Here is a 114,715-nt window from a genome sequence, read left to right as displayed (position 1 = left end):
GCTGCTCGATCTGGGCCTTCTTAATGCCGCCTATGTGCAGGGGCCGATGACCGCCGGCTGGCCGGGCGAGGCGCCCTATGACGTGATCCTGCTGAACGGCGGGATCGACGCGGCGCCCGAATCGCTGCTCGCGCAGCTTAAGCCGGGCGGGCGGCTGGTCGCCGTGGTCGGGCGCGGTCGCGCCGGCCGGGCGACGGTGTTCACCCACACGACCGGCGGCATGGGCTCGCGGGTGGTCTTCGACGCCGCCGTGCCGACTCTGCCGGGCTTCGAGGCGCGGCCGGGCTTTGTTTTCTAGAGGTTTCCGTCGCCCCTGTGGCTGATCTGCCGCGTGTCCGACTAAATCGTTCCCCGAACCAAACCGAGCGGTTCACAGCCCCTCTCCGAGCACCTATCCTGCGTTCGCGTCATACAGAGAGTGAGAGAGTCGCCCGGGGGCAGGCGATTCCCATCAGATTAGCGTTCGCAGAGGTTGGACATGTGGGTGTCGGCTACCGGGGGTAAGGTCGTCGCGTGGGCGGCGGTCGCTTTTTTTGTCGGCATCGCGGTGCCGGCAAGAGCCCAGACCCTCGATCAGGCGCTTTCGGCCGCCTATCGCAACAATCCCACATTGAATTCGCAGCGCGCTGCCACCCGCGCTACGGACGAGTATGTGCCGATCGCGCTGGCGGGTTATCGCCCGCAGGTGTTCGGCAGTGCCTATGCCGGTGCCCAGTGGGCGGAAACACGTGTTGATGCGGGTGAGTCGGCGCTTCTGGGCGGGTCCTCGGTCAGCCAGTCCAAAACCTACCCGACGGGCTTCGGCATCACCATCAGCCAGACCATCTATAATGGCCTGCGAACCGCAAACTCGGTGCGCAGCGCCGAATCGCAGGTCCGCGGCCAGCGCGAATTGTTGCGCAATACCGAGCAGCTGGTTCTGCTCGATGCCGCCACCGCCTATATGAACGTGCTGCAGAACGCGGCGCTGGTGGAGCTTCAGAAGCAAAACCTCGAAGCCCTGCGCGAGGAGCTGCGCGCGGCGCGCGACCGTTTCTCGGTCGGTGAAATCACCCGTACGGACGTCGCCCAGGCGGAAGCCAGCGTTGCCGACGCGCAGAGCGAGCTGGCGCTTGCCGAATCGAACCTCAACACCGCCAATGCGGTATTCTATCAGGTCATCGGCCTGCGCCCGACCAAGCTGAGCCCCGGCCGTCCGATCGATCGCCTGCTGCCGAAGAGCGAGAAGCTTGCCGTCGATTCCGGCCTCACCCGGCATCCGGCGGTTAAGTCGGCCGAGTTCGCCGTCGACGCTGGCCTGTCCAACGTCAAGGTCGCAGAGGCGGCTCTCTCGCCCACGCTGACGCTGAACGGCTCGGCCTCGTCCGACTACAACAGCACCATGGACGTGCAGAGGCAGACCTCCGCCTCCGCGACGCTGAACCTGTCCGTGCCGATCTACCAGGGCGGCAGCGAATACGCGACCATCCGCCAGTCCAAGGAAACGCTCGGCCAGCTGCGGATCGAGGTCGATGTGAACCGCGAGCAGGTGCGGGCCAACGTCGTGCAGTATTGGGGCGCGCTCGAAGCGGCGAAGGCCGCCATCGAATCGGCGCAGGCCGCCGTGGCGGCGAACGAGATCGCCCTGCGCGGCGTGCGCGAGGAATGGCGGGTCGGCCAGCGCACCACGCTCGACGTGCTGAACGCGCAGACGGCGCTGTTCAACGCCCGGGCCAGCCTCGTCATCGCCCAGCGGGATCGGGTTGTTGCCTCCTATGCGGTGCTTTCCGCCAGCGGCCAACTGAGCGCCGTCACGCTCGGGCTCAAGGTTCCGGTGTACAACCCTCAGATCCACTACAATCAGGTGCGTGACGCCTGGATCGGCGTGCGCACGCCCGGCGGGCAGTAATCTCGGCCCGCCCGCAAGCCGCCGAGAGGTGTGGGAGCTTGCGACGGCGGGGGAGGGGAGACCGGCCGCGAACGGTAACGCGGTCGGCGTTAACCTTAGCTGTCGAACGTTGTTGGTCCGATTGGGTTACATCTTGGCGTTCCGCCGTGGGCGGTTCACACTTTACGAAGTGTTAACGGGTTGAGTCGTGCGCCTCGGCCGAGCGCCGTCAACCCTGGGATCGGAAAACAGCGCATGCCGGTGAATGCGAGAGGCAGTGAGCCGTCGATGGAGGAAATCCTGGCCTCCATCCGTCGCATCATTTCCGACGAGGTCGCCGCCGATCCGGCGGCGCGCAGCGATGCGCCGCGCCCTCCGCGCGATACTCGCGAGGCGTCCGGCCGCGAGGCGACGTCCCGCCCGGCCGCCGCACCTGCCCGCGAACCGGCTCCGCGCCCTGCCGCGCCACCGCGAGCGGCGGCAAGTTCCGAGTCCTCCGAGGCACTGTCCTATGCGCCGCCGCCTTACCGCGAGCGGGTCGAGGCTCCGGTCGACTATGCCCCCCGCGGCCGCGCTCCGGCGGCCGATCCGTTCACGCCGCGGCCGGTGACGGTTTCCGCTGCCGCGCTTTCCACTCCCGCGTTCGCGCCGGCCGCGATGGCGTCCCGCGCGCCGTCGGCTGCCGTCTATTCCGGCGGTTCCGCCGCCCGCGCGCTTGAGGCGCCGCTGCCGGCCCGGCCGGCGAGCGAGAGCCGGGCGCCCGAAGCGCGCCGCGTCGAGCCGCGCCTGTTTCCCGATTCCCGGCCGCTGCCCGACCTGCGGCCGCTGGCTGAGTCGCGGCCGCGACCGGAGCCCCGGCTTGTCGAGCCGCGCAGCTCCGCACCGGCCTTCACGCCCGAAATGCGCGCGCCGGTAGCGAGCGCCCCGGCCCGGCCCTCGCCGGGTTCCGCACTGAACACGCCGCCCAATGGGGCCGGCATGGCCGCCCTGCCGCCGGTGCGGCCGTCCTTCACCCGCCCTTCGGTTGTCAGGTCGCCGGCGCCGCTCGACAGCGAACTCGACAAGCCGCTGGCGGCGGCGCTGCTCGACCTCGCGCTGGTTGAGCAGGCCGTCCAGGCCGAAATGGCGAATGTGGCGCTGAACGAGCCGACCGCCTCAGCGCCAGCGCAGCCGGTCGCCTCGGTGCCGGCGGTCGAGCCGTCCCGTGCGGACGTCGTCAAGTCTGTCGCCTCGTCCGAGCCGGCGATGGTGGGGTCTGTCCAGGCCGAGCCCGCCAAGGATGCCGCCACAGCCACCGCCCCGGCAAGCGCGGCGCCCGCCGTCGCTCCCGCACCGGAAGTCGTGGCGCAGCCGGTTGCCGAGCCCGCCGAGATGCCGGCGCCTGCCGCGCGCACCGCCGTTGCCGATCCGGCCCGCGAGGGCGCCGCCCTTGCCGTGCCGGTGAAGGACGAGGTCGCGTCGGCGTCGCCCGTCGCGCCCGCGCCTCGCACGGATTTTCGCTCGCCCGAGCCGCGCGCGTCCGATGTGCGCCACGCCGAGCCGCGCGGACATGAGACAAATCTGGCGGAAGCCCGGCTCGCGGAATCCCGCCTCTCGGAGTCGCGGCTGGTCGCCAGCAGCCGGCCGAGTGTCGCCCCGGAAGCCGCCGAGCCAGCGCGCGAGCGCCTGGTGTCGGCGCCGGCCAGCAGCGCCGTGTCGGCCGCCTTCGGCTCGCTGCAGCGCACGGTGGGCAGCGCCGCGCCCCGTTCGGTCGACGATCTCGTCACCGAGGCGCTGAAGCCCATGCTCAAGGCCTGGCTCGACGAAAATCTGCCGGCCATGGTCGAGCGGCTGGTGCGGGCGGAAATCGAGCGCGTCGCCCGCCACGGGCAGTAGGCGACGCCCCGCCCGGCCACCTCTCACGGTGCAAAGCCGGGCGCGATCGGGCGCTTTAGGCGCGGCTTCGCCTCTCGCGAGTTGACTTGAGGCATCCGCTCCGCTTTCTCTCGCACCCATTCCATTCAGGTGCCGGAGCCAAAATGCTCGACAACAGGTTCGATCCCGCCGCCGTCGAAGACCGCATCTACCAGAGCTGGGTGGAGGCGGGTGCCTTCAAGGCCGGGCGTCCGGAGCGGGCAGGAGCCGAGCCCTATTGCATCGTCATCCCGCCGCCCAACGTCACCGGCTCGCTCCATATGGGGCACGCGCTCAACAACACGCTGCAGGACATTCTCTGCCGCTTCGAGCGCATGCGCGGCAAGGACGTGCTCTGGCAGGTCGGCACCGACCATGCCGGCATCGCCACCCAGATGGTGGTGGAACGCCAGCTCGCCGAGCGCCAGCTGCCCGGCCGCCGCGACATGGGCCGCGCCGCCTTCGTCGAGCGCATCTGGGCGTGGAAGGAAGAATCCGGCGGCACCATCATCAACCAGCTGAAGAAGCTGGGCGCCTCCTGCGACTGGTCGCGCGAGCGCTTCACCATGGATGAGGGCCTGTCCCGCGCCGTCCTCAAGGTGTTCGTCCGGCTCTACAAGGATGGGCTGATCTACAAGGACAAGCGGCTGGTGAACTGGGACCCGAAGTTCCAGTCCGCCATTTCCGACCTTGAAGTGCTGCAGGTCGAGGTGAAGGGCCATCTCTGGCACCTGCGCTACCCCTTGGCCGACGGTGTGACCTATGAGCACCCGATCGCCTTCGACGAGAACGGCCAGCCCTTCGAGTTCGAGACCCGCGACTATATCGTCGTCGCCACCACCCGCCCCGAGACCATGCTGGGCGACACGGCCGTGGCGGTGCACCCGGAAGACCCGCGCTATCAGGGCCTCGTCGCCGCCGGGGCCAAGGTGCGCCTGCCGCTGGTCGGCCGGCTGATCCCGATCGTGCCGGACGAGTATTCCGATCCGACCAAGGGCACCGGCGCGGTGAAGATCACCCCGGCGCATGATTTCAACGATTTCGAGGTTGGCCGCCGGCACAGCCTGCCGATGATCAACGTGCTCGACGCCGAGGCGCGCATCACGCTGGCCGGCAATGAGGAGTTCCTCGCGGGCGCGCAGCCGGGCGCCGAACTCGACGCCGCGCTGGCGCTCGACGGGCTCTCGCGCGAAGCGGCGCGCAAGGCCATTGTCGCGCTGATGGAAGAGCGCGGCGTTCTCGACCGCATCGAGCCGCACACCCACATGGTGCCGCATGGCGACCGCTCGAATGTGGTCATCGAGCCGTGGCTGACCGACCAGTGGTATGTCGACGCCCACACCCTTGCCCAGCCGGCGCTGGCCGCCGTGCGCGAGGGGCGCACGAACTTCGTGCCGAAGAACTGGGAGAAGACCTATTTCGAGTGGCTGGAGAACATCCAGCCCTGGTGCGTCTCGCGCCAGCTCTGGTGGGGCCACCAGATCCCGGCCTGGTATGGTCCGGACGGCTCAGTCTTCGTCGAGGAGACGGAAGAGGCAGCGGTTGCCGCCGCGCTCGCCCATTGCGTGCAGAACGGCATCATCACCGACGCCGAGGCGCTGGAGCTTGCCGCTGACCCGGAAAAGCGGGCGACGTTGATCACCCGCGACGAGGACGTGCTCGACACCTGGTTCTCCTCCGCCCTGTGGCCGTTCTCGACGCTCGGCTGGCCGGACGAGACGGCTGAAGTGGCGCGCTTCTACCCGACCACGGTGCTCATCACCGGCTTCGACATCATCTTCTTCTGGGTCGCCCGGATGATGATGATGGGCCTGCACTTCATGCCCGACGTGCCGTTCAAGGATGTCTACATCCACGCCCTCGTCCGTGACGAGAAGGGCGCCAAGATGTCGAAGTCCAAGGGCAACGTCATCGACCCGCTGGACCTGGTGTCGAAATACGGCGCCGACGCGCTGCGCTTCACGCTGGCGGCGATGGCGGCGCAGGGGCGCGATATCAAGCTCGCCCCGGCCCGCGTCGAGGGCTACCGCAACTTCTCCACCAAGCTGTGGAATGCGGCCCGCTTCGCTGAAATGAATGGCTGCGGGCGCGATCCGGCTTTCGTGCCGCGCAACGCCGAATCCCGGCTCAACCGCTGGATTCTCTCGGAGACGCAGAAGGCCGGCACCGAGATCACCCAGGCGCTGGAAGCCTACAAGTTCAACGAGGCGGCCGGCGCGGCCTATCGTTTCGTGTGGAACATCTTCTGCGACTGGTATCTCGAACTCGCCAAGCCTGTTTTCAACGGCAATGGCGGCTGGAAGGACGAGACGCGGGCGACCACCGCTTTCGTGCTCGACGAAATCCTGAAGATGCTGCACCCCTTCATGCCCTTCCTCACCGAAGAGCTGTGGGCGCGCACCGCCGAGACCGGCGCGCCGCGCGCCAGCCTGCTGGCGCTGGCGGAGTGGCCGGCGCTGGAAGGGCTGGAGGCGCCGGATGCCGAGGCCGAGATCGGCTGGCTGCTCGACCTCATCACGGAGATCCGCTCGGTCCGTGCCGAGATGAACGTGCCGGCCGGCGCGCAGCTTCCCCTCGTCTTGGTGGGCGTGGCGGACGAGGTGCGCGAGCGCGTGGTGGTGTGGCTCGACACGCTGACACGGCTCGCCCGCCTGTCCTCGATTTCCTTCGAGACGGAGGCCCCGGCGGGCTCGGTGCAGATCGTGGTGCGCGGCGAGACGGCGGCGCTGCCGCTGGCGGGCGTCATCGACATGGACGCGGAAGGCGCGCGCCTCGCCAAGGAGCTCGCCAAGGCGAAGGACGACATCGCCAAGGTCGACGCCAAGCTCGGCAATGCCGATTTCATCAAACGTGCACCTGAGGAAGTTATCGAGGAGCAGCGCGAGCGCCGCGAGGCGGCATCCGAGCGCGCGGGCAAGATTGGCGAGGCGCTGGCCCGGCTCGGCCGCGCCGGCTGAGGCAGGCGGCGCGACCGGCAGGCGACGGCATAGGGCAGGGCGGGCAGGGAATCGGCATGGCGTTCATCGAGTCGTTCCAGCCGGGCGATTTCCTTTCCACTATCGTCAGCCTGCTGGTCGCCTTCGCCATGGGCACGCTGATCGGCGCCGAGCGGCAATACCGCCAGCGCACGGCCGGCCTGCGCACCAATGTGCTGGTGGCGATCGGCGCCGCTCAGTTCGTCGACATGGCGATGCACCTGGCCGGCCCCGAGGGGGCGGTGCGGGTGGTCGCCTATGTGGTGTCCGGCATCGGCTTTCTCGGCGCCGGCGTCATCATGAAGGAAGGCACCAATATTCGCGGCCTGAACACAGCGGCGACGCTGTGGTGTTCGGCGGCGGTGGGGGCCTGCGCCGGGGCGGATCTGGTCGCCCAGTCGGTGCTGCTCACCGGCTTCGTGCTGGCCGGCAACACTCTGCTGCGCCCGCTGGTGGGCGCGCTGGAGCGCCTGCCGCGCGACGAGGAATCGACCGAGGCGACCTATGGTGTCAGCGTCATCACCGGCGCGACGGTGGCGGCGGAACTGCGCAGCAAGGTTTCCAGCCTGCTGGAAGCCGCGAAGTTCCCGATCGACGAGGTCGAGATCCAAGACCGGCCGGACGGCACGGCGGAGCTGCGCGCGACGCTGGTCAACACCTCCGTGCGGGTGGCCGAGCTGAATGCCGCGGTGGCGCGGCTGCGCCACCTGCCCGGCGTGACCTCGGCCGATTGGACCCGCTCGGCGGCCGATTGAGGCGGGCGGCCGCTATTGCGGGGCGGGCGAAGAATCGGGCGTGGCTGTCTGCGTCGCCGCGAGCCGCGCCTCCATCCGGTCGAGCTCGGCGCGCAGCCGCTCGATGACATCGGCAGCCTCCGACAGCTCATCCTCGACCTTGTCGCGGCGGAACTGGTCCAGATTCGCCGCCATCGCCCGCAGGCGCTCCACGATATTGCCGCTCGGCACGTTGCTCTCCCTGGTTTTCCGGCGGCCCCGGGCTCTGCGCGGAGGCCGCTTTTCCAGCCGTCTGGCTATCGCGATTTTGTGACTGGCTGGCAACAGTGTCACGCATTCGCAACCATAACCCAAGACCACGGCGCCCACGCCGCGAAGCCGCCACAAACCGGCACGAAATCCGACGGATAGACGGGGGATAAAGGTGTCGGATGCGGCGCCGACAAGAAGCCCCCGCACCGGGATGCGTGAAGAAAATGGACGTCAGGACGATCATCGACAAGCGGAACCTGCCGAGCCGCCACGTGACGGAAGGCCCGTCGCGCGCGCCGCATCGTTCCTATCTCTACGCGATGGGGCTGACCCGCGAGCAGATCCATCAGCCGCTGGTCGGCGTCGCCTCGTGCTGGAACGAGGCCGCGCCCTGCAACATCTCGCTGATGCGTCAGGCGCAGGCGGTGAAGAAGGGCGTCGCGAGCGCAAACGGCACGCCGCGCGAATTCTGCACCATCACCGTCACCGATGGCATCGCCATGGGCCATGATGGCATGAAGGCCTCGCTCGCCTCGCGCGAGGTTATCGCCGACTCGGTCGAGCTCACCATTCGCGGCCATGCCTATGACGCGCTGGTCGGCCTGGCCGGCTGCGACAAGTCGTTGCCAGGCATGATGATGGCGATGCTGCGCCTCAACGTGCCGTCGATCTTCATCTATGGCGGCTCGATCCTGCCGGGCTCCTTCCGGGGCCAGCCGGTGACGGTGCAGGACATGTTTGAGGCGGTCGGCAAGCACTCGGTGGGCCTCATGTCCGACGAGGACCTCGACGAGCTGGAGCAGGTCGCCTGCCCCTCCGCCGGAGCCTGCGGCGCGCAGTTCACCGCCAACACCATGGCCACCGTCTCCGAGGCGATCGGCCTCGCGCTGCCTTATTCGGCCGGCGCGCCGGCGCCTTATGAAATCCGCGACCGGTTCTGCATGGCGGCCGGCGAGCAGATCATGGATCTCGTCGCCCGTAACATCCGTCCGCGCGACATCGTCACGCTGAAGGCGCTGGAGAACGCCGCCACCGTGGTCGCCGCCTCGGGCGGGTCCACCAATGCGGCGCTGCACCTGCCGGCGATGGCGCATGAGGCCGGCATCAAATTCGACCTGTTCGATGTCGCCGAGATCTTCAAGCGCACGCCCTACATCGCCGATCTCAAGCCCGGTGGGCGCTATGTCGCCAAGGACATGTTCGAGGCCGGCGGCATTCCGCTGCTGATGAAGACGCTGCTGGAGCACGGCTTCCTGCATGGCGACTGCCTCACCGTGACTGGCCGCACCATTGCCGAGAACCTCGCTTCGGTGAAGTGGAACCCGCACCAGGACGTGGTCCGCCCGGCCAATGACCCGATCACCGTCACCGGCGGCGTGGTCGGCCTGCAGGGCAATCTCGCTCCCGATGGCGCCATCGTGAAGGTGGCGGGGCTCAAGACCCAGAAGTTCACCGGCCCGGCCCGCTGCTTCGACGGTGAGGAAGCGTGCTTCGAGGCCGTGACCCACCGCGCCTATCAAGAGGGCGAGGTGCTGGTCATCCGCTATGAGGGGCCCAAGGGCGGGCCCGGCATGCGGGAAATGCTGTCCACCACCGCCGCCCTCTATGGGCAGGGCGTGGGCGACAAGGTGGCGCTGATCACCGATGGGCGCTTCTCGGGCGCCACGCGCGGCTTCTGCATCGGCCATGTCGGGCCGGAGGCGGCGGTCGGCGGGCCGATCGGGCTGATCCGAGACGGCGACATCATCACCATTGACGCGATCGAGGGCACGCTTGACGTGGCGCTTTCGGACGAGGAATTCGCCGCCCGCCGGGCGGAGTGGAAACCGCGTCCCTCGCCCGTCGGCTCGGGGGCCATCTGGAAGTTCGCGCAGGCCGTGGGACCCGCCCGTGATGGCGCGGTCACTCACCCCGGCGGCGCGGCTGAGACGGCGTGCTATGCGGATGTATGATCTTTCGGGCCTCAGGCCCCTTATCCTTCTTTGCGCGCTCGTGCTGGCGCCGTCGGTGGCGTCGGCCTTCGACGGCACCCCCGGCGCCGACGCGCCGCCCGGTGCGGCCGTGCCGGCGGGCAAGCCGCGCACCATTGAAGAATCCGTGCGCTTCGGCGCGCAGGCTCTGCGTTCGGGCCAGACCGAGCAGGGCATCGATTCGCTGCGCTACGCGGCCGAAAAGGGCCATGCCGGCGCGCAGTGGAAGCTCGGCCGCATGTATGCGGAAGGCGAGGGCGTCGAGCGCAACGACATCAAGGCGTTCGAGTATTTCAGCCAGATCGCCAACATGCATGCCGACGACAACCCGGCGACGCCGGAGGCGCGCTTCGCGGCGGATGCCTTCGTGGCGCTCGGGGCCTATTATCTCGTCGGCATTCCCAACAGCAAGGTGCGCCGCGACGCCACCCGCGCGCGCGACATGTTCGCCTATGCCGCCTCCTATTTCGGCGACCCCGGCGCGCAATATCATCTGGCGCGGCTCTATATCGACGGCGATGGCGTCGACCGCGACCCGCGCTTTGCCGCGCGCTGGCTCGGGCTGGCGGCGCAGAAGGGCCAGTATCAGGCGCAGGCGGCGCTGGGCGGCCTGCTGTTCAAGGGCGATGACGGCATTCCCCGGCAGGCGGCGCGCGGCCTGATGTGGCTGACGCTCGCCCGCGACGCCGCGGCCGGCCCGCAGGACAAATGGGTGGTGGACCTCTATGAGGACGCCTTCTCCAACGCCAGCCCGGACGAGCGCGCCATGGCGCTGGTCTATCTCGAACAGTACATGAAGACGGTGCGCTGAGGCGCGCGGCTCCAGCCCGGCCTGTCGGCCAACGTCATCCCGGACGGCCGCAGGCCGATCCGGGATCGGCTCGGTGACGGAGAGCGATCCTGCGGCTCTCGCTCCGCGCGGCCGGGATGAGGGAAACCTGAACCCGCCAGCGCCTAAAGCGACAGCTCCGCCCACACCGGCACATGGTCGGAGGGCTTTTCCCAGCCGCGCACATGCTTGTCGACACCCACCGCCGTCAGCCGGTCGGTGGCCTGTGGCGAGAGCAGCAGATGGTCGATGCGGATGCCGTTGTTCCGCTGCCAGGCGCCGGCCTGATAATCCCAGAAGCTGTAGATGCCGGCCTCTTCAGTGGTGGCGCGCAGCGCATCGGTCATGCCGAGATTGAGAATTTCGCGGAACGCCGCCCGTGTCTGCGGCAGGAACAGCGCGTCCTCGGTCCAGGCCTCGGGATGGGCGGCATCTTCCGGCTCGGGAATGACGTTGTAGTCGCCGCAGACGATGAACGGTTCCTCGAAGGCGAGGCGCCCAGCGATATGGGTTTTCAGCCGCTGCATCCAGCCGAGCTTGTAGGGGTATTTCTCCGTGCCCACGGGGTTGCCGTTGGGCAGGTAGATGCCGCACACGCGCAGCGAGCCTTCCGGGGTCGAGACCACCACCTCGATGAAGCGCGACTGCACATCGGCCTCGTCTCCGGGCAGCCCAGTCGTCACCTCGTCAAAGGGCAGGCGCGAGAGCACGGCGACGCCGTTGAAGCCCTTCTGGCCATGCACGGCGACATTGTAGCCGAGCGCCTCGAATGTCTCGCGCGGAAACGCCTCGTCGGCGCATTTCAGCTCCTGCAGGCACACCACGTCCGGCCGGGTCTCGGTGAGCCAGGCCACCGCATGTTCCTGGCGTTGCCGGATCGAATTGACGTTCCAGGTAGCGATACGCATCGGGCTCTCACGGGCAGGCGGGAAGGGGGCGGTGAATCGGCCGCCACTCTACAGCACTGGCAGCAGCCGGCGCACGATGAGGGCGGAGGAGAGCGCCACTTCGTCGACGAACTGGCGGAAATCGAAATGCGAGTCGCGCCCGGCGAGATCGGAAAGGGTGCGGACCACCAGCCACGGCACGCCATAGGCAGCGGCGGTCTGAGCCATCGCCCCGCCCTCCATCTCCACCGCCGCACCGCCAAGTTCCCGAAACAGGCGCTCGCGCAGCATCTCGGAATTGATGAACTGGTCGCCGGTGAGGATGCGGCCATAATGCAGCTGAGGCGCCCTCTCGCCGCCGGCGGCCGATAGCGGCGCCAGCGAAAGCGCGGCCAGGGCCGCCTGGACGCGCTCCAGCAGGGGGCCATCGGCGCTGTGGCCGAGCTCTTCCTGCGGGCTGAAGAAGGGCAGGTGCCCCGCCTGGTAGACGATGAAGGCCTCGTCCGCGTCGTAATAGCCAGCATCGTGCTGCACGACATGGTCGGCGATCACCACATCGCCGATGGACAGCGCCGGGTCGAGGCCGCCGGCAATGCCGGAGAACAGCAGCAGGCGGCAGTCGAACCGTTCCAGCAGCAGCGTCGCGGCGATGCCGGCATTCACCTTGCCCATGCCGGCGCGTGCCAGCACGACCTCATGGCCATCAAGCCGGCCGGCATGGAACACCATGCCGGCGCGCTCGGTGATTTCGGTGCCGGTGAGATTGTCGGCGAGAAAGGCGAATTCCTGCGGAATGGCGCAGAGCACGCCGACCGGGCGCATCAGAGGGCGAAGCTGGTGCCGCAGCCGCAGGAGGCGGTGGCCTGCGGGTTGGCGATGCGGAACGAGGCGCCGATCAGGTCGTCGACATAATCGATATGCGAGCCGGACATGTATTCCAGCGACACGGGATCGATCACCACGCTGGCCTCACCCTCGGCGATGACGATGTCGTCCGCCTCGCGGGAGCGGGTAATGTCGAACTTGTATTGGAAGCCGGAACAGCCGCCGCCTTCCACGCTGACCCGCAGCATGCTCTCCGGCGGCTCGCCACGGAGAATCTCGGCGATCCGGCGCGCCGCGCTGGCGGTGACGCCGACGGCGGTGGCCGCAACGATGTCGGGCGAAGAACCTGCGCTCATGTTGCTCACTACCCGTTGAATATGACCTATAGCGATAGTTAAGTGCTGCCGCCCGCGAGTCAAAGGGGCTGCGCGCGCGACTGGCAGGAGAATTGCGCATGGCGGTGGCCGAGGCAGCGCCGCGTGCGCCATGGGCGTCGAGGGCCGAGGACAGCCGCGGGCGGCTCCATCCCGAGCCCGGCGGGGACGCCCGCAGCGCCTTCCGCCGCGACGCCGACCGCATTATCCATTCCAGCGCCTTCCGCCGGCTCGCCTACAAGACGCAGGTCTTTTCCTATCATGAGGGCGACCATTACCGGACGAGGCTGACCCATACGCTGGAAGTGGTGCAGGTGGCGCGCTCGGTCGCCCGCGCGCTGGGGCTCGACGAGGATCTGAGCGAGGCGCTGGCTCTGGCGCATGATCTCGGCCACCCGCCCTTCGCCCATGCCGGCGAACGGGTGCTCGACACCTGCATGGCTGCCTATGGCGGCTTCGATCACAATGCGCAGTCTCTGCGGGTGGTGACACGGCTGGAGAACCGCTATCCCGATTTCGACGGGCTGAACCTCTCCTGGGAGACCCATGAGGGGATCGTGAAGCATAATGGTCCGGTGGCGGGCCCGCTGCCGCACGCCATCGCGGTGCATGCCGAGCGGCAGGATCTGTGGTTGTGGAGCTGGCCCTGCGCCGAGGCGCAGGTCGCCGCCATTGCCGACGACATCGCCTATGATGTGCACGACCTCGACGACGGGCTGCGCGCGGGCCTGTTTGATCTCACTGAACTGACTGGCCTCCCGCTTGTCCACACTGTCCTCTCCGACATCCACGCCCGTTGGCCCGATCTTGACCGCGCGCGGGTGTTCCACGAACTCGGCCGGCGCATGATCACCGTGCTGATCGGCGACGTGGTGGCGGAGAGCCGCCGGCGGATCGAGGCGGCCCGTCCGGACGATGCCGACGCCATCCGCCGCCTCGGCCATGCGGTGATTGGGTTTTCAGCGGAAACGGCGGCGGCGGAAAAGGCGATCAAGGCCTTTCTTTTTCCTCGCATGTACCGGCATCCGCGCGTCATGGCGACGATGGAAGCCGCCGGCGACGTGGTGCGCGAGCTGTTCGCCCGCTACATGGCCGACACAAAGGCGCTGCCGGAGGAATGGCGCGCCAGCGTGGAAGGGCGCGGCGAGGCTGCCCGGGCGCGGCGCATCGCCGATTTCCTCGCCGGCCAGACCGACCGCTACGCCTTGGCCGAGCACGCCCGGCTCTTTGACAGGGCACCGGAACTGCGGTAGCGGCAGCGGCCCCTTCTGGGTCTGGCCGTGCCGGGAGATGATCCTCATGAACCTCTTCGCCCTCTTCGCCGACCACGTCCGCGACGCCCTCGCAAAGCTCGCAAGCGAAGGCGTGGTGCCGCCGGGCGTCGATACCGCGCGGGTGGTGGTGGAGCCGCCGCGCGACGCCAGCCATGGCGACCTCGCCACCAATGCGGCCATGGTGCTGGCCAAGGATGCCGGGCTGAAGCCGCGCGATCTGGCCGAGAAGCTGGCGACCCACCTGGCCGCGATTCCCGGCGTGGCGAAGGTGGATGTGGCCGGCCCCGGCTTCATCAATCTCAGCCTCGACGGCACCTATTGGCCGCAGGTGATCGGAGCCGTGCTGCGGCAGGGCCGGGAGTTCGGTCGCTCGGATTCCGGCGGCGGGCAGGCCATCAATGTCGAATATGTCTCGGCCAACCCCACCGGCCCGATGCATGTCGGCCATTGCCGGGGGGCGGTGTTCGGTGACGCGCTGGCCAATCTCCTGGCCTTTGCCGGCTGGAAGGTGACGCGCGAATATTACATCAACGATGCCGGCGCGCAGGTCGATGTCCTCGCCCGGTCGGCCTTCCTGCGCTATTGCGAGGCGCTGGGCGAGGAAATAACCATCCCCGAGGGGCTCTATCCCGGCGACTATCTCGTCCCCGTCGGCAAGGCGCTGGTGACGAAATATGGCCGCACGCTGCGCGACAAGCCGGAAGCGGAGTGGCTGCCGGCGGTGCGGGATGTCGCCATCGACGCTATGATGGCGATGATCCGCACCGATCTGGCGGCGCTGAACATCCATCATGAAGCGTTCTTCTCCGAGCGGACATTGCACGCCCGCCCCGACGGGGCGCCGAGCACCATCGACCGCCTGCTCGACACGCTGCGGGCGCGCGATCTCGTCTATGAGGGCCGCCTGGCGCCGCCCAAGGGGCAGCCGGTCGAGGACTGGGAGGACCGCGAGCAGACGCTGTTCCGCGCCACCCAGTTTGGCGACGATGTGGACCGGCCGCTGATGAAATCGGACGGCGCCTATACCTATTTCGCCGCCGACATCGCCTATCACAAGGACAAGTTCGACCGCGGATTCAAGCGGATGATCGACATCTGGGGCGCCGACCATGGCGGCTATGTCAAGCGTATGCAGGCGGCGGTGAAGGCCGCGTCGGACGGCGCGGCGAGCCTTGATGTCGAGCTGTGCCAGCTGGTGCGCCTGCTGCGCAATGGCGAGCCGGTCAAGATGTCCAAGCGCTCCGGCGATTTCGTCACCCTGCGCGACGTGGTCGACGAGGTCGGCCGCGACGCGGTGCGGTTCATGATGATCAACCGCAAGAACGACGCCGTGCTCGACTTCGATCTCGCCAAGGTGATCGAGCAGTCGCGCGAGAACCCGGTGTTCTATGTGCAGTACGCCCATGCAAGGGCGAGCTCGATCCTGCGCAATGCGCGGCAGGCGTTTCCGGACCTGCCGGAGGCGACGGTTGAATTCGCCGGCGCGGCGCTGTCACGGCTGAGCGACGAAGGGGAACTCGGCCTTGCTCGGCTGATCGCCAACTATCCGCGCATGGTCGAGCAGGCCGCCTCGGCGCGCGAGCCCCATCGGGTGACATTCTATCTGTACGATCTCGCCAGTGCCTTGCACGGACAGTGGAGTCGCGGGAAGGATTCGCCTCATTTACGCTTCATTATCGAAGATGATCGAGAATTGACTTATGCGCGGCTGGCTTTGGTGCACGCGGTCGCGCTGATCATCGCTTCAGGACTTTCCATTCTTGGAGTCGATGCTCCCGAAGAAATGCGGTGAGCGCGTCGCGACGGTTCGTTCGACCTGCCGCTCCCGTGATGCCGCCCGGTGGGCGGTCCTCGTTTTGATCGTGGCGAACAGGTTCTGAAGATGGGCAATGAGAACATGCGTGATCGGCCGGAAAACGCCGCCGAGGATCCGCTTGCCGAACTTGCGCGCCTGATGGCCCAGGAAGACGATTTCGCGGAGCTGCTGCGGCAGGCGCCACCGGCCCATCAACCCGCTGCGCCCCAGCATCCCTCTTCCCGGCCCGTCGCTCCCGCGCCCACGCGCCCTCCGCTGACCGCCCGCCGTCCGGCGGAGGAGGGGCGCCCGGCGCCCGGCTCCTTTGCCGCGCTGGCGGCGGAAGTCTATGGCGAGGGCGTGCCCCGCACCGCGCCGCTGTCGCGCTCCGGTGCGGAGGAGGCGGCCCGCGACGCGCATCGCGAGCCGGCCCGTGGCGAACGTCCCGATCCGCGTGCGGCCTATGTTCCGCCGCGCCCGCAGGCCACCGATGCGGCGCGCCGTATGCCGGCGTCGCGTCCGGAGATGCCGCCGGGCGCCGCTCCCTCAGCGCCGCAGCGTCCGCTGCCGCCGCGGGCCGAACCGTTGCGCGCAGAAGCGCCGCGCCCCGAGGCTCCTCGCGCCGATGCTACCCGCACCGACGCGCCGCGCGCCCCGGCGGCGCGGGCGCCGATGACGCCGGCGGACATGGCCCGGCAGGAAGCGCTTCGGCAGGACGCCCTGCGGCAGGAGGCCGTGCGCCTGGATGCCGCCCGGCAGGATTTCGCCCGACAGGATCTGGCCCGACAGGAAGCGGCGCGTCAGGAAGCGGCGCGCCACGAGGCGATGCGCCGTGAGGCGCAGCGTCAGGAAACGGTGCGCCAGGATGCGGCACGTCGCGAGGCGGCTGCGCGCGAGGCTGTGCGCGGGCCTTCCGCGCAGCCGGCCAGCGCCGACGAGGCTTCCGACGAGTCCCGCGTGCCGGCCTGGATGACCCGGGCCACGGCCGCCGCCCGCGCTGTCGATGTCCCGGTGGCGCCGGCTCAGCCTGTGGCGCCCGCCGCGCCCCCGCCGCCGGCAGCCCGGCAGGTGAGCCCGCCGGCCCCGCAGCCCGTCGATCTCGACGAGGACGCCTATGATTACGGGCGCTCGGCCGGCGATTATCCGCCGGATGCCGGCTCCTATGACGAGTACGCTGCGGAGGAGGAAGCTCCACGTGGCCCCAATCGCAAGCGCCTGCTGATGATCGGCGGCGCGGTGCTGGTGTTCATCGGCGCGGCGGCGCTCGGCTATGTCCTGGTGTCCGGCCCGTCGGGGTCTGGCGTGTCGGGCGCGCCGCCCGTCATCCGCGCCGACCAGGGGCCAAACAAGGTGGTCCCGAACCAGCCGGTGGCGGAGCAGACCGCCGATGGCCAGAAGCTGATCTATGACCGTGTCGGCGGTGGCGCGACCACCGGCAACGAGCAGGTGGTTTCCAGCGAGGAGCAGCCGGTCGACGTGTCGCAGGCGGCGCAGCCGCAGCCGCGCGTCATCCAGACCACTCCTTCGGCGGGTGGCGCCGGCTCGGCCGAACCCAAGCGGGTGCGGACCCTGACCGTGCGCGCCGATGGCACCGTCGTGGAAGTACCGGCCCCCGCCGCGCCCCTGCCGCCCGGCGCCTCTGCCGGGCCGGCGGGCAATCCCGTCGCGCTGAATCTCGGCACGGGCGGGGCGGTGCCGACGACGCCAATGCCGCTCTCGGCGACGCCCTCCATCGTCGAAAACATGCCTGCCGACGCGACCCCGGCCCCAGCTCCGGCCCCAACCCCAGCGGCGGCGCCTGCTGCCCGCGTTGCGGCGGCCCCTGCCGCCTCGGCAAGCACTGCGGCCGTGCCGGCCGGTGCCTTTGTCGTACAGATCGCCGCCGTTCGTTCCGAGGCGGAGGCGCAGGCGACCTGGCGCAGCGCCCAGGCCCGGTACTCGGACCTGCTGCGTAACCAGCCTTTCAGCGTGAAGCGGGCCGATCTCGGCGACAAGGGGATTTATTACCGGGCACAGGTGGGCAATTTCAGCTCGCGCGAGGGCGCTGTCGGCCTGTGCGAGGCCCTGCGCGCCCAAGGCACGACCTGCATGGTCGCGCGCAACTGAGACGCCAGGCCCTCATGAACGCCCCCAACGCGCCGCGCGCCTTCATCACCGGCTGCGCCGCAACTTTGCTCACCCCTGACGAGACCGCCTTCTTGAAGGAGGCGGCCCCGTGGGGGCTGATCCTGTTCCGTCGCAATGTGGAGAGCCCGGCGCAGGTGGCCGCGCTGGTCGCCGCTTTCCGTGCCGCGGTCGGCCGCGCCGATGCAGCCGTGCTGATCGACCAGGAGGGCGGACGGGTGCAGCGGCTCGGTCCGCCGCACTGGCCGGCCTACCCCCCCGCCGAGGTTTTCGCCCGCCGGGCCGAGGCCGGCGATGTGGAAGGCGCGGCGGAGGCGGCCCGGCTCGGTGCCCGGCTGATGGCGGCCGATCTCGCCGCGCTTGGTATCACGGTGGACTGCGTGCCCTGCGCGGATCTGCGCCTGCCGGAAGGCCATGGCATCATCGGCGACCGTGCCTATGGGTCGACCCCGGCGCAGGTGGCCCATCTCGCCCGCGCCGCCGCCGAAGGGCTGATGGCGGGCGGCGTGCTGCCAGTGCTCAAGCACATTCCCGGCCATGGCCGTGCCAATGCTGACAGCCATGAGAGCCTGCCCATCGTCGAGACCCCGCGCGCCGAGCTGGAAGCGACCGATTTCGCGCCGTTCCGCCTGCTGTCCGATCTGCCGCTCGGCATGACGGCTCATGTCGTCTATGCCGACATCGACCCCGACCGGCCGGCAACGACGTCGCCGAAGGTCATCGAGGAGATCATTCGCGGCCATATCGGCTTTGACGGCGCGCTGATGAGCGACGATCTCTCCATGGGCGCGCTTGCGGGTTCGCTCGCACACCGCACCGAGGCCTCCTTCGCCGCAGGTTGCGACCTGGCGCTGCATTGCAATGGGCGGCTCGACGAGATGGCGGAAGTGGCCTCCCGCACCCCGGTACTGCAGGGCGAGGCGGCACGGCGCTGCGCGGCGGCGCTTGCACGAATCAATCCGGCGGAAGAAATAGCCCTCGGCGAGGCGCGGGCGCGTTTTTCGGCTATGATCGCGACGTCCTGAACGTCGATCGCGGTCCCGCATGGTTCAAAGCCAGTTCACCTTCGATGCCGACGCCGCGCGCCAGGCGGACGAGCCCGCCTTGGTGGTGGATGTCGACGGCTTCGAGGGGCCGCTCGACCTGTTGCTGGCGCTTGCGCGCACGCAGAAGGTGGATTTGCACCGCATTTCCATCCTGCAACTCGCCGAGCAGTATCTGCTGTTCGTCGAGGCCGCGCGGCGCATCCGGCTGGAACTGGCGGCCGACTATCTGGTGATGGCGGCCTGGCTCGCCTATCTCAAATCCCGCCTGCTGCTGCCCGATCCGCCGAAGGAGGAGGGGCCGAGTGCCTCCGATCTCGCGGCCGATCTTGCCGAGCGCCTGCGCCGGCTGGAGCAGATCCGCGCCGCCGCCGCCCATCTCGCCACCCGCGACCGCATCGGCCACGAGGTGTTCCAGCGCGGCGCCCCGGAACCGCTGCAGGCGGCGGGGCCCATCGTCTATGAGGCGACGCTTTACGACCTTCTCGCCGCCTATGGCGCGCAGCGCCAGAAGATGGCGCTCTCGCAGGTGCGCTTTCCCCCGCGCAACGTGATCTCGCTTGCCGAGGCGCGCGAGCGGCTGGAGCGGCTGATGGGCCGGCTGGCGCTGCACGGCGAATGGGCCCGGCTCGACGGCTTCCTGCTCAACTGGATCGCCGACCCGAAGATGCGGGCGACAGCGCTGGCCTCGGGCTTTTCGGCGACGCTGGAGATGGTGCGCGAGGGCCTGATCGACGTGCAGCAGGAGGAGAGCTTCGCGCCGATCTGGATCCGCAGCCGACGCGACGTGCCGGGGGAGGGCGCATGAGCGCCGAAGCCGCCCGCGTCGCGGGCCCCGACCCTGAGCTGGAAGAGGTGGCGCCCGACGCTGTGTCTTCCACCGTCCGCGACCCGGATCTGCGCCTGCTGGAGGCGATGCTGTTCGCCGCCGGCGAGCCACTGGACGAGGCGATCATCGCCGCCCGGCTGCCGGAAGGCGCGGATGTGCGTGCGCTGCTCACCGCGCTGTCGGCCGATTACGCCGATCGCGGCTTCAACCTGGTGCGGGCGGCCGGAAAATGGATGCTGCGTACCGCGCCCGATCTCGGCTTCCTCCTCGCCCGCGACAAGCCGGAGCCGCGCCGGCTCTCTCGCGCCGCGCTGGAGACGCTCGCCATCATCGCCTATCACCAGCCCGTCACCCGCGCCGAGATTGAAGAAATTCGCGGCGTCTCGACCAATAAGGGCACGCTCGACGTGCTGCTCGCGGCCGGCTGGGTGCGCCTGCGCGGGCGGCGGCGCAGCCCGGGGCGACCCGTCACCTATGGCACCACCGAGACCTTCCTGGTCCATTACGGGCTGGATGCCATCCAGGACCTGCCGGGCCTCGACGAACTGCGCGGCACCGGGTTGATCGATTCGCGCGTCGCCGCCGGCCTGACCGTCCCGCTGCCCAGCGACGACCCGGACCTGAAAGATGATGAAGACCCGCTGGAGCCGGAATTCGAGCTGTCCTTCGCGCCCGAGCCGGATGGCGACGACGATCAGGACGGCTGAGAACCTCCCATGTTGACAGAGACAGGAACCACCATGCCGTCCCAGCCCTCCCGCACGCCGGTCTCGCTCGCCAGCCGGCTGGTGATCGAGGATGTGCACCACGGTTATGGCGAGGTGGAAGCGGTGCGCGGCGTCAGCCTCACCGTCGAACCGGGCGAGATCATCTGCCTGCTCGGCCAGTCCGGTTGCGGCAAGACCACGCTGCTGCGGCTGATCGCCGGCATCGAGCGGCCGACGCGCGGGCGAATCCTGCTCGACACGCATGTGGTGGCCGGCCCCGAGGCCTTCGTGCCGCCGGAAAAACGCGCCATCGGGCTGGTGTTCCAGGACTATGCGCTGTTCCCGCACCTCACCAATGTCGAGAATGTCGCCTTCGGCCTGCGCCGTCTGGGGCCGGCCGGGGCGCATGACGAGGCGATGCGGGCGCTTGAGCGTGTGCGTCTGGAAGCCTATGCGGAAAACTATCCACATGCTTTGTCGGGCGGTGAGCAGCAGCGTGTCGCGCTCGCCCGCGCGCTCGTGCCGCGCCCCGGCATTCTCCTTATGGACGAGCCGTTCTCGGGGCTCGACAGTCGGCTGCGGGGAAGTGTGCGCAGCGAGACGCTGAAGGTGCTGCGCGATGCCCGCGCCACCTGCATCATCGTCACTCACGACCCGGAAGAAGCGCTGCGATTGGGTGACCGGATCGCGCTGATGCGCAAGGGAAAACTCGTCCAGGTGGGCCCGCCGGAAGAGCTCTACCGCCACCCCGCCGACATTGAAGTGGCCCGTTTCTTCTGTGAAATCAACGAGGTGGAGGGCGTGGTGAGCGGCGGCCGGGTGGCGACGGCGCTTGGTCGTTTCCAGGCGCCCGGCCTTGCCGAGGGCGCCGGGGCAATCGCCGCCATCCGCCCGCAGGGGATCGAGCTCAAGGCGCCCGGCTCGGGCGTGCCGGGGCGAATCATCAACCACCGCTTCCTCGGCGAACTCGACCTCTATGAGGTGGCGGTGGAGGGGCTGGACCGGCCATTGGTCGCACGCCGCCGCACCACGGCCGGCCTATTGCGTGGGCATGACGTCGGAGTGAACATCGAGCCGGCGGAGGTTCTTGTCTTCGCCACAGGCCGGCCCTAGTGTCCGGTTTCAATTGCGATGCGCGGCCGCGAGGGGCCGGCGGCGCTTCGGACAAGGGAGTTTTGTGATGGGTTCGTTGAGCATCTGGCACTGGATCATCGTGCTGGTGGTCGTGCTCCTCCTCTTCGGTCGCGGCAAGCTGTCCGAGCTGATGGGCGATGCCGCCAAGGGCATCAAGGCGTTCAAGAAGGGCATGGCCGACGACGAGGATACGGCGGCGAAGCCTGGCGAGCCGGCGCGTTCGCTCGATCACCAGCCGAAGGTGGAAGCCGAGCAGACCAAGGTCAGCTGATTTCCGGCCTCACGGCTTTTCGATCGGGGAGGGTCGCGCTTCAGCGACCCCGCGTAATTCATGTTTGATATCGGCTGGACGGAATTTCTCGTCATCGGCGTGGTCGCCCTCGTGGTGATTGGACCGAAGGAGCTGCCGCGCGTGCTGCGCACGATGGGGCAGGGCGTGCGCAAGCTTCGCCACATGGCGGGCGAGTTTCAGGGGCAGTTCAACGAGGCGCTGCGCGAGGCGGAGCTTTCCGACCTCAAGGACAGCGTGAGCGGGCTCCGGAGCGATCTCTCCGGGCTGGCGAGCAATGCCCGCGAGTCGATCTCCAAGGCGCTGCCGACCAACCCGCTGCAGGATATCGAAACCGATCTGAAGGCGCCCACTGGCAGTGTCGAGGCCGGCACCGGCCTGCCGCCGGCGGCCGTGGCGGAGCCCGCGCTGCCCGCGCCCGGCGATCTGGAGCCGCACCCGTTCGAGACGGTGGAGGATGAGGTCCGCAACGCGGCTGCCGGGCTTGAGGCGTCGGCCCCGGCCGCCGCTTCCGCGCCTGTGGCGGCCGCGACGCCGTCTCCGTCCGCGCCAGACTCTACCACCGCGCCACGGCCACAGACGGCGGCCGCTCCTGCGGAGGCTCCCAAGTCCATCGACGCGCCGAAGCCTGTTGATACGCCAAAGCCTGCCGAAACGACCAAATCCGCCGACATGCCCAAGCCGGCGGAGCCTGCTCCTGCCGTCACGCCGGCCGCGAAGCCGAAGCGGGCACGTGCGGCCGCCGTGGCCGATGCCGCCTCCACCGATACACCATCCGCCGAGGCGCCGAAGCCCGCCCCCCGTCGCACGGCGCGCAAGCCTGTTGCGGCGACGGAAGTGGCCGAGCCGGAACTGTTCGAGGCGGTCGCCTCGCTGGATCAGGGCGCACCGGCCGAACGCGCCGCCAAGCCGGCTGCCAAACGGGCTACCAAGCCGCGCGTCAAGGTCAAGCCGGCCTCCGGCAATGAAGGGCCGGCCCTATGAGCCAGGATGAAATCGACGCCTCGAAGGCGCCGCTGATCGAGCATCTGATCGAGCTGCGCTCGCGCCTCATCAAGTCGCTGATCGCGTTCTTTATCGCCTTCTTCGCCTGCTTCATGCTGGGTAAGTTCATCTACAACATCCTGCTCTGGCCCTATGAGTTCGCGGCCGGCGGCACCGAGCATGTGAAGCTCATCTACACCGCGCCGCAGGAATTCCTGTTCACCCAGATCAAGCTCGGCATGTTCGGTGCGGCCTTCATCTCCTTCCCCATCGTGGCGACGCAGATCTACATGTTCGTCGCGCCGGGGCTCTACAGCCACGAGAAGAACGCCTTTCGCCCCTATCTGGTGGCGACGCCGGTGTGCTTCCTGATCGGGGCGGCCTTCGTCTATTTCGTCGCCATGCCGCTGGCGATGACCTACTTCCTCTCCATGCAGCAGTTGGCCGGGCCGGATACGCCCGAGATTTCGATGCTGCCGCAGGTCAGCGAATATTTGTCGCTGATCATGACGCTGATCTTCGCCTTCGGCATCTGCTTCCAGTTGCCTGTGATCCTCACCCTTCTGGCACAGATTGGGGTCGTCACGTCGGACCAGCTGAAGAAGGCGCGGCGCTACGCGATTGTCGGCGTGTTCGTCGCCGCGGCGGTGCTGACGCCGCCTGACGTGGTGAGCCAGTTCGCCCTCGCCATCCCGACGCTGCTTCTCTACGAGGTCTCGGTCCTGCTGGTGCGCATGGTCGAGAAGAAGAAAAAGCGCGCGGCGGAAGCAGCGGAAGCGGCCGAAAACGCCGCCGTCTGAGGCGGGGCGGTCTGCGCCAGGTCGGCATGCCTCAAAGCCCGGCTTTGCCGGGCACCTCAGGATGACGATGTTCTCTTGGGCGGAACAGGCTGCCGTCATGCTGAGGTTCGAGCGAAGCGAGCCTCGAAGCACGCATACGCCCGCACGCGCTTTCGCGCGGGCCCGCACTTGTCCCCGCCGTCCCGATTGGCTACGTCCCTGCAGTCCCGGCGCGAGGCCGGGAGCGGCGCGTTTGAAGGCGAGACTGCCATGCACGACATCAAGTGGATCCGCGAGGAGCCGAACGGGCTCATCAACGCGCTGGTGCGGCGCGGGACGGCCTCCGAGGAGGCGACGGCGCTGGTCGACGGGCTGATCGCCCTCGACGAGACCCGCCGCGCCGGCATCGTCAAGCTGGAAGAGCTGCAGGCCCGCCGCAACGCCGCCTCGAAGGAGATCGGCGCCGCCAAGAAGGCCGGCGAGAACGACCGCGCCGAGGCGCTGATGGCCGAGGTCGGGGCGCTGAAGACCGATATTCCGGCGCTGGAAGAGCAGGTGAAGGCGGCCGAGGGTGAGCTGCACAGCCGCCTCGCCGCCATCCCCAACGCGCCGCTGGCCGAGGTGCCGGAAGGCGCCGACGAGCACGGCAATGTCGAGATCGCGCTGGTCGGCCAGAAAATCGGCTTTCCCTTTGTCGCCAAGCAGCATTTCGAGATCGGCGAAGGCCTCGGCCAGATGGATTTCGAGGCGGCGGCCAAACTCTCCGGCGCGCGTTTCGTCGTGCTGAAGAACAAGCTGGCGCGTCTGGAGCGCGCCATCGGCCAGTTCTTCATCGACACCCACACCGAAGAACACGGCTACATGGAAGTCGCGCCGCCCATTCTGGTGAACGACGCGGCGATGTTCGGCACGGCACAGCTGCCAAAGTTCAAGGACGATCAGTTCCTTGTTGGTACTGTGCTGGGTCGAGAGCACGCCTTTGGATACGCTGGCGACCTTGGGCGACAGGGTGAAGCTGAGAGCGACATCGTCTCGGAAGCCAAGCAATTCGAGAATTTGGCAGGGGGCACGCATTGGCTCATCCCCACAGCGGAAGTCCCGCTGACCAATCTCGTCGCCCAGTCCATACTCTCCGAGGAAGAACTGCCGCTGCGCTTCACCGCGCTCACCCCCTGCTTCCGCGCCGAGGCGGGGTCGGCGGGGCGCGATACGCGCGGGATGATCCGCCAGCACCAGTTCAACAAGGTGGAGATGGTCTCCATCACCACGCCGGAACAGTCGGCGGACGAACATGAGCGCATGCTGGCCTGCGCGCAGGCGGTGCTGAAGAAGCTCGGCCTGCATTTCCGGGTGATGACGCTGTGCACCGGCGACATGGGCTTCGCCTCGGCCAAGACCTATGACATCGAGGTCTGGCTGCCGGGGCAGAACGCCTTCCGCGAGATTTCCTCCTGCTCCACCTGCACCGATTTCCAGGCGCGGCGGATGAATGCGCGCTACCGCCCGGCCGGCGCCAAGGCGCCGCGCTATCTGCACACGCTCAACGGCTCGGGCGTCGCGGTCGGCCGGGCGATGGTGGCGATCCTGGAGAATTACCAGAACGAGGACGGCTCGGTCACGGTGCCTGACGTGCTGGTGCCCTATATGGGCGGGCTGACGCGGATCGAGAAGAACTGAGCCCGGTCGCACGCAGCGTCATCCCGGAATCGCCGTCAGGCGATATCCGGGATCGGGGGCAAGCCGGAGGACGATCCCGGCTCTGCGCTGCGCTTCGGCCGGGATGACGTCGAACTTAAAAGCGAGGACAGATGCGCATCCTGGTGACGAATGACGACGGCATCCACGCGCCGGGGCTGGAGGCGTGCGTCCGCATCGCGCGTGCGCTGTCCGACGATGTGTGGGTGGTGGCGCCGGAAACGGACCAGTCCGGCGTGTCTCATTCGCTCTCGCTGTCCGATCCGCTGCGGCTACGGCAGGTTGAGGAAAAGCGCTTCGCCCTGAAGGGCACGCCGACCGATTGCGTCATCATGGCGGTGCGGCACATTCTCGCCGACCACAAGCCCGACCTTGTGCTGTCAGGCGTCAATCGCGGCCAGAACGTGGCCGAGGATGTCGGCTATTCCGGCACGGTGGCCGGCGCCATGGAAGGCACGGTGCTCGGCATCCCCTCGGTCGCGCTTTCGCAGGCCTATGGTTTCGAGACCAAGAAGGCGCCGCCCTATGATGTCGCCGAGCATTGGGGCCCGCAGGTGATCCGCACCCTGCTGGAGGAGGGCATTCCGCCCGGCATCGTGGTGAATGTGAACTTCCCCAACCGCCCGGTGAACGAGGTGCGCGGCATCGCCGTGACCGCGCAGGGCCGGCGAGACCAGGATTTGCTGCGCATTGACGAGCGGGCGGACGGGCGCGGAAATCCCTATTACTGGATCGCCTTTGAAAAGCGTATCTTCGAGACGGTGAATGGTTCGGATCTGCACGCGCTCGACGAGGGCTGCATTTCAGTCACGCCGCTGCGTCTCGACATGACCGACGAGCCGATGATGACGAGGCTCGCGCAGGTTTTCGCGGCTAAGCCGCGCTGAGGCATGGGCCCGCCGTTCCGGACGGGGCAGGGAGGTCGCCCGTGAGCGGCGCCGACAAGAGCGAGGATCTGCAGCGCGCCGAATTGCTGCTGGCGCTGCGCAAGCGCGGGCTGCGCGAGCGGCAGGTGATGCGCGCCATGGAGCAGGTGCCGCGCGAGCGCTTCGTCGAGCCGGCCTTCCGTCCCATCGCCTGGCAGGACCTCGCTCTGCCGATCGATTGCGGCCAGACCATCAGCCAGCCCACCGTGGTGGCGCTGATGACCGAGGCGCTGGAACTCGGCCCCTCGCACAGCGTGCTGGAGGTGGGCACCGGCTCGGGCTACCAGACCGCCATCCTCGCCAGCATCGCCGGCCATGTGGTGACGCTGGAGCGCTTCCGCACGCTGGCGGACTCGGCGGCTCGCCGGCTCGCCTCGCTCGGCATCGCCAATGTCGAGGTGCTGGTCGCCGATGGGCGGGACGGCGCCCCCCAGAGCGCCCCCTTCGACCGCATCCTGCTCACCGCCGCGGTGGAGGAGGTGCCGCCGGCGCTTTTCGAGCAACTGGCGATGGGCGGCATACTCGTCGCCCCGGTCGGGCCGCCCGAGGGCACGCAGTTTCTCATGCGCTACCGCCGCGGATTGCAGGGGCTGGAGACGCGCGAACTCGGGCTGGTGCGGTTCGTTCCGATGTTGCCCGGTGTCGCGGTAGTGCTCTGAGAATGCCGGGAATCCGCCATTTTTCCTGACGTGTCGGGCCCGGCTTAAGCGGCTGTTTACCTGTACGACGCATTAATCTCCACGAGTCCAGCGTTCGGGTGGGGTGCGATGCGTAAATTTCTGACGGCGTCCGGTAGCGGTCCCCTCATGCGGATTTCCTTCGTCGTTCTGACGGCGGGGGGAATGGCCGCGTGCAGCGCCGATTCCGCCCGGTTCAGCAGCAATCCCAACTCAAATCCCTTCGCATCGTCGCCGACCTATACCGGCTCGGTTGCCGCCGCCCCGACGGGCGCGGTGCAGAGCGCGCCGATGGGCGGATCGTCGACGGGTGGCGTGCCGCTGGCGCCGATCGGCCAGCCAGTCGCCAGCGCCTCGCCCGCCCCCTACGGCACGCCGGCCCCCTATGGAGCCCCCGCTCCCTATGGCACGCCGGTGGCGAGCGCTCCTTATGGCGCCCCGACCCAGCTTTCCGCCGCTCCCACCTACACGCCGCCGGCCGCGCCGCAGGCCGGCTATGGCGGTACCCAGCCGCTCTATGGCAGCCAGCCGCAGCCGCTGCAGGCGCCCGTTGCCGCCGCCCCGGTGCGCACGCCCGCCCCGCAGGTTGCTGCCGCCGGCGGCTCTCATGTGGTGGCGCCGGGCGAGACGCTGAGCTCGATCGCCCGCAATTACGGGCTGACGCGCACCGAACTGGCGAATGCCAACGGCATCGACTTCAACACCATGGTGCGGATCGGCCAGAAGCTGACCATTCCCGGTTCCGCTGGCGGGGCGGTGATCGCCGCTGCGCCCAAGCCGGCAATCGCCACCCCGGTGGCGCCGAAGCCGACCCCGGTGGTCGCCACCGCGCCCGCAACACCGGCTGTCGCGCCGGTCGCCCAGGCGACCGCGGCGCCGAAGCCGCAGACCATCGCCGCCGTCAAGCCTTCCGAGACGCCGGACGAGATCCGCACCGCTGCCGCAGGCCCGCAGTTCCGCTGGCCGGTGCGCGGGCGCGTCATCTCGGGCTTCGGGCCCAAGCCCGGCGGCCAGCAGAATGAGGGCATCAACATCTCGGTGCCGGAAGGCACTTCGGTGAAGGCCGCTGAAGACGGCGTCGTCGCCTATGCCGGCAGCGAGCTGAAGGGCTATGGCAACCTGGTCCTCATCAAGCACGCCGATGGCTGGGTCACGGCCTATGCCAATAACAGCGCGCTGGATGTGAAGAAGGGCGACACCGTCAAGCGCGGCCAGGTGATCGCCAAGGCCGGCCAGACCGGCAATGTCACCTCGCCGCAGCTGCATTTCGAGATCCGCAAGGGCTCGCAGCCGGTCGACCCCTCGCAATATCTCGCCGGTCTCTGACCGCCGCACTCCCCTAGGCGGGAACCGTTACCCCCTTAGGCGGAGCCATGCGCTCCGCCTCACCCATCCGGCGCGACGTTAGGACCTTGGCGCCGGTCAGCGCGGGGCGGCCGGCGGTTCCGACAAGGACACGCCAAGCCGCCCCGCGACATCCTGCACATATTGCCACGCCGTGCGGCCCGAACGCGCCCCGCGCGTGGTCGACCATTCCAGCGCTTCCTGCCGCAGCGTCTCCGGCGCGATGGGAATGGCGAAGTGGGCGATGTAGCTGTCGATCATCGCGAGATAATCGTCCTGGCTGCATTTGTGGAAGCCCAGCCACAGGCCGAACCGGTCGGAGAGCGAGACCTTCTCCTCCACCGCCTCGCCGGGATTGATCGCGGTCGAACGCTCGTTCTCCACCATTTCGCGCGCCAATATGTGGCGGCGGTTGGAGGTGGCGTAGAAGATCACATTCTCCGGGCGTCCCTCGATGCCGCCCTCCAGTACCGCCTTCAGCGACTTGTAGGAAGTGTCGTCGGCGTCGAAGGACAGGTCGTCGCAGAAGATGACGAATCGGAACGGGGCCGGCCGCACCAGGCTCATCAGCGCCGGCAGCGTCTCGATGTCCTCGCGGTGAATCTCCACCAGCTTGAGCGGCGGCTTGCCTTCGCGCGCCATCTCGGCGTTGACCGAGGCATGGGCGGCCTTGACCAGCGAACTCTTGCCCATGCCACGCGCGCCCCACAGCAGGGCGTTATTGGCCGGAAGGTCGCGGGCGAAGCGCAGCGTGTTGTCCATCAACAGGTCGCGGGTGCGCTCAATGCCCTTGAGAAGCTCCATCTCGACCCGGCTGACACGCGGCACGGCTTCGAGCCGGCGCTCGTCTGCATGCCAGATGAAAGCGTCGGCCTGCGTGAAGTCGGCGGTGGCTGCGCGGGCGGGGGCAAGGCGTTCGAGCGCGTCGGCGATGCGGGTGAGTACGGCGCCGAGATCGGCCGGTGAGTGGGTCATGATGGGCTCCTCCGCCTGCGGGAATAGCCATTGCGGCGGCGCGGGACAAGCGGAACCGTAACGCTCGGTACGCCATAGCGCGCCTGTGACCCCGCTCCGGCCGACGGCGTTTGCATTCGGCGGGAGCGTCAGTATAGTCCGCGCCGCTTCGCCGGGCCTTTCGCCCGCCTTCGATCGACGGACAAGGAACCGACATGTTGATTACGCCCGCCTATGCGCAGGCCGCCCCCATGGGCGGCGGTACCGACATGCTGATGTCGCTGCTGCCTTTCGTGCTGATCTTCGTGATCATGTATTTCCTGATTCTGCGCCCGCAGCAGAAGAAGGTGAAGGCGCACCAGGAAATGGTGAAGAGTGTCCGTCGCGGCGACACCGTCGTCACCTCGGGCGGGCTGATCGGCAAGGTCGCGCGGGTGATCGACGACAGCGAGATCGAGCTGCAGGTGTCGGAGGGCGTGAAGATCCGCCAGCTGCGCGGCATGATCTCCGAGGTTCGCGCCAAGGGCGAGCCGGCCAAGGAAGATACCGAGTCCTGAGCGCTGACCTCTTGCGGCCGTAACCGCTAGGGCGGCCGGAAGGAACCCCATGCTTTACTTCTCGAAATGGAAGGCGTTCGCGATCCTGGCGGTCTCGGCCATCATCTGTTTGATGGCCGTGCCCAGCCTGCTGTCGCAATCCGCCTATGACAGCCTGCCCAGCTTCCTCCAGCGCAAGATCGTGCTGGGCCTCGACCTTCAGGGCGGGTCCTACATCGTCCTGCAGGTCGACGCCCAATCCGTGCGCAAGATCCGCCTTGAGCAGCTGCGCGACGACGCACGCCGCGTGCTGCGCGATGCCAAGATCGGTTACACCGGCCTCGCCATCCAGGGCGAGGCGGTCGAGGTGCGGATCCGCGACGGCCAGGATGTCGAGGCGGCGCTGACCCAGCTGCGCACGCTGGCGCTGCCGATCGGCGGCGCGATGGCGAGCGCCGGACAGCTCGACACCGATGTCTCGCGCGATGGCAACACCATCGCACTGGCGCCGACCTCGGCCGGCGTCCAGGCCCGCACCATCCAGGCGGTGTCGCAGTCGATCGAGATCATCCGCAAGCGTATCGACCAGCTCGGCACCACCGAGCCGTCGATCCAGCGCCAGGGCGCCGACCGGATCCAGGTGCAGGTGCCGGGCCTGCAGGACCCCTCGCGGCTCAAGGCCCTTCTCGGCCAGACCGCGCAGCTGACCTTCCGCCTTGTCGACAACACGATGAGCCCGCAGCAGGCGCTGCAGGGCCGTGCGCCGGCCGGAACGGATGTTCTCACCTCGCAGGACAACCCGCCGGTTCCCTATCTGATCGAGCAGCGCGTGCTGGTCGCCGGCGAAGACCTCACCGACGCGCAGCCGGGCTTCGACCCGACGACGCGCGAGCCGGTGGTCACCTTCCGCTTCAACACCAATGGCGCCCGTCGCTTCGCCGAGGCGACGCAGGCCAATGTCGGCCGGCCCTTCGCCATCATCCTCGACAACCACGTCATCTCGGCGCCTGTCATACGCGAGCCGATCCTCGGTGGCTCCGGCCAGATCAGCGGCAATTTCACCGTGCAGGAAGCGAACGACCTCGCCATCCTGCTGCGGGCCGGCGCCCTGCCAGTGCCGCTGCAGGTGGTGGAAGAGCGCACGGTCGGGCCGGGCCTCGGCGCGGATTCGATCCGGGCCGGCCTCATCGCCTCCATCGTCGGCGCGACGCTCGTCGCGTTGTTCATGGTGGCGACCTACGGCCTGTTCGGCGTCATCGCCAATATCGCCGTCGCGATCAATGTCGGCATGATCTTCGGCCTCCTGGCCATGCTCGGGGCGACGCTGACGCTTCCCGGCATCGCCGGCGTGGTGCTCACGGTCGGCATCGCGGTGGATTCCAACGTTCTGATCTATGAACGCATCCGCGAGGAGGCGAGGGCAGGGCGGTCGGCCATTTCGGCGATCGACGCCGGATTCACGCGCGCCCTGGCGACGATCCTCGATTCCAACATCACCACCTTCATCGCGGCGGCGGTGCTGTTCTATGTCGGTTCCGGCCCGGTGCGTGGCTTCGCCATCACCTTCGGCATCGGCATCATGACCACCGTCTTCACCGCCTTCACGCTGACCCGCCTTATGGTGGCGCTGTGGGTGCGCTGGCGGCGCCCCCAGCGCGTGCCGATCTAAGAAAGGCGAGCATTTCCATGCGTCTGCTCCGCATCGTACCGGACGACACGAATTTCGACTTCATCCGCTTCCGGCGGATCAGCTTTCCGATCTCGGCCCTGCTGTCGATCGTGGCGCTGGTGGCGTTCTTCACCATGGGTCTGAATTTCGGCATCGACTTCAAGGGCGGCACGCTGCTTGAAGTGCGCTACGCCAACAACACGCTGAACATCGCCGATGTCCGCTCGCGCCTTGAGTCGCTCGACCTTGGCGAGGTGCAGATCCAGGAGATCGGCGGCGACGGCGAGGTGCTGATCCGCGTCGCCCAGCAGCCGGGTGGCGAGCAGGCCCAGCAGGTGGTGGTCGGCAAGGTGCGCGCGGCGCTCGGCGAGGGGGTCGAGTACCGCCGCATCGAGGTGGTTGGTCCGCGCGTCTCGCAGGAACTGCTCAGCTACGGCATTGTCGGGCTGATGATGGCGGTCGTCTGTATCCTCATCTATCTCTGGTTCCGCTTCGAATGGCAGTTCGCGCTCGGCGCCTCGATCGCCAACTTCCACGATATCGTGCTCACCATCGGGTTCATGGCGATCTTCCAGATCGACTTCGACCTGACCAGCGTCGCCGCCCTGCTCACCATTCTGGGCTACTCGCTGAACGACACCATCGTCATCTATGACCGCATCCGCGAAATGCTGCGGCGCTACAAGAAGATGCCGACGGAAGAGCTGCTGAACGCCTCGATCAACTCCACCCTGTCGCGCTCGGTCATCACCCATGTGACGGTGACGCTGGCGCTGCTGGCGCTGGTGCTGTTCGGCGGCCGGGCGATCCACTCCTTCTCTGTGACGATGATGTTCGGCGTGGTGCTCGTCGGCACCTATACCTCGATCTTCATCGCTTCGCCGCTGCTGATCTATCTCGGCGTCTCGACCCGGGCGATGGCGGAGAAGGCGGAGAAGGAAGCCAAGAGCGCCAATTCCAAGGCGGAACGTCTCGCGCCGTGAGCGCGGGAGAGCGTAAACGGGGGAGGGGCTGATGGCGACGCCGGACGCCCACCTTCCCACTCAGGTTCCGATCGACGGCTATGCGCGCGGCGCGTTCCACTTCGCCGGCATGGCGTCGGCCGGTTCCATCCTGGCGCTGCCCTCCGGCATCCACGCCTGGCCGCCGCGTGTTCCGGGTGAGATCGATGCGGGTGCGCTTGCGCGGGTTCTCGCCGAGGCCGCCGGCATCGAACTCCTGCTGATTGGCACCGGGCCGGACCCCTGGCCGCTTCCCGACGCCCTGCGCTGGCAGTTGCGCGATGCCGGTATCGCGGTCGATACCCTGCCTACCCGGTCGGCCGCCTCGACCTATAATGTGCTTCTGGCGGAAGGCCGCGCGGTCGCCGCCGCGCTGCTCGCGCTGCCCTGACGCCGCGCCGCCCGTCGCCCAACTTCCGGACCGCAGACATGAGCCGGCCAAGCCTGACCACGGACACGGACTATTGCGCGGCGCTGGTGCGCGATCTCGACCGCGACCGCTATGTCGCCGACCTGTTCGCGCCCGCCGGGCCGCGCGGCGCGCTGTTTGCCCTGCATGCCTTCAATGTCGAGGTGTCGCGGGTGCGCGAGGCGATCACCAATCCGCTGGCCGGTGAGGTGCGGCTGCACTGGTGGCGCGAGGCGCTGGCTGGCGGCGCGCGCGGCGATGTGCAGGCCAACCCGGTGGCGGCGGCGCTGCTCGCGGCGATCGAGACGTACCGGCTGCCGCGCGCCAGCCTTGAGGCGCTGCTGGAAGCCCGGCAGTTCGATCTCTATGACGACGCGATGCCGACGGTGAACGATCTGGAGGGCTATGCCGGCGAGACCTCCTCGGCGCTGATCCGCCTCGCCACGCTGGTGCTGGCGCCGGAGGCGGGCACGGCCTCTGCCGAGGCGGCCGGGCATGCCGGGGTGGCCTATGCGGTCACGGGGCTGCTGCGGGCCTTTCCTGTCCATGCCCGGCGCGGCCAGTGCTATCTCCCGCTCGATCTGCTGACCGCGCACAAGCTGACGCGCGAGGACGCGGTGTCGGGGCAGGCGAGCCCGGCGCTCATGGAGGTGCTCGCCATATTGCGGGTGCTGGCCCGCCGGCATTATGGGGCGGCGATGACGGCGCTGGCCGGGGTGAACCCGGCCGAATTGCCGGCCTTCCTGCCCTTGATGCTGGTGCCCGGCGATCTCGACGCCATGGAACGCCCGCACGACCCGTTCGCGGCCGTCCCGGCGGCGCCCGCGCTCGCGCGCCTGTGGCGGCTCTGGCGCGGGGCCGGTGCGCTCAGAAAGGCCGTGAAGGCCCGCTGAGGCGCCGGTTCAGCCGGCGCGGTCCTTGGCGATCCGGTCAAAGGCCTGGAGCCGGGCGACAAGGGCCTCGAACTGGTTCAGCGGCACCATGTTGGGGCCGTCGGACGGGGCCTTGTCGGGATCGGGATGGGTCTCGATGAACACGCCGGCGACGCCGACCGCCACCGCCGCCCGCGCCAGCACCGGCACGAATTCGCGCTGTCCGCCGGAGGAGGTGCCCTGTCCGCCGGGCTGCTGCACCGAATGAGTGGCATCGAAAATGACCGGCGCGCCTGTCGTCTCCGCCATGATCGGCAGCGCCCGCATGTCGGTGACAAGGGTGTTGTAGCCGAAGGAAACGCCCCGCTCCGTCACCAGCACGTTCGGATTGCCGCCCTCGATCAGCTTGGCGACAACGTTCTTCATGTCCCAGGGGGCGAGGAACTGCCCCTTCTTCACATTGACGACCCGCCCGGTAGCGGCAGCGGCGATGAGAAGGTCGGTTTGGCGGCAGAGGAAGGCGGGGATCTGCAGGACGTCGACCACCTCGCCGACCGGCGCGCACTGGTCATTCTCGTGCACATCGGTCAGCACCGGCATGCCGTAGCGCTCGCGGATCTCGGCGAAGACGGGGAGGGCGGCGGAAAGGCCCATGCCGCGCGCACCCTTGATCGAGGTCCGATTCGCCTTGTCGAAAGAGGCCTTGAACACCACGCCGACATTGAGCCGGGTGGCGATCTCCTTGATCGCGGCGGCGCATTCGAGCGCGTGGTCGCGGCTTTCCATCTGGCAGGGGCCGGCGATCAGCGCCAGCGGCAGGTCATTGCCGAAGCGCACATTGCCGATCGAAACCACGGAATTAGCGCCTGAGCCGCTCATGAGATGTTCCTCGGGTGGGGCGCGGGGGTCAGACGACGCCGGCGCGCAGTATGTCGTGAATATGGATGATGCCGACCGGCTTGCCCTCCGTCACCGCGAAGACGACGGTGATGGGGACCGGGCGCCGGTTCATCAGCCCCAGCGCGGCGCTGGCGAGTTCCAGCGGGTCGATCACGAAGGGTGAGGAGGTCATCACCTTCTCCACCGGCGTGGCAAGCAACTGGCTGCTCATATGGCGACGCAGGTCGCCATCGGTGACGATGCCGGCGAGGCAGCCGGCGCCGTCGACGACGCCGCAGCAGCCGAATCGCTTGCCGGTTATCTCGATCAGCGCCTCGCTCATCGGCGTGCCGAGCCGCACCAGCGGCATTTCCGCCTCCTGGTGCATGATGTCGGCCACCTTCAGCAGGCGCGCGCCCAGCTTGCCCCCGGGGTGGAACACGCGGAAGTCGGAGGCCGAGAAGCCTCGCCGCTCCAGCAGCGCCACGGCGAGCGCGTCGCCAATGGCGAGCTGCATCAGGGTGGAGGTGGTGGGGGCGAGCCCGTTCGGGCAGGCCTCCTCGACGCGCGGCAGCACCAGCGCCACATTGGCGGCGCGGCCGAGCGTGCTCGCGGCGCTGGAGGTGATGGCGACCAGTGGCACGGCGAAGCGGCGGGCATAATGCACGATATCGCCGAGTTCGGCGGTCTCGCCCGACCAGGAAATCGCCAGCAGCACATCGTCCGGCGTCACCATGCCGAGGTCGCCATGGCTGGCTTCGGCGGCGTGCAGGAACAGGGCCGGCGTGCCTGTGGAGGCGAGGGTGGCGGCGAGCTTGCGCCCGATATGGCCGCTTTTGCCCATGCCGGTGACGATGACGCGGCCGCGTGCGCCCTCGATGAGCCCGATGGCGGCTTCCACCGCGTCGCCGAGTTCAACCTCGATCGCGGCGCAGAGCGCGGCCAGGCCCTTGGCTTCGATCGCCAGGGTGCGCAGCACCCGCTCGCGCAGTCGGTCGTCCCGCACGGGTGTGGCTACGGCGGAGTTTGTCTGAGGCTGGGCGGTGCCCAAGGTGATGCTCCCTTGCTCATGGCTGCCGGGGCGCGCTGCGCCCGGCCGCCCTACAGCGCCACGCAGCGCGTCAATAAGCGCCAAACGCCCGCGATGCAATGGAGGAGCCCGCCGAGGACGCGCGGCCGATGCACGGAACCGTCGATACCACCTGCACGTTGGGTGGCGCGGATGGTCGCGACCAGAGGGCAGAGTGATGGATATGGGGCGCGACATCGCCAGCGGCACAGGGGGCTCCGCAGGATCTACGGTGCCGGAGAAGCGCGATGAGTGGCTGTGGCGACGGCTCTCGCAGGTCGCCATGGTCGCGGTCGCGGTGGTGGTGGTCGGGGCGGCCCTGGTTGCCGCGCGCCCGGTGCTGGTTCCCATCGTCGCCGCCGTCATCATCGGCAGCGTGATCGGGCCGGCGATTGAGGGGCTGTCGCGAAGGGGCGTGCCGACCTGGCTCGGCTCGCTGCTCATGGTCGTCGGCGTCGCCGCGCTAATCTATGGACTTGCGGCGGCGATGGCCGCGCCGCTCGCCGACTGGACGGCGCGGGCGCCGGAGATCGGCGAAACGCTGCGCGAGCGATTCGCCTCGCTGAAGCCGGCGATGCAGACCTTTGCCTCGGTGTTCGAATCGATCCAGTCGATCGGCCGGGTGGCCGAGCCGCCCATGGTGGTGGAGGTGGCCGATTCGCAAATGCTGGGCAGCGTGGTGGCGCTGGTGACGCCCGTGATTGGCCAGCTGATCCTCTTTCTCGGCTCGTTGCTGTTTTTTCTCGCCGGCCGGGTGCAGATCAAGCGCCGGGTGGTGCAGGTGATGACGCCGCGCAAGACGCGGCTGGCGGCATTGCGGGTTTTTCGCGAGATCGAGGAAAGGCTGGGTGCCTATCTGGTGACCGCCACCTTCATCAATATCGGCCTCGGCCTCGCCACCGTCCTGATGACCTGGGCGCTTGGCCTGCCCAATCCCCTGCTCTGGGGCGTGCTGGCGGGCGTGCTCAACTATGTGCCCTATGTCGGCCCGGCAATCACGACCCTGATTCTCGCCATGGCCGGCATTGTCTCCTTTCCGGGCCTGCTGCCGGGCCTGCTGCCAGCGGCGGCGTTTTTGGTCATCACCAGCATCGAGGGGCAGTTTCTCACGCCGCTGATCATCGGGCGGCGGGTGTCGCTCAATCCCTTTGCGGTGTTCCTGTCCATGGCCCTGTGGACCTGGCTGTGGGGGCCGGCGGGAACCTTTCTGTCGGTTCCGCTGCTCATTGCCGCCATGGCGCTCGGCGACAGCCTGATGGCGAAAAGCCGACCGCAGCTGCCGGGGTGAGACTATTCACAGGCTGTTCACCGGCAGGGCGCTCCTGCGCTTGACACCTGCGGGAGCGTGCCTTAACACCCGGCCCACTCGCTGCGGGGCCCGGTGCTTCCGACCCGCGCAGGGGGGTGTAGCTCAGTTGGTTAGAGCGCCGGCCTGTCACGCCGGAGGTCGCGGGTTCGAGCCCCGTCACTCCCGCCATCCCTTGCGATGGACCCGCCGGACGGGAATAATGTGCCCGGCTCACCCACGTCTCGCCTTTTTTCTAATCGGTCCTTCGCTGAGCCCGCCTTCCGTCGCGGGCCATGACGCACGCCGCCGTGTTTCGACGCCGCCCCGGCTTTCATGCACGCCGTTCGGCTGATAGATTCGACGCCAAGCGTTGCGAGCGAGGTAGGGCGCATGAAGAGAGCATTCCCGTCGGCCAGCCTTCTGGCCTCCGTGCTGCTGCTGGCGGGCGCTGCCCTGCCGGCGCTCGCCCAGGACGGAATGACCCCGCCGCCGGGGCAGGCCTCGCCCAGCCCCTTCATCAACAATCTCGGCCCCGATGCGCCGCAGCCGCAGACTGGCGAGCTGGTGCCGCTACCCGGCCCGCCGCCGGAGGGCAAGGAGGCCGAGATCAAGCTGCCCGATTGCGCGCCGCCCAATTGCGGGACGCCGCAGATCATGGAATAGCGCGGCATCGCCGACGCACTGGTCGACGCATTGGCCGATACGCCCGGCAAGGGCAGGGGAGACCTACCCGCTAGCGTCCCTGCCCGGGTCGCACATCCGCGCGGCACGAGGTCCTGCGGATCGACAGGCCTGTACCGGCCGGTATCCAGCCGCCGCTGGCGCTGACCGATTCCTGCTGCGCTGTCTCCTGCGGCCGTTGCTGTGGCGGGAAAATCCTGTTCTCGCCAGAAGGGGGGGGCTGCGTCGCCGCGGGCCGGGGCGTCGTCTTTGCGAAAATCACAGAGCCGGACAGCGATTGTCTGTGTGACAATGACATGACCGCTCGTGTAGCGTGGTAGCCGCGTAATGGGGCGCGGTCCGATCCGCCGGGTTCAGCCGGATCGGACCGCGCCCCAAGATCCGATGGTGATTCAAAGAGGCGGCCATGGACACGATCATCGACTTCCTGAACACCATCTTCTGGGGCTACGTGCTGATTTACGGCCTGCTGGCGGTGGGAATCTATTTCACCGTCCGGCTGAAATTCCTGCAGATCGTGCATTTCCCCGAGATGATCCGTTCGATCCTTGGATCGAGTGAGACCGATCATGCCGGCATTACGCCGTTCCAGGCGCTCTGCACCAGCCTCGCCTCGCGCGTCGGCACCGGCAACATCGCCGGCGTGGCGGTGGCGCTTTATCTCGGCGGGCCGGGCGCGATCTTCTGGATGTGGGTGGTCGCCTCGCTCGGCATGGCCACCGCCTTCGCCGAAAGCACGCTGGCCCAGCTCTACAAGATCAAGGACGAGGACGGCCATTATCGCGGCGGACCCGCCTTCTACATGGCTAAGGGCCTCAAGGCGCCGTGGGCCGGGTCGATCTTCTCGGTGTGCCTGATCCTCTCCTTCGGCCTCATCTTCAATGCGGTGCAAGCCAATTCTATCGCCGATGCCATGGAGGGCGCCTTTGGCGCGCCCAAGCTCGCAACCGGGCTGGTCATCGCGATTCTCACCGGAATCATCATCTTCGGCGGCATCGCCGCCATCGCCCGGGTGGCCGAGATCGTCGTGCCCTTCATGGCGGCGGGCTATCTCGGCATGGCCCTGTTCGCCGTGGCGATGAACATCAGCGAAGTGCCCTCGATGTTCTCGCTGATCATCGCAAGCGCCTTCGGCTTCGCGCCGGCGGCCGGCGGCGTTGCCGGCTCGGTCGCGGCGGCGATGCTCAACGGGGTGAAGCGCGGTCTGTTCTCCAACGAGGCCGGTATGGGCTCGGCGCCGAACATCGCCGCCGCCGCCACGCCGGATCCGCATCACCCGGTGAGCCAGGGCTTCGTGCAGGCGCTGGGCGTGTTCATCGACACCATCCTCATCTGCACCGCGACCGCGTTCCTGATCCTGCTGTCCGGCCTGCTGGAGCCCGGCTCCGGCCTCACCGGCACGCAGCTGACCCAGGCGGCGATGACCCACCATATCGGCTGGGCCGGCAGCTATTTTGTCGCCATTGCGATCTTCTTCTTCGCCTTCACCTCGATCATCGGCAACTACTCCTATGCCGAGGGTGCGCTGGTCTATCTCGGCATCGGCAACCATGCCGGACTGGCGGTGCTCCGGCTGGCGGTCATGGTGATGGTGGTGTGGGGCGCGCACGAATCGGTGGCGACGGTGTTCAACGCCGCCGATGCCTCGATGGGGCTGATGGCGACGGTGAACCTCATCGCCATCGTGATGCTCTCCGGGCTCGTGTCGCGACTGACGCGCGACTATCTGGAGCAGCGGCGGGCCGGAAAGAAGCCGCGCTTCACCGCCGCCTCCATGCCCGAACTCGCCGGCCAGATCGACGCCGACATCTGGAACCGGCCCTGAGCCGAGGGCGCCTGCCGCTGCGGCTTCCGCCGTCGGCAGGCGCTTGCGCATCTCGATGTGGGCGAATTGTCCCACCTGCGCCCGCGGCGAGGCGATGACAGGGCCCGCCGTTCGCCTCCCGCCCCGGCGCGACGCTTCCGGCGCAGGGCCCTCGCGCGCCCGCCGGGCCGGCCTTCCCGCCCGTATGTACCAAGCTACCGAAGGCATCCGGGCCGTCCGGCCCGTTGTATCCACGGCACCCTTCGCGCGACCCCGCCGATTGAGCGATGAATTCTGTTGTTTGGCGGGATTTTACGGGCGTTCTCGGGGGGATGTGCCGGGGCACGGTAGCGGCCGGCGCAAGGTGTGAATTCTGTATACCAGACCTGCGCGATTGCCGGCGGATGCCCTTGCCTCGGTTCGGGCGGTGCGATAAGCCTGCCGCGTGCTTTGAATATTTCGCAACTGCGATTGCACGACAGATGACCTATCCTGGCCCGGGAGGATCCCATCCATGAGCAGCCTGCTTCAGGATTATCTGCCCGTCGTGATCTTTATCGGCGTGTCGGCATTCATCGGCATCGCCCTTCTGGTTGCGCCGTTTCTTGTCGCCTTCAGCCGGCCCGATCCGGAGAAGATGTCGGCTTATGAATGTGGCTTCAATGCGTTCGACGATGCGCGCATGAAGTTCGACGTCCGGTTCTATCTGGTCGCCATTTTGTTCATCATCTTCGATCTGGAAGTCGCCTTCCTGTTTCCCTGGGCGATCACATTCGGGGAACTTGGCAATTTCGGCTTCTGGTCCATGATGGTGTTCCTCTTCGTACTCACCATCGGTTTTGTCTACGAGTGGAAGAAGGGAGCGCTCGAATGGGATTGAGCGCGCATAGCCCTCTCGTCGCCCCGGCGGCCAAGGGTATCATCGACCCCAATACCGGCCGTCCGGTCGGCGCCACCGATCCGTTCTTCGTCGAGGTGAACGCCGAGCTCGCCGATAAGGGCTTCCTCGTCACTGCGACGGATGACCTCATCAACTGGGCCCGTACCGGCTCGCTGATGTGGATGACCTTCGGCCTCGCCTGCTGCGCGGTCGAGATGATGCAGACCTCGATGCCGCGCTACGACGTGGAGCGCTTCGGCTTCGCGCCGCGCGCCTCTCCGCGCCAGTCCGACGTCATGATCGTGGCCGGCACGCTGACCAACAAAATGGCGCCGGCGCTGCGCAAGGTCTACGACCAGATGCCGGAGCCGCGCTACGTCATCTCCATGGGCTCCTGCGCCAATGGCGGCGGCTACTACCATTATTCCTATTCGGTCGTGCGCGGCTGTGACCGCATCGTGCCGGTGGACATCTATATTCCCGGCTGCCCGCCGACCGCAGAGGCCCTGCTGTACGGGGTGCTGCTGCTGCAGAAGAAGATCCGCCGCACCGGGACGATCGAGCGCTGAGGGTTCGAGGCGATATGGACGAGACGCTGAAAGAGCTGGGCGCGCATGTGAAGGAATCGCTTCCCGACGCGGTCGAGGAAGTGATCATGTCCTATGGCGAGCTGACGCTGGTGGCGTCGGCGGCCGAGGTCATCAAGGTGCTGACCTTCCTGCGCGACGACCCGTCCTGCCGCTTTGTCAGCTTCATCGACATTTGCGGTGTCGACTGGCCGCAGCGCGAGAAGCGCTTCGACGTGGTCTATCACCTGCTGTCGCCGACGCTGAACGCCCGCATCCGTATCAAGGTCGAGACCGACGAGACGACGCCGGTGGCCTCCGCCACCCCCGTGTTCGCCGGCGCCTTCTGGTTCGAGCGCGAGGCGTTCGACATGTACGGCATCCTGTTCTCCGGACACCCCGAGCTGCGCCGAATCCTCACGGATTACGGCTTCGACGGCTATCCGCTGCGCAAGGACTTCCCGACCACCGGACTTGTCGAGGTCCGCTATGACGACGAGCGCAAGCGCGTGGTCTATGAGCCGGTGAAACTGGCGCAGGAGTTCCGCAGCTTCGACTTTCTCTCGCCATGGGAGGGGCCCGACTACGTGCTCCCCGGCGACGAGAAGGCAACCACCCCGAAGGCGGGCTGAGGTGAGGTCCGAGCGATGAACGCACCCGGCAAGATCGACCCCAACGTCCGCAACTTCCAGATCAATTTCGGCCCGCAGCATCCGGCGGCGCACGGCGTGTTGCGCCTGATCCTCGAGCTCGACGGCGAAATCGTCGAGCGCGTCGACCCGCATATCGGCCTGCTCCATCGCGGCACCGAGAAGCTGATCGAGGCCAAGACCTATCTGCAGGCCGTGCCCTATTTCGACCGGCTCGACTATGTCGCGCCGATGAACCAGGAGCACGCCTTCTGCCTGGCGATCGAGCGTATGCTCGACATCACCGTGCCCAAGCGCGGCCAGCTGATCCGCGTGCTTTATTCCGAGATCGGCCGCATCCTCTCCCACATGCTGAACGTGACCACGCAGGCGCTCGACGTCGGCGCGCTCACCCCGCCGCTGTGGGGCTTCGAGGAACGCGAAAAGCTGATGATGTTCTATGAGCGGGCCTCCGGCTCGCGCATGCACGCGGCCTATTTCCGCCCCGGTGGCGTCCATCAGGACCTGCCGCGCGCGCTGGTCGAGGACATTCTCGCCTGGACGCACACCTTCCCCGGCTTCATGGACGATCTGGAAGGCCTGCTCACCGACAACCGCATCTTCAAGCAGCGCAATGTCGATATCGGCATCGTCTCGCTGGAGGACGCCTGGGCGTGGGGCTTCTCGGGGGTGATGGTGCGCGGCTCGGGCGCGGCCTGGGACCTGCGCAAGTCGCAGCCCTATGAGTGCTATGACGAGCTGGAATTCGACATTCCGATCGGCAAGAACTGCGACAATTACGACCGCTACTGCATCCGCATGGAAGAGATGCGGCAGTCGGCGCAGATCATGCGCCAGTGCTGCGAGCGTCTGCTGAAGGAAGCGGGCCCGGTCTCGGCGGTCGACAACAAGATCGTGCCGCCCAAGCGCGGCGAGATGAAGCGTTCGATGGAAGCGCTCATCCACCACTTCAAGCTCTACACGGAAGGCTTCCACGTTCCCGCCGGCGAGGTCTACGCCGCCGTGGAGGCCCCCAAGGGTGAGTTCGGCGTCTATCTCGTCGCCGACGGCACCAACAAGCCCTATCGCTGCAAGATCCGCGCACCCGGTTTCGCGCATCTTCAGGCGATGGATTTCCTGTGCCGCGGCTACATGCTCGCGGACATTTCGGCGATCCTCGGATCGCTGGATATCGTGTTCGGTGAAGTGGACCGCTGATCCCTCGGGGACGCGGTTCGATCGGAAGGGTACGGCATGTCTGTCCGTAGGCTTGCTCCAAAAGAGGTTCAGCCCGAGAGCTTCGCGTTCACGGTGGAGAATCTCGCCTGGGCCGAGAAGGCCATCGCGAAATTTCCGCCCGGCCGGCAGGCCAGCGCGGTGATTCCGCTGCTCATGCGCGCGCAGGAGCAGGCGGGCGGCTGGGTCTCGGAACCGGCGATGCGCTATGTCGGCGAGATGCTCGGCATGGCGCCGATCCGCGTCTACGAGGTTGCCACCTTCTACACCCAGTTCCAGCTCCAGCCGGTCGGCAAGCGCGCCCATATCCAGGTGTGTGGGACCACGCCCTGCATGCTGCGCGGGGCCGGCGACCTGATCAAGGTGTGCAAGAGCCGGATCCATGAGGAGCCGTTCCACCTTTCCGCCAGCGGCGATCTGTCGTGGGAAGAGGTCGAATGCGCCGGCACCTGTGTGAACGCGCCGATGATCCAGGTGTGGAAGGATGTCTATGAGGACCTGACGCCGGAGGATCTGGAGAAGATCCTCGACGCCTTCGAGCGTGGTGAACATCCCGCGCCCGGTCCGCAGAACGGCCGCCACACCTCCGCGCCCGTCACCGGGCTACGGGTGCTGACGGCGCCGGAACTGTTCGATGGCTCGATGGTCGGGCAGGGCGCCGGGCTGGCGCTCGCCCGCGAAGCGCTCGCTGCCAAGGCCAAGGGCGAGGCGGCTCCCGATGCACCGCCGCCGGCCGCTGCGGCCGCCGCGCCGCCGCCCCCGCCCAAGAGCGACCCGGCCCCCGCCGCTGCCCCCGCCGCCAAGGCGGTCGAGGCCGCTGGCGAGGCCGACAAGGAGAAGCCGAAGAAGCCTGTCGCCCCGCCGCCCGGCAAGGCGACGGACCCGAAGGCGGAATGAGGAGCGAACCATGCTTGCCGACAAGGATCGCATCTTCACCAATATCTACGGCCACCATGACTGGGGCCTGCAGGGCGCGCTGAAGCGCGGCTCGTGGGACGGCACCAAGCTGTTCCTCGATGCCGGCCGCGATTTCATCATCGAGCATATGAAGGCCTCTGGCCTGCGCGGGCGCGGCGGCGCCGGCTTCCCGACCGGCCTCAAATGGTCGTTCATGCCCAAGAACAATGACGGGCGCCCGCACTACCTCGTCGTCAATGCCGACGAATCCGAGCCGGGCACCTGCAAGGACCGCGAAATCCTGCGCCACGACCCGCACCATCTGGTCGAAGGCTGCCTGATCGCGGGCTTCGCCATGGGCGCGCACACCGCCTATATCTATGTGCGCGGCGAGTTCATCCAGGAGCGCGAAAACCTCCAGGCGGCGGTCGACCAGGCCTATGAGGCCCGGCTGATCGGCAAGAACAACGTGCATGGCTGGGACATGGACATCTATGTCCATCACGGCGCCGGTGCCTATATCTGCGGCGAGGAAACCGCGCTGCTGGAGAGCCTTGAGGGCAAGAAGGGCCAGCCCCGGCTGAAGCCGCCTTTCCCGGCCAATGTCGGCCTCTATGGCTGCCCGACGACGGTGAACAACGTCGAGTCCATCGCCGTCGCCCCCACCATTCTGCGGCGCGGCGCGGCCTGGTTCTCGTCCATCGGACGCGCCAACAATGTCGGCACCAAGCTGTTCGGCATTTCCGGCCATGTGAACACGCCCTGCATCGTCGAAGAGGCGATGAGCATCCCGTTCAAGGAACTGATCGAGAAGCATGGCGGCGGCGTGCGCGGCGGCTGGGACAATTTGCTCGCCATCATCCCCGGCGGCGCCTCCTGCCCGATCATCCCGGCCGACCAGTGCGCCGACCTGATCATGGACTTCGACGGCTGCCGCGCGGTGAAGTCCAGCTTCGGCACCGCTGGCGTGCTGGTCATGGACAAGTCCACCGACGTGGTGAAGGCCATCGCCCGCATCTCCTATTTCTTCCGGCATGAAAGCTGCGGCCAGTGCACGCCCTGCCGCGAGGGCACGGGCTGGATGTGGCGCGTGCTCGACCGCATGGTCGAGGGCCGGGCCCAGAAGCGCGAGATCGACCTGCTGCTGCAGGTCACGACCCAGGTCGAGGGCCACACCATCTGTGCGCTCGGCGACGCGGCGGCGTGGCCGGTGCAGGGCCTGATCCGGCATTTCCGTCCCGAGATCGAGAAGCGGATCGACCAGTACGCGGCGAACCCGCATTCCGACCCGGTGCCGGTGGCGGCGGAGTAAGAGAGCATCATGGCCAAGATCATCGTCGACGACATCGAGCTGGATGTTCCGCCGGAGTTCACGCTGCTCCAGGCCTGCGAGGCGGCGGGCGCGGAGATTCCGCGCTTCTGCTTCCATGAGCGGCTGTCCATCGCCGGCAATTGCCGCATGTGCCTCGTCGAGGTGAAGGGCGGTCCTCCCAAGCCCACCGCCAGCTGCGCGATGAATGTGCGCGACCTGCGCCCGGGCCCGAATGGCGAGCCGCCCGTCGTGCTCACCAAGAGCCCGATGGTGAAGAAGGCGCGCGAGGGGGTGATGGAGTTCCTGCTCATCAACCACCCGCTCGACTGCCCGATCTGCGACCAGGGCGGCGAGTGCGACCTGCAGGACCAGGCCATGGCCTATGGCGTGGACACGTCCCGCTATGCCGAGAACAAGCGCGCGGTCGAAGACAAGTATATCGGCCCGCTGATCAAGACCTCGATGACCCGGTGCATCCAGTGCACCCGCTGCGTCCGCTTCACCACCGAGGTGGCGGGCGTGGCCGAGCTTGGCGCCATCGGGCGCGGCGAGGACATGGAGATCACCACCTATCTTGAGGCGGCGCTCTCCTCCGAGCTTCAGGGCAATGTCGCCGATCTCTGCCCGGTTGGCGCGCTGACCCAGCGCCCCTATGCCTATCACGCCCGCCCGTGGGAGCTGTCGAAGACCGAATCCATCGACGTGATGGACGCCGTCGGCTCCAACATCCGCGTCGACACGCGCGGCCGCGAGGTCATGCGCGTCCTCCCGCGCCTCAATGAGGACGTGAACGAGGAGTGGATCTCCGACAAGACCCGCTACATCTGGGACGGTCTGAAGACCCAGCGCCTCGACCGCCCCTATGTGCGCGTCGGCGGCAAGCTGCAGCAGGCGAGCTGGCCGCAGGCCTTTGCCGCCATCGCCGAAAAGGTGAAGGGCGTGCCCGGCAGCCGCATCGGCGGGCTCATCGGCGACCTCGCCTCGGTGGAAGAGGCGTTCGCGCTGAAGGCGCTGCTCAGCGCGCTCGGCTCGGCCAACATCGACTGCCGCCAGGACGGGGCGAAGCTCGACCCGGCGCTCGGCCGCGCCAGCTATCTGTTCAACGCCACCATTGCCGGCATCGAGCAGGCGGATGCGCTGCTGATCATCGGTTCCAACCCGCGCCTTGAGGCGAGCGTGCTCAATGCCCGCATCCGCAAGCGCTGGCTGCAGGGAGGCTTCCCCATCGGCCTGATCGGCGAGCCGGTCGACCTGACCTACCCCTATGACTATCTCGGCGCGGGTTCCGACACGCTGGCGGACCTGCTCGCCAGCGGCAGCTTCGCTGAGACGCTGAAGGGCGCCAAGCGCCCGCTGATCCTGATCGGGCAGGGCGCTCTCGCCCGTCCCGACGGCGCGGCGGTGCTGGCGCTGGCGGCCCGCGTGGCGGATGCCGTCGGCGCGGTGACGGAAGGCTGGAACGGCTTCTCCTTGCTGCACACGGCCGCCTCCCGCGTCGGTGCGCTCGATATCGGCGCGGTGCCGGGCGAGGGCGGGCTTGACGCGGTGGCGATGACCAATGCCGGCGGGGTGGACGTGCTGTTCGCGCTCGGTGCCGACGAGATCGACATCGCCCCGGGTGCCTTCGTGGTCTATCTCGGTACCCATGGCGATCGCGGCGCCCATCGCGCCGACGTGATCCTGCCGGGTGCCGCCTATACCGAGAAGTCGGGCACCTATGTGAACATGGAAGGGCGGGCGCAGATCGCCAACCGCGCCGCCTTCCCGCCCGGCGAGGCGCGCGAGGACTGGGCGGTGCTGCGCGCGCTGTCCGATGTCGTCGGCCATCGCCTGCCCTTCGACAGCCTGGCGCAGCTGCGCGCGGCGCTCTATGCGGCGCACCCGCATCTGGCGCGGCTCGACCATGTGGCGCCGGCGGACCCGGCGGCCGTGGCCGCGCTGGCCGCGTCCGGCGGCACGCCGGCGAGCGGGCCGTTCCGCAGCGTCGTCACAGATTTCTATCTCACCAATCCGATCGCACGCGCGTCCGCCGTGATGGCCGAATGCTCCGCGCTCGCGTCCAGCCGCCACGCGGCGGCGGCCGAGTGAGGGGAGGGAGCACATGACCGAAACAAGCTGGTTCGACACGCTGATCCAGGTGCTCATCATCGTCGCCCAGAGCCTCGCGCTGCTGGTCGGCCTGCTGATCATCGTCGCCTATGTGCTGCTGGCCGACCGCAAGATCTGGGCGGCGGTGCAGCTGCGTCGCGGCCCCAACGTGGTCGGGCCGTTCGGCCTGTTCCAGTCCTTCGCCGACCTGCTGAAATTCGTGCTGAAGGAACCGGTGATTCCGGACGGCGCCAATAAGGGCGTGTTCCTTCTGGCGCCCTTCGTCACCTGCCTGCTGGCGCTGGCCGCCTGGGCGGTGGTGCCGATCGACGCCGGCTGGGTGGTGGCCGACATCAATGTCGGCGTGCTGTACATCTTCGCGATTTCCTCGCTCAGCGTGTACGGCACCATCATGGCCGGCTGGGCGTCGAACTCGAAGTATCCCTTCCTGTCGGCGCTGCGCGCGGCGGCGCAGATGGTGTCCTACGAGGTCTCGATCGGCTTCGTCATCGTCACCGTTCTGCTCTGCGCCGGCTCGCTGAACCTGACCGCCATCGTCGAGGCGCAGAACACGCCGTTGGGTATCCTCGGCTGGTACTGGCTGCCGCTGTTCCCGATGTTCGTGATCTTCTTCATCTCGGCGCTGGCCGAGACCAACCGCCCGCCCTTCGATCTGGGCGAAGCGGAATCGGAGCTGGTCGCCGGCTTCATGGTGGAGTACGGCTCCACCCCGTACATGATGTTCATGCTCGGCGAGTATGTGGCAATCATGACCATGTGCGCGCTGACCGCCATCCTGTTCATGGGCGGCTGGCTGCCGCCGGTGCCGGTGGCGCCCTTCACCTGGGTGCCGGGCATCATCTGGTTCCTGCTCAAGGTCCTGCTGGTGTTCTTCATGTTCGCCATGGTGAAGGCGATGGTTCCGCGCTACCGCTATGATCAGCTCATGCGCCTCGGCTGGAAGGTGTTCCTGCCGATCTCGCTGGCGATGGTGGTGATCGTCGCCTCCGTACTGCACTTCAGCGGCCTGTCGGCTGCGGGGGGATGAGATGAATGAGGGCACGCTCCAGGCCCTGATGGAAGCGTCCGCCGTCGGTTGGGCGGGGGCGGCTGCGGGTGCGGTGTTCGGCGCACTCGAATGGTTCATTCTGCCGGGGGTCGTCGAAACGTCGATCCGCGGTTCCAAGGAGGCCCGCAAGCTGAGCGCTGACCAGCTGGCGGGAGTGATTTCGTGGTGGAAGACCGTGATCCGCGTCTTTGCCGTTTCGATGCCGCTGGTGGGCTTCGGCCTTGCCGCGGCCATGGCCGATTGAGGAGAGCGACATGAGATTGGACCTGGCCGCACGCCAGCTGCTGCTCACCGAGTTTGTCTCGGCGTTCTTCCTGGCGATGCGCTATTTCTTCAAGCCGAAGGCGACCATCAACTATCCCTTCGAGAAGAACCCGGTGTCGCCGCGCTTTCGCGGTGAGCATGCGCTGCGCCGCTATCCCAACGGGGAAGAGCGCTGCATCGCCTGCAAGCTGTGCGAGGCGATCTGCCCGGCGCAGGCCATCACCATTGAGGCCGGCCCGCGCCGCAATGACGGCACCCGCCGCACCACCCGTTACGACATCGACATGGTGAAGTGCATCTATTGCGGCTTCTGCCAGGAGGCCTGCCCGGTCGATGCCATCGTCGAGGGGCCGAATTTCGAATTCGCCACCGAGACGCGCGAAGAACTTTATTACGACAAGGCCAAGCTGCTCGCGAATGGCGACCGCTGGGAGCGCGAGATCGCGCGCAACATGGCGCTGGACGCGCCGTACCGTTGAGCGCGCAGGGGGCTGGGAACGTGAAGACCGAAACGATACGGGCCGCCAAGGCCCTTCGCGCCGCGACCGCCGGGATGGCGGGCGCCGGAATGACTGGGGGGTGCCGGGCATGAGCCTCGCCGCGCTGTTCTTCTATCTCTTCGCCGGGGTCGCTGTGGCCTCGGCCTTTATGGTCATCTCGTCGCGGAACCCGGTCCATTCGGTGCTGTTCCTGATCCTGACCTTCGTCAACGCCTCGGGCCTGTTCATCCTGATCGGCGCCGAGTACATCGCGATGCTGCTCATCGTGGTCTATGTCGGCGCGGTGGCGGTGCTGTTCCTGTTCGTGGTGATGATGCTCGACGTCGATTTCGTCGAGCTGCGCCAGGGTTTCCTGCAATATCTGCCGGTCGGCGTGCTGGTGGGGATGATCTTCCTCGCCGAGCTGGTGCTGGTGGTCGGCTCCTGGACCTTCGGCGCAGGCGTCACCGGCGCCGTCACCTCGGCGGCGCCCGAAGTGTCGAACGCTGTGCAGATCGGCCGGGTGCTGTACACGGACTATGTCTATTTCTTCCAGGCGGCGGGCTTCATCCTGCTGGTCGCCATGATCGGTGCCATCGTGCTGACGCTCCGCCACAAGGAGAACGTCAAGCGCCAGAGCATTCCGGTCCAGAATGCGCGCACCAAGGCGATGGCGATCGACGTCGTCAAGGTGCCTTCCGGCAAGGGGCTCTGAGCCATGGCGATCGGCCTTCCGCACTATCTGACCGTCGCGGCGATCCTGTTCACGCTCGGCACGCTCGGCATCTTCCTCAACCGGAAGAACGTCATCGTCATCCTGATGTCGGTGGAACTCATCCTGCTGGCGGTGAACATCAACCTCGTCGCCTTCTCGATCTTCCTCGGCAACATCGTCGGACAGGTCTTTGCCCTGTTCGTGCTGACGGTCGCCGCCGCCGAGGCCGCCATCGGTCTCGCCATCCTCGTGGTGTTCTACCGCAATCGCGGGTCGATCGCCGTCGAGGACATCAACACCATGAAGGGCTGAGCGGGCTTCATGTACCAGGCGATCGTATTTCTCCCCCTTGTCGGCTTCCTCATCGCTGGCCTGTTCGGCCGGCTGATCGGCGCTCGCGCCTCGGAGCTGGTCACGACCGGGCTGCTCGTCATCTCCGCCTTCTTCGCGTGGATCGTGTTCTTCCAGACCGCCTTTGGCGGCCATGATGGCACTGTCGAGCTGTTCACCTGGATGGCGTCGGGCAAGCTCGACGTGACCTGGGCGATCCGCGTCGACACGCTCACCGCTGTGATGCTGATCCTCGTGACCACGGTGTCCTCGCTCGTGCACCTGTACTCCATGGGGTACATGCACGAGGACCCGAGCCGACCGCGCTTCTTCGCCTATCTCTCGCTGTTCACCTTCGCCATGCTGATGCTGGTGACGAGCGACAACCTCGTGCAGCTGTTCTTCGGCTGGGAGGGGGTGGGCCTGGCGTCCTATCTGCTGATCGGCTTCTGGTACGACAAGCCGTCGGCCTGCGCGGCGGCGATGAAGGCCTTTATCGTCAACCGCGTTGGCGATTTCGGCTTCGCGCTCGGCATCTTCGCCATTTACCTGATGACCGGCTCGGTCGCCTTCGAGCAGGTCTTCGCCGCAGCGCCTTCGCTGATGGACAAGAACATCCTGTTCCTGGGCCATGAGTGGCATGCGCCGACCGTGATCTGCCTGCTGCTGTTCATCGGCGCCATGGGCAAGTCGGCGCAGCTCGGCCTGCACACCTGGCTGCCGGACGCGATGGAAGGCCCGACCCCGGTCTCCGCGCTCATTCACGCCGCGACCATGGTGACGGCCGGCGTGTTCATGGTGGCGCGCATGTCGCCGCTGTTTGAACTGTCCCCGATCGCGCTCAACGTCGTGCTGTTCGTCGGTGCCTCCACCGCCTTCTTCGCGGCGACGATCGGCTGCGTGCAGAACGACATCAAGCGAGTGATCGCCTATTCCACCTGCTCGCAGCTCGGCTACATGTTCACCGCGCTCGGCACCGGCGCCTATTCGGTCGGCGTGTTCCACCTGCTCACGCACGGCTTCTTCAAGGCGCTGCTGTTCCTGGCGGCCGGCTCGGTCATCACCGCGATGCACCACGAGCAGGACATGCGCCACATGGGCGGGCTGTGGCGGAAGATCCCCTTCACCTACGGCACGATGATGATCGGCGGCCTTGCTCTCACCGGCTTCCCCTTCACGGCCGGCTATTACTCCAAGGACGCGATCATCGAGACCGCCTTTGTCAGCCACAGCCCCTTCGCCACCTATGCCTGGGTGATGACGGTGGCGGCGGCGGCGCTCACCGCCTTCTACACCTGGCGGCAGATGTTCATGACCTTCCACGGCAAGACGCGCGCGGACCACCACACCTTCGACCACGCGCATGAATCGCCGCTGACCATGCTCATTCCGCTCGGCGTGCTGTCGTTCGGGGCGCTGTTCGCCGGCATGATCCTCTACCCGTACTTCGTCGGGCACGATGTCGATCACTTCTTCCGGGAGTCGATCTTCATGGCCTCCGACAACAAGATCCTGGAAGAGATGCACCACATTCCGTTTTGGGCGAAATGGGCCCCGACGGCGATGATGGCGATGGGCTTCGGCCTGGCCTACTGGATGTATGTCGCCAACACGGCGGTGCCGAAGGCGCTCGCGAAGCAGAACGACGTGCTCTACCGCTTCCTGCTCAACAAGTGGTACTTCGACGAGCTCTATGACTTCCTGTTCGTGCGGCCGACCCTGTGGCTCGGCAACTTCCTGTGGAAGCAGGGCGACGTGCGGGTCATTGACGGCTACGGCCCGAACGGCGTCTCGGCCCGCGTCATCGACGTGACCAACCGCGTCGTGCGCCTGCAGACCGGCTATCTCTACCACTATGCGTTCGTGATGCTGGTGGGTGTCGCAGCCTTCATCACCTGGTTCATGTTCGGGGGCGCGCACTGATGTACGACTGGCCCATTCTCTCCGTCGTCACCTTCCTGCCGCTGGTCGGTGCGCTGCTGATCGTCCTGATGATCCGCGGCGACGACGAGGTGGCCAAGCGCAACGCCCGCTGGGTGGCGCTGTGGGCGACCCTCGTCACCTTCGTCATATCGCTGCTGCTGCTGTTCGGCTTCGATCCGTCGAATCCGGACTTCCAGTTCGTCGAGTACCAGGCCTGGCTCGGCGATGTCGCCGCCTACCGGATGGGTGTCGACGGCATTTCGCTGCCGTTCGTGCTGCTGACGACGCTTTTGATGCCCATGTGCATTCTCGCGAGCTGGGACGCGATCCAGCACCGCGTGAAGGAGTACATGATCTGCTTCCTGGTGCTCGAAACGCTGATGATCGGCACCTTCTCCGTCCTCGATCTACTGCTGTTCTACTTCTTCTTCGAGGGCGGCCTGATCCCGATGTTCCTCATCATCGGCATCTGGGGGCATGGGCGTAAGGTCTACGCGGCGTTCAAGTTCTTCCTCTACACGCTGGCCGGCTCGGTGCTGATGATGCTCGCCATCATGGCCATCTACTGGCAGGCGGGCACCACAGACATCGCCGTGCTGCTGAAGCACGATTTCCCGGAGGGCATGCAGTACTGGCTCTGGATCGCCTTCTTCGCCTCCTTCGCGGTGAAGATGCCGATGTGGCCGGTGCATACCTGGCTGCCCGACGCGCATGTCGAGGCGCCGACGGCGGGCTCGGTGATCCTGGCGGCGATCATGCTGAAGATGGGCGGCTACGGCCTGCTGCGCTTCTCGCTGCCGATGTTCCCCGACGCCTCGGCCTATTTCGCGCCCTTCGTGTTCACCCTCTCGGTGATCGCGATCATCTACACCTCGCTGGTCGCTCTGCGTCAGGAGGACATGAAGAAGCTGATCGCCTATTCCTCCATCGCCCATATGGGCTATGTGACGATGGGCATCTTCACCCTGACCCAGGAAGGCATCCAGGGCGCGGTGTTCCAGATGGTCAGCCACGGCTTCGTCTCGGGCGCGCTGTTCCTGTGCGTGGGCGTGCTGTATGACCGCATGCACACCCGCGAGATCGCGGCCTATGGCGGCCTGGTCTTCCGCATGCCGGTCTACGCCACGCTGTTCATGGTGTTCACCATGGCCAATGTCGGCCTGCCGGGCACGTCGGGCTTCATCGGCGAGTTCCTGACCCTGCTGGCCGCCTTCGGGCGCAACACCTGGGTGGCCTTCCTCGCCACAACAGGCGTCATCCTTTCCGCCGCCTATGCTCTCTGGCTCTACCGCCGGGTCGTGTTCGGCGCGCTGGAGAAGGAAAGCCTGAAGAACATCCGGGACGTGAACCCGCGCGAACTGGCGACGCTGGTTCCGCTGCTGTTCCTCACCATCCTGTTCGGCGTCTGGCCGCAGCCGATCCTCGACGCCTGCAACGTCGCGGTGAACGCGATCGTCGCGCGCGCCGATGTCGCGGCCGGCGCCATCAAGGCCGCCGCGCTGGTGCTGCCTTGATCCGACACATGACCATCGCGGAGCCCGTTCAATGACCCTCACCCTCGCCGCGCTCGGCCCCGCGCTGCCCGAACTGCTGCTGGCCTTCTCCGCCCTGGCGCTGCTGATGTTCGGCGCCTTCGCCGGCCCGAAGTCGACCGATACGGTGAACGGTCTGGCACTGGCAGCCCTGTTCGCGGCGCTGGTGCTGGTCCTGCTGGGCCCCACCGACGCCACGCTGTTCAACGGCGCGTTCCATGTCGACGCCTTCGGCCGCTTCATGAAGGTGCTGGCGCTGCTCGGTGCGGGCGGCACGCTGGCGATGTCGGTGGACTGGCTGAAGGCGGAGAAGCAGGACCGCTTCGAATACCCGATCCTGGTGCTGCTCTCCACGCTCGGCATGATGATGCTGATCTCGGCCGGCGACCTGATCGCGCTCTATATGGGCCTCGAACTGATGAGCCTGGCGCTCTATGTGATCGCGGCCAACAACCGCGATTCCGTGCGCTCCACCGAGGCCGGCCTCAAGTACTTCGTGCTCGGCGCCCTGTCCTCCGGCATGCTGCTCTACGGCGCCTCGCTGATCTACGGCTTCACCGGCTCGGTGAACTTCGCCCAGATTGCAGAGGCCGCCCGCGAGCCCTCGCTGGGGCTGATCTTCGGTATCGTGTTCATGTTCGCCGGCCTGTGCTTCAAGGTCTCGGCAGTGCCGTTCCACATGTGGACGCCCGACGTCTATGAAGGCGCGCCGGCGCCGGTGACGGCGTTCTTCGCCTCGGCGCCGAAGGTGGCGGCGATGGCGGTGTTCGTGCGCTTCGCCATGGAGGCGCTGCCCAACGTCACGCACCAGTGGCAGCAGATCATCGTCTTCGTCTCCATCGCCTCGATGGCGCTGGGCTCGTTCGGCGCCATCGGCCAGCGCAATTTCAAGCGCCTGATGGCCTATTCCTCGATCGGCCATATGGGCTTCGCTCTGGTCGGCCTCGCCGCCGGCACCGAGCAGGGCGTGCAGGGCGTGCTGGTCTATATGGCCATCTATATGGCGATGACGCTCGGCACCTTCGCCTGCATCCTGTCGATGCGGCGCAAGGACGGCATGGTCGAGACCTATGACGATCTGGCGGGGCTTGCCCACACCAGCCCGGTGAAGGCGTTCATGCTGGCGGTGCTGATGTTCTCGCTGGCCGGCATTCCGCCGCTGGCCGGGTTCCTGGCCAAGTACTACGTGTTCCTTGCCGCCATCGAATCCGGACTGTACGCGCTCGCCGTCATCGGCGTGCTCACCAGCGTGGTCGGCGCGTTCTACTATCTGCGCATCGTCAAGATCATGTATTTCGACGAGCCGGCGGCGCCCTTCGAGCCGATGCGCTCTGAGCCGCGGGTGGTGCTTGCCGTGTCGGGTACCTTCACGCTGCTGTTCTTCCTCTACCCGGCGCCGCTGATCGCGGCGGCCGCCGTGGCGGCTCGGGCGCTCTTCTGAGAATGGCGCCCACGCCGGTCGCCACGCCGGTCGTCCGTTTCGATACGGTCGGTTCGACCAATGAGGCCGCGCTCGCCCAGGCGAGCGGCGCGGCGCCTTGCTGGTTCGTTGCCGCGCGACAGACCGGCGGGCGCGGCCGGCGCGGCCGGCCCTGGGCCTCGGAGCCCGGCAATCTCTATGCCTCGCTGCTGCTGGTGGATGCCGGCCCGGTGCCGCGCCAGCCGGAGCTGTGCTTCGTCGCCGCGCTGGCACTTTATGACGCGGTGCGCGCCGTTACCGGCATCGACCCCTTGCGTATCGGCCTGAAATGGCCGAACGACGTGATGATCGACGGCGCGAAGCTCGCCGGCATCCTGCTTGAGGGGGCCGTGCCGCCGGGGGGCCGGGCGGCGACGGTGATTGGCTTCGGGGTCAATTGCGCGCACCATCCGGCCGACACGCCCTATCCGACGACGGATCTGGCCGCATCAGGCTATCCGACCGACCCGCCCGCTCTGCTCGCCGCGCTCGACGCGGCGATGGGCGAGTGGCTTGCCGAATGGGAGCGCGGCGCGGGATTTGCCCGTATCCGCGAGGCTTGGCTGCGCCGGGCGATGGGCCTGGGCAAGGCCGTGACCGCGAGGCTTGGCAGCCGCGAGGTCGAGGGAGTATTCGAGGCACTCGACTTCTCGGGTGCCATGGTGCTGCGCCGTACCGACGGCGTGCGCGAGACGATCAGCGCCGGCGACGTGTTTCCCACGTCCGCCGCGCCAGTGTGAAAGGCAGGAATGTGAGCAAGTGGCCGGACGAACTGGTCTTCGCTCCCCTTGGAGGGGTCGGCGAGATCGGGATGAATCTCGGGCTGTATGGCCTGGGGCCACGCAACCGGCGCAAATGGCTCGCGGTCGATCTCGGCATCTCCTTCGCTCCGCCGGAAGTGCCCGGCATCGATCTGATCATGCCGGATATCGCCTTCCTTGAACGCGAGGTGGAGGCGGGCAATCTGGTCGGCCTAGTCATCACCCACGGGCACGAGGACCATATCGGGGCGCTGGTCGATCTGTGGCCGCGCCTGGGCTGCACGGTCTACACCACACCCTTCACCCACGCGCTGGCCGAGGCGCGGCGTCTGGGCGAGCCGGGGGCGCCGAAGATCCCCTTCCACATTGTCCCCACTGGCGGGCGCACCAGCATCGGCCCGTTCGATGTTGAGTTCGTGCCGGTGGCGCATTCGATTCCCGACAGCCACGCCCTCGCCATCCGCACGCCGCTGGGCATGGTCGTGCATACGGGCGACTGGAAGATCGACCCGACCCCGGTGGTCGGCAACGTCACCGATCCCGTGCGCTTCTCCGCGCTGGGCGATGAGGGCGTGCGGGCGGTCATCTGCGATTCCACCAATGCCATTCGCGACGGCATCTCGCCCTCGGAAGTCGATGTGCAGAAGGTGCTCACCGAGATGATCGGTGCCGCGCCGAACCGGGTGGCGGTGACGACCTTCGCCTCCAATGTGGCGCGCATCCGTTCCATCGCCGAAGCGGCGATGAAGAATGGCCGCGAGGTCGTGCTGGTCGGCCGCGCCATGGAGCGGGTGATCGGGGTGGCGCGCGAACAGCACATGCTCGACGGCCTGCCGCCCTTCCGTTCGGCAGATGCCTATGGCTTCCTGCCGCGCGACAAGGTGGTGGCCATCCTCACCGGCAGCCAGGGCGAGCCGCGCGCGGCGCTGGCGCGCATCGCCGATGACGACCATCCCGAGATCGCGCTGTCGCCGGGCGACCATGTGATCTTCTCCTCGCGCACCATCCCCGGCAATGAGCGGCCGGTGAACCGCATCATCAATGCGCTGATCCTGCAGGGGGTGAAGGTCATCACCGACCGCGACGGGCTCGTGCACGTCTCCGGCCATCCGCGTCGCGGCGAGATGGAGCAGATGTACCAATGGCTGCGCCCGCAGGTCGCGGTGCCGGTGCATGGCGAGCCGCTGCACCTGCACGAACATGCCGAGCTTGCCCGCCGCATGGGCGTGCGCGAAGTGATCCGCCTGGTCGATGGCGACGTGGTGCGCCTGATCAGCGCCGATCCCGCGCTCGGTGCTGAGGTGATCGAGGAAATTCACTCGGGCAAGCTCTACAAGGACGGCCAGGTGCTGGTCGGCGCCGACGACCCGGCGATTGCCGAGCGCCGGCGGCTGTCCTTCAGCGGGCTGGTCTCGGTGGCCATCGCCATGTCGTCCAAGGGCGACGTGGTCGGCGACCCGATGATCGACCTTTCCGGCCTGCCGCGCCTCGGCCTGGGCGGCACGCCGCTCGACGAGGTGGTGGAGGACGCGGTGCTGAACTGCCTCGACGGCCTGCCCAAGGGCCGTCGGCGCGACCCGGACGCCGTGGCGGAATCGGTCACGCGGGCGGTGCGCGGTCAGATCAACGCCGCCTGGGGCAAGAAGCCGCTCTGCCATGTGCTTGTCATCACGGTATGAAGACCCGGCCGGGAGCCCGCATGCGCGGCCAGTGAGCGACTGACGCGAGGCATGCGTACTCCCTTAGTGCCGCAGCCTGACGCCTCGGGGCATTTATCCCGAGGCGGGGCGGGCTGGAACGGGGAGGGGACTTGCATGATTGGCCGCCTGAACCACGTCGCCATCGCCGTGCCGGACCTGGATGCGGCGATCGCGACCTATCGCGATACGCTGGGCGGCGTGGTGTCCGGCGTCACACCGCAAGCCGAGCATGGCGTGAACACGGTCTTTGTCACGCTCCCCAACACCAAGATCGAGCTGCTCGGGGCGCTGGGCGAGAACTCGCCGATCGCGAAGTTCCTCGAACGCAATCCCGAAGGCGGCATCCATCATCTGTGCTACGAGGTCGACGACATCCTCGCCGCCCGCGACCGGCTGCTGGCGGCGGGGGCGCGGGTGCTGGGCTCGGGCGAGCCGCGCCTCGGCGCGCATGGCAAGCCGGTGCTCTTCCTGCACCCGAAGGATTTTCTCGGCACGCTGGTCGAGCTGGAACAGGCGTGAGGCAGCACCATGGGCGTCGGTACCTATATCGCGATCTATTTCATTGTCTGGTGGGTGGTGATCTTCGCCGTGCTGCCCTTCGGCGTGCGCTCCCAGCATGAGGACGGCACCGTCACCGACGGCACCGAGCCCGGCGCGCCGCAGCGGCCGCTGCTGCTGCGCAAGGCGCTGGTGACCACGGTGGTGGCGGCATTCATCGTGCTGCTCTTCGCCTGGCTGGTGGAAACCGAGCGGCTGCGCCTCGACATGTTCCCCATGCCGTTCCATGTCGATGGACTGAAATAGTGGGGCTGAAATAGCGGGCGCGCTGGCCCGTCTTTTCGCAATCGAGGCAAAAAAAGAGGCGGGACCGAGGTCCCGCCTTCCTTGTCTGGCCGCCCGCACCTGATTCCGCGCCGTTTCGACGTCTGCCAGGGGGCTTTCTTAGCCGTCATTCCTCCCGAGACCTGGACCGATCTGCTCGCTTTGGAAGCGTTCAGCGGACCTCTTTCTAGAGGCCGGCACCATAAAGCAGAAAATACGGCCTTGTCATCCTTGCGTCGCAATAGAGCCATGGTGCATTGCAACAGAAATGGGCGCGCCACCCCGCAATCGCCCTAAACACAGGCAGTCCGCGCCGCTCCGGTGCGCGAGGCATGCTCTAGGGCTTGTCTTTTGTTGGACGATCCGGTTTCACTCCGCCATCGCCGCCGCGCTGCCGATCCCGGCCGAATCGTGAGTTTCCGCTGATGCGCCTGTCCCGCTACTTCCTTCCCATCCTCCGCGAAGTCCCGAAGGAAGCGGAAATCGTCTCGCACCGCCTCATGCTGCGCGCCGGCATGGTGCGCCAGGAGGGCGCCGGCATCTATGCGTGGCTGCCGCTGGGCAAGCGCGTGCTGGACAAGATCTGCAACGTCATCCGCGAGGAGCAGAACCGTTCCGGCGCCATCGAGATCATGATGCCGACCATCCAGTCGGCGGATCTGTGGCGCGAGAGCGGGCGCTATGACGACTATGGCAAGGAGATGCTGCGCATCAAGGACCGGCATGAGCGCGACATGCTGTTCGGGCCGACCAATGAGGAGATGCTCACCGAGATCGTCCGCGCCTATGTGAAGTCCTACAAGGATTTGCCGCTGAACCTCTACCACATCCAGTGGAAGTTCCGCGACGAGGTGCGCCCGCGCTTCGGCGTCATGCGCTCGCGCGAATTCCTGATGAAGGACGCCTATTCGATCGACCTCGATTTCGAGAACGCGGTCGTCGCCTATAACCGCATGTTCGTCGCGTATCTCAGAACTTTCGCCCGGCTCGGACTGAAGGCGATCCCGATGGTGGCCGATACCGGCCCGATCGGCGGCAATCACAGCCATGAATTCATCATCCTCGCCTCGACCGGCGAGAGCCAGGTGTTCTGCCATTCCGACTATCTCGGCATGGACACGCCGGAAGAGGGCGTGGACTTCCAGGACCCGGCGGCGCTGCAAGACATCGTGAACCGCTGGACCAGCCTTTATGCGGCCACGGAAGAGAAGCATGACGAGGCGGCGTTCGCGGCGATTCCGGGCGAGCAGCAGGTGTCGGCGCGCGGCATCGAGGTGGGGCACATCTTCTATTTCGGCACCAAATATTCCGAGCCGATGGGCGCCAAGGTGACGGGCCCCGATGGCGTGGAGACTCCCGTTCACATGGGCTCCTACGGCATCGGTCCCTCGCGTCTGGTCGCGGCCATCATCGAGGCCTCGCATGACGAAAACGGCATCATCTGGCCGGAGGCGATCGCGCCGTTCCGTGTCGGCCTCCTCAACCTCAAGGTGGGCGACGCGGCGACGGACGAGGCCTGCGAGGCGATCTATGCCGAGCTGACCGCGCGCAATGTCGACGTGCTGTACGACGACACGGCGGAGCGGCCCGGCTCGAAATTTGCCACGGCTGACCTGATCGGCCTTCCCTGGCAGATCATCGTCGGCCCCAAGGGGCTGGCGGCCGGCACGGTGGAGCTGAAGCGTCGGGCCGATGGCACGCGCGAGACGCTGACCATCGCGGCGGCGCTGGAGCGGATCATCGGTTGATCTCAAGACGCGCGCGGCCGATCAGGGCCGGGCGAGGGGCGGAGCAGGCATGGCGGCCAAGAGCGCAGCGCGTCGGGTGAAGGCGGCAAAGGCACAGTCCGCGACGGCGCAGGCCGGCGAGGAGCCGACCGGCTCGAAGCCGTTCAGCGCCTTCGAGTGGATGCTGTCGCTGCGCTATCTCCGCGCCCGCCGCAAGGAAGGCTTCATCTCGGTCATCGCCGGCTTCTCCTTTCTCGGCATCATGCTTGGCGTGGCGACGCTCATCATCGTCATGGCCGTTATGAACGGCTTCCGCACCGAGCTTCTGTCGAAGATCCTCGGGCTGAACGGCCACATGCTGGTGCAGCCGATCGACGGCCCGCTGACTGACTATGACGCGGTTGCCAAGCGCATTGCTGGCGTGCCGGGGGTGACGTTGGCAGTGCCGCTGGTGGAGGGGCAGGCGCTGGCCTCCTCGGCGTTCAATGCCGGCGGCGTTCTGGTGCGCGGCCTTTCCGAGGCCAGCCTGCGGGCCCTCCCGGCTATCGGCTCGAACATTCGCGCGGGCACGCTGGAGGGCTTCGACGAGGGCTCCGGCATCGCCATCGGCAAGCGCCTCGCCGACCAGCTCTCGCTGCAGGCGGGCGACAACCTGACCCTTGTCGCTCCGCGTGGCGCGGTGACGCCGATGGGCACGACGCCGCGGATCAAGGTCTACAAGATCGCAGCCGTGTTCGAGATCGGCATGTCGGAATATGACAGCGCCTTCGTCTTCATGCCGCTGACGGAAAGCCAAGCCTATTTCAACAAGGATGGCGATGTGACCGCCATCGAGGTCTATGTCGACAATCCCGACGATGTGGAGCGCTACCGCCCCTTGGTGCAGGCGGCGGCGGAGCGGCCGATCTACATCGTCGACTGGCGCCAGCGAAACGCCACCTTCTTCAACGCGCTGCAGGTCGAGCGGAACGTGATGTTCCTGATCCTGACGCTGATCGTGGTGGTGGCCGCCTTCAACATTGTGTCGGGCCTCAACATGCTGGTGAAGGACAAGGGCCGCGACATCGGCATATTGCGCACCATGGGGGCGACGCGCGGGGCGATCATGCGGGTATTCCTCGTGACCGGCGCCGCCATCGGCGTGGTGGGAACGCTGGCCGGCTTCCTGCTCGGCCTGCTGGTGTGTCTCAATGTCGAGGAAATCCGCCAGTTCATCTCCTGGATCACCGCGACCGAGCTGTTCTCGCCCGAGCTTTATTATCTCAGCCGCCTGCCGGCCGAACTGAACGCCGGTGAAACCGCGACCGTGGTTCTGATGGCGCTCATCCTCTCCCTTCTCGCCCCGCTCTACCCGTCCTGGCGCGCCGCGCGCCTCGATCCGGTGGAAGCGCTGCGCTACGAATAGGAGGGACGCCATGTCGACCTCATCGGCGACCATTCCGCCGCGCGCCGCTCTCCACCTCGAAGGCGTCGAGCGCCGCTATGTCCAGGGCGAGGGCACGCTGGAAATCCTGCGCGGCGCCGACTTCACCGTGCTGGAAGGCCAGTCGGTGGCGCTCGTGGCGCCGTCCGGCACCGGCAAGTCGACCTTGCTGCACATTGCCGGCCTGCTGGAGCACCAGGACGCCGGCGAGGTGTTCATCGGCGGCGCCGCCACGGCCGGGCTGGCTGATGCCGAGCGCACCCGCATCCGCCGCACCGGCGTCGGCTTCGTCTATCAGTTCCACCATTTGCTGCCCGAATTCTCGGCGCAGGAAAACGTCATGCTGCCGCAGATGATCCGCGGCCTGTCGCGCCGCGAATCGGCGTCGCGGGCGAAGGAGCTGCTGAGCTATCTCGGCCTCGCCAAGCGGCTGGAGCATCGTCCCGGCGAGCTATCCGGTGGCGAACAGCAGCGCGTGGCCATTGCTCGTGCCGTCGCCAATGCCCCGCGCGTGCTGCTGGCCGATGAGCCCACTGGCAATCTCGACCCGCACACCGCCGACCACGTCTTTCATGCACTGTCGCAGCTGGTGGAGGCCACCGGCCTGGCAGCTGTCATCGCCACCCACAATCTCGAACTCGCCTCCCGCATGCACCGCCGCGTCACGCTGCGCGAGGGGAAGGTCGTCGAACTCGCCTGAGGCGCGGGCCTAAAGGGCTGGCACGGGGTGCCCGCGATTCGGTCCGGATGCCGCCAGAGCTGTTTTCGTTTCGTCAACCATGAACTGGAACGAAAAGAGAACATGGGTTGATTGCGGGGATAAGCGGGGTAATGTTCTCTCTATGTTCTAGGGAGGTCGACATGATCCGTGTTCTTGTTCAAGAAACCGCCGCGCTCGCGTCCATCGCTCTTTTCGTCGCCATGATCGGCCTGTGGGCTGGGGTCATCACCGGGGTGTGAGGCCCCGACCTGAAGCCAGAGGCCTTCAGCCTGGGGCATGAACGCCACAGCCTTCAGCCTGAGGACAGCGGGGAGGGCGACCCCGCAAGGGTGGACGCCGCCGCCATGGGCGCCCACCATGTCGCGCTTCGAGTCGCGGGAGGATGAGAGATGGCGAAGGCTGATGTCGGGCAGGCTGATGTCGGGTTCGTGCATCTGCATGTCCATTCCTCCTTCTCCCTGCTGGAAGGTGCGCTCGGCATCGGCAAGCTGGCCGATCTCGCCAAGAAGGACCGCCAGCCGGCGATCGCGCTGACCGACACCGGCAATCTGTTCGGCGCGCTGGAATTCTCCGAGAAGATGGCGGCCAGCGGCATCCAGCCGATTCTCGGCTGCGCCGTGGCGGTGGATTTTCTCGGCCCGGCCCCGCGCGGCCCCGCCAGCCTGGAGCGCCCGCGCATCGTCCTGCTCGCCGCCAGCGAGGAGGGGTGGAAGAACCTGATGGAGCTGGTGTCGCGCTCCTTCCTCGACACCGCCTCCGACGGCGCCCCCCACATCAAGGCCGACTGGCTGGAGGGGCGCGCCTCTGGTCTCATTGCACTGACTGGCGGTCCCATTGGACCGATTGACCGCGCGCTGGCGGCGGGTAGCGCCGACCATGCCGAGCAGCGGCTTGGCGTGCTGAAGACCCTGTTTGGCGACCGGCTTTATGTGGAAATACAACGCCATGGCGTCGCCGAGGAACGCCGCGTCGAGCCGGCGCTGATCGAGCTCGCCTACCGGCTCGACCTGCCACTGGTGGCCACCAACGAGCCCTTCTTCGCCGCCCAGGACGACTATGAAGCCCACGACGCCCTGATTTGCATCGCCGAAGGCCGGCTGGTGGCCGAGTCTGACCGCCGGCAGATGACCCCGGATCATCGATTCCGCACCCGCGCCGAGATGGCCGAGCTATTTTCGGACTTGCCGGAAGCCCTTGCCAATACGGTCGAAATCGCCCAGCGCTGCGCTTACCGCCCGCGCACGGTCAAGCCGATCCTGCCGCGCTTCACCCTCGACCGCGACGAGGCGGAGGAATTGCGGCTGCAGGCGGAGGAGGGGCTGCGCAATCGTCTGGCGGTCCATGGCGCCACGCCGGGCTTGAGCCAGAAGGACTATGAGGACCGGCTGGCCTTCGAGCTCAGCATCATCGAAAAGATGAAGTTTCCCGGCTACTTCCTCATCGTGTCGGACTTCATCAAATGGGCGAAGGCGCAGGGCATACCCGTCGGACCCGGCCGTGGCTCGGGCGCCGGTTCGCTCGTCGCCTATTCGCTCACAATCACCGATCTCGACCCGCTGCGCTTCGGCCTGCTGTTCGAACGCTTCCTGAATCCCGAGCGCGTGTCGATGCCGGACTTCGACATCGACTTCTGCCAGGAGCGCCGCGACGAGGTGATCCGCTACGTCCAGCAACGCTATGGGCGCGACCAGGTGGCGCAGATCATCACCTTCGGCACCTTGCAGGCGCGCGGCGTGCTGCGCGATGTCGGCCGGGTGCTGGAAATGCCCTATGGCCAGGTCGACAAGCTGTGCAAGCTGGTGCCGCAGAACCCGGCCAATCCTGTGACTCTCAAACAGGCGATCACTGACGAGCCGCGCCTGCAGGGCGAGAGTGACGCCAACCCGGTGGTGAAGCGCGCCTTCGACATCGCCACCCGGCTGGAAGGGCTCAACCGCCACGCCTCGACCCACGCCGCCGGCATCGTCATCGGCGACCGGCCGCTGTCCCAGCTGGTGCCGCTCTACCGAGACCCGCGCTCGGACATGCCTGTCACCCAGTACAACATGAAATGGGTCGAGCAGGCGGGGCTGGTGAAGTTCGACTTCCTCGGCCTGAAAACCCTCACTGTCCTGCAAACCGCCGTCCGCCTCGTCGCCCAGCGCGGCATCGCGCTCGACCTGTCGACTATCCCGCTGGACGACAAGAAGACCTACGACATGCTGACCCGCGGTGAGACGGTCGGCGTGTTCCAGGTGGAAAGCGCCGGCATGCGGCGGGCGCTGGTCGACATGAAGCCCGACCGGCTGGAGGACATCATCGCGCTCGTCGCCCTGTACCGTCCGGGCCCGATGGCGAATATCCCGGTCTATTGCGCGGTCAAGAACGGTCAGGAAAAGGCCGCCTACGCCCATCCGGCGCTGGAAGCCAGCCTGAAGGAAACCTACGGCGTTATCATCTACCAGGAACAGGTGATGCAGATCGCCCAGACGCTGTCGGGCTACTCGCTTGGCGAAGCCGACATGCTGCGGCGCGCCATGGGCAAGAAGATCCGCGCCGAGATGGACCAGCAGCGCGCGCGCTTCGTTGATGGCGCGGTGGAGCGCGGAGTGCCGAAGGCCAAGGCCTCCGAGATCTTCGACCTGCTCGCCAAGTTCGCCGATTACGGCTTCAACAAGAGCCACGCGGCGGCCTACGCGCTCGTGTCCTACCAGACCGCCTATATGAAGGCGAACTACCCCACCGAGTTCATGGCCGCCTCCATGACGCTCGACATGGGCAACACCGACAAGCTGGCGGAATTCCGCCAGGAATCGCAGCGACTCGGCATCGAGGTGGTGCCGCCCTCGGTGAACCTCTCGGGGCGCGAATTCGCGGTGAAAGACGGCCGCATCCTCTACGCGCTCGCCGCCATCAAGGGCGTCGGTGGCCATTCGGTGGAAGCGATCGTCGAGGCGCGGGGCGCTCGGCCCTTCGCCAGCCTTGCCGATTTCGCCTCGCGCATCAACGCCAAGGCGCTGAACAAGCGGACGATGGAGAGCCTGGTCAGCGCCGGCGCCTTCGACGCGGTGGAGAAGAACCGCGCCCGGGCGCAAGCCGCGATCGATTCCATCCTCGCCCACGCGGCCTCGGTCGGGGCGGAGGCGGCCTCTGGTCAGGGCAACATGTTCGGCGGGCCGTCGGTCGCGGCGGAACTGCCGATTCCCAATGCCGCCCCCTGGCTGCCGGCCGAGAAGCTTCAGCGCGAGTATGACGCGATCGGCTTCTTCCTTACCGGTCACCCGCTCGATGATTACGGCAAGGCGCTGGACCGGCTGCGGGTGCAGCGCTGGACCGACTTCACCCGCTCGGTCCGCGCCGGCTCCATGGCCGGGCGCCTCGCCGCCACGGTGGTGAGCCGGCAGGAGCGGCGTACAAAGAGCGGCAACAAGATGGGCATCGTCGGCCTGTCCGACCCGTCCGGCCAGTTTGAGGCGGTGCTGTTCTCGGAAGCGCTGGCGCAGTACCGCGAATTGCTGGAGCCGGGCAAGGCGCTGCTGCTGCAGGTTTCGGCCGAACTGCAGGGCGAAGATGTGCGTGCCCGCATCCAGACGGTCGAGCCACTCGATCAGGCGGCGTCGAAGATGCAGAAGGGCATGCGGGTCTTTCTGCGCTCGCCCGAGCCATTGGAAAGCGTGGCGACCCGGCTCGGCTCGCTTGGTGGCGGGCGAGGCGATGGCGAAGTGTCGCTGGTGCTGCTGCTGGGCGAGCGTGGTGACACCGAGGTCGAGGTGAAGCTCCCCGGCCGCTTCAGCCTGTCGCCGCAGATCGCGGGCGCGCTGAAGGCGGTTCCCGGCGTCGAAATGGTCGAGATGGCGTAGCGCCCGGCCCGGATTTGTCGTCGGCAGGCGGCAGGGAGCCTCGCCGGCGCGCTTATGCGCCCGCCGCGTCGGGCGACAAGGCGCCCCTGTCGCGTGCAGGGGGCTCGCCTTTTACTTTCCGGTGCCGATCGTCGGGCTCGCGCTGCATTCCGCAGCCGCTGGCAGCCGAGATCAGGCTGTGTCTCCTCACCACACCCACAGCAGGCTGAGGTCAGTTCGACACAAGCCTTTAGGGGGCATCTGGCCTTGCGCAATGCCGGTCAGTGACGCGTCACCCGACCGAGAGGTTCCGGACCATTTTAGCGGCACTCCATCGGAAATCTGGAGATCAACTCCACGTTGAATGCTCGGCAAGAAATATGCCCACGATATGTGTGGTGTTTCTTTTTGTTTCGCGATTATTTCCATTTGATTTCATAGTGCCTTCGATGCCGATTTTGCTTGATCTTTATGAAGTTAATCCGCTTTTTGCGACGCAAGATTCACAAAAGGCAAACAGGCCGGTGGCATTAGACGGTTCTCATAAGCGGCGGGCAATTTTAATCCTGGGCATGCACCGGAGCGGCACGTCGGCACTCACGCGGACGGTCAATCTCCTGGGAGCCGCGACTCCGCAGACATTGATGGGCGCCACGTCGGGGAACCTGCGCGGGCACTGGGAATCCAAGCCCATCGTCGACTTGAACGACGAAATTCTCGCGGCCTGCGGGCACCGCTGGTATTCGCGCCGGCGTATTACGGTCTCGCCGATCGACGTGGTGCGTGCCAATGGCATGTGGCAACGGCTGCGCGATACACTGGATAGCGAATTTGAAGGTGCCTCGACGGTGGTGCTGAAGGACCCGCGCATCAGTCGTCTGGTTCCCCTCTACCGTGAGGCGCTTACCGAGGCAGGTTATGCCGTTGAGGCTGTGCTCACGCTGCGCAACCCGCTGGAGGTCGCCGAGTCGCTGGCGCGCCGCGACGACATGGAGCCGCGCCGGGCGCTGGGCCTGTGGATGCGCTACACTCTGGATGCCGAGCGCGGCACGCGCGGACTGCCCCGCGCCCTGGTCGTCTACGACGCCCTGCTCGAGGACTGGCGCGGCACGACGGGACGGATGAAGCGGCAACTCGGCGGCCAATGGCCAGAGGTGACGCCAGAGATTGCCGCGACGATCGACGAGTTCCTGACCCCGACGCTGCGTCATCACACGATCGAGGTGCCCAGGGGCGGGCTCGGGCGTGCGGCGATTTCCGGCCTCCTCTATCGCGACATGGCCCGCGCCCTGATCGATTCCCCTTCGTCGACGCCGGGATTGCTGTCTTCCACCCTGGCCGAGTGGAGCCTGCTTGCCAGCCGTTCCACCGGTGGCCTGGTGGCGGCGTAGGCGCGGACTTGCCACATGGATCGCACTCCCCTATAAGCCGCGCCATTCCGCACGCGGACTCGCGGCCGGAAGCCCATTGTCACGAGGTGACGGGGGCTCCAGCGCCGCTCCGGTGCCGTAAGCCGAATTCCTCGGCACGGCCATGTCCGCGGAGGCCCAACCGGACGAGAGACGACAATGGCGCTCCCTGACTACACCATGCGCCAGCTCCTGGAAGCTGGCGTGCATTTCGGGCATCAGTCCCACCGCTGGAACCCGAAGATGGCCCCGTTCATCTTCGGCACCCGCAACAACATCCACATTCTCGACCTGGCCCAGACCGTGCCGGCGCTGCATCGCGCGCTGCAGGCCGTGTCCGACACCGTGGCCCGTGGCGGCCGCGTGCTGTTCGTTGGCACCAAGCGCCAAGCGGCTGATGCCGTGGCGGATGCCGCCAAGCGTTCGGCGCAGTATTATGTGAACTCCCGCTGGCTCGGCGGCATGCTGACCAACTGGAAGACCATTTCCCACTCCATCGCCCGCCTGAAGAAGCTTGAAGAGCTGCTCGCGGCCGGCGAGGGCGTCGGCTACACCAAGAAGGAGCGCCTGACGCTCCAGCGCGAGAAGGAAAAGCTCGATCGCGCGCTTGGTGGCATTCGTGACATGGGCGGCATTCCCGACCTGCTGTTCGTCATCGACACCAACAAGGAAGACCTCGCCGTCGCCGAGGCCCGCCGCCTTGGCATTCCGGTCGCGGCCATCCTCGACACCAATTGCGATCCGGACGGCATCGCCTTCCCGGTTCCCGGCAATGACGACGCCGGTCGCGCCATCAACCTCTATTGCGACCTCGTCGCCCGCGCCGCCATTGACGGCATCGGCCGCTCGCATGGTGATCTCGGCATCGACATTGGCGCTTCGGAGGCCCCGATGGTTGAGGACCTGCCGGCCGAATCCGCCTGGACGAGCCTCGAATCGCTCTCGGGCCCGCGCGGCATTGCCGACGACCTGAAGAAGCTGACCGGCGTGTCGCCCGCGATCGAGAAGCAGCTGACCGACCTCGGTATCTTCCATTTCTGGCAGATCGCCGCGCTCAACGCCGACGACGCTCACCGTCTCGGCGAGGAAGTCGGCCTGCCGGGTCGTGTCGATGGCTGGGTGGCGCAGGCCAAGGAGCTGACCGCCGAGGTCGAGTGACCCCGGCGTCCGCTTCGCAACGGCGTCACATCTCGGCGCCAAGCATTGTATCGCACGGCCGGCCCGGATTCCTTCCGGCCGGCCGTGTCGTCGATTGACACATAGATCGTTGAGGAACGGAACATGGCCAACATCACCGCGGGCATGGTGAAGGAGCTGCGCGAGAAGACCGGCGCCGGCATGATGGACTGCAAGGCCGCGCTGACCGAGGTGGACGGCGACATCGAAGCCGCCATCGACTGGCTGCGCAAGAAGGGCCTCGCCAAGGCCGCCAAGAAGGCCGGGCGCGTCGCCGCCGAGGGCCTTATCGGCCTCGCCGTGTCGGGGACGACGGGTGTAGTCGTCGAAGTGAATTCCGAGACCGACTTCGTCGCCCGCAACGAGCAGTTCCAGCAGCTGGTGCGCGATATCGCCACCGTGGCGCTTGGCGCCGAGGACGATGTCGAGGCGCTCAAGGCGGCTGCCTACCCGGCCGGTGCGACCGTCGCCGACGCCATCAACACCGCCGTCGCCACGATTGGCGAGCACATGAACCTGCGCCGTTCCAAGAAGCTCTCTGTCTCGGCGGGTGTCATCGGCACCTATGTCCATGGGTCGGTCGGCGAGGGCCTCGGCAAGATCGGCGTACTGGTTGCGCTCGAGTCGGAAGGCAAGGCGGAAGAACTCGCCGCGCTCGGCCGCCAGATCGCGATGCATGTCGCCGCTGCCAACCCGCAGGCGCTCGATTCGTCCAGCATCGCCGAGGACGTGATTGCGCGCGAGAAGGGCGTTCTCGCCGAGAAGGCCAAGGCCTCCGGCAAGCCCGATAACGTGGTCGAGAAGATCGTCGAGAGCGGGCTGAAGACCTATTTCAAGGAAGTCACGCTGGTTGAGCAGGCCTTCATCCATGACCCGTCGAAGACGGTCGCCCAGGCGGTGAAGGAAAGCGAAGGCAAGGTCGGTGCGCCGATCAAGCTGGTCGGTTTCGTCCGCTTCGGCCTCGGCGAGGGCGTCGAGAAGCAGGAAAGCGACTTCGCCGCTGAAGTCGCCGCGGCCGCCGGCGTCTGAGCACGATCTTACGTTGATAAGTCACGCCGGGCCGCCCACGGGCAGTCCGGCGTGTTTTACTGTGCGCGCCGTCGCGAGTCGCGCCAAGCCAGAGGTGCACCATGTCGATCCCTGAGCCGCACGGCGCCGTCTATGGGCGTGTCTTGGTCAAGGTGTCCGGTGAGGCGCTGATGGGGAATGAGGCCTTCGGGCTGCACTGGCCCACCATCGAGAACATCGCGCAGGATCTCGTCGAGGCCCGCGCCACGGGGGCGGAGATCGCCGTGGTGGTGGGCGGCGGAAACATCCTGCGCGGCGCCAGCGTGGCGGGGCAGGGGCTCGATCGCGCCACCGCCGACCATATGGGCATGCTGGCGACGGTTATGAACGCGCTCGCGCTGGAGAAGGCGGTCGAGAAGGCCGGCGTTCCCGCCCGTACACTCTCCGCCATTCCCATGCCGACCATCTGCGAGCCCTATGCCCGGCAGACCGCATCGCGCCATCTGGCGCGCGGGCGCATCGTGCTGCTGGCCGGCGGCACCGGCAACCCCTATTTCACCACCGACACCGGCGCCGTGCTGCGCGCCGCCGAGCTGGAATGCGACGCGGTGATGAAGGCGACCAACGTCGATGGCGTATACACCGCCGATCCCAAACGGGACCCGTCGGCGCAGCGCTATGATCGCCTTACCCATGACGAGGCGCTGGCGAAGGACCTGAAGGTGATGGATGCTGCCGCCTTCGCCCTGGCGCGGGAAGCGAAGCTGCCGATCGTTGTCTTCTCTATCCGGGAGCCCGGGGCAATTGCTGCTGCCCTCCGTGGCGAGGGGCGCGCGACGACGGTGGCGCCCTAGCATTTTCGTGCGAAGGCTCGTGCCTATCCGTGCGGCGGGTGTGGTTGCCGCGTAAGGCTTGCCACGGGCGCCTTTAGGTTGGATAAGCCGCCAATCGGCGCCCGTCGGCCTCGTGCCGGCTGATGTATGAATGAGGTTTGTGATGAGCACTGGTCCGATTGACATTGCCGATATCAAGCGTCGCATGCAGGGCGCGATCTCCGTTCTGAAGACCGAGCTTTCGGGCCTGCGTACCGGCCGCGCCTCGGCCAGCCTGCTGGAGCCGATCCAGGTCAATGCCTATGGCAGCAACATGCCGCTCAACCAGGTTGCGTCGGTAAACGTGCCGGAGCCGCGGCTGCTGTCGGTTCAAGTGTGGGACCGTGGCATGGTGGCGGCGGTCGAGAAGGCCATCCGCGATTCCAATCTGGGCCTCAATCCCCAGACCGAAGGTCAGGTTCTGCGCGTGCGCATTCCCGAGCTGACGCAGGATCGCCGTCAGGAACTGGTCAAGGTGGCGCATAAATATTCCGAGGCCGCGCGCGTCTCTGTGCGCCATGTGCGGCGCGACGGCCTCGACACCATCAAGAAGGCGGAAAAGGACGGCGAGATGAGTTCCGACGACCTGGACCGGCTCGCCGATCAGGTCCAGAAGGCGACGGATCAGTTCATTGCCGAGATCGACCAGGTCGTTGCCGCGAAGGAAAAGGAAATCCTCGCGGTCTAAGCGGCGGGCGCCAGGGGGGCACCGTGAACATTGCAAGGCGTGGCGAGGCCTCAGGTGCCGCCATCGAGACCGTTGGGAGCGAGGCGATCTCGCTATGCCAGGTGCCGCGCCACGTCGCGATCATCATGGACGGCAATGGCCGCTGGGCGAAGAGCCAAGGCCTGCCGCGTTTCGAGGGGCACCGGCGTGGGGCCGAGGCCGTGCGCCGCGCCGTTGCCGATGCCAAGGATCTCGGCATCGAGGCGTTGACCCTCTACAGCTTCTCCAGCGAGAACTGGTCGCGCCCGGAGCGGGAGATCGGCGAGCTGATGGGGCTGCTCAAGCGCTTCATCCGCTCAGACCTCAAGGATCTGCACGCGAAGAATGTGCGCCTGCGTATCATCGGCGAAGGTCATCCCACCGATCGTGAAGTCCAGGCGCTGTTCGACGAGGCGCAGCTGCTCACCCGCGACAATACAGGGGTGCGGCTGACCGTAGCGTTCAATTATGGCTCGCGCGGCGAGATCGCCCGCGCGGCGCAGGTGCTGGCCCGGCAGGTGGCCGCTGGCGAGATTCGCGCCGAGGACATCACCACCGAGCGCTTTTCTGAGGTGCTCGACACGGCGGGGCTGCCGCCGCTTGATCTGATGATCCGCACCAGCGGCGAGCAGCGTCTGTCGAATTTCCTGCTGTGGCAGGCCGCCTATGCCGAGCTGGTTTTCCTGCCGGTCTTGTGGCCCGACTTCAACCGGAGCTGGCTGGAGCAGGCGCTTGGCGAGTACCGCCGGCGCGAACGTCGCTTCGGCGGCGTCGACGCCGGGGAAAGCTGAGCCATTGCGGATCGGTGAGGATTTCCTGCCGCGCCTAGGGTCGGCGCTGGTGCTCGGGCCGTTCGTCATGCTGGTGGCGGTGGTCGGCGGCTGGGCGTTCAGCGCTCTTGTCGCGCTTGCGGCCGTCATCCTGCTTTGGGAATGGCTGCGGATGATCGGAGCCAAGCCGCGCACGCCGCTGCTGGTCATTGGTGGCGCGGCGCTGGTGGCGGCAATTCTGCTGCTCGCCATCCGCCCGCCTCCGGCCGCCATCGGCATCGTGGTGCTGGGGGCGATCACCGCGGCTCTCGTCGCCCGCTCCAACCGGGAGCGGCGGACCTGGGCGCCGTTCGGGGTGATCTATGCCGGCGGGCTGGCGCTGCCCACCCTCATCCTGCGCGAAGATGGTTCTTTCGGGCTGGTGAGCCTGATCTGGCTGCTGGCCGTGGTCTGGTCGACCGACATCGCCGCCTATTTCTGCGGCCGACTCATTGGCGGTCCTAAGCTCTGGCCGCGCGTCAGCCCCAACAAGACCTGGGCCGGCTCGCTCGGCGGGGCGTTTTTCGGAATGCTGGCGGGTATGGCGACATTGTCTTTGGCCGGTGTCGAGACCGCCTTGCTGGCGGCGCCGGTGGCGCTTCTTGCCAGCTTTGCCAGCCAGGGCGGTGACCTGTTCGAATCGGCGATGAAGCGGCGTTTCCAGGTGAAGGACTCCAGCCGGCTGATTCCCGGCCATGGCGGGCTGATGGATCGGCTTGACGGTTTCATTGCGGCGGCGGCGCTGGCGCTGCTGATCGGCTTAATACGGGCGCCCGACGCGCCGGCCCGCGGGTTTCTGCTGTGGTGATTGCCGCCGATGGCGGCCGGGGAGCCACAACGTGCGTGACGTGCCTAATTTCGGGTGTCGTGCCGCATTTTGCTCACCTTCGCCTTAAACGCTGCTTATGGAACAAGAGGCGCGCCCGTCGGCGTGCGTGTCTGGGAAATCGCTGATGGAACTTCTTGCCTCGATGGGCGGCAATGCGAGCTGGCTGCTCGGCTATGTCGTGCCGTTCCTGTTCGTGCTGACGATCGTCGTGTTCTTCCACGAACTGGGTCATTTCTGGGTGGCGCGGCGGGCCGGGGTGAAGGTGGTGGCGTTCTCGATCGGCTTTGGCCCCGAGATCGTCGGCTTCAATGACCGGCACGGCACGCGCTGGAAGCTCTCGGCCATTCCCCTTGGCGGCTACGTCAAGTTCCTCGGCGACGAGAACGCCGCCAGCGCGCCGGACCGTGGCGCCATCGCCCATATGAGCGAGAGCGACCGTCGCGAGAGCTTCTTCCACAAGTCGGTCGGCGCCCGGGCGGCGATCGTCGCGGCGGGGCCGATCGCTAATTTCATCCTCGCGATCGTCATCTTTGCCGGGCTGTTCATGACGGTGGGCCGGCAGGTGACGACCCCGCAGGTCGACGCGGTGCAGGCCGGCGGCGCCGCTGAGCGCGCCGGCTTCCAGCCCAGCGACGTGATCCTCGCCATCAATGGCGATCCCATCGGTTCGTTCGGCGACATGCAGCGCATCGTCAGCGCCAATGCCGGCGAGCCGCTCGCCATCGAGGTCGAGCGCGGCGGGCAGCGACTCACCCTTGAGGCCACCCCGGACCTGCGTGAAGTCACCGACACCTTCGGTAATGTTCATCGCATCGGCGTGCTCGGCATCTCCCGCGACACCGGGGGAGGGCAGGTCCGCACCGAGCGATTCGGCCCGATCGAGGCCGTGACCCAGGCGACGACGGAAGTCTGGTTCATTGTCGACCGCACTTTCAGCTATCTCGGCGGCGTGGTGACGGGGCGTGAGCGGGCTGACCAGCTCGGTGGGCCGATCCGCATCGCCCAGGTTTCGGGCCAGGTCGCGACCTTCGGAATCGCCGCCTTACTGCAACTTGCCGCCGTTCTGTCGGTGTCGATCGGACTTCTTAACCTCTTTCCGGTACCGCTTCTTGATGGCGGGCATCTGCTTTTCTACGGCATCGAGGCGCTGCGCGGTCGGCCGCTCAGCGAACGGGCCCAGGAGGTGGGTTTCCGCATCGGTCTGGCGCTTGTCCTGATGCTGATGCTGTTTGCGACGTGGAACGATATTCTCAACATATCAAAATCTTGAGCTGGATTCGGGACGGCGTTGCCGAGGCGCCACGCCGTCCGGAAAAGGCACTGAAAGCGGCAGGTCCGGTTTGCAGGCTCTGGAAAAGTCTGTATCAAACGGAGTGCAGGGTGAGGAGTGTCGCCGGGTGCGCGCCTAGGGGTGTGCAGTCGGGCGTCTCCCAGAACAACGGTAAGGTTGCGCACCAAATGGCTCGTTCCCGGTTCGTGAGTAGATTGGCCTCGGTTGTCGGCTTTGCCCTTCTGGTGGCGGTCGGCAGTGTGTCCGGTGCCGTCATGGCGCCCGGGGTGGCCGTGGCTCAGTCGGCGAATTCAATTGTCGTCGAGGGGAATCAGCGTGTCGATGCCGATACCATCCGCTCCTATTTCCAGCCCGCTCCCGGGCAGTCGCTGACGCCCGCCAAGATCGACGAGGCGCTCAAGTCGCTCTACGCCACGGGGCTTTTCTCCGACGTCACGATCAGTAACCGCGGTGGGCGGATGGTCGTTACGGTCGTCGAGAATCAGGTCATCAATCGCGTTGCCTTCGAGGGCAACAAGAAGGTCAAGGACGACCAGCTGGCCTTGGAAGTTCAGTCCAAGGCCCGTAGCCCGCTGTCCAAGACGACGGTGCAGGCCGACACACAGCGCATCATCGACGTCTATCACCGCGCCGGCCGCTATGACGTGCGCGTGGAACCGAAGATCATCGAGCGCGGCCAGGGTCGTGTCGATCTGGTGTTCGAGATCACCGAGGGCGACAAGCTGGGCGTGGCCGAGATCAAGTTCGTCGGCAACAAGGCCTATTCCGAATACAAGCTCAAGGAAGAGGTCACGACCACGGAGACCAACTGGCTCTCCTGGCTGAAGAACACCGACATTTATGACGTCGACCGCATCAACACCGACCAGGAACTGCTGCGCCGCTTCTACCTGAAGCATGGCTATGCCGATTTCCGCATCATCTCGGTGACGGCCGATCTCGACCGGGCGCGCGATGGCTTCATCCTGACCTATGTGATTGAGGAAGGCCCGCAGTACAAAGTCGGGACGGTCGATGTCGTCAGCGGCATCAAGGATGTCTCGATCAATGATCTGCGCGCCGCCCTGCGGGTCGCGCCCGGCCAGGTCTACAATGCCGAGCTGGTCGAGAAGTCGGTCGAGAACGCCACGATCGAGGTCTCCAAGTCCGGCTACGCCTTCGCCCAGGTTCGTCCGCGCGGCGACCGCAATGTCGAGGCGCGCACCATCTCGCTGGTCTTCGCCGTCGAGGAAGGCCCGCGCGTCTATGTCGAGCGCATCGAGATCCGCGGCAATGTCCGTACCCGCGACTGGGTCATCCGCCGCGAGTTCGATTTCGCCGAAGGTGATGCCTATAACCGCGTGATGGTGGACCGCGCCGAGCGCCGCCTGCGCAATCTCGGCTACTTCAAGGACGTGAAGATTTCCAACGAGCCTGGTACCGCGCCCGACCGCATCATCCTGAACGTCGACGGTTGAGGATCAGCCCACCGGCGAGTTCTCGGTCTCGGGCGGCTATTCGACCTCGGACGGCTTCATCGGCGAAGTGGCGATCTCGGAGAAGAACTTCCTCGGTCGCGGCCAGTATGTCCGTCTCGCGGGTCAGCTGGGCGAGAACGTGCAGGGCGCCGATTTCAGCTTCACCGAGCCCTACTTCCTCGATTACCGCATCGCCGCCGGCTTCGACCTGTTCTGGAAGACGACCAGCGCCACCAGCTACAGCCAGTACGACACGGAGACGGCGGGCGGCACGCTGCGCATCGCCCTGCCGCTGACCGACGAGCTGACGCTGGGCCTGCGCTACATGCTGTCGCAGAAAGAAATCTCGGTCAGCATCGAGGATGAGTTCTACAACGACGTCTCGTGGGCGCTGCTCGAAATCAACAATGAGGCGATCATCACCTCGGCCGTCGGCTACACCCTGTCCTACAACATGCTCGACGATAACCGGAACCCGTCCAACGGCTACCTGATCGAGCTGAAGCAGGACTTCGCCGGCCTCGGTGGCGACACGACCTATATTCGCACCACCTTCGACACCCGCTTCTACACCCCGATCGTCGGCGACTTCGTGCTGCTGCTGCGTGGCCAGGTGGGCAATGTGGCCGGGTGGGGCAATGAGGACCTGCGCATCACCGACAACTTCTTCAAGGGTCCCGACCTCGTCCGTGGCTTCGCCCCGAACGGCATCGGCCCGCGCGATCTGGCCTCCGGCTATTATGGCGAGGACATGGATGCGCTCGGTGGCACGATGTACTGGGGCACCTCGGCGGAAATCCAGTTCCCGCTTTCCTTCCTGCCCAAGGATTTCGGCCTGAAGGCGGCCGTTTTCGCCGATGCCGGTTCGCTGTGGGACTACCAGGGCAACACTACCTTCCCGAACATTCCGGGTTGGGACAACGAAGAGAACTACGTGGATTGCGGGCTCTACGCTGGTTCTTCTACCAAGGGCAAAGCCAATGTCTGCGTCGCCGACAGCGACAGCATCCGCTCCTCGGTTGGTGTCAGCTTGATCTGGCAGTCGCCCTTCGGTCCGCTGCGCTTCGACTATGCCTGGGCGCTGACCAAGGAATGGTATGACGAGGTCCAGCAGTTCCGCTTCAGCGGTGGCACGAAGTTCTGATAAGCTCCACCCCATCGTGCAGCACGGCGGTCCGGTCATCCGGGCCGCTTGTGCGTTTGGGTAACGGCACTGCAGTCGACAGGCGGCGATGAGCGATCCCTTCTTCCATTCGGCGCCGGTGCCGCTGACTCTGACCGAAATCGCCGCGCTCCTCGGCGTGCCGCCCAGTGAGGCCGTCGCCAGCGCGCCGGCGGTGCGGATTTCCGCCGTGGCCTCGCTCGAAGAGGCGGGCCCCGGTGATCTTGCCTTCATGGACGGCGCCCGCCATGTGCCGGCGCTGCGTGAGACTCGGGCGGGCGCCTGCCTCGTCACCGAACGTTTCGCTGAACATGTGCCTGTCGGCACGGTGGCGCTGCGCGTGGCCAAGCCGCACGCGGCCTTCGTCACCGTGGCCCGCCAGATCCATGCCGCCAGTCTCCGCCCGGGTTCGATGTTCGGCCATGTCGGCATCGCCGCCGGGGCGGTGGTGCATCCGCAGGCGCGGATCGAGGCCGAGGTGACGGTGGACCCGGGCGCGGTGATCGGCGCCGGGGCGGAAATTGGCACGGGCACCGTGGTCGCCGCCGGCGCGGTGATCGGGCCGGGCGTTCGCATCGGGCGGCATTGCTCGATCGGCGCCGGGGTGACGCTGCAGCACGCGCTGCTCGGCGATCGGGTCATCGTTCATCCCGGGGCGCGGATCGGGCAGGATGGTTTCGGCTATGTCGGCAGCGCCAAGGGCCACGCCAAGATTCCGCAGATCGCCCGGGTGATCCTGCAGGACGACGTGGAGATCGGCGCCTCGACGACGATCGACCGCGGCGGGCTGCGCGATACGGTGATCGGCGAGGGCACCAAGATCGACAATCTGGTGCAGATCGCGCACAACGTGGTCATCGGGCGCCACTGCATCATCGTCTCCCAGACCGGCGTCGCCGGTAGCGCGACGCTGGGGGATTTCGTGATGCTGGGCGGGCAGGTCGGAGTCATCGGCCATGTCCGTATCGGCGACGGCGCCCGCATCGCCGCGACCAGCAATGTGAAGGACGATGTGCCACCCGGTGCCGAATGGGGCGGCTCGCCCGCCAAGCCGATGCGCGACTGGTTCCGCGAGGTGATGGCGCTGCAGCGGCTGGGTCGTGGCGAGGGTACAGGTTCTGGTCGGCGCGGCGTCGCCAGCGAACAACAGGGACAGTAGGGCATGGACGTGCAGGAGCAAGCCACAGTTGAACCCACGGCGCTGGGTGCGGCCGATATTCAGCGCATCCTGGCGACGCTTCCGCACCGCTACCCGTTCCTCATGGTTGACCGGATCGTCGGCATCGAGGGCGACAGGAAGGCGGTCGGGATCAAGAATGTCTCGGCCAATGAGCCGCATTTCCAGGGCCATTTCCCGGACAACCCGGTCATGCCCGGCGTGCTCATCCTTGAAGGCATGGCGCAGACCGCCGGCACCATCTGCCTGCTGAACCGCCCCGAGGATGGTGCGCCCTCGCTCGTCTATTTAATGACCATAGACAAAGCCAAGTTCCGCAAGCCGGTTCTGCCGGGCGACGTACTTGAGTATCACATGACCAAGATGACCAAGCGGCGGAACATGTGGTGGTTCCGTGGTGAGGCCAAGGTGGACGGTGAGATCGTCGCCGAGGCGGAAGTGAGCGCGATGATCGCCCGCGGGGAGCGTAAATGAACGAAACCGAGGCGAAGATCGACCCGCTGGCGCGTGTCGAGGCGGGTGCCGTTCTGGGCGTCGGTGTCGAGATCGGCCCGTTCTGCACGGTGGGGCCGCATGTGGTGTTGGGTGCCGGGGTCAAGCTGGTCTCGCATGTCGCGATAAGTGGGCACACCACCATCGGCGAGGGTTCGACGATCTATCCCTTCGCCTCGCTCGGCTTTGCGCCGCAGTCGCTCGGCTACAAGGGCGAACCGACCCGGCTGGTGATCGGCCGCAACTGCACGGTCCGCGAACATGCGACGATGAACACCGGCACCGCCGGCGGCCACCAGGAGACGGTTGTCGGCGATAATTGCCTGTTCATGGTGAACAGCCATGTGGCGCATGACTGCATCGTCGGCGACAATGTGATCTTCGCCAACAACGCGACTCTCGCCGGCCATGTAAGCGTGGGAAACAACGTCTTTCTCGGCGGCATGGCGGCGATCCATCAGTTCGTCCGCATCGGCGACAACGCGATTGTCGGCGGCCTATGCGGGCTGCAGCACGATCTCATCCCGTTCGGCGCCATGATCTATGGCCGCAGTGGACTCGGTGGGCTGAACATCATCGGCATGAAGCGCCGCGGCCTCGGCCGGCCACAGATCCACGCGCTGCGCGCGGCCTACCGTGAGTTGTTCTACTCCAGCGGCACGCTGGCTGAGCGCGCCGCGCGTGTGGCCGAGCGCTATGCCGACGACGCCAACGTCATGCATGTCGTCGATTTCGTGCGCAATGGCGGCAAGCGCCGCCTGACCGTACCCCAGGACACGGCTGACCATGTCGCCGAACCCGACGCCGCCTGAGGCGCCGTCCTCGGCGGCGGATGCGGCCGAGGGCCCGCTGGCCATCATCTGCGGCGGCGGGGCCTTCCCCCTCGCCGTGGCCGAGGGGGCGCGACGGGCGGGGCGACAGGTCGTCCTGTTCCCCGTGCGTGGCTTTGCCGATGCCGCCTTCGAGGCCTGGCCGCATGTGTGGATCTCGCTCGGCCGCTTCGGCTTCCTCAAGAGCGAGCTGCGCCGCCGGGGCTGCCGCGACGTCGTTTTCATCGGCAATGTGCTGCGCCCGCGTATCCGCGATCTCCGGCTCGACTGGGCCACACTGCGGCTGCTGCCGCGTGCCGTTGCCATGCTGCGCGGCGGCGACGACTATCTGCTCACAGGCCTTGGCCAACTCATGGAGGAATCGGGTTTCCGCCTCGTCGGCGCACATGAGGTGGCGCCGGAAATCCTCATGCCAGCCGGGCAACTTGGCGCCGTTGCGCCGGATGCTGGCGCGCGCGAGGACATCGCCCGCGGGCGCGCGGCACTGGCGGTGATGGGGCCGCTCGACATCGGCCAGGGGCTGGTGGTGATGAACCGCCATGTCGTCGCGGTCGAGGCGGCCGAGGGCACCGATCTCATGCTCGCGCGGGTCGCCGAGTTGCGGGCCAATGGCCGCATCAAGATGCCGGCGCGCTGTGGGGTGCTGGTCAAGCGCCCGAAGGAGGGGCAGGATCTGCGGATCGATCTGCCGTCCTTCGGCACCCGCACGGTGGAAGGTGCGGCCCGGGCTGGGCTGGCCGGCATCGCGCTGGAGGCCGGCGGCGTCATCGTCGCTGATAGCGCGGCCTTGATCCGGCTCGCCGACGAGAAGGGCCTGTTCATCCTGGGCGTCGAGCGCGAGGGGACACAGGGCTCATGAGCGGCCCGGCTGCTCTCGACATATTCATCGTCGCCGGTGAGGAATCGGGCGATGTGCTGGGTGCCGGGCTGATGGCGGAGCTGAAGGCGCTCCATGCCGGCGCGGTGCGCTTTCGTGGCGTCGGCGGCGCCCGCATGCAGGCGCAGGGGCTGGTGCCGCTCTTTCCCATGGAAGACATCACCGCGATGGGTTTCGCGCAGGTGATCGGCGGCCTGCCGCGCATCCTGCGACGTATGGGCGAGACGGCACAGGCCATCATTGCCCAGCGGCCTGATATCCTGGTGATGGTCGACGCGCCTGATTTCACCCATCGCGTCGCGCGCAGGGTGCGGGCGCGCCTGCCGTCGCTGCCGATCGTCAAATATGTCGCGCCAACCGTCTGGGTGTGGCGTCAGGGGCGCGCCAAGGCGATGGCGCCGGATTTCGACCGGGTGCTGGCGCTGCTGCCCTTCGAGCCCGAGGCGATGCACACGCTGGGCGGTCCGCCGACCACCTATGTCGGCCACCCCTTGCTGGGTGAGTTGGCCACGCTCCGGCCATCTGCCGAAGAGGCGGCCCGGCGCGCCGCCGCGCCGCCGGTGCTGCTGGTGCTGCCTGGCAGCCGGCGAGCGGAGCTGGCGCGCTTAGGGGCGACCTTTGGCGAGGTGCTGGCGCGGCTCATGGTCAACGTGCCGGATGTCGAGCCTGTGCTGCCGACCCTGCCGGGCCGGCGGGCCCAGGTGGAGGCCATGGTGGCAACCTGGCCGGTCAAGCCGCGCATTCTTGTCGAGGATGAGGAGAAGCGGGCCGCCTTCCGGGTGGCGCGGGCGGCGCTGGCGGCGTCCGGCACGGTGACGCTGGAACTTGCGCTTGCCGGCGTCCCGACCGTGGCGGCCTATCGGGTGCCCTGGCTGGAGGGGCGTATCGCGCCGTTCTTCATCCGGGTGAAGACGGCGATCCTGCCCAATCTCATTCTCGATGAGCCTGCCATGCCGGAATATCTGCAATGGCACATCGACCCGCCGGCCATGGCGGCGCAACTGGCGCGGCTGATCGCTGGCGGGCCTGAGCGGGAGGCACAGCTTTCCGCTTTTGCACGGCTCGACTCTGTCATGGGCGAGGGCGGCGATCCGCCCAGCCGGCGGGCAGCGCGGGCAGTGCTGGAAACGCTGGCACAGCGCCGTACTGAGAACTGAACCCGAGCGGGCGCGGCAACGAAAAACCCCGCCTTCCAATGCGGAGGACGGGGTTTCCAGTATCAGGCCATCAGCACACGTGCATCGCGATCACTTGCGCGCCGCGATCACTTGCGCGCCGCGATCACTTGCGGCGGGCGATCGGAACGTAGTCGCGCTGGGTGGCGCCGGTGTAGAGCTGGCGCGGACGGCCGATGCGCTGGCTCGGATCCTCGATCATTTCCTTCCACTGGCCGATCCAGCCCACCGTGCGGGCGAGGGCGAACAGCACGGTGAACATGGAGGTGGGGAAGCCGAGGGCGCGCAGCGTGATGCCCGAATAGAAATCGATATTTGGGTACAGCTTGCGCTCGACGAAATACTCGTCCTGCAGCGCGATCCGCTCCAGTTCGACGGCGATGTCGAGCAGCGGGTCGTCCTTGATGCCAAGCTCGCCGAGCACTTCGTGGCAGGTGCGCTGCATGATCTTGGCGCGCGGATCGTAGTTCTTGTACACCCGGTGGCCGAAGCCCATCAGCCGGAACGGGTCGTTCTTGTCCTTGGCGCGATTGATGAACTCGGGGATGCGGTCCACCGAGCCAATCTCGCCGAGCATTTTCAGCGCGGCCTCATTGGCGCCGCCATGGGCGGGGCCCCACAGGCAGGCAATGCCGGCGGCGATGCAGGCGAAGGGGTTGGCGCCCGACGAGCCGGCGAGCCGCACGGTCGAGGTCGAGGCGTTCTGCTCGTGGTCGGCGTGCAGGATGAAGATGCGATCGATGGCGCGCGAGAGGATCGGGTTGACCTTGTACTCCTCACAGGGCACCGAGAAGCACATGCGCAGGAAGTTCGAGGCGTAGTCCAGATCGTTCTTGGGGTACACGAAGGGCTGGCCGATCGAGTACTTGTAGGCCATCGCCGCCAGCGTCGGGATCTTCGCGATCATCCGGATCGAGGCGATCATGCGCTGCTGCGGATCGGAGATGTCGGTGCTGTCGTGGTAGAAGGCGGAGAGCGCGCCGACCGAGGCCACCAGAACGGACATGGGGTGCGCGTCGCGACGGAAGCCGTGGAAGAAGCGGCTCATCTGCTCATGCACCATGGTGTGGCGCGTGACGCGGTAGTCGAAATCGGCCTTCTGGGCGGCCGTTGGCAGTTCGCCGTAGAGGAGAAGGTAGCAGGTTTCGAGGAAGTCGCTCTCGGCCAGCTGTTCGATGGGGTAGCCGCGATAGAGCAGGACGCCCTCGTCGCCGTCGATATAGGTGATCTGGCTTTCACAGGAGGCGGTGGAGGTGAAGCCGGGATCGTAGGTGAACTTGCCAGTCTGGCTGTAGAGCTTGGCGATGTCGATGACATCCGGCCCTATCGTGCCGTTCAGGATCGGAAGCTCCCAGCTTTCATCGCCAATGGTGAGCGTGGCGGATTTTGGCGCGTTGCTTTGGCTGGCGTCCATGCGGGGTCTCCCTGAACCTTGAGAACCGGATCTGAAACGGATCGCGTCTTTTGCGGGGGCCGCGCCTGCCTTGCGGCAATGTGCAGCGGAGACGGGGGATGTCCCACGGCGGCCCATGGTCAAAGTCGTAGCGGTTTCGACCCGCCCTCGCAAGCGCAGCGAAACCGCTCCCGCATTGCGGCCGGGAGCCGGGCAGACGCCTGTTCCGGCGGGCCCGGCTACCTCAGGGAAGGCATTACGCTGGCGCAGCGGCGCCTGTCTGGTCGGCGATGCGGGCGAGCGATTCCTCCCGGCCCAGCACCGTGAGAACGTCAAAGATACCGGGCGAGGTGGTCTTGCCGGTCACGGCCGCGCGCAGTGGTTGGGCCAGCATGCCGAGCTTAACCCCTTGCGCCTCAGCCACCGCTCGCACCGCCGCCTCGGTCTCGGCAGCGTTCCATTCGCTCACCGCCGCGAGCTGTCCGGCAGCGGCCGCCAGCAGCCGGCGAGCGTCCTCCGTGAGCAGTGCCTGCGCCTTTTCTTCCAGGGGCAGCGGGCGCGTCCGCCAGATATAGGCTGAGTTTTCAATGAGTTCGAGCAGGGTCTTGGCGCGCTCCTTCAGTCCCGGCATGGCGGTGAGCAGCTGGGCGCGGCGCTCCGGCGTCAGCGCGGCGGCGATTGTGGCGCCGTCGGGAATATGCGGGAGCAGGGCGTCGATGGCCTCGATCAGCTCGGCGTCGGGGGTCGAGCGGATATACAGGCCGTTGATGTTCTCCAGCTTGGCGAAGTCGAAGCGCGCCGCCGAGCGGCCGACCCGGTCGAGGTCGAACAGGCGGGTCATCTCCTCGGTGGAGAAGATCTCCTGGTCGCCATGGCTCCAGCCGAGGCGGACGAGGTAGTTGCGCAGCGCGGCGGGCAGGTAGCCCATGGCCCGATACGCATCGACGCCGAGCGCACCATGCCGCTTGGAGAGCTTCGCCCCGTCCGGCCCATGGATCAGCGGGATGTGCGCCATCTTCGGCACCCCCCAGCCTAGCGCATGGTAGATCTGCGTCTGACGCGCAGCATTGGTGAGGTGATCGTCGCCTCGGATGATGTGGGTGACGTTCATGTCGTGGTCGTCCACCACCACCGAGAGCATATAGGTCGGGGTGCCATCGGAACGCAGCAGGACGAGGTCGTCGAGGTCCTTGTTGGGAATCACCACCCGGCCCTGCACGAGGTCGTCGATGACGGTCTCGCCCTCGGTCGGCGCCTTCAGGCGGAACACCGGCTTGCGGTCGGCCGGCGCGTCCGCCGGGTCGCGGTCGCGCCAGCGCCCGTCATAGCGCGGTGGGCGGCCCTCTTTGCGGGCGGTCTCGCGCATCTCCTCCAACTCCGCCGCGCTGGCGTAGCAGGGATAGGCGCGGCCGGCGGCGATCATCTGCTCCACCGCCTCGCGGTGCCTTTCGGCCCGGGCGAACTGGTAGATCACCTCGCCGGACCAGTCGATGCCGAGCCATTTCAGCCCGTCGATGATGGCGTCGATCGCCTCCGGGGTGGAGCGCTGGCGGTCGGTGTCCTCGATGCGCAGCAGCATCGTGCCGCCCTTGGCGCGGGCATAGAGCCAGTTGAACAGCGCGGTGCGGGCGCCGCCAATGTGCAGGAAGCCGGTGGGCGAGGGGGCGAAGCGGGTAACGACGGTCTCGGACATATCTCTTCCGTCTGCGCCGGAGGGACGGCGGCGAAGCATGGCGGGCGCGGAGCGTGCGTGTACCATAGGAGTACGATGCGGGAAAAGCGGGCCTTCCGCCGGGGCTGGACCGCAACGGGCCGCGCGCCGCGTGACAAGGCAGCAGGACAGGGCAGCGAAACACGCGCAAGGGGCATCGGGGGATGCACGAGCCGCCGCAGCTGGGGCCGGGAGACGCGCCGCGTCGGCGCGCGCGGGCGGCTGTGCTCGGCGCGGGGCGGGCGAGGCGGCACCCGAACGACTGGCGCCTGCCGCAACTGTCTCTGGCGGGGCTCTGGCACGGCGCGGCGACGGCGCTGGCGCGCGAGCTCGACGACCGGCGCGGCTTCCTGTTCCTGCCGATCGGCTTTTCCGCCGGCGCCGCGCTCTATTTCGCCGCGCCGCAGGAGCCCCTGCCCTATGCCGGCTTTGTGCCGGCCCTCGCCTTTGCCGGCCTTGCTGTGGCGGCGCGGGCGCGGCCCCTCGCCTTCCATCTGCTGGCGCTGCTCGCCGTCATCGCCGCCGGTTTCGCGGTGGCGGCGCTGCAGGTGCAGCTGATGGCGCATCCGGTGCTGGGCCGAACGCTGAACGCGGTTGAGCTGCGCGGCTATGTCGAGGCGGCCGAGCTTCGCCCGCGCGGCAGCCGCATCACCCTCGCCGTCACCGGCATGGAGCGCGCCGGGGTGGAAATGCCGAGGCGGGTGCGCGTCACCCTCGCCGGTCGGCAGCCGCCGGCGGTGGGCAGCCATGTGACACTGCGCGCCACGCTCGGCCCCCCGCCGGGGCCGTCCTATCCCGGCGGCTTCGATTTCGGGCGGGCGATCTGGCTGGATGGCATCGGTGCCACCGGATATGCGCTCGGCCGGCCGCAGCTGAGCCCCGCAGCTGTCGCGCCGCCGCCGGGGCTGGCGCTGACCACCTGGCTCGACGGCACGCGGCACGCCATCGCCGCACGCATCCGCGCGGCGCTGCCGGGGGAGGAGGGGGGCGTCGCGGTCGCGCTCGTTACCGGGCTGCGGGACGCGGTGCCGGAATCGATCGAGGAAAGTATGCGGATCTCCGGACTGTCGCATGTGCTGTCGATTTCCGGCCTGCACATGGCGCTGGTGGCGAGTACCGTGTTCTTCCTGGCGCGGGCGCTGCTGGCGCTGGTGGCGGATCTCGCGCTCTACCGGCCGATCAAGGCCTGGGCGGCGCTGCCGGCCATGCTGTCCGCCAGCTTCTACCTGCTGCTCTCCGGCGCCGAGGTGCCGACCCAGCGCGCCTATGTGATGACGTTGCTGGTCCTGGCCGGCATCGTGCTCGGCCGGCCGGCACTGACCTTGCGGACGCTGGCGGTGGCGGCGCTGGTGCTGCTCATAGTGTCGCCCCGGGCGGTGCTCGATCCGGGGGCGCAGATGTCGTTCGCCGCCACGCTCGGGCTGATCGCGGCCTATGAGCGTTTCGGCTTCCTCATCACCCTTCCCTCCGAGAAGGCCGGCCGCTGGCTCGGGCTGCCGGGGCGCTATATCGCGGCACTGGTGCTGGCGTCGCTGGCGGCAGGTCTGGCGACAGCACCCTATGCCGCCTATCACTTTCAGCGCCTGGCGCCGCTGAGCCTGCTGGCCAATCTCGGCGCCATGCCGGTCGTGTCGTTCGTCGTCATGCCGGCGGGGCTCGCCGGCTCGATCCTGATGCCGTTTGGCTGGGACGATCCGGCCTGGCGGCTGATGGGCTGGGGCCTCGCCCGCATGCGGGACATCTCCGATCTGGTCGCGGCGCTGCCCGGCGCCGATCGCGGCGTGCCAGCCATGCCGATGGCCAGCCTGGTGCTGATCAGCCTCGGATTGATGGTGCTGTGCCTCGCGCGCACAAGGCTGGTTGGTCTCGCGCCGCTGCTGGCGCTCGCCGGCATCGCCACGGCGGCGACGGCGCCGCGTCCCGACCTGCTGGTCGATGCCGAGGCGCGCACGGTGGCGGTGCGTGGCAGGGATGGCACTCTCGCCTTCATGGGCGACCGCGACACCGGAATCGGCGGGCGCTTTGCGGTTGAGCAGTGGTTGAGCGCGGACGGGCAGCGGGCGCGCTTCGGCGCGAGTGACCTGACCGCCGCCGCGGCCTGCGATCCGCTTGGTTGCACGCTTCCCCTGCCGGATGGGCGGCTGGTGGCGGTGTCGCGCGACCGAGATTCGCTGGAAGATGATTGCCGCCTGGCGGCTGTGCTGGTGACGCCCTACGCGCCGCCTCTCGACTGCGCGGCGACGGTGATCCACCGCGACGTGCGCACGGCCATCGGCGGAGTCGCCGGCACACTGATGCCGGATGGCAGCCTTGCTCTCGCCAGCGCGCGCCCGGCGCAGGGAACGCGGCCCTGGGAGCCGAAAGTCCCATCTCCGCCACCTCCAGAGCCGGAGCGCGGCGGGGATGCCCGCGGCTCGCCTCCGAGTAAAAACGCAACCAAGCCGGCCGCTACGTCGCCGCCTGCCATCTCTGGCCCCGCCCAGGCGATCGACGCGCCGCTTTTCTCCTCGTCCGAGATAGAGCCGGCTGCCGCCGACGATCCTCAGTAGCGGCGGAACAGCCCGACCAGCTTGCCCTGGATGCGAACCCTATCCGGGCCGAAAATGCGTGTCTCATAGGCCGGGTTGGCGGCCTCAAGCGCCACTGAGGCGCCCTTGCGGCGCAGGCGCTTGAGTGTGGCTTCCTCGTCATCGATCAGCGCGACGACGATCTCGCCGGTGATGGCGGCGTCGCATTTGCGGATCAGCGCCAGATCGCCATCGAGAATGCCGGCCTCGATCATCGAATCGCCGCGCACTTCCAGCGCGTAATGTTCGCCGCCCGACAGCATTTCCGGTGGCATGCCGATGGTGTGGTCGCGCGACTGGATGGCGGAAATCGGCGTGCCGGCGGCGATACGGCCCATGACCGGGATCGATACGACGCGGCGGTCGCCATCGTCGTCCGACGCGGGGCGCACCTTGCCGAGATTGCCCTCGATGACATTGGGGGAGAAGCTGCGGACAGGCTTCGCGGGCTGCGCGTCCTCCGGCAGGCGGACAACTTCCAGCGCGCGCGCCCGGTTTGGCAGGCGGCGGATGAAGCCGCGCTCTTCCAATGCGGTGATCAGCCGGTGGATGCCAGACTTCGAGCGCAGGTCCAGCGCCTCCTTCATTTCCTCGAACGAAGGCGGCACGCCGTCCTGCTGGAGGCGTTCATTGATGAACAGAAGCAGCTCATGCTGTTTGCGGGTGAGCATCAAGAGAACCCCGTCTGCCGGCCGATGCCGAAACGAAACAAATCACGAACAAAGACTAGCCGTTCTTATTGTGTTCCACAATGGGTAAAGGGAGCCTAAACGCCCGCCGGCCCGCCACAATCACGCTGGCGATGGCGAATGGTGGACGCCGGGAGCGGCGGGCGGGCGGCCAAGGCGGCGCAATGTGCCGCCGTTGCGGTAGGCCAGCCAGGTCGCAGAGCGCGGTCAAAGCGTCTGGGCGTATTGCTCATAGGCGTCGTGCACGATGGCGATATGGTCGCGCATGGCTGTGGCGGCGCCGTCGCGATCGCCGCGCAGGATGGCGGTGGTCACCCGGTCATGTTCGGCATGCGAGAGCGCCAGCCGCCCCAGCGCGCGGAACTGGGCTCGGCGGAAAGGCGAGAGCCGGCGGCGCGTGCCCAGCGTCAGCTCGATCAGATAGTCATTATGGCTGCCGGCATAGATCGAGGTGTGGAACTGTTCATTGGCCTCGCGATAGGCCGCAAAGTCGCCCAGTCGCATGAGTTCGCCCATGCCGAAATGCAGACGCTCCAGCTGCTGCCGCTCCGGCGGCGTCATATTGAGCGCACTAATTCCGGCGCAGAGCGCTTCCAGCTCGGCCATCACCTCGAACATGTTCTGCAGCCGCGCGACGCTCGGGCGCGCCACCACGGCGCCGCGATGCGGGCGGGCATCCACCAGGCCCGAGGCGGCCAGCTCGCGCAGCGCTTCGCGCACGGGGGTGCGCGACACGCCGAAGCGGGAGGCGAGGGCGGTCTCGTCCAGTGCCGTGCCGGGCGGCAGCGCACCGCGGGTAATCTCGTCGGCCAATTGCATGCGCAACTCCTCGGCCCGCGTCACGCGCAAGGGGCGAGCGCCATTGGTGCGGGCGCCGGTGGTTGGCCGATCAAGGGGCAGGCGGACGGGCAGCACCGACATGAGCAAACACACGACAGACAGAAGCGCCCGAACGCCGGGCGACCACTGGCATCTTTAGCCGTCGCACCGGGCTTCACCAAGAGCTCAGAGGGGATCGTCGATCACGCTGACATGCGCGGCGGCGACCTTCCAGCCCTGCGGGGTCCGCATCCATGTCTGCATCTGCCGGCCGATGCGACCCGCCGCACGCCGAAACAAGGTGGAGGCTACCGCCATGTCGCGGCCATAGGTGGTGATGACCGTGCCTTCCAGCGTGCGCTCCAGCCCGGCGGGTGAGCGGGCGGCGCGAAAGGCACGGATGGCCTCGATGCCATAGAGATTCTCACCGCCGCCATAGCGGATCGTGCGGGCATCGTCCCAGAACAGCGCGTCGAGCGCGGCGACATCATTGCCGACCAGCGCCCGCTCATAACGCTCGAAGGCGGCGCGGACCTCGGCCACCACTTCGGGAAGATCGATGTCCATGCGCGGCCCCTCATCTCGCTGGCGAAGGCCTGAGCACACAGGCGCGCGGTGGCGGCGTCAATCCTCCAGCCGCAGAATCTCGCACATCTCACCGGCTTCGGCCGCCGGGGCATGCGGGCGGCGGACGAGAAGAATGTCGGCGCGGGCGAGGTTGCGCAGCATGGAACTGTCCTGTACCGGCAGCGCCCGCACCAGCGGCACGCCGTCGGTATGGCCGACGATTTCCGCCCGCTGGAAATCCATGCGCTGCTCGTTCGCCTTCACATCGGCCGCGAGGCGGGCGGGCACGAGTTCGGGATGGGCCGGCACCGCAAGCCCCTGCAGCGCCTTGATGAGCGGCACCAGGAACAGCAGCGCGCAGACATGGGCCGAAACGGGGTTGCCGGGAAGCCCGAGCACCTGCGTCTGCGTCGCGGCGGCGCGGCCGAACATCAGCGGCTTGCCGGGACGGAGCGCGATCTTGTGGACCGCCAGCGCGACGCCCTGCGCGGTGAGAGCGGGGGCGATCAGGTCATGGTCGCCGACCGAGGCACCGCCCGTCGTCACCAGCACGTCGAAGCCGCCATCGAGGGCGGCGCGCACGCCCGCCTGGGTCGCCTCCATCGTGTCGGGCAGAATGCCGAGATCCGTCACCTCGGCCCCGGTGGCGAGGGCCAGCGCAGCGACCGAATAGAGATTGGAGACGATGACCTGATGCGGGTTTGCCCCCGCGCCCGGGCGCACCAGCTCGTCGCCGGTGGAGAGCAGGGCGACGCGCGGCCGGCGCGCCACGCTTACCGTGTCGACATCGCCAGCCGCGACCAATGCGAGGTCGCGCGCCCGCAGGCGGTGGCCTTGCGGCAGCAGCGTCTCGCCGGCGGCGAAGTCGCCACCCGCGCGGCGGATGTGCCGGCCTTGTGTCGCCGCCTCGGTGAGGGTGATGGCGTTGCCCTCGCGGCGGGTGTCTTCCTGGATGATGATGGCGTCGGCACCCTCGGGCAGCACCGCGCCGGTGAAGATGCGGACCGTGGTGCCGGGCTCGACGCGGCCGACAAAGGGGCGACCGGCGGCGGATTCGCCAATGAGTTCAAGGGTGGTAGGCACGCTCGACACGTCCAGTGCCCGCACGGCGTAGCCGTCCATGGCGGAAACGTCGGCACCCGGCGTGGTGCGGCGGGCGAGCACCGGGGCGGCGAGAACCCGGCCGGCAGCCTCAGCCAGCCCGACTGGTTCGGCACCGAGCGGCGCGGCGGTGGAGAGGAGGAGGGCCAGCGCCTCCTCAACCGGCATCAGCGCCATGGTTCTCTCCTCAATCCGCCTGCCAATGCCCTGATCGGCCGCCATTTTTTTCGAGCAGCCGGACGTTGCCGATCCGCATGCCGCGATCGACCGCTTTCGCCATGTCGTAAATGGTGAGGCAGGCGACGGTGACGGCTGTCAGGGCTTCCATCTCGACCCCGGTCTGGCCGCTGGTGCGGACAGTGGCGTGGACGATGAGGCCAGTGAGAGCAGGGTGGGGCGTGATGTCGACCGCGACTTTGGACAGCAGCAGCGCATGGCAGAGCGGGATCAGATCATGGGTGCGCTTGGCCGCCATGATGCCGGCGAGCCGGGCGGTGCCGATCACATCGCCCTTCTTGGCGTTGCCGGAAAGGATGAGATCGAGCGTCTCCGGCCGCATCGTCACCTCGCCTGCGGCGACCGCCACGCGGTCGGTCACGGCCTTGTCGGCGACATCCACCATGTTGGCCGCGCCGGCGGCGTCAAGATGGGTCAGGCGGGGTTCGTCGCTCATCGCTCAGCCGGCCGCGCGGGCGGGGACGGAAGGGGCGAGCAGGGCGCGCGTCGCCGCCGCCACGTCGGGCTGGCGCATCAGGCTTTCGCCGACAAGAATGCAGTTGATGCTCACCTGCGCCAGCCGGGCGATATCATCCGGCGTGAAGATGCCGCTTTCGCCGACGATCACCCGGTCCGACGGAATGCGTGGGGCGAGCCGCTCGGAGGTTTCCAGCGTCACCTCGAAATTGCGCAGGTTGCGATTGTTGATGCCGACCAGCCGCGCCGGCAGCTTCAACGCGCGGTCGAGCTCGGCATCGTCATGCACCTCGACCAACGCGTCCATGCCGAGGCCATGGGCGGTCTGGACAAGGTCGAGCGCCAGCGCATCGTCGACGCAGGCCATGATGACGAGGATGCAGTCCGCGCCCCAGCTGCGCGCCTCGAAAACCTGGTAGGTGTCGTAAAGGAAATCCTTGCGCAGCGCGGGCAGGGCGCAGGCGGCGCGGGCGGCAACGAGGAATTCCGGCGCGCCGTGGAAGGAGGGGCTGTCGGTGAGCACCGAGAGGCACGCCGCGCCGCCTTCTTCATACGCCCGGGCCAGCGAAGGCGGGTCGAAATCGGCGCGGATCAGTCCCTTGGAGGGGCTGGCTTTCTTGATCTCGGCGATCAGCGCCGTGTGGCCTGCCGCGATCTTCGCCTCAATGGCCCGCAGGAAGCCGCGTGCCGCCGGCTGCGCCTCGGCCTCGGCCCGCACGCCAGCCAAAGGGCGCTCGCGCTTGGCGGTGGCGATCTCCTCGCGCTTATAGGCGCCGATCTTTTCCAGAATGTCGGCCATGCCGCGCTCCTATTCTGCCGCCGCAACAGCGGAGGCGGCGACCAGCCGGTCGAGTGCCGCCGCCGCATGGCCACCCGCCAGGCTGGCGCGGGCCAGCTCCAGCCCGGCGCCGAGCTCGTCCACCTTGCCAGCCACTACAAGCGCGGCGGCGGCGTTGAGCAAAGCGACATCGGCATAGGCGCTCGGCTCGCCATTGAGCACGGCGCGCAGCGCCAGCGCATTGGCGGCGCCGTCGCCGCCCTTCAGCGCTTCCGGCGTGGCGCGGGTGAGGCCGAACGTCTCCGGCGCGATCTCGAAGCTGCGAATGGCGCCGTCCTTCAATTCGGCGACATGGGTCGGGCCTGTCGTGGTGATCTCGTCGAGGCCGTCGGAGCCGTGGACCACCCAGGCGCGGGTCGAGCCGAGCGTGCGCAGCACCTCGGCGATGGGCTCGACCCAGCCGCGGGCAAACACGCCGACCATCTGTCGGGTCACGCCGGCCGGGTTCGACAGCGGGCCGATCAGGTTAAAGATGGTGCGCGTGCCCATTTCAACCCGGGTCGGGCCGACATGCTTCATCGCCGGGTGATGGGCGGGAGCGAACATGAAGCCGATGCCGGCCTCGCTGATGCAACGGGAGATGGCGGCTGGCGACAGGTCGATGGTGACGCCCAGCGCCATCAGTACGTCGGCGGCGCCTGATTTGGAGGAGAGCGCGCGATTGCCGTGCTTGGCCACCGGCACGCCCGCGCCGGCGACGATGAAGGCGGCGCAGGTGGAGATGTTGTAGGAGCCGGAGGCATCGCCCCCGGTGCCGACCACGTCCACCGCGTCGGCCGGCGCGTCCACCCGCAGCATCTTGGCGCGCATGGTGGAGACGGCGCCGGCGATCTCGTCGATCGCCTCGCCGCGCACCCGAAGCGCCATGAGGATGGCGCCAATCTGCGAGGGGGTCGCCTCGCCCGACATCATCACGTCGAAGGCGGCGGCAGCTTCCGCCCGCGTCAGCGTGGTGCCGGTCGCCAGCTTGCCGATGATGGGCTTGAGGTTGTCCATATGGCCCTGCGTCCCCGCCTGTTGTGCCGCGCTCACGCCGCCCGGGTCCGGCCGGGGCCGGCATTCCAGGCGCGCGCGAGATCGAGGAAGTTCTTGAGGATGGTCCGGCCGTGCTCGGAGGCGATGCTCTCCGGGTGGAACTGCACCCCGTGCACGGGCAGATGCTTGTGGGAGAGGCCCATGATGAGCCCATCCTCGGTCTGGGCGGTCACGGTCAGCGCGTCGGGCAGCGTGTCGCGCTTCACCACCAGCGAGTGGTAGCGGGTGGCGCGCAGCGTGCCGTTGATGCCGTGGAACACGCCCTCATTGCTGTGGCTGATGTCGGAGAGCTTGCCGTGGATCGGCTGCGGCGCGCGCACCACATCGCCGCCGAACACCTGGCCGATCGCCTGGTGGCCAAGGCACACGCCGAAGACAGGCACGCCCTCCTTCGCCGCGCGCTCGATCAGGGCGCAGGAAATGCCGGCTTCGTTGGGGGTCGCCGGCCCGGGCGAGATGACGATCGCCTCGGGCTTCAGCGCCATGGCCTCGTCGACGGTGAGGGTGTCGTTGCGGCGCACATCCACCTCGGCGCCGAGGCCACCGATATAGTGGACCAGGTTCCAGGTGAAGCTGTCGTAATTGTCGATGAGCAGGATCATCGTGCGTCCATCCGCCGGCGTGATGCGGCTGTGAAAAGGTCTAGGTTGTGTTCCGGCGCGGGGTCAAGCCGCACCGTCCGGCGATCGTCTCTATCGCCAGCCCCGCCATCGCGCGTGACCCCGCTCCCCGCTCATCGCCTCACTGCCCCCGGCCGGCCCGGGCGGCGAAGCGCACGGCTTCCTCGCCGGCGCGGAACAGCGCCTTGGCCTTGTTGACGCATTCCTGCAATTCGCTCTCGGGCACGGAATCATAGACGATGCCGGCGCCCGCCTGCACATACATCCGCCCGTCCTTCACCACGGCGGTGCGCAGCACGATGCAGGTGTCCATCTCGCCATCGGCGCCGAAATAGCCGATGGCGCCGGCATAGATGCCGCGCTTGTCGCGCTCCAGCTCGTCGATGATCTCCATCGCCCGTACCTTCGGCGCCCCGGAGACAGTGCCGGCCGGGAAGCCGGCGGCGAGGGCGTCGAGCGCATCCCGGCGCGGGTCGAGCGTGCCCTCGACATTGGAGACGATGTGCATGACCTGGCTGTAGCGCTCGACGAAGAAGCTGTCGGTGACATGCACCGAGCCGATGGTGGCGACGCGGCCGACATCGTTGCGCCCGAGGTCCAGCAGCATCAGGTGCTCAGCGCGCTCCTTCGGGTCGGCGAGGAGTTCCTCCTCCAGCGCCTTGTCCTCATGTGGGGTGGCGCCGCGCCGGCGGGTGCCGGCGATCGGGCGGATGGTGACGGTGTCGGCGCGCAGGCGCACCAGGATCTCCGGGCTGGAGCAGACCAGCGAGAACCCGCCGAAGTTGAAATAGACCAGGAACGGCGCCGGGTTGATGCGGCGCAGCGCCCGGTAGAGCGAGAAGGGCGGCAGGTTGAACGGTGCCTCGAAACGCTGCGAGAGCACCACCTGGAAGATGTCGCCGGCGCGGATGTACTCCTTGGCCCGCTCGACCATGTCGAGATAGGCCGCGGGCTCGGTGTTGGACTGCGGCTCCACCGCCTGGTGGAAGGCGTCCTCGGATGGCAGGTTGGGCAGCGCGCTGTCGAGCGCCGCCACCACCTTCTCCAGCCGCAGGCGCGCCGCTTCATAGGCGGCTGCCGCCGGCACGCCGGCATCGGGACGCACAGGGGTGACGACGGTGATCTCGTCGCGCACAGCGTCGAACACCACCATGACCGTGGGCCGGATGAAGATCGCGTCGGGCACACCGAACACGTCCGGCTTGGGCGCCGGCAGGCGCTCCATCTGCCGCACCATGTCGTAGCCGAGATAGCCGAACACGCCCGCCGCCATGGGCGGGGCGCCTTCCGGCAGATGGATGCGCGATTCCTCGACCAGCGCCCGCAGCGCCAGCAATGGCGGCTGCGCGCAGGGCTCGAAGGCCTCGGCGTCGGTGGCGGCGCGCCGGTTGATCTCGGCGCGGTCGCCATGGCAGCGCCAGATCACGTCCGGGTCGATACCGATCATCGAGTAGCGCCCGCGCGTGGCGCCGCCCTCGACCGATTCGAGCAGGAAGCTGTTGGGCCGCTCGCCGGCGATCTTCAGGAAGGCCGAGACCGGGGTTTCGAGGTCGGCGATCAGCGTGGTGGTGACGACCTGCGCTTCGCCGCGCTGATAAAGGGCGGCGAAGGCGTCCGCTTCGGGAGTAAGGCTCATGACCCGTGTTCCGCCTCAGTTCACCGCGTCGGTGCCGACGATCTGGTCGAGCGCGGCGCGGTTGATGCGGGCGCCGAGGCGCGTCTGCAGCTCGACGAGATATTCGGTCATCAGGTCGTTCTGCAGGCTCTGGCGCAGATCGGAGACCAGCTTCTCGTCTGTGGCGGCGGTGGAGCTGGGCACGCTGGTGCGCAGCACCTGGAACAGCAGCCGGCTCTCGCCCGCTTCCGCCATCGAGCTGCCGACGCCGCCCTCGGGCGTTTCGAACACGGCGGCCATGATGTCCTGCGGCACGCCATCGGCGGTACGGCCGCGGCGCAGGCCGTTGGCGGCGCGCAGTTCGAGCCCCGCCTCGGTCACGGCCTGGTCGAAGGGTGTGCCGGCGGCGATCTTCGCTTTGATCTCCTCGACCCGCGCGTCGAGCGCCTGGGCGACCTGGTCCTGCTTCCAGCGATCGAGAACCTGCGCGCGCGCCTCCTCGAAGGAACGGTCGCGCGGCGGGGTGATCTCGTCGACCTGGTACCAGACATAGCCGCCATTCTGCGGCAGCTGGACAGGATCGTTCTCGCTGCCGACATCGGCGGCGAAGGCGCCGCGCAGCACGTCCGACCGGGCCGGGAAGGAGGCGATCGCCGTTCCGTCCGGTGCCTGGCCCTGGATGCTGGTGTCGAAGCTCTGCAGCTTCACGCCGACCTTGCCGGCGATCTCGGCCAGCTGGGCGCCGCCGGCGCGCTCGTCCTCGATCGTGTCGTAGGTGGTCAGCATCGCCCGGCGGGCGGCGTTGACCTGCAGCGCGGCGCGAATCGCCGGCGCCACCTCCGCCAGCGGCTGGACGGCGCCCGGGGTGATGGCGCCGATATGCACGATGACGGGGCCGAAGCGGCCAGCGATCACGCCGCTGGTGCCTTCGGCCGGGAGGGAGAAGGCGGCATCGGCGACCTGGCGGTCGATGATGTCGGCGCGGGAGACGTCGCCGAGGTCGACATCTTTGGCGCTCAGCTTGCGCTCTGTGACGATGTCGGCGAAGGGCGTGCCGGCCTTGATCCGCGCGGCGGCGGCATCGGCTTCTTCCTGCGAGGGGAAGACCAGCTGCTGGACGACGCGCTTTTCCGGCGTGCCATAGGTGGAGAGGTTGGCGTTATAGGCGGCCTCGACCTCGGCGTCGGACACGGTTTCGCTCGATGCCAGCGCTTCCGGCGTCAGCACCAGCACGCCGATCTTGCGGAATTCCGGCGCCCGGAAGGCGACCTTGCGCGCGTCGAAGAACGTCTTCAGCTCCTCCTCGGAAGGATCGGCCGGGGCGGCGAGGGAGGCGGGGGACAGCATCGCGTAATTGACAGAGCGCTCTTCGCCCTCGTAGCGGGCCAGGGCATCCTTGAGCACCTGCGGCACCTCGACGCCGCCGCCGAGCGACTGGATCAACTGCTGGCGCAAGGCGAGCCCGCGTTCCGCCGCGACGAAACGGGCCTCGGTGAAGCCGTTGGAGCGCAGCAGCTGGTTGAAATAGGCCGGATCGAAGCTGCCGCTCGGGCCGTGGAAGGCCGGGTTGGCCTGCACCCGCTTGGCGATCTCTTCATCGGAAAGCGCGAGGCCGAGCGACTTCGCCTGGTCGTTCAGCGCCGCCTCGGCGAGCTGCTCGTTCAAAAGCTGGTCGGGAATGCCGAAGGCGCGCGCCTGGTCGGGCGTGATGCCGCGCTTGAGCTGCTGGCTGATCTGCTGGAGCCGCTCCTGATAGGCCTGGCGGAATTCCGGCACGGTGATCTCGCTGTCGCCGATGGTCGCCAGCGTCTGGCCGCCGAAGCCGCGAAACACATCGGCGATGCCCCAGACCGCGAAGCTGAGGATGAGGAGACCCATCAGGATCTTGGCGACAATTCCGGTAGAGCTCTTGCGCAGCGACTCAAGCATTTCATTCTCGTCTGGCGTCGGGCGGGCAACGGCCCGGGGCGCGAAAGGCGCGCATAATAGGGAGGCGTCCCCGCCGCCGCAACGGCACTGATACGACCTTCCCGCAACGAAAGCCGCTGCGCCGGCACAGACGGTCTGTTATGAGGCGATGGCGCGGAGCTTTTACAGTGCAGGAGCTTGGAACGGTATGAAGATGCGTCGTCCGCTGGTTGCCGGCAATTGGAAGATGAACGGCCTGACGGCCTCGCTCGCCGAATTCGGTCGCATTGTCGACGGGTATGACGCGGCGCTGAAGGCCAAGGCCGATCTGCTGGTGTGCCCGCCGGCGACGCTGCTGGGCGCCTTCGCCGCCGCCCGTGGCGATGTCGGCGTCGGCGGGCAGGATTGCCACGCCAAGCCCTTTGGCGCCCATACCGGCGACATCGCTGCCGAGATGCTGGCCGACGCCGGCGCCAGCGCCGTCATCGTCGGCCATTCGGAGCGCCGGCAGGACCATCGCGAAAGCAATGGCGAGGTGCGCGCCAAGGCCGAGGCGGCTCGCCGCGCCGGGCTCGTCGCCATCGTCTGCGTCGGCGAGACGCGAGCCGAGCGCGAGGCGGGGCAGGCGCTGGATGTGGTGCGCGGCCAGCTGGAGGGATCGATTCCCGACGGCGCGACGGCGGCCGATCTTGTGGTCGCCTATGAGCCGGTCTGGGCGATCGGCACCGGCCTGACCCCGACCAATGAAGACATCGCCGAGATGCACTCCGCGCTGCGCACGGCGCTCAAGGCGCGTTTCGGCGAGGAGGGCGAAGGGTTCCTGCTGCTTTATGGCGGCTCGGTGAAGCCGGACAATGCCACCGAAATTCTCGCCGTGGCCGATGTGGACGGCGCGCTGGTCGGTGGGGCGAGCCTCAAGGCCGAGTCTTTTCTCGCCATTGCGCGTGCCTATCTCTAGGCGCAGTGCGTCGTTCCGGGGCGCGGCGAGGGGTGTTCGTCCTCCGGCTTAGGTGCGGTGGCTGGAAACCCCGGCCGCAATCGTGTAGGAACGCGCCCAAAGATGGCGGCGCGTCGAGTCCGGGACAGGGCTCGTGCGCCGCTGCATGAGCATTTTGAAGGCGTCAGATGCAAACCGTACTCATCGTCATTCATCTTATGGTCGTGCTGGCCCTGATCGGCGTGGTGCTGATTCAACGTTCCGAAGGGGGCGGCCTCGGCATTGGTGGCGGCGGCGGGGGAGGCGGCGGTGGCGGCTTCTTCAGCGCGCGCGGCACGGCCAATGTGCTGACCCGCGCCACGGCGATTCTCGCCGGCATGTTCTTCGTTACCAGCCTGTCCCTCACCATTCTCGCCGGCTGGGGCCGTGGCCCGACCACCATCTTCAACGCGCCGACGGCGGTGCCGGGCGTGCCGTCGGCTCCCGCGCCGGGCAGCTCGGTGCTCGACCAGCTCAATGCCGCCCAGCCCGCGCCGCCGGCCGCTCCCGCCGTGCCGCAGGCTCCGCAGTCGCAGTGACATCGGCGCCGCGCCGGACCCTCCCGGCGCGGCTTTCGGTTTAGCCAGAGGCGAGTGCCCGTTCGGCAAGGCGGGCTCTCGTCGAATCGCGTTTTTGCCGGTAGAAATCAAATCCCATGGCGCGCTACATTTTCATCACCGGCGGCGTCGTGTCCTCGCTTGGCAAGGGCCTCGCCTCCGCCGCACTCGGTGCATTGCTGCAGGCCCGTGGGTACAAGACGCGGCTGCGCAAGCTCGACCCCTATCTGAACGTCGATCCGGGGACGATGAGTCCGTATCAGCACGGCGAGGTCTTCGTCACCGATGACGGCGCCGAGACCGATCTCGACCTCGGGCATTACGAGCGGTTCACCGGCCGTCCCGCGACCAAGCAGGACAACATCACCACCGGTCGCATCTACCAGGACATTCTCACCAAGGAGCGGCGCGGCGACTATCTCGGCGCCACCATCCAGGTGATCCCGCACGTCACCAACGCCATCAAGGATTTCGTGCTCTCCGGCAATGAGGGCTACGACTTCGTGCTGGTGGAAATCGGCGGAACGGTCGGCGACATCGAGGCGATGCCGTTCCTGGAGGCGATCCGCCAGATCGGCAATGATCTGCCGCGCAAGCACTGCATCTATATCCATCTCACATTGCTGCCCTTCATCCCGTCCGCCGGCGAGCTCAAGACCAAGCCGACCCAGCATTCGGTGAAGGAACTGCGCTCGATCGGCATCGCGCCTGATATCCTGCTCTGCCGCACCGACCGCGAGATTCCGCGCGAGGAGCGTCGCAAGCTCGGCCTGTTCTGCAATGTGCGCGAGAGCGCGGTGATCGAGGCCCGCGACGCCGACAGCATCTATGCCGTGCCCTCCGCCTATCACGAGGCCGGGCTCGACACGGAAGTGCTGGCCGCCTTCGGCATCGAGCCGGCGCCCGAGCCCGATCTGACGCGCTGGAAGCGGGTCGAGACCGGCATCCGCAATCCGGAAGGCTCCGTCACCATTGCCATCGTCGGCAAGTACACGGGCATGAAGGACGCCTACAAGTCGCTGATCGAGGCGCTGACCCATGGCGGGCTCGCCAATAATATGCGGGTCAATCTCGACTGGATCGAGAGCGAGATCTTCGAGCGCGAGGACCCCTCGCCGTTCCTGGAACATGTGCACGGCATTCTCGTGCCGGGCGGCTTCGGCCAGCGTGGCGCCGAGGGCAAGATCCGCGCGGCGCAGTTCGCCCGCGAACGGCGCGTGCCCTATCTCGGCATCTGCTTCGGCATGCAGATGGCGGTGATCGAGGCGAGCCGCAATCTGGCCGGTGTCGGCAAGGCCAATTCCACCGAATTCGGCCCCACGGACGAGCCGGTGGTCGGCCTGCTCACCGAATGGCTGCGCGGCAATGAGCTGGAGCGGCGCGGCCTCAGCGGCGATCTCGGCGGCACGATGCGGCTCGGCGCCTACCCCGCCGCGCTGGCCGAGGGCAGCCGAGTGGCCGAGATCTATGGCGGCACGATGATTTCCGAGCGCCACCGCCACCGCTACGAGGTCAACATGGCCTATCGCGAGCGGTTGGAGGCCTGCGGCATGCTGTTCTCCGGCCTCTCGCCGGACGGGCTGCTGCCGGAGATCATAGAATATCCCGACCATCCCTGGTTCGTCGGCGTGCAGTTCCATCCGGAACTGAAGTCGCGCCCGTTTGAACCGCACCCGCTCTTCGCCTCCTTCATCGGCGCCGCGGCGGTGCAGAGCCGGCTGTTCTGACAGGGTCATTGCTGCAGGCGGCGGGCCGGGGGCGACCTTTGCCCCGGCCGCGTTTCTCGCGCCGAATCAAACGGTTGCGGCCGCGTCCGGTGAGGTAGATTCAGGCGGGCTCGCGCGGCGTCGGCCGATGCGTTGTCACGGGTGGCCGGGCCAGTGGCGCGGTTTCGCCCCCCCTCCGACAGTCGAGGCTGGATTCACCGGCCGCCGCCGTGCTCTCATGGCGGTGTGGGAACCGGGTCGGCGCAGTGCGCGCTGGCCAAGCAGGGGAGAAGGTGCTGGTGGAGCGCGGACTTGATCACGTCGTCCATGTCGTCCGCGACCTGGAGGCTGCTGGCGAACTCTACGACATGCTGGGCTTCACGGTCGGCACCCGCAACCGCCATCCCTGGGGCACCGACAACCGCATCGTCCAGATGCCGGGCTTCTTCGTCGAACTGCTTGAGATCGCTGAGGCGGACCGTATTCCGCCGCAGGGCGAGACGAGTTTCTCCTTCGGCGCCTTCAACCGTGACTTTCTGGCCGATGTCGGTCCCGGCCTGTCGATGCTGGTGCTGGAGGGGCGCGATCCCGCTGGCGACAAGGCCGAGTTCGATGCGGCCGGCTTCGGCGGATTCGACCTGTTCGATTTCGAGCGCGAGGGCAAGCGGCTGGACGGGGTAGACGTCAAGGTCGCGTTCTCGCTGGCCTATGCCCGCGACCCGGCCTCGCCGCATGCCGGCTTCTTCACCTGCCAGCAGCGCTATCCCGAGAATTTCTGGTCGCCGGACCTGCAGCGCCACATGAACGGCGCCAATGGCGTGGTCGGGGTGGTGTTCACCGCCGCCGACCCGGCGGCCCATACCGGCTTTCTCAGCGCCTTCGCCGGCAGTGAGGCGCGGCGGGCGGTGGATGGCTGGCACATCGTCAAGACCCCGCGCGGCGACATCGACGTGATGAGCGACGCGCTGTTCCATCAACGCTTCGGTGCAACAGCGCCGGCCGGGCCGGGGCTGCGCCTCGCCGCCGTGCGCTTTGCGGTGGGCGACATGGACCGGTTGCGCCGGCGGGTCTCCTCCTCGCGCATGTCGGTGGAGGATATTGAAGGTGTGGTCGTGGTTGGCCCGAAATCCGCGCTCGGTGCGACGCTGGTGTTCGAGGCCGCGCGCTGAAGCGCTGCTGAGGCCGGAAGCGAGGCTGCGCACCAAGGTTGCGAGCCTTAAGCGGAAACACCGAAAACAAAAGCCCCGGAATCGCTTCCGGGGCTTTTTTCATGTCGCCTGTGAGGCGGGGGCGGGCGAGGCGTGCCTCAGCCGATCTTCTCCGGCACCGCCTGCGGCGGCGCGGTGCGGCCCGGCAGCAGCGCCAGGGCGCGGCTGCGCAGAGCGCTCCATGTCGAGAAGGCGTTCAGCGTCGAGCCTTCCAGCCAGCCAATGCCGGCGGCGGCCAGGAAGGGCAGGCTCTGGATGGCGAGGGCGAGGGCGAACAGGTCGACCTCGACCACCGCGTGCCAGTTGGTCAGGCGCAGCGCCACCGCCGAGAGCATCAGCCCGGCGCCGATGATCGCCTCCGGCAGGGCCGGGAAGGCGCGGGCGGCATCGGCCAGCCAGGAGCCCTTGGCGGTGCGGGCGAAGGCGAGGTCCTTGTAGCGGAAGCTGTCATACACCGCCTTGGCGACGGTGAACTGCACCGCCATCGCTGCAAAGGCAGCACCCAGCATGCGGACCGGCGTGGTCGCCACGCGCAGCCGGTAGAGGGCGATGAAGTGCAGCAGATAGATGCCGAAGCAGAACACGATCGGGATGGTGAGGATGCGCTGCGGCACGGCGATGCCGAGGCCGAGCACGAAGGGCACCCAGAGCAGCGACAGGATCGCCACCAGCGCGCCGACACTCTCCGAGCCGAGCCAGCTGACCCAGCCAATGCTGAATTCGCGGCGCTGCGCCGGGGTCAGGCGGGTGCCGGCATTGGGGAGCATGCGGCGCCAGTGCTTCTTGATGATCTGCATGCCGCCATAGGCCCAGCGGTGACGCTGCTTCTTGAACGAGGCGAAATCGTCCGGAAGCAGGCCCCAGCCATAGCGGGTGCTGGTGTAGTGGCTCTTCCAGCCGCGCTCGACGATGGCGAGGCCGAGATCGGTGTCCTCGCAGATCGTGTCGCTCGACCAGTCGCCGGCCTCGACCATGGCGGCGCGGCGCATCAGGCACATGGTGCCGTGCACGACGATGGCGTCATGCTCGTTGCGCTGGACCATGCCGATGTCGAAGAAGCCGGCATATTCGGTGTTCATCGCTTCATGCAGCAGGCTGCGATCGGCGTCGCGGTGGTCCTGCGGCGCCTGGACGATGCCGACCGTCGGGTCCTCGAAGGTGGGAACGAGGTCCATCAGCCAGTTGGAATCGACGACATAGTCGGCGTCGATGATGCCGATGATCTCGGCATCCGGCGCGGTCTGCAGCATGGCGGCGCGCAGGGCCCCGGCCTTGAAGCCCGCCACCTTGGGCAGGTTGATGAACTTGAAGCGGTCGCCGAGCGCGCGGCAATGGGCCTCGATCGGCTCCCAGAAGGCCGGGTCGGGCGTGTTGTTGATGATGACCAGGCACTCGAAGTTCGGCCAGTTGAGCCGAGCGACGCTGTCGAGCGTCTGCTTCAGCATCTCCGGCGGTTCCTTGTAGGCCGGGATGTGGATCGAGACCTTGGGCGTGCGCGAAGGAGCGGTCACATTGTCACGGCGCAGCAGGCGGCGCGGGGTGCGGCCGAAGGCGATGGTGGCCAATTCCTCGACCCGGTAGAGCATCACCACGACGAGCGGTACCAGCAGCACCAGGCAGATCACCATCGTCACCATGTTGCCGCCGACGACGTAATGCGTCAGCCAGTGGTCGGTGACGGTGGCGATCCAGGCGCCGACCAGGTTGGCCGCGCCGACCATCACCAGCGCCTGCGTCAGGGTCAGGCGGGCGAAACGGAACACCGGCAGCGAGAAGGCGATGCCGAGCAGCAGGGCGATGGCGGCGGTGGCGGTGTAGGTCGAGGGGGTTATCGGGCCGGCCAGCGGGAACTTCGCCACCCGGTCGGCGTCGAGAATGCCCCAGTACTGGCCGACGCTGCCCTCAAAGCTCTTCCACGGCGCGTCGAACGCCTCGATGAGGTTGTATTCGATGCCGAGCGCGTCGGCACGGGCGGCGAAGCTGCGGATGATCTGGGCCTGGGCGAGCTCGCCGGGAACGGCGTTGTCGCGGTTGTAGCCCTGGCTCGGCCAGCCGAATTCGGCGATGACGATGCGCTTGCCGGGATAGGTGGCGCGCAGCCGGTCATAGATTGCGATGGTGTGGTCGACCACCTGCTCGGGCGACACGCCTTCCCAATAGGGCAGCATATGGGCGGCGATGTAGTCGACGGCGGACACCAGCTCGGGATGATCGAGCCAGACGTCCCAGGTCTCGCCGGTCGTCACCGGCACGTTGGTCTCGCGCTTCACCCGGCGGATGGTCTCGATCAGCTGTTCGGGCGTGCGCTCGGCGCGCAGGATCGACTCATTGCCGACCACGATGCCGACGACGTTGGAGTTCTTCCGCGCCACGTCGATGGCGTTGGTGATCTCGCGCTCGTTGCGCGCCTCGTCCTCGTCCAGCCAGGCGCCGACCGTGGTCTTCAGCCCCTTTTCGCCGGCGAGCCGGGCGACCAGGTCGAGATTGCCGGTCGATGCATAGGTGCGGACGGCGCGGGTATAGGGCGCCACCGCCTCCACATCGGCGCGGATCTGCGCCTCGCTGGTCGGCTCGCCCTTGTCAGGGTTGGCGTCCCGGCCATAGGGCGCGAACGACATGCTCTGGAATCGGTCGGGAGCAGCAGGAGCGGAAACCTCCTGACGCAGAGCCAACCAGACAAAGACATGGACGCACGTCACGACCGCAACAGCTGCGGCAGCGACACGGATGGCGGGGCGCATGAGACAAACCCACGATAAGGGGAGGCTGACAGATGGATTATAATACAGTTTCAACGCACGTGCAGCACGATCTTTGCCGCACCGCGCCAAAGGCACGACACGTCGGGCGATAATGCCGCTATGCAGCGGAAAATGCGTCAGACCGAGAATGGTTCCGCACTATGGCGGCCCCATGACGCGCCGATGACGCGGGCGGGGCCGGGGCGCGGATTCATTGCGCGGGGGCGGCGGCCGGGGCAGGGGTTGCGGCGGCCGGCGAGGCGTCCGGGTTGACCCAGCACGCATGCACGCGCTCGGACAGCCGCTCCTGCGCCTTGCTGTCGATATTGCCCTGCCGGACCAGGCAGCGGAAGGCGATCTTCAGGTGCTCGGTCGGGCAGCCAAAGCGCTCATAGAGCTCAAGATGGCGGCGCGCGGTGTCGATATCGTCGCGCCAGAGCAGCATGGCGATGCGCCGGCCGCTCCACACGCATTCCGGCAGGCCGGCATTGCCCGGCAGCTTGGCCGCCTCGGCATATTCCTCGACCGAACGGCGCAGCGCCTCTTCCTTGGCCTGCTCCTCCGGGGTCTTCTGCTCGGCGGGCTTCTGTTCCTGCGTGGCGCTCTGGGCCCACGCGCCGCCGGGGGCGACGGTCATCAGCATCATGCCGCCGAACAGGGCGGCGGCGAGGGGACGTACGGAGGACAACATGGGGGAAACGTCACACGCAAAAGAGGAAACACCGGGCCGACCAGGACAGTAGGAGAAGCAATCGAATTTGTCAGCATGACGGCACGCCTCGGGCGGCCTGCCGGCGCAAAATTCCGCCGCTTTGCACACGCCTCTTGCCGTGGCGGCAAAGCCCCGCTACCCGGCAGGGTGAAACGTTCGGACGGCTCCTCGCGACAGTGCCCCCGGCGACCGACCCTTGGCTACCGACCCCTGGCGACCGACCCCTGGCGGAGATTCCTCGCATGCGATTGCCCCTCGCCCTCGCCGCCCTGGTCTGCGCGGCGATCGTCGCTGTCTGGGCCTGGCTCGGGCAGCCGGTTCCGGCGCCGTTCGCGCCGATGTCGGCCGGTGAGAAGCTGCCCTGCGTCTCCTATGCGCCGTTCCGGCCCGGCCAGAGCCCGTTCAGCGAGGATGTGGCGTTCTCGCGGGCGCAGATCGACGACGATCTCGCCCGGTTGTCCAAGATCACCCATTGCGTGCGGACCTATTCCTCCATCCAGGCCGGGCTCTCCGCCGTGCCGGAACTCGCCCGCAAGCATGGCCTCACCGTGCTCCAGGGCATCTGGATCGCCGCCGACCCGGTGCGCAACCGGGCGGAGATCGAGGGCGGCATCAAGGCGGCGCAGGAAAACCCCGACGTCGTCACGGCGGTGATCGTCGGCAATGAGGTACTGCTGCGCGGCGAGCAGTCGGCCAACGATATCGCCGGCTTTCTGAAAGAAGTGAAGGGCAAGGTCCCGCCCGGCGTCGCCGTCACCTATGCCGATGTGTGGGAGTTCTGGGAGCGCAACCGCTCGCTGGCGGATTCGGTGGATTTCGTCACCGTCCACATCCTGCCCTTCTGGGAGGACATGCCGGTGCCGGCCGAGGATTCGGTCGCCCATCTCGGCGAGATCCGCGAGCATGTCGGCGAGATCTTCGCCGGCAAGGAGATCCTGATCGGCGAAACCGGCTGGCCGAGCGAGGGGCGCATGCGTGAGGGCGCGCTACCCTCGCCCTCCAACCAGGCCAATGTGATCCAGGAACTGCTGGCCCTCGCCAAGGCGAAGAACTACCGGCTCAACGTCATCGAGGCCTTCGACCAGCCGTGGAAACGGGTGCTGGAAGGCACGGTGGGCGGGCATTGGGGCTTCCTTGATGCCTATACGCGCGAGTTCAAGTTCACCTGGGGCGCCCCGGTGTCGGATCATCCCTACTGGATGGCGCAGGCGGCGGTCGGGGCGCTCTTCGCCGGCGCCATCTTCGCGATCGCGGGGTGGGCCGCCCGGCGCGCCGGCGGGCGCCCGCTTGGCATGCGGGAATGGTCGGCGGTGGGCGGCATCGCCTTTTTCGCCGGGCTGATGATCGGCCGGCTGCTGGCGTCGGTGCCGGTGGAAAGCCTCGGTGTCGGCGGCTGGATACGCGGGGCTGCGCTGGTCGGGCTGGCGCTGCTGGTGCCGCTCGCCTGCGCGGTGGCGATCGGGCGGCGCACCAGGCTGGTGACGCTGACACTGGCGCTCAACAGCGAGGCGACGCCCGGGGCGCCGTTCTTTGACCGATGCCTGGCATTGCTGCTCGCCGCGTCGCTCGTGCTGGCGGCGCAGATCGGCTTCGGACTGGTGTTCGATCCGCGCTACAAGGATTTCCAGTTCGCCGGGCTGACGCCGATCATCGCCGCCTTCGCGTTCTATGCGGTGGTGGCCAGCCCGGGGCGCTTCACCGAGGGGCGCCAGGCGGAGACCATCGCCGCCGGCCTGTTCCTCGCCGCCGGGGTCTATGTGGCGCTGAACGAGACGCTGGCGAACTGGCAGGCGCTGTGGACCGGCAGCCTGTTCGTGGTGCTGGCCTTCACCCTCTGGCGCCTCGCCACGGCCGGGCGAAGGATATGAGCAGCAGCCCGCCGGCCACGCCGGCCAGGCTGTTATTATAGATCACCAGCCCCATGCAGGTGGCCATCAGCGCCAGGGTGAACATGACAAGCGAGGGCCGCACCAGCTGGAGGAGCGCGGCGACCAGCGCGACGATGCCGAAGGCCGACTGGCTGAACAGCGCGATCACCAGCGCCCGCGTCTCGCAGGTCATGGTTTCCAGCGTCCGGCAGGCGAGGCCGACGGAGGACTGTTCCAGCAGCGCATAGCGCACATAGATCGCCCAGCCGAGGGCGAAGGCGCCGAGCGCGATGATGATATTGGCGGCGCGGGCGCCGGGCAGGAAGCTGCGATGGGCCAAAGGGGCGGTCCTTGTTCGATTGGCTTGCCCTGATGTCGCTGCATCGCACGCCGCGACGGGGCGATCAATCCGCCGGGCGGGCGAGCGGTTCGCGCCGGCGGGTGGCGAGGATGACGCCACCGAGAATCAGCACGAAGCCGACGCCATGATAGAGGTGCAGCTCCTCGCCCAGCAGCAGCACCGCGAGCAGCACACCATAGACCGGCATGAGATAGAGGAAATTCGCCGTCACCGGCGCCCCGGCGGCCTTGATCGCGAACTGGAACAGGCCGAAGGCGAGCACCGAGGGGAAGATCGCCAGGAAGGCGATGGCCCCCCAGGCTTCCAGCGTCGCCGGCGTGCTCGCGCCGCTTGCCGCCTCCCACAGCGCCAGCGGGGCAAGCAGCAGCGTGCCGGCGAGGGCATTGGCGGCAAACGCCGTCTGCCCTCCGAGCCGGGTCAGCGGCCCCTGCCGCAGCATCAGCGAATAGGCGGCCCAGGCGATCGCCGCCACCAATATGCCGAGATCGCCGCTGTTGAATTCGAGGCCAAGCAGCCGGCCCGGCTCGCCATGCACGGTGATCAGCGCGATGCCGGCAAAGCCCGCCAGCGAGCCGACAAGCTGGATCGCCGGCAGCCGTCGGCGTTTCAGCAGCGCGTCGAGCACCACGATCATCAGGGTGGAGGTTGTGTAGATCAGCGTCGCATTGGTGGCGGTGGTATGCCCTAGGGCGACATAGACATTGCCCCCGCACAGCACCATGCCGAGAAAGCCGAGCAGCAGGATGCGCGCCCATTCCCGGCGCAGCAGCTCGCGATGGCGCATCAGCGCGCCGGCGGTGAGCGGCAGCAGTACCGCCACCGCCAGCAGCCAGCGCCAGAAGGCGAGTGACCAGGGCGGCACCAGGTCGACCACCGCCCGGCCGACGATCAGATTGGTCGAGAAGAAAAGCGGCATCGCCAGCAGCGCCGCCAGCGCCCAGGGGTCTTGCAGGAGACCGGGTGGGGCGGGTGGGGAATCGCCGCTGGGTTCTTGGCGCAGTTCTTGGCGGGCGTGGTGGCTGGCGTCTTGGCGGTGCTCCATGGCGCGGGGTGATACACGCTTCCCGGCCCGGCGTCGCCCGGCCGCTTGCGGGTGCCGGCCGCCGCGCCGCTCTTTTCGCCCCGCCCGCGGCAGGCTAGAACGCGCCTTCCCGGGGCGGGTCCCGGTCCGGTCCCTGCGTCCAGCTTCTGGAGTCCGCCGATGCGCCAGCTTCTCGTCATCGTCCTTGCCGCCGGAGAGGGGACGCGCATGCGCTCCGCCCAGCCGAAGGTGCTGCACGCGGTGGCCGGCCGGCCGATGGTGTCGCATGTGCTCGACGCGGCGCTCGCCGCCGGCGCGGCGCATGTCGCCGTGGTGATCGGCCCCGACCATGACAAGGTCGCCGCCGAGGTGCGCCGTGTGGCGCCGCAGGCCGAGGTGTTCGTGCAGGCCGAGCGGCGCGGCACCGCGCACGCCGTGCTTGCCGCTCGGGCGGCGCTGGAACGCGGCTTCGACGATGTCGTGGTGATGTATGGCGACACGCCGCTGGTGCGGCCGGACACCCTCGCCGCGCTGCGGGCGCCGCTCACTGATGGCGCGGGCGTCGCAGTGCTCGGCTTCCGCCCGCAGGACCCCACCGGTTATGGCCGCCTCGTGACCGAGGGCGGGCAACTGCTCGCCATTCGCGAGGAGAAGGAGGCGAACGTGGAGGAGCGCGCGATTCGCCTGTGCAATGCCGGGTTGATGGCGCTTGACGGGCGGGCGGCGCTCGACCTGCTGGACCGTGTCGACGACGCCAATGCCAAGAAGGAATTCTACCTCACCGACGTGGTGGCGATCGCTCGCGCGCTCGGCCGCACGGCGGGTGTGTGCGAGGTGGCGGCGGAGGACGTGGCCGGCGTCAACAGCCGCGCCCAGCTCGCGCAGGCTGAGGCGATCCTCCAGCGCCGCCTGCGGGCACAGGCGATGGAGGCCGGGGTAACGCTGGTGGCGCCGGAGACGGTGTTTCTCTCGGCGGATACAAGCTTCGGCCGCGATGTCGTTGTGGAACCGAATGTGTTCTTCGGCGCCGGGGTGCGGGTCGAGGACGGTGCCACCATCCGCGCCTTCAGCCATGTCGAGGGCGCCCATGTCGGGCCGGGCGCTATCGTCGGCCCCTTCGCCCGCCTGCGCCCGGGTGCCGAACTGGGGCAGGGGGTGCATGTCGGCAATTTCGTGGAGATCAAGGCCTCCACCCTCGCCGCCGGGGCGAAGGTGAACCACCTCTCCTATGTCGGCGATTCCAGCGTCGGTGCGAACACCAATATCGGCGCCGGCACCATCACCTGCAATTATGACGGCTTCCGCAAGCACCGCACCACCATCGGCGCCAATGCCTTCATCGGCACCAACAGCCTGCTGGTGGCCCCTGTCAGTGTCGGCGATGGAGCCTATCTCGCGACCGGCTCGGTCATCACCGACGACGTGCCAGCGGACGCGCTCGCCATCGGCCGGGCGCGGCAGGTCAACAAGCCGGGGCTGGCCGCGCGGCTGCGGGCCCGGCTCTCGGCCGGTCTGGCACCCAAGGCGTGATGCCGCACTGCGATACGAAGCGACACCGGAATTGATTTCGACACTTCGGTGACGCGCGGTTAAACCCGGCGGCATAGCCTTGCAGATCGTCGTTTCTCGAAAGGGCCCGGCTCATGTGTGGAATTATCGGCATCGTCGGTACGGCGCCTGTGGCCGAGCGACTGGTCGACGCGCTGCGGCGGCTGGAATATCGCGGCTATGATTCCGCTGGCATCGCCGCGCTGGACGGAGGCCACATCGCCCGCCGCCGCGCCGAGGGCAAGCTGCGCAATCTGGAAGAGGTGCTGCGCCAAGCGCCGCTGCAGGGCACCATCGGCATCGGCCATACGCGCTGGGCGACCCATGGCCGGCCAAGCGTCGCCAACGCCCACCCGCATGCGACCACGGAAGTGGCTGTCGTGCATAACGGCATCATCGAGAATTTCCGCCAGTTGCGTGACGAACTCCTCGCGACAGGCGCCAATTTCGAGAGCGAGACCGACACCGAGGTCGTCGCCCACCTTGTGACCCGCGAGCTGCGCGCCGGCCTCAGCCCGGCGGAGGCGGTGGCGGCGGCGCTGCCGCGCCTTGAGGGCGCGTTCGCGCTGGCCTTCCTGTTCGACGGCGACGAGGACCTGCTGATCGGCGCCCGCAAGGGCAGCCCGCTCGCCATCGGCTATGGCAAGGGCGAGATGTATCTCGGCTCGGATGCCATCGCGCTGGCGCCGTTCACCGACACCATCGCCTATCTCGACGATGGCGACTGGGCGGTGCTGCGCGCCAAGGGCATCGAAATCCGCGATTCGTCCAATCATCGGGTCGAGCGCGCGGTGCAGAAGACCACCGCCACCGCGTTTCTGGTCGAGAAGGGCAATTTCCGCCACTTCATGGCCAAGGAGATGCACGAGCAGCCGGAAGTGGTGGCGCACACGCTGGCGCATTATCTCGACATGGCCAATGAGACGGTGCAACTGCCCGAGCTGCCTTTCGATTTCGCCAAGCTGGAGCGTGTCTCCATCGCCGCCTGCGGCACCGCCTATTATGCCGGGCTGATCGCCAAATACTGGTTCGAGCGCTATGCGCGCCTCTCGGTCGAAATCGACGTGGCGTCGGAGTTTCGCTACCGCGAGGCGCCGCTGCCGGCCAATGGGCTTGCCATCGTCATCTCGCAATCGGGCGAGACCGCCGACACTCTCGCCTCGCTGCGCTATGCCGGGCAGGAGAAGCAGCATCTGCTCGCCGTGGTGAACGTGCCGACCTCCACCATCGCCCGCGAGGCGCATGCGGTGCTGCCGACGCTGGCAGGACCCGAGATCGGCGTCGCCTCGACCAAGGCCTTCACCTGCCAGCTGGCGACGCTGGCCGCGCTGGCCGTGGCGGCGGGGCGCGCGCGCGGCGTGATTTCCGCCGAGGAAGAGCGCAGGCTCGTCCACGCGCTGGTGGAAGTGCCACGCCTGATGAACCGGGCGCTCGATCTCGGCCCCGACATCGAGCACCTCGCCCGCAGCTTCGCCAAGACCAAGGATGTGCTCTATCTCGGCCGTGGCACCTCCTTCCCCCTGGCGATGGAAGGCGCGCTGAAGCTGAAGGAAATCTCCTACATCCACGCCGAGGGCTATGCCGCCGGCGAGCTGAAGCACGGGCCGATCGCGCTGATCGACGAGAACATGCCTGTTGTGGTGATCGCCCCGCACGACGCCGTGTTCGAGAAGACCATGTCGAACATGCAGGAAGTGGCGGCGCGCGGCGGGCGCATCATCCTCATCACCGACGAGACCGGCGCCGAGCATGCGGCGCTGGAAACCGAGGCGACGCTGGTGCTGCCGGACATGAACCCGTTCGTCACGCCGCTGGTCTATGCCATCCCGATCCAGCTGCTCGCCTACCACACGGCGGTGGTGATGGGCACCGATGTCGACCAGCCGCGCAACCTCGCGAAGTCCGTGACGGTGGAATAGTGGTGACGGTGGGGTAGGGGCTGAGATTCCAGGGGGACCGTCATCCTGAGGTGCGAGCGCAGCGAGCCTCGAAGGATGGTCGTGCTCGGGGCGCTCAGATCAGCATCCTTCGAGGCCCGGCCGCTGGCCGGGCACCTCAGGATGACGGCCATCGGAAGGATGGTCGAACTCGGTATGTCCTGATGCCCCGTCATCCCCGGGCCTGGCCCGGGGATCCACGACTTCTGTTGCTCGGACGTTGCCAAGCCGTGGATGGCCGGGCCGAGCCCGGCCATGACGGTGATCCGAGCCATCGCCGGTCTTTTCCGTCGACCTCACCCCCGGCCGCGATAGGGCGCCACGCCCTGATCCGGCAGCCACACGCCGTCCAGCGGCGCGCCGCTCTGCCAGAACACGTCGATAGGGATGCCGCCGCGCGGGTACCAGTAGCCGCCGATCCGCAGCCAGCGCGGCACCAGCAATGTGTGCAGCCGCAGGCCGATGGCGACCGTGCAGTCCTCGTGGAATGCGCCGTGGTTGCGGAAGCTGCCGAGATAGAGCTTCAGCGATTTCGATTCGACCAGCCAGCTGTCCGGCACATAGTCGATCACCAGCTGGGCGAAGTCCGGCTGGCCGGTCACCGGGCAGAGCGAGGTGAATTCCGGCGCGGTGAAGCGGGCGACGTAGTTCGTGCCGGGATGCGGGTTCGGCACCCGCTCCAGCACCGCTTCCTCGGGGCTGGCGGGCAGGGCGGTGGGGCGGCCGAGCTGGGTCGTGCCGTCGGCGATGTCGTTCATGGCGGGGCTCCGGACGGGGAGGGGGCGGGCGATATGTCGCTGGCACCTCTTTCGCATGTCACATGGCCGGAGTAGAAGCGCCTCGACCATCCTGACCGAGTTGAGCATTGGGGAAACGCATGACCGCCATCGTCGATATTGTTGGGCGTGAAATCCTGGACAGCCGCGGCAATCCCACCGTCGAGGTGGATGTGATGCTGGAAGACGGCTCGCAGGGCCGCGCCGCCGTTCCCTCCGGCGCCTCCACCGGCGCGCATGAGGCGGTCGAGCTGCGCGATGGCGACAAGTCGCGCTATCTCGGCAAGGGCGTGCTGAAGGCGGTCGAGGCGGTGAATGGCGAGATCTTCGACGCCATTGGCGGCATGGACGCCGAGGACCAGCCGGCGCTGGACCAGATCCTGATCGAGCTGGACGGCACGCCGAACAAGGCCCGCCTCGGCGCCAACGCCATTCTCGGCGTCTCGCTGGCGATCGCCAAGGCCGCCGCCGCCGCCCGCGACCTGCCGCTCTACCGCTATGTCGGCGGCGTCAATGCCCGCACCCTGCCGGTGCCGATGATGAACATCATCAATGGCGGCGCCCATGCCGACAACCCGATCGACTTCCAGGAATTCATGATCCTGCCGGTCGGCGCTCCCAGCTTTGCCGAAGGCCTGCGCACCGGCGCCGAGATCTTCCACACGCTGAAGAAGGCGCTGAAGGATGCCGGCCACAACACCAATGTCGGCGACGAGGGCGGCTTCGCCCCGAACCTGCCGTCGGCCGACGCCGCGCTTGCCTTCGTGGTGAAGGCGATCGAGACCGCCGGCTACAAGCCGGGCGAGGACGTGTTCATCGGCCTCGACTGCGCCGCCACCGAGTTCTTCAAGAACGGCAAGTACGACTATGAAGGCGAGGGCGCGGTGCGCGATATCGAGGCGCAGGTGAAGTACCTCGCCGACCTCGTCGCCCGCTACCCGATCTGCACCGTCGAGGACGGCATGGGCGAGGATGACTGGGAGGGCTGGAAGCTGCTCACCGACACCATCGGCTCCAAGTGCCAGCTGGTGGGCGACGATCTGTTCGTCACCAACGTCACCCGCCTGTCGGCCGGCATCAAGCAGGGCGTCGCCAACTCGATCCTGGTCAAGGTCAACCAGATCGGCTCGCTGACCGAGACGCTGAATGCGGTCGAGATGGCGCACAAGGCCGGCTACACCGCCGTCATGTCGCACCGCTCGGGCGAAACCGAGGATTCGACCATCGCCGATCTCGCGGTGGCGACCAATTGCGGGCAGATCAAGACCGGCTCGCTGGCCCGCTCGGACCGTACCGCCAAGTACAACCAGCTGCTGCGCATCGAGCAGGAACTGGGCCCGCAGGCGATCTATGCCGGCCGTTCGGCGATCAAGTCGCTCGCCTGAGCCAGCTGTCTTTTTTCGGCTGAAACAACAAAGCCCCCGTCATCGCGACGGGGGCTTTCTCTTTGGGACGGGTCGTCGCGGGAGGGGGCGTTCGGCGAGTGTCGCGACGCGGGGCGGGCGCCCCGATGCGCGGCATGACGGCAGCTACTCGACGCCCGTCATCCTGAGGTGGCCGGCACCGCCGGGCCTCGAATGACGCAGGAGCGGGCGCACCCCGGCGCCCATTGCTGGTCCCGTCAGCGCTTCAGGCGCTCATACTCCGCCGCCAGACGCGGAAGGTCGGGCACCTGCGGCACGTCTGGCTGCATGAGGCCGCCGCTGATCTCCAGCGCGGCCACGGGCCAGAGGCGCTCTACCAGCGCGGGAATCTGCGAATTGGGCACGGCGGCCATGCGCGCGTCGACGGCGCAGAGGGCGCGGGCGCGCTCCTCGATGTTTCGGTTCATGCGTCGGCCTCCGTGTGTCCAGCTGGGCGCCGGAACCACCGGGGAAGCTGCTCCGGTTCAGAGCGTGACACCGAGCCACGCCGGCTTCAGGGCAAGACGATAGCACCGGCTGCCGGTGGCGAATGTCCACAACCACACATTGGATGGAACCTTTGGCCGCTGGCCCGCCTCACATTCGCGACATCGCGCTACCTTTGCCGGCCCGCTGTTCCGGCCGCTCGACTGTGTGTGCGCTGCGGTAGAAAGGAGATGTTGGCGTTAGCGTTAACCGCGCCTCAACCGGCCCGCTCTAGGCTGCGTGACATGATCATTCGCACGCGCTGGCGCTCCTTCTTCCAGACGGTCACCCTGCATCTCGGGGCGGCGGCCCTCGTCGGCTATTTCGCCTTCCAGGGCTATAACGGCCAATACGGCCTGCTGGCCCGCCGCACCTTCGAGCAGCAGCACGCCGAGCTGACGCAGGAGCGGGACAAGCTGCAGGCCCAGCGCAAGGCGCTGCAGGCCAAGGTGGCGCTCATGTCGCCCGACCTCGTTGATGCCGACATGCTCGACGAGCAGGCGCGCGTGCTGTTGAACCTCGTTCATCCCAAGGATCTGGTGCTGCTGCGGGTCCCGGGCGGCCCGCAGGCCAATTGAACGAAAATTCATCGGACGAGCGAATCCGTGGCATGCCAGACGGGTTCCGGTGGGAAACCACGTTATTCCAGAAGCTTAACTTGATTTGAGCTAAATCGAGATTTGAACTGAAATCCAGTTCATCGCCGGAAACCATTGCGCCGGCAACATGTTGTGCGTCGCAGCATTGCGTCCAGCGCGTAGCGCGGAGGGGAAAGGTGCGTTATTAACGTGCCGACTTTGTCCCCGAGCTGAGGATGCGCCATGGTAGTCGCCGCCAATAAATCGGCCGTCGGAAGAGCCCCCACCGCGA

Annotated in this window: 100 protein-coding genes, 1 tRNA gene and 1 pseudogene (1 of these 102 cut by a window edge); 77 read left to right on the top strand and 25 right to left on the bottom strand. The window is 67.5% G+C overall.

Annotation, left to right across the window (positions count from 1 at the left end; translation table 11 throughout):
- The 5 genes from A3M1_RS0122570 to A3M1_RS0122550 form a co-directional block, all read left to right on the top strand.
- Positions 1-298, top strand: partial view of a protein-L-isoaspartate O-methyltransferase gene (locus tag A3M1_RS0122570; protein ID WP_018391259.1) — the 3' end only. 365 nt of this gene lie to the left of the window's left edge; only the last 298 of its 663 coding nucleotides appear in the window; its start codon lies beyond the left edge, outside the window; its stop codon occupies positions 296-298.
- A gap of 180 nt (positions 299-478) precedes the next feature.
- Complete coding sequence (locus tag A3M1_RS0122565; protein WP_018391258.1) at positions 479-1,888, top strand: TolC family outer membrane protein; 1,410 nt, start codon at positions 479-481, stop codon at positions 1,886-1,888.
- 234 nt (positions 1,889-2,122) lie between these two features.
- On the top strand, positions 2,123-3,742 hold the full coding sequence (locus A3M1_RS0122560; RefSeq protein ID WP_245261819.1) for a DUF2497 domain-containing protein: 1,620 nt from the start codon (positions 2,123-2,125) through the stop codon (positions 3,740-3,742).
- Positions 3,743-3,885: 143 nt separating this feature from the next.
- Positions 3,886-6,717 (top strand): valine--tRNA ligase, encoded by a 2,832-nt coding sequence (locus A3M1_RS0122555; protein ID WP_018391256.1) that lies wholly within the window; start codon positions 3,886-3,888, stop codon positions 6,715-6,717.
- Positions 6,718-6,773: 56 nt separating this feature from the next.
- Complete coding sequence (locus A3M1_RS0122550) at positions 6,774-7,490, top strand: MgtC/SapB family protein (RefSeq protein ID WP_018391255.1); 717 nt, start codon at positions 6,774-6,776, stop codon at positions 7,488-7,490.
- Positions 7,491-7,502: 12 nt separating this feature from the next.
- On the opposite strand, the gene A3M1_RS0122545 is transcribed toward A3M1_RS0122550, so the two are convergent.
- Complete coding sequence (locus A3M1_RS0122545; protein ID WP_018391254.1) at positions 7,503-7,700, bottom strand: hypothetical protein; 198 nt, start codon at positions 7,698-7,700, stop codon at positions 7,503-7,505.
- A 245-nt stretch (positions 7,701-7,945) separates the two neighbouring features.
- On the opposite strand from A3M1_RS0122545, the gene ilvD reads away from it, so the two are divergent.
- Complete coding sequence (gene ilvD / locus A3M1_RS0122540) at positions 7,946-9,673, top strand: dihydroxy-acid dehydratase (protein WP_018391253.1); 1,728 nt, start codon at positions 7,946-7,948, stop codon at positions 9,671-9,673.
- A complete protein-coding gene (locus A3M1_RS0122535; protein ID WP_018391252.1) occupies positions 9,666-10,502 on the top strand; it encodes a tetratricopeptide repeat protein in 837 nt (278 codons plus the stop codon). Before ilvD ends, A3M1_RS0122535 begins: the two co-directional genes overlap by 8 nt.
- A gap of 143 nt (positions 10,503-10,645) precedes the next feature.
- Here the strand turns inward: A3M1_RS0122535 and xth are convergent, their stop codons facing one another.
- Genes xth through A3M1_RS0122520 form a run of 3 tightly spaced genes read right to left on the bottom strand, consistent with a single transcriptional unit; the run spans position 10,646 to position 12,588 of the window.
- Positions 10,646-11,428, bottom strand: a complete 783-nt coding sequence (gene xth / locus A3M1_RS0122530) for an exodeoxyribonuclease III (protein ID WP_018391251.1) — start codon at positions 11,426-11,428, stop codon at positions 10,646-10,648.
- A gap of 48 nt (positions 11,429-11,476) precedes the next feature.
- Positions 11,477-12,229: a 5'-methylthioadenosine/adenosylhomocysteine nucleosidase gene (locus A3M1_RS0122525; RefSeq protein WP_018391250.1), complete on the bottom strand. Its 753-nt coding sequence runs from the start codon at positions 12,227-12,229 to the stop codon at positions 11,477-11,479.
- The gene (locus A3M1_RS0122520; RefSeq protein WP_018391249.1) at positions 12,229-12,588 is read right to left on the bottom strand and encodes an iron-sulfur cluster assembly accessory protein; all 360 of its coding nucleotides are present in this window, start codon (positions 12,586-12,588) and stop codon (positions 12,229-12,231) included. The genes A3M1_RS0122525 and A3M1_RS0122520 overlap by 1 nt, the downstream gene beginning before the upstream one ends.
- 98 nt (positions 12,589-12,686) lie before the next feature.
- On the opposite strand from A3M1_RS0122520, the gene A3M1_RS0122515 reads away from it, so the two are divergent.
- The 14 genes from A3M1_RS0122515 (at position 12,687) to A3M1_RS0122450 (ending at position 28,188) form a co-directional block, all read left to right on the top strand.
- Positions 12,687-13,859: a deoxyguanosinetriphosphate triphosphohydrolase gene (locus A3M1_RS0122515; protein ID WP_018391248.1), complete on the top strand. Its 1,173-nt coding sequence runs from the start codon at positions 12,687-12,689 to the stop codon at positions 13,857-13,859.
- A gap of 46 nt (positions 13,860-13,905) precedes the next feature.
- A complete protein-coding gene (argS, locus tag A3M1_RS0122510) occupies positions 13,906-15,672 on the top strand; it encodes an arginine--tRNA ligase (RefSeq protein ID WP_018391247.1) in 1,767 nt (588 codons plus the stop codon).
- A 90-nt stretch (positions 15,673-15,762) separates the two neighbouring features.
- Positions 15,763-17,781, top strand: a complete 2,019-nt coding sequence (locus A3M1_RS0122505; RefSeq protein ID WP_018391246.1) for an SPOR domain-containing protein — start codon at positions 15,763-15,765, stop codon at positions 17,779-17,781.
- Between the two features lie 14 nt (positions 17,782-17,795).
- Positions 17,796-18,824 (top strand): beta-N-acetylhexosaminidase, encoded by a 1,029-nt coding sequence (nagZ, locus tag A3M1_RS0122500; RefSeq protein ID WP_018391245.1) that lies wholly within the window; start codon positions 17,796-17,798, stop codon positions 18,822-18,824.
- A 19-nt stretch (positions 18,825-18,843) separates the two neighbouring features.
- Positions 18,844-19,650: a ScpA family protein gene (locus A3M1_RS0122495; RefSeq protein ID WP_018391244.1), complete on the top strand. Its 807-nt coding sequence runs from the start codon at positions 18,844-18,846 to the stop codon at positions 19,648-19,650.
- On the top strand, positions 19,647-20,378 hold the full coding sequence (gene scpB / locus A3M1_RS0122490) for an SMC-Scp complex subunit ScpB (protein ID WP_018391243.1): 732 nt from the start codon (positions 19,647-19,649) through the stop codon (positions 20,376-20,378). Before A3M1_RS0122495 ends, scpB begins: the two co-directional genes overlap by 4 nt.
- A 33-nt stretch (positions 20,379-20,411) precedes the next feature.
- Positions 20,412-21,491, top strand: coding sequence for an ABC transporter ATP-binding protein (locus tag A3M1_RS0122485; protein WP_018391242.1), 1,080 nt, complete (start codon positions 20,412-20,414; stop codon positions 21,489-21,491).
- Positions 21,492-21,558: 67 nt separating this feature from the next.
- Complete coding sequence (locus A3M1_RS0122480) at positions 21,559-21,783, top strand: twin-arginine translocase TatA/TatE family subunit (RefSeq protein ID WP_018391241.1); 225 nt, start codon at positions 21,559-21,561, stop codon at positions 21,781-21,783.
- 60 nt (positions 21,784-21,843) lie between these two features.
- Positions 21,844-22,785 (top strand): Sec-independent protein translocase protein TatB, encoded by a 942-nt coding sequence (gene tatB / locus A3M1_RS0122475; RefSeq protein WP_018391240.1) that lies wholly within the window; start codon positions 21,844-21,846, stop codon positions 22,783-22,785.
- Complete coding sequence (gene tatC, locus A3M1_RS0122470) at positions 22,782-23,585, top strand: twin-arginine translocase subunit TatC (RefSeq protein ID WP_018391239.1); 804 nt, start codon at positions 22,782-22,784, stop codon at positions 23,583-23,585. The genes tatB and tatC overlap by 4 nt, the downstream gene beginning before the upstream one ends.
- 249 nt (positions 23,586-23,834) lie before the next feature.
- Positions 23,835-25,241 carry a serine--tRNA ligase gene (gene serS / locus A3M1_RS0122465; RefSeq protein ID WP_018391238.1) on the top strand — a complete coding sequence of 469 codons (1,407 nt, stop codon included), beginning with the start codon at positions 23,835-23,837 and terminating at the stop codon, positions 25,239-25,241.
- A gap of 131 nt (positions 25,242-25,372) precedes the next feature.
- Positions 25,373-26,146 (top strand): 5'/3'-nucleotidase SurE, encoded by a 774-nt coding sequence (gene surE, locus A3M1_RS0122460; protein WP_018391237.1) that lies wholly within the window; start codon positions 25,373-25,375, stop codon positions 26,144-26,146.
- Positions 26,147-26,187: 41 nt separating this feature from the next.
- Positions 26,188-26,844, top strand: coding sequence for a protein-L-isoaspartate(D-aspartate) O-methyltransferase (locus tag A3M1_RS0122455; protein ID WP_018391236.1), 657 nt, complete (start codon positions 26,188-26,190; stop codon positions 26,842-26,844).
- 183 nt (positions 26,845-27,027) lie between these two features.
- On the top strand, positions 27,028-28,188 hold the full coding sequence (locus A3M1_RS0122450) for a M23 family metallopeptidase (RefSeq protein ID WP_018391235.1): 1,161 nt from the start codon (positions 27,028-27,030) through the stop codon (positions 28,186-28,188).
- Positions 28,189-28,284: 96 nt separating this feature from the next.
- Here the strand turns inward: A3M1_RS0122450 and A3M1_RS0122445 are convergent, their stop codons facing one another.
- Entirely contained in the window at positions 28,285-29,181 is an 897-nt protein-coding gene (locus A3M1_RS0122445) for an ATP-binding protein (RefSeq protein WP_018391234.1), read from the bottom strand.
- Between the two features lie 194 nt (positions 29,182-29,375).
- Between A3M1_RS0122445 and yajC the strand changes: the two genes are divergently transcribed.
- Genes yajC through A3M1_RS0122420 form a run of 5 tightly spaced genes read left to right on the top strand, consistent with a single transcriptional unit; the run spans position 29,376 to position 33,668 of the window.
- On the top strand, positions 29,376-29,717 hold the full coding sequence (gene yajC / locus A3M1_RS0122440; RefSeq protein ID WP_018391233.1) for a preprotein translocase subunit YajC: 342 nt from the start codon (positions 29,376-29,378) through the stop codon (positions 29,715-29,717).
- A gap of 49 nt (positions 29,718-29,766) precedes the next feature.
- Positions 29,767-31,365 carry a protein translocase subunit SecD gene (gene secD, locus A3M1_RS0122435; RefSeq protein ID WP_018391232.1) on the top strand — a complete coding sequence of 533 codons (1,599 nt, stop codon included), beginning with the start codon at positions 29,767-29,769 and terminating at the stop codon, positions 31,363-31,365.
- 17 nt (positions 31,366-31,382) lie between these two features.
- On the top strand, positions 31,383-32,348 hold the full coding sequence (gene secF / locus A3M1_RS0122430; protein ID WP_018391231.1) for a protein translocase subunit SecF: 966 nt from the start codon (positions 31,383-31,385) through the stop codon (positions 32,346-32,348).
- Between the two features lie 31 nt (positions 32,349-32,379).
- On the top strand, positions 32,380-32,757 hold the full coding sequence (locus A3M1_RS0122425; RefSeq protein WP_018391230.1) for an Mth938-like domain-containing protein: 378 nt from the start codon (positions 32,380-32,382) through the stop codon (positions 32,755-32,757).
- A 38-nt stretch (positions 32,758-32,795) separates the two neighbouring features.
- Positions 32,796-33,668, top strand: a complete 873-nt coding sequence (locus A3M1_RS0122420) for a phytoene/squalene synthase family protein (protein WP_018391229.1) — start codon at positions 32,796-32,798, stop codon at positions 33,666-33,668.
- Positions 33,669-33,677: 9 nt separating this feature from the next.
- Here the strand turns inward: A3M1_RS0122420 and kdsA are convergent, their stop codons facing one another.
- Both kdsA and A3M1_RS0122410 read right to left on the bottom strand, forming a co-directional pair.
- The gene (gene kdsA / locus A3M1_RS0122415; RefSeq protein ID WP_018391228.1) at positions 33,678-34,526 is read right to left on the bottom strand and encodes a 3-deoxy-8-phosphooctulonate synthase; all 849 of its coding nucleotides are present in this window, start codon (positions 34,524-34,526) and stop codon (positions 33,678-33,680) included.
- A 28-nt stretch (positions 34,527-34,554) separates the two neighbouring features.
- On the bottom strand, positions 34,555-35,532 hold the full coding sequence (locus A3M1_RS0122410; RefSeq protein ID WP_245261817.1) for an SIS domain-containing protein: 978 nt from the start codon (positions 35,530-35,532) through the stop codon (positions 34,555-34,557).
- Between the two features lie 295 nt (positions 35,533-35,827).
- On the opposite strand from A3M1_RS0122410, the gene A3M1_RS0122405 reads away from it, so the two are divergent.
- From A3M1_RS0122405 to lpxB, 41 genes and pseudogenes are all read left to right on the top strand, one after another.
- Positions 35,828-36,883: an AI-2E family transporter gene (locus tag A3M1_RS0122405; RefSeq protein WP_018963953.1), complete on the top strand. Its 1,056-nt coding sequence runs from the start codon at positions 35,828-35,830 to the stop codon at positions 36,881-36,883.
- A gap of 112 nt (positions 36,884-36,995) precedes the next feature.
- Positions 36,996-37,072 (top strand) — tRNA-Asp (locus A3M1_RS0122400).
- A 201-nt stretch (positions 37,073-37,273) separates the two neighbouring features.
- Positions 37,274-37,546 (top strand): hypothetical protein, encoded by a 273-nt coding sequence (locus A3M1_RS0122395; RefSeq protein ID WP_018391225.1) that lies wholly within the window; start codon positions 37,274-37,276, stop codon positions 37,544-37,546.
- Positions 37,547-37,970: 424 nt separating this feature from the next.
- Entirely contained in the window at positions 37,971-39,389 is a 1,419-nt protein-coding gene (locus A3M1_RS0122390; protein WP_018391224.1) for a sodium:alanine symporter family protein, read from the top strand.
- A gap of 493 nt (positions 39,390-39,882) precedes the next feature.
- Positions 39,883-40,248 carry an NADH-quinone oxidoreductase subunit A gene (locus A3M1_RS0122385; protein WP_018391223.1) on the top strand — a complete coding sequence of 122 codons (366 nt, stop codon included), beginning with the start codon at positions 39,883-39,885 and terminating at the stop codon, positions 40,246-40,248.
- Positions 40,239-40,817: an NADH-quinone oxidoreductase subunit B family protein gene (locus tag A3M1_RS0122380; protein WP_018963954.1), complete on the top strand. Its 579-nt coding sequence runs from the start codon at positions 40,239-40,241 to the stop codon at positions 40,815-40,817. The genes A3M1_RS0122385 and A3M1_RS0122380 overlap by 10 nt, the downstream gene beginning before the upstream one ends.
- Before the next feature lie 14 nt (positions 40,818-40,831).
- A complete protein-coding gene (locus A3M1_RS0122375) occupies positions 40,832-41,446 on the top strand; it encodes an NADH-quinone oxidoreductase subunit C (protein ID WP_018391221.1) in 615 nt (204 codons plus the stop codon).
- 15 nt (positions 41,447-41,461) lie between these two features.
- Positions 41,462-42,661 (top strand): NADH-quinone oxidoreductase subunit D, encoded by a 1,200-nt coding sequence (locus A3M1_RS0122370; RefSeq protein ID WP_018391220.1) that lies wholly within the window; start codon positions 41,462-41,464, stop codon positions 42,659-42,661.
- A gap of 36 nt (positions 42,662-42,697) precedes the next feature.
- Positions 42,698-43,576, top strand: a complete 879-nt coding sequence (gene nuoE, locus A3M1_RS0122365) for an NADH-quinone oxidoreductase subunit NuoE (protein WP_026221455.1) — start codon at positions 42,698-42,700, stop codon at positions 43,574-43,576.
- Positions 43,577-43,586: 10 nt separating this feature from the next.
- Positions 43,587-44,888, top strand: a complete 1,302-nt coding sequence (gene nuoF / locus A3M1_RS0122360) for an NADH-quinone oxidoreductase subunit NuoF (RefSeq protein WP_018391218.1) — start codon at positions 43,587-43,589, stop codon at positions 44,886-44,888.
- 9 nt (positions 44,889-44,897) lie between these two features.
- Positions 44,898-46,976 carry an NADH-quinone oxidoreductase subunit NuoG gene (gene nuoG, locus A3M1_RS0122355; protein ID WP_018391217.1) on the top strand — a complete coding sequence of 693 codons (2,079 nt, stop codon included), beginning with the start codon at positions 44,898-44,900 and terminating at the stop codon, positions 46,974-46,976.
- A 13-nt stretch (positions 46,977-46,989) separates the two neighbouring features.
- The gene (gene nuoH, locus A3M1_RS0122350) at positions 46,990-48,024 is read left to right on the top strand and encodes an NADH-quinone oxidoreductase subunit NuoH (protein WP_018391216.1); all 1,035 of its coding nucleotides are present in this window, start codon (positions 46,990-46,992) and stop codon (positions 48,022-48,024) included.
- Between the two features lies 1 nt (position 48,025).
- A complete protein-coding gene (locus A3M1_RS0122345) occupies positions 48,026-48,289 on the top strand; it encodes a hypothetical protein (protein WP_018391215.1) in 264 nt (87 codons plus the stop codon).
- 10 nt (positions 48,290-48,299) lie between these two features.
- Positions 48,300-48,788 carry an NADH-quinone oxidoreductase subunit NuoI gene (nuoI, locus tag A3M1_RS0122340; RefSeq protein WP_018963955.1) on the top strand — a complete coding sequence of 163 codons (489 nt, stop codon included), beginning with the start codon at positions 48,300-48,302 and terminating at the stop codon, positions 48,786-48,788.
- 109 nt (positions 48,789-48,897) lie between these two features.
- The gene (locus A3M1_RS0122335; protein WP_018391213.1) at positions 48,898-49,503 is read left to right on the top strand and encodes an NADH-quinone oxidoreductase subunit J; all 606 of its coding nucleotides are present in this window, start codon (positions 48,898-48,900) and stop codon (positions 49,501-49,503) included.
- A 3-nt stretch (positions 49,504-49,506) separates the two neighbouring features.
- Positions 49,507-49,815 carry an NADH-quinone oxidoreductase subunit NuoK gene (nuoK, locus tag A3M1_RS0122330; protein WP_018391212.1) on the top strand — a complete coding sequence of 103 codons (309 nt, stop codon included), beginning with the start codon at positions 49,507-49,509 and terminating at the stop codon, positions 49,813-49,815.
- A 9-nt stretch (positions 49,816-49,824) separates the two neighbouring features.
- On the top strand, positions 49,825-51,756 hold the full coding sequence (gene nuoL / locus A3M1_RS0122325) for an NADH-quinone oxidoreductase subunit L (protein WP_018391211.1): 1,932 nt from the start codon (positions 49,825-49,827) through the stop codon (positions 51,754-51,756).
- The gene (locus A3M1_RS0122320; RefSeq protein WP_018391210.1) at positions 51,756-53,270 is read left to right on the top strand and encodes an NADH-quinone oxidoreductase subunit M; all 1,515 of its coding nucleotides are present in this window, start codon (positions 51,756-51,758) and stop codon (positions 53,268-53,270) included. Before nuoL ends, A3M1_RS0122320 begins: the two co-directional genes overlap by 1 nt.
- A gap of 31 nt (positions 53,271-53,301) precedes the next feature.
- The gene (gene nuoN / locus A3M1_RS0122315; RefSeq protein ID WP_018391209.1) at positions 53,302-54,729 is read left to right on the top strand and encodes an NADH-quinone oxidoreductase subunit NuoN; all 1,428 of its coding nucleotides are present in this window, start codon (positions 53,302-53,304) and stop codon (positions 54,727-54,729) included.
- 2 nt (positions 54,730-54,731) lie between these two features.
- On the top strand, positions 54,732-55,487 hold the full coding sequence (locus A3M1_RS0122310) for a biotin--[acetyl-CoA-carboxylase] ligase (RefSeq protein ID WP_018391208.1): 756 nt from the start codon (positions 54,732-54,734) through the stop codon (positions 55,485-55,487).
- Positions 55,488-55,558: 71 nt separating this feature from the next.
- Positions 55,559-57,187, top strand: a complete 1,629-nt coding sequence (locus tag A3M1_RS0122305) for a ribonuclease J (protein WP_371258771.1) — start codon at positions 55,559-55,561, stop codon at positions 57,185-57,187.
- A 135-nt stretch (positions 57,188-57,322) separates the two neighbouring features.
- Positions 57,323-57,727: a methylmalonyl-CoA epimerase gene (gene mce, locus A3M1_RS0122300; protein WP_018391206.1), complete on the top strand. Its 405-nt coding sequence runs from the start codon at positions 57,323-57,325 to the stop codon at positions 57,725-57,727.
- 9 nt (positions 57,728-57,736) lie between these two features.
- A complete protein-coding gene (locus A3M1_RS0122295) occupies positions 57,737-58,012 on the top strand; it encodes a DUF1467 family protein (protein ID WP_018391205.1) in 276 nt (91 codons plus the stop codon).
- Between the two features lie 443 nt (positions 58,013-58,455).
- Positions 58,456-59,778 carry a proline--tRNA ligase gene (gene proS / locus A3M1_RS0122290; RefSeq protein ID WP_018391204.1) on the top strand — a complete coding sequence of 441 codons (1,323 nt, stop codon included), beginning with the start codon at positions 58,456-58,458 and terminating at the stop codon, positions 59,776-59,778.
- A gap of 160 nt (positions 59,779-59,938) precedes the next feature.
- Positions 59,939-61,162, top strand: a complete 1,224-nt coding sequence (locus A3M1_RS0122285) for a lipoprotein-releasing ABC transporter permease subunit (RefSeq protein ID WP_038197177.1) — start codon at positions 59,939-59,941, stop codon at positions 61,160-61,162.
- 10 nt (positions 61,163-61,172) lie between these two features.
- Positions 61,173-61,880: an ABC transporter ATP-binding protein gene (locus tag A3M1_RS0122280; protein WP_018391202.1), complete on the top strand. Its 708-nt coding sequence runs from the start codon at positions 61,173-61,175 to the stop codon at positions 61,878-61,880.
- Between the two features lie 410 nt (positions 61,881-62,290).
- Positions 62,291-65,740, top strand: a complete 3,450-nt coding sequence (gene dnaE / locus A3M1_RS0122270) for a DNA polymerase III subunit alpha (RefSeq protein ID WP_018391200.1) — start codon at positions 62,291-62,293, stop codon at positions 65,738-65,740.
- A gap of 377 nt (positions 65,741-66,117) precedes the next feature.
- The gene (locus A3M1_RS0122265; RefSeq protein ID WP_245261816.1) at positions 66,118-67,110 is read left to right on the top strand and encodes a sulfotransferase family protein; all 993 of its coding nucleotides are present in this window, start codon (positions 66,118-66,120) and stop codon (positions 67,108-67,110) included.
- Between the two features lie 177 nt (positions 67,111-67,287).
- Positions 67,288-68,286: a 30S ribosomal protein S2 gene (locus tag A3M1_RS0122260; protein WP_018391198.1), complete on the top strand. Its 999-nt coding sequence runs from the start codon at positions 67,288-67,290 to the stop codon at positions 68,284-68,286.
- A 123-nt stretch (positions 68,287-68,409) separates the two neighbouring features.
- Positions 68,410-69,333, top strand: a complete 924-nt coding sequence (gene tsf / locus A3M1_RS0122255; RefSeq protein WP_018391197.1) for a translation elongation factor Ts — start codon at positions 68,410-68,412, stop codon at positions 69,331-69,333.
- A gap of 101 nt (positions 69,334-69,434) precedes the next feature.
- Positions 69,435-70,166, top strand: a complete 732-nt coding sequence (pyrH, locus tag A3M1_RS0122250; RefSeq protein WP_018391196.1) for a UMP kinase — start codon at positions 69,435-69,437, stop codon at positions 70,164-70,166.
- Positions 70,167-70,308: 142 nt separating this feature from the next.
- On the top strand, positions 70,309-70,872 hold the full coding sequence (gene frr / locus A3M1_RS0122245) for a ribosome recycling factor (protein WP_018391195.1): 564 nt from the start codon (positions 70,309-70,311) through the stop codon (positions 70,870-70,872).
- Between the two features lie 101 nt (positions 70,873-70,973).
- Positions 70,974-71,681 carry an isoprenyl transferase gene (locus A3M1_RS0122240; RefSeq protein WP_018391194.1) on the top strand — a complete coding sequence of 236 codons (708 nt, stop codon included), beginning with the start codon at positions 70,974-70,976 and terminating at the stop codon, positions 71,679-71,681.
- Entirely contained in the window at positions 71,623-72,507 is an 885-nt protein-coding gene (locus tag A3M1_RS0122235) for a phosphatidate cytidylyltransferase (protein WP_245261814.1), read from the top strand. Before A3M1_RS0122240 ends, A3M1_RS0122235 begins: the two co-directional genes overlap by 59 nt.
- A gap of 145 nt (positions 72,508-72,652) precedes the next feature.
- The gene (rseP, locus tag A3M1_RS0122230) at positions 72,653-73,798 is read left to right on the top strand and encodes an RIP metalloprotease RseP (RefSeq protein WP_018391192.1); all 1,146 of its coding nucleotides are present in this window, start codon (positions 72,653-72,655) and stop codon (positions 73,796-73,798) included.
- Positions 73,799-73,986: 188 nt separating this feature from the next.
- Positions 73,987-76,420, top strand: a pseudogene (gene bamA, locus A3M1_RS25240) (outer membrane protein assembly factor BamA).
- A gap of 88 nt (positions 76,421-76,508) precedes the next feature.
- Positions 76,509-77,597, top strand: a complete 1,089-nt coding sequence (gene lpxD / locus A3M1_RS0122220; RefSeq protein ID WP_018391189.1) for a UDP-3-O-(3-hydroxymyristoyl)glucosamine N-acyltransferase — start codon at positions 76,509-76,511, stop codon at positions 77,595-77,597.
- 3 nt (positions 77,598-77,600) lie between these two features.
- Positions 77,601-78,089: a 3-hydroxyacyl-ACP dehydratase FabZ gene (fabZ, locus tag A3M1_RS0122215; protein ID WP_018391188.1), complete on the top strand. Its 489-nt coding sequence runs from the start codon at positions 77,601-77,603 to the stop codon at positions 78,087-78,089.
- Complete coding sequence (gene lpxA / locus A3M1_RS0122210; protein WP_018391187.1) at positions 78,086-78,919, top strand: acyl-ACP--UDP-N-acetylglucosamine O-acyltransferase; 834 nt, start codon at positions 78,086-78,088, stop codon at positions 78,917-78,919. The genes fabZ and lpxA overlap by 4 nt, the downstream gene beginning before the upstream one ends.
- Complete coding sequence (locus A3M1_RS0122205; RefSeq protein ID WP_018391186.1) at positions 78,894-79,796, top strand: LpxI family protein; 903 nt, start codon at positions 78,894-78,896, stop codon at positions 79,794-79,796. Before lpxA ends, A3M1_RS0122205 begins: the two co-directional genes overlap by 26 nt.
- Positions 79,793-80,971, top strand: coding sequence for a lipid-A-disaccharide synthase (gene lpxB / locus A3M1_RS0122200; RefSeq protein ID WP_018391185.1), 1,179 nt, complete (start codon positions 79,793-79,795; stop codon positions 80,969-80,971). The genes A3M1_RS0122205 and lpxB overlap by 4 nt, the downstream gene beginning before the upstream one ends.
- A 124-nt stretch (positions 80,972-81,095) precedes the next feature.
- On the opposite strand, the gene gltA is transcribed toward lpxB, so the two are convergent.
- Both gltA and gltX read right to left on the bottom strand, forming a co-directional pair.
- Entirely contained in the window at positions 81,096-82,403 is a 1,308-nt protein-coding gene (gltA, locus tag A3M1_RS0122195) for a citrate synthase (protein WP_018391184.1), read from the bottom strand.
- A gap of 235 nt (positions 82,404-82,638) precedes the next feature.
- A complete protein-coding gene (gene gltX, locus A3M1_RS0122190) occupies positions 82,639-84,075 on the bottom strand; it encodes a glutamate--tRNA ligase (RefSeq protein ID WP_018391183.1) in 1,437 nt (478 codons plus the stop codon).
- A 182-nt stretch (positions 84,076-84,257) separates the two neighbouring features.
- Here gltX and A3M1_RS0122185 point away from each other — a divergent pair, with 182 nt between their 5' ends.
- A complete protein-coding gene (locus A3M1_RS0122185; RefSeq protein ID WP_018391182.1) occupies positions 84,258-86,642 on the top strand; it encodes a ComEC/Rec2 family competence protein in 2,385 nt (794 codons plus the stop codon).
- Here A3M1_RS0122185 and lexA read toward each other — a convergent pair.
- The 10 genes from lexA to A3M1_RS0122135 form a co-directional block, all read right to left on the bottom strand.
- Positions 86,636-87,331 carry a transcriptional repressor LexA gene (gene lexA / locus A3M1_RS0122180; RefSeq protein WP_018391181.1) on the bottom strand — a complete coding sequence of 232 codons (696 nt, stop codon included), beginning with the start codon at positions 87,329-87,331 and terminating at the stop codon, positions 86,636-86,638. The genes A3M1_RS0122185 and lexA overlap by 7 nt on opposite strands.
- Positions 87,332-87,556: 225 nt before the next feature.
- Positions 87,557-88,270: a GntR family transcriptional regulator gene (locus A3M1_RS0122175; protein ID WP_018391180.1), complete on the bottom strand. Its 714-nt coding sequence runs from the start codon at positions 88,268-88,270 to the stop codon at positions 87,557-87,559.
- Between the two features lie 84 nt (positions 88,271-88,354).
- Positions 88,355-88,735 (bottom strand): oxalurate catabolism protein HpxZ, encoded by a 381-nt coding sequence (gene hpxZ, locus A3M1_RS0122170; protein ID WP_018391179.1) that lies wholly within the window; start codon positions 88,733-88,735, stop codon positions 88,355-88,357.
- A gap of 57 nt (positions 88,736-88,792) precedes the next feature.
- Positions 88,793-90,013 (bottom strand): gephyrin-like molybdotransferase Glp, encoded by a 1,221-nt coding sequence (glp, locus tag A3M1_RS0122165; protein ID WP_018391178.1) that lies wholly within the window; start codon positions 90,011-90,013, stop codon positions 88,793-88,795.
- A 10-nt stretch (positions 90,014-90,023) separates the two neighbouring features.
- Positions 90,024-90,509 (bottom strand): cyclic pyranopterin monophosphate synthase MoaC, encoded by a 486-nt coding sequence (moaC, locus tag A3M1_RS0122160; RefSeq protein WP_018391177.1) that lies wholly within the window; start codon positions 90,507-90,509, stop codon positions 90,024-90,026.
- Positions 90,510-90,512: 3 nt separating this feature from the next.
- On the bottom strand, positions 90,513-91,328 hold the full coding sequence (gene trpC, locus A3M1_RS0122155; protein WP_018391176.1) for an indole-3-glycerol phosphate synthase TrpC: 816 nt from the start codon (positions 91,326-91,328) through the stop codon (positions 90,513-90,515).
- A gap of 9 nt (positions 91,329-91,337) precedes the next feature.
- The gene (trpD, locus tag A3M1_RS0122150; RefSeq protein ID WP_018391175.1) at positions 91,338-92,363 is read right to left on the bottom strand and encodes an anthranilate phosphoribosyltransferase; all 1,026 of its coding nucleotides are present in this window, start codon (positions 92,361-92,363) and stop codon (positions 91,338-91,340) included.
- Between the two features lie 32 nt (positions 92,364-92,395).
- A complete protein-coding gene (locus A3M1_RS0122145; protein WP_018391174.1) occupies positions 92,396-93,004 on the bottom strand; it encodes an aminodeoxychorismate/anthranilate synthase component II in 609 nt (202 codons plus the stop codon).
- A gap of 139 nt (positions 93,005-93,143) precedes the next feature.
- Positions 93,144-94,658, bottom strand: coding sequence for an anthranilate synthase component I (gene trpE, locus A3M1_RS0122140; RefSeq protein WP_018391173.1), 1,515 nt, complete (start codon positions 94,656-94,658; stop codon positions 93,144-93,146).
- Positions 94,659-94,673: 15 nt separating this feature from the next.
- Complete coding sequence (locus A3M1_RS0122135; protein WP_018391172.1) at positions 94,674-96,566, bottom strand: SurA N-terminal domain-containing protein; 1,893 nt, start codon at positions 96,564-96,566, stop codon at positions 94,674-94,676.
- A gap of 187 nt (positions 96,567-96,753) precedes the next feature.
- On the opposite strand from A3M1_RS0122135, the gene tpiA reads away from it, so the two are divergent.
- The 4 genes from tpiA (at position 96,754) to A3M1_RS0122115 (ending at position 100,953) form a co-directional block, all read left to right on the top strand.
- Positions 96,754-97,503: a triose-phosphate isomerase gene (gene tpiA / locus A3M1_RS0122130; RefSeq protein ID WP_018391171.1), complete on the top strand. Its 750-nt coding sequence runs from the start codon at positions 96,754-96,756 to the stop codon at positions 97,501-97,503.
- A gap of 167 nt (positions 97,504-97,670) precedes the next feature.
- Positions 97,671-98,060, top strand: a complete 390-nt coding sequence (gene secG, locus A3M1_RS0122125) for a preprotein translocase subunit SecG (RefSeq protein WP_018391170.1) — start codon at positions 97,671-97,673, stop codon at positions 98,058-98,060.
- Between the two features lie 116 nt (positions 98,061-98,176).
- Complete coding sequence (locus tag A3M1_RS0122120) at positions 98,177-99,805, top strand: CTP synthase (RefSeq protein ID WP_018391169.1); 1,629 nt, start codon at positions 98,177-98,179, stop codon at positions 99,803-99,805.
- 278 nt (positions 99,806-100,083) lie between these two features.
- Positions 100,084-100,953, top strand: coding sequence for a VOC family protein (locus A3M1_RS0122115; RefSeq protein WP_371258770.1), 870 nt, complete (start codon positions 100,084-100,086; stop codon positions 100,951-100,953).
- A 137-nt stretch (positions 100,954-101,090) separates the two neighbouring features.
- Here A3M1_RS0122115 and A3M1_RS0122110 read toward each other — a convergent pair whose 3' ends face one another.
- Both A3M1_RS0122110 and A3M1_RS0122105 read right to left on the bottom strand, forming a co-directional pair.
- The gene (locus A3M1_RS0122110; protein ID WP_018391167.1) at positions 101,091-103,610 is read right to left on the bottom strand and encodes a glycosyltransferase; all 2,520 of its coding nucleotides are present in this window, start codon (positions 103,608-103,610) and stop codon (positions 101,091-101,093) included.
- A 334-nt stretch (positions 103,611-103,944) separates the two neighbouring features.
- Positions 103,945-104,424 (bottom strand): hypothetical protein, encoded by a 480-nt coding sequence (locus A3M1_RS0122105; protein WP_018391166.1) that lies wholly within the window; start codon positions 104,422-104,424, stop codon positions 103,945-103,947.
- Between the two features lie 263 nt (positions 104,425-104,687).
- On the opposite strand from A3M1_RS0122105, the gene A3M1_RS0122100 reads away from it, so the two are divergent.
- Complete coding sequence (locus A3M1_RS0122100) at positions 104,688-106,313, top strand: beta-1,6-glucan synthase (protein WP_018391165.1); 1,626 nt, start codon at positions 104,688-104,690, stop codon at positions 106,311-106,313.
- Here the strand turns inward: A3M1_RS0122100 and A3M1_RS0122095 are convergent.
- Both A3M1_RS0122095 and A3M1_RS25540 read right to left on the bottom strand, forming a co-directional pair.
- The gene (locus tag A3M1_RS0122095) at positions 106,273-106,653 is read right to left on the bottom strand and encodes a hypothetical protein (RefSeq protein ID WP_018391164.1); all 381 of its coding nucleotides are present in this window, start codon (positions 106,651-106,653) and stop codon (positions 106,273-106,275) included. The two genes, A3M1_RS0122100 and A3M1_RS0122095, sit on opposite strands and share 41 nt — an antisense overlap.
- Positions 106,654-106,717: 64 nt before the next feature.
- Positions 106,718-107,716 (bottom strand): DMT family transporter, encoded by a 999-nt coding sequence (locus A3M1_RS25540; RefSeq protein ID WP_051087035.1) that lies wholly within the window; start codon positions 107,714-107,716, stop codon positions 106,718-106,720.
- A gap of 159 nt (positions 107,717-107,875) precedes the next feature.
- Here A3M1_RS25540 and glmU point away from each other — a divergent pair, with 159 nt between their 5' ends.
- Both glmU and glmS read left to right on the top strand, forming a co-directional pair.
- Positions 107,876-109,225: a bifunctional UDP-N-acetylglucosamine diphosphorylase/glucosamine-1-phosphate N-acetyltransferase GlmU gene (gene glmU / locus A3M1_RS0122080; RefSeq protein ID WP_018391162.1), complete on the top strand. Its 1,350-nt coding sequence runs from the start codon at positions 107,876-107,878 to the stop codon at positions 109,223-109,225.
- 113 nt (positions 109,226-109,338) lie between these two features.
- The gene (gene glmS / locus A3M1_RS0122075) at positions 109,339-111,162 is read left to right on the top strand and encodes a glutamine--fructose-6-phosphate transaminase (isomerizing) (protein ID WP_018391161.1); all 1,824 of its coding nucleotides are present in this window, start codon (positions 109,339-109,341) and stop codon (positions 111,160-111,162) included.
- Between the two features lie 314 nt (positions 111,163-111,476).
- Here the strand turns inward: glmS and queF are convergent, their stop codons facing one another.
- Positions 111,477-111,938: a preQ(1) synthase gene (queF, locus tag A3M1_RS0122065; RefSeq protein WP_018391159.1), complete on the bottom strand. Its 462-nt coding sequence runs from the start codon at positions 111,936-111,938 to the stop codon at positions 111,477-111,479.
- Positions 111,939-112,057: 119 nt separating this feature from the next.
- Here queF and eno point away from each other — a divergent pair, with 119 nt between their 5' ends.
- On the top strand, positions 112,058-113,341 hold the full coding sequence (gene eno, locus A3M1_RS0122060; RefSeq protein WP_018391158.1) for a phosphopyruvate hydratase: 1,284 nt from the start codon (positions 112,058-112,060) through the stop codon (positions 113,339-113,341).
- A 236-nt stretch (positions 113,342-113,577) separates the two neighbouring features.
- On the opposite strand, the gene A3M1_RS0122055 is transcribed toward eno, so the two are convergent.
- Positions 113,578-113,787 (bottom strand): hypothetical protein, encoded by a 210-nt coding sequence (locus A3M1_RS0122055; protein ID WP_018391157.1) that lies wholly within the window; start codon positions 113,785-113,787, stop codon positions 113,578-113,580.
- Between the two features lie 303 nt (positions 113,788-114,090).
- Here A3M1_RS0122055 and A3M1_RS0122050 point away from each other — a divergent pair, with 303 nt between their 5' ends.
- Entirely contained in the window at positions 114,091-114,423 is a 333-nt protein-coding gene (locus A3M1_RS0122050; protein ID WP_018391156.1) for a septum formation initiator family protein, read from the top strand.
- Positions 114,424-114,715 lie beyond the last annotated feature (292 nt).

It is taken from the genome of Ancylobacter sp. FA202 (assembly GCF_000380205.1).
Classification (GTDB): Bacteria; Pseudomonadota; Alphaproteobacteria; order Rhizobiales; family Xanthobacteraceae; genus Ancylobacter.
Note: the sequence above shows the minus strand (reverse complement) of the source record. Positions and strands in the feature narration are given on the sequence as shown.

Coding starts and splice junctions, on each gene's coding strand:
- A3M1_RS0122565 (WP_018391258.1), top strand. CDS start 479: ATGTGGGTGTCGGCTACCGGGGGTAAGGTCGTCGCGTGGGCGGCGGTC.
- A3M1_RS0122560 (WP_245261819.1), top strand. CDS start 2,123: ATGCCGGTGAATGCGAGAGGCAGTGAGCCGTCGATGGAGGAAATCCTG.
- A3M1_RS0122555 (WP_018391256.1), top strand. CDS start 3,886: ATGCTCGACAACAGGTTCGATCCCGCCGCCGTCGAAGACCGCATCTAC.
- A3M1_RS0122550 (WP_018391255.1), top strand. CDS start 6,774: ATGGCGTTCATCGAGTCGTTCCAGCCGGGCGATTTCCTTTCCACTATC.
- ilvD (WP_018391253.1), top strand. CDS start 7,946: ATGGACGTCAGGACGATCATCGACAAGCGGAACCTGCCGAGCCGCCAC.
- A3M1_RS0122535 (WP_018391252.1), top strand. CDS start 9,666: ATGTATGATCTTTCGGGCCTCAGGCCCCTTATCCTTCTTTGCGCGCTC.
- xth (WP_018391251.1), bottom strand. CDS start 11,428: ATGCGTATCGCTACCTGGAACGTCAATTCGATCCGGCAACGCCAGGAA.
- A3M1_RS0122525 (WP_018391250.1), bottom strand. CDS start 12,229: ATGCGCCCGGTCGGCGTGCTCTGCGCCATTCCGCAGGAATTCGCCTTT.
- A3M1_RS0122520 (WP_018391249.1), bottom strand. CDS start 12,588: ATGAGCGCAGGTTCTTCGCCCGACATCGTTGCGGCCACCGCCGTCGGC.
- A3M1_RS0122515 (WP_018391248.1), top strand. CDS start 12,687: ATGGCGGTGGCCGAGGCAGCGCCGCGTGCGCCATGGGCGTCGAGGGCC.
- argS (WP_018391247.1), top strand. CDS start 13,906: ATGAACCTCTTCGCCCTCTTCGCCGACCACGTCCGCGACGCCCTCGCA.
- A3M1_RS0122505 (WP_018391246.1), top strand. CDS start 15,763: ATGGGCAATGAGAACATGCGTGATCGGCCGGAAAACGCCGCCGAGGAT.
- nagZ (WP_018391245.1), top strand. CDS start 17,796: ATGAACGCCCCCAACGCGCCGCGCGCCTTCATCACCGGCTGCGCCGCA.
- A3M1_RS0122495 (WP_018391244.1), top strand. CDS start 18,844: ATGGTTCAAAGCCAGTTCACCTTCGATGCCGACGCCGCGCGCCAGGCG.
- scpB (WP_018391243.1), top strand. CDS start 19,647: ATGAGCGCCGAAGCCGCCCGCGTCGCGGGCCCCGACCCTGAGCTGGAA.
- A3M1_RS0122485 (WP_018391242.1), top strand. CDS start 20,412: ATGCCGTCCCAGCCCTCCCGCACGCCGGTCTCGCTCGCCAGCCGGCTG.
- A3M1_RS0122480 (WP_018391241.1), top strand. CDS start 21,559: ATGGGTTCGTTGAGCATCTGGCACTGGATCATCGTGCTGGTGGTCGTG.
- tatB (WP_018391240.1), top strand. CDS start 21,844: ATGTTTGATATCGGCTGGACGGAATTTCTCGTCATCGGCGTGGTCGCC.
- tatC (WP_018391239.1), top strand. CDS start 22,782: ATGAGCCAGGATGAAATCGACGCCTCGAAGGCGCCGCTGATCGAGCAT.
- serS (WP_018391238.1), top strand. CDS start 23,835: ATGCACGACATCAAGTGGATCCGCGAGGAGCCGAACGGGCTCATCAAC.
- surE (WP_018391237.1), top strand. CDS start 25,373: ATGCGCATCCTGGTGACGAATGACGACGGCATCCACGCGCCGGGGCTG.
- A3M1_RS0122450 (WP_018391235.1), top strand. CDS start 27,028: ATGGCCGCGTGCAGCGCCGATTCCGCCCGGTTCAGCAGCAATCCCAAC.
- A3M1_RS0122445 (WP_018391234.1), bottom strand. CDS start 29,181: ATGACCCACTCACCGGCCGATCTCGGCGCCGTACTCACCCGCATCGCC.
- yajC (WP_018391233.1), top strand. CDS start 29,376: ATGTTGATTACGCCCGCCTATGCGCAGGCCGCCCCCATGGGCGGCGGT.
- secD (WP_018391232.1), top strand. CDS start 29,767: ATGCTTTACTTCTCGAAATGGAAGGCGTTCGCGATCCTGGCGGTCTCG.
- secF (WP_018391231.1), top strand. CDS start 31,383: ATGCGTCTGCTCCGCATCGTACCGGACGACACGAATTTCGACTTCATC.
- A3M1_RS0122425 (WP_018391230.1), top strand. CDS start 32,380: ATGGCGACGCCGGACGCCCACCTTCCCACTCAGGTTCCGATCGACGGC.
- A3M1_RS0122420 (WP_018391229.1), top strand. CDS start 32,796: ATGAGCCGGCCAAGCCTGACCACGGACACGGACTATTGCGCGGCGCTG.
- kdsA (WP_018391228.1), bottom strand. CDS start 34,526: ATGAGCGGCTCAGGCGCTAATTCCGTGGTTTCGATCGGCAATGTGCGC.
- A3M1_RS0122395 (WP_018391225.1), top strand. CDS start 37,274: ATGAAGAGAGCATTCCCGTCGGCCAGCCTTCTGGCCTCCGTGCTGCTG.
- A3M1_RS0122390 (WP_018391224.1), top strand. CDS start 37,971: ATGGACACGATCATCGACTTCCTGAACACCATCTTCTGGGGCTACGTG.
- A3M1_RS0122385 (WP_018391223.1), top strand. CDS start 39,883: ATGAGCAGCCTGCTTCAGGATTATCTGCCCGTCGTGATCTTTATCGGC.
- A3M1_RS0122380 (WP_018963954.1), top strand. CDS start 40,239: ATGGGATTGAGCGCGCATAGCCCTCTCGTCGCCCCGGCGGCCAAGGGT.
- A3M1_RS0122375 (WP_018391221.1), top strand. CDS start 40,832: ATGGACGAGACGCTGAAAGAGCTGGGCGCGCATGTGAAGGAATCGCTT.
- A3M1_RS0122370 (WP_018391220.1), top strand. CDS start 41,462: ATGAACGCACCCGGCAAGATCGACCCCAACGTCCGCAACTTCCAGATC.
- nuoE (WP_026221455.1), top strand. CDS start 42,698: ATGTCTGTCCGTAGGCTTGCTCCAAAAGAGGTTCAGCCCGAGAGCTTC.
- nuoF (WP_018391218.1), top strand. CDS start 43,587: ATGCTTGCCGACAAGGATCGCATCTTCACCAATATCTACGGCCACCAT.
- nuoG (WP_018391217.1), top strand. CDS start 44,898: ATGGCCAAGATCATCGTCGACGACATCGAGCTGGATGTTCCGCCGGAG.
- nuoH (WP_018391216.1), top strand. CDS start 46,990: ATGACCGAAACAAGCTGGTTCGACACGCTGATCCAGGTGCTCATCATC.
- A3M1_RS0122345 (WP_018391215.1), top strand. CDS start 48,026: ATGAATGAGGGCACGCTCCAGGCCCTGATGGAAGCGTCCGCCGTCGGT.
- nuoI (WP_018963955.1), top strand. CDS start 48,300: ATGAGATTGGACCTGGCCGCACGCCAGCTGCTGCTCACCGAGTTTGTC.
- A3M1_RS0122335 (WP_018391213.1), top strand. CDS start 48,898: ATGAGCCTCGCCGCGCTGTTCTTCTATCTCTTCGCCGGGGTCGCTGTG.
- nuoK (WP_018391212.1), top strand. CDS start 49,507: ATGGCGATCGGCCTTCCGCACTATCTGACCGTCGCGGCGATCCTGTTC.
- nuoL (WP_018391211.1), top strand. CDS start 49,825: ATGTACCAGGCGATCGTATTTCTCCCCCTTGTCGGCTTCCTCATCGCT.
- A3M1_RS0122320 (WP_018391210.1), top strand. CDS start 51,756: ATGTACGACTGGCCCATTCTCTCCGTCGTCACCTTCCTGCCGCTGGTC.
- nuoN (WP_018391209.1), top strand. CDS start 53,302: ATGACCCTCACCCTCGCCGCGCTCGGCCCCGCGCTGCCCGAACTGCTG.
- A3M1_RS0122310 (WP_018391208.1), top strand. CDS start 54,732: ATGGCGCCCACGCCGGTCGCCACGCCGGTCGTCCGTTTCGATACGGTC.
- A3M1_RS0122305 (WP_371258771.1), top strand. CDS start 55,559: ATGAATCTCGGGCTGTATGGCCTGGGGCCACGCAACCGGCGCAAATGG.
- mce (WP_018391206.1), top strand. CDS start 57,323: ATGATTGGCCGCCTGAACCACGTCGCCATCGCCGTGCCGGACCTGGAT.
- A3M1_RS0122295 (WP_018391205.1), top strand. CDS start 57,737: ATGGGCGTCGGTACCTATATCGCGATCTATTTCATTGTCTGGTGGGTG.
- proS (WP_018391204.1), top strand. CDS start 58,456: ATGCGCCTGTCCCGCTACTTCCTTCCCATCCTCCGCGAAGTCCCGAAG.
- A3M1_RS0122285 (WP_038197177.1), top strand. CDS start 59,939: ATGCTGTCGCTGCGCTATCTCCGCGCCCGCCGCAAGGAAGGCTTCATC.
- A3M1_RS0122280 (WP_018391202.1), top strand. CDS start 61,173: ATGTCGACCTCATCGGCGACCATTCCGCCGCGCGCCGCTCTCCACCTC.
- dnaE (WP_018391200.1), top strand. CDS start 62,291: ATGGCGAAGGCTGATGTCGGGCAGGCTGATGTCGGGTTCGTGCATCTG.
- A3M1_RS0122260 (WP_018391198.1), top strand. CDS start 67,288: ATGGCGCTCCCTGACTACACCATGCGCCAGCTCCTGGAAGCTGGCGTG.
- tsf (WP_018391197.1), top strand. CDS start 68,410: ATGGCCAACATCACCGCGGGCATGGTGAAGGAGCTGCGCGAGAAGACC.
- pyrH (WP_018391196.1), top strand. CDS start 69,435: ATGTCGATCCCTGAGCCGCACGGCGCCGTCTATGGGCGTGTCTTGGTC.
- frr (WP_018391195.1), top strand. CDS start 70,309: ATGAGCACTGGTCCGATTGACATTGCCGATATCAAGCGTCGCATGCAG.
- rseP (WP_018391192.1), top strand. CDS start 72,653: ATGGAACTTCTTGCCTCGATGGGCGGCAATGCGAGCTGGCTGCTCGGC.
- lpxD (WP_018391189.1), top strand. CDS start 76,509: ATGAGCGATCCCTTCTTCCATTCGGCGCCGGTGCCGCTGACTCTGACC.
- fabZ (WP_018391188.1), top strand. CDS start 77,601: ATGGACGTGCAGGAGCAAGCCACAGTTGAACCCACGGCGCTGGGTGCG.
- lpxA (WP_018391187.1), top strand. CDS start 78,086: ATGAACGAAACCGAGGCGAAGATCGACCCGCTGGCGCGTGTCGAGGCG.
- A3M1_RS0122205 (WP_018391186.1), top strand. CDS start 78,894: ATGTCGCCGAACCCGACGCCGCCTGAGGCGCCGTCCTCGGCGGCGGAT.
- lpxB (WP_018391185.1), top strand. CDS start 79,793: ATGAGCGGCCCGGCTGCTCTCGACATATTCATCGTCGCCGGTGAGGAA.
- gltA (WP_018391184.1), bottom strand. CDS start 82,403: ATGGACGCCAGCCAAAGCAACGCGCCAAAATCCGCCACGCTCACCATT.
- gltX (WP_018391183.1), bottom strand. CDS start 84,075: ATGTCCGAGACCGTCGTTACCCGCTTCGCCCCCTCGCCCACCGGCTTC.
- A3M1_RS0122185 (WP_018391182.1), top strand. CDS start 84,258: ATGCACGAGCCGCCGCAGCTGGGGCCGGGAGACGCGCCGCGTCGGCGC.
- lexA (WP_018391181.1), bottom strand. CDS start 87,331: ATGCTCACCCGCAAACAGCATGAGCTGCTTCTGTTCATCAATGAACGC.
- A3M1_RS0122175 (WP_018391180.1), bottom strand. CDS start 88,270: ATGTCGGTGCTGCCCGTCCGCCTGCCCCTTGATCGGCCAACCACCGGC.
- hpxZ (WP_018391179.1), bottom strand. CDS start 88,735: ATGGACATCGATCTTCCCGAAGTGGTGGCCGAGGTCCGCGCCGCCTTC.
- glp (WP_018391178.1), bottom strand. CDS start 90,013: ATGGCGCTGATGCCGGTTGAGGAGGCGCTGGCCCTCCTCCTCTCCACC.
- moaC (WP_018391177.1), bottom strand. CDS start 90,509: ATGAGCGACGAACCCCGCCTGACCCATCTTGACGCCGCCGGCGCGGCC.
- trpC (WP_018391176.1), bottom strand. CDS start 91,328: ATGGCCGACATTCTGGAAAAGATCGGCGCCTATAAGCGCGAGGAGATC.
- trpD (WP_018391175.1), bottom strand. CDS start 92,363: ATGGACAACCTCAAGCCCATCATCGGCAAGCTGGCGACCGGCACCACG.
- A3M1_RS0122145 (WP_018391174.1), bottom strand. CDS start 93,004: ATGATCCTGCTCATCGACAATTACGACAGCTTCACCTGGAACCTGGTC.
- trpE (WP_018391173.1), bottom strand. CDS start 94,658: ATGAGCCTTACTCCCGAAGCGGACGCCTTCGCCGCCCTTTATCAGCGC.
- A3M1_RS0122135 (WP_018391172.1), bottom strand. CDS start 96,566: ATGCTTGAGTCGCTGCGCAAGAGCTCTACCGGAATTGTCGCCAAGATC.
- tpiA (WP_018391171.1), top strand. CDS start 96,754: ATGAAGATGCGTCGTCCGCTGGTTGCCGGCAATTGGAAGATGAACGGC.
- secG (WP_018391170.1), top strand. CDS start 97,671: ATGCAAACCGTACTCATCGTCATTCATCTTATGGTCGTGCTGGCCCTG.
- A3M1_RS0122120 (WP_018391169.1), top strand. CDS start 98,177: ATGGCGCGCTACATTTTCATCACCGGCGGCGTCGTGTCCTCGCTTGGC.
- A3M1_RS0122110 (WP_018391167.1), bottom strand. CDS start 103,610: ATGTCGTTCGCGCCCTATGGCCGGGACGCCAACCCTGACAAGGGCGAG.
- A3M1_RS0122105 (WP_018391166.1), bottom strand. CDS start 104,424: ATGTTGTCCTCCGTACGTCCCCTCGCCGCCGCCCTGTTCGGCGGCATG.
- A3M1_RS0122100 (WP_018391165.1), top strand. CDS start 104,688: ATGCGATTGCCCCTCGCCCTCGCCGCCCTGGTCTGCGCGGCGATCGTC.
- A3M1_RS25540 (WP_051087035.1), bottom strand. CDS start 107,716: ATGGAGCACCGCCAAGACGCCAGCCACCACGCCCGCCAAGAACTGCGC.
- glmU (WP_018391162.1), top strand. CDS start 107,876: ATGCGCCAGCTTCTCGTCATCGTCCTTGCCGCCGGAGAGGGGACGCGC.
- glmS (WP_018391161.1), top strand. CDS start 109,339: ATGTGTGGAATTATCGGCATCGTCGGTACGGCGCCTGTGGCCGAGCGA.
- queF (WP_018391159.1), bottom strand. CDS start 111,938: ATGAACGACATCGCCGACGGCACGACCCAGCTCGGCCGCCCCACCGCC.
- eno (WP_018391158.1), top strand. CDS start 112,058: ATGACCGCCATCGTCGATATTGTTGGGCGTGAAATCCTGGACAGCCGC.
- A3M1_RS0122055 (WP_018391157.1), bottom strand. CDS start 113,787: ATGAACCGAAACATCGAGGAGCGCGCCCGCGCCCTCTGCGCCGTCGAC.
- A3M1_RS0122050 (WP_018391156.1), top strand. CDS start 114,091: ATGATCATTCGCACGCGCTGGCGCTCCTTCTTCCAGACGGTCACCCTG.